The following is a 115,343-nucleotide window of genomic DNA, read 5'->3' as shown; positions in this document are numbered from 1 at the left end:
TAATTAAAGCCGAAATTCCAAAAGCTACTAATGAGGTGTGAATTATAATACCAGATACCAAGCCTGTACTTAGGAGTATTCCTTCTCTTTTGCCCTGACTTAAGCCGGTAACTAAAACATAAATAATATCAGGACCAGGTGATAAAGTCAATAAAATTGAAGCTGTTAAAAATTGAATTAGAATCTCAAGCATGATGATTCACATAGGCTTTTTTAATGTCTTTTACCAGCTTCGGACCTTCGTAAACAAAACCTGTGTAAAGCTGAACTAATGAAGCACCATTTTCAAACTTTTCAACGGCATCACTTGCAGAATGGATACCACCAACTCCAATGATAGGAAAATCGCTTTTTGCATTAGCCTTTAAAAACTGAATCACTTCTGTCGAACGTTGCTTTAAAGGTTGACCACTTAACCCGCCAATTTCACTTTGATGTTTAGATTTTAAATTATCCCTAGAAATCGTAGTATTGGTAGCAATGATGCCAGAAATTTGGCTTTCTTCTACAATGTCTAGTATATCAAAAAGTTGATTATCATTTAAGTCGGGTGCAATTTTAAGTAAAATAGGTTTGGGCTTAGCTTTGGATAAGTTGATTTTTTGAAGGCAATTTAAAATATTTAGTAGTGGCTTCTTGTCTTGTAATGCTCTCAAATCGGGCGTGTTTGGCGAACTCACATTCACTACAAAATAATCAACCACATCAAATAAGGCTTTAAAGCAAATCTTGTAATCTTCAACAGCTTTATTATTCGGCGTCATTTTGTTTTTTCCAATATTACCACCAATAATGATGTCACCTTTATGTTTTAAAGCTTCAACAGCAGCTTCAACACCGTTATTATTAAAACCCATTCTGTTGATAAGGGCTTTGTCTTTTTTAAGTCTGAATAAACGTTTTTTAGGATTACCGGGTTGTGGTTTTGGCGTTACAGTACCAATTTCTATAAACCCAAAGCCCAGAGCTGACATTTCTTGATAGAATTCTGCGTTTTTATCAAATCCCGCAGCGAGACCCACAGGATTTTTAAAAAGAATATCACACACTTTTACGTGAAGTTTTTTAGACTCGTATTGATAATGTTTTTTATAGAGTGTTGATAGTAAAGGTGTATTTAAAATCAACTTTAACAATCCGGTTGTAAAGTAATGGACTTTTTCCGGGTCAAAACTAAAAAGTAAAGGTCTGATAAACCATTTGTACATGAATCAAAATTTGCACAAAAATAGGGTTTAATAAATAAACTAAACAAAAAACCTTAAATTTGAAACACATATTATTAATTAATTATGATAGATAGAGATATACTCCTAAGCCGTTTTATAAAATATATCAAAATAGATTCTCAAAGCGATCCAAATAGTGAATCTACACCAAGTACAGAAAAGCAATGGGAAATAGCTAACCTTTTAAAAACTGAATTAGATGAAATCGGGCTAAAGGATGTCAGTATAGACATCAATGCTTATGTTATGGCAACATTACCATCTAATATAGAAGACAACCAAATTCCAACAATTGGATTTGTTTCTCATTTTGATACAACACCAGATTATTCCGGAAAAAATGTTAATCCACAAATTCATAAAAATTACGATGGAAAAGAAATAAAACTAGCTAAAGACAAAGTTTTGTCGCCAGATTATTTTGAAGATCTTAAGGCTTATAAAGGTCAAACTTTAATTACAACTGACGGTACAACGCTTCTCGGGGCAGATGATAAAGCAGGGATTACTGAAATTGTTTGTGCAATGGAATACCTTGTTAAGCATCCAGAAATTAAACACGGCAAAATAAGAATTTGCTTTACACCTGATGAAGAAATAGGTCGTGGAGCTCATCACTTTGATGTCAAAAAGTTTGGTGCGGAATGGGCTTATACCATGGATGGTAGCCAAATAGGCGAGCTAGAATATGAAAATTTTAATGCTGCAGAAGCAAAAATTAAAATAAAAGGGAAAAGTGTTCATCCCGGTTACGCCAAAAACAAAATGATTAATAGCAGTTTAATTGCTGCTCGATTAGTTAGTATTTTACCAGAGTCTGAAATACCAGCAAAAACTGAAGGTCGTGAAGGATTTTTTCACCTTACAAATATTCATGGAGACGTTACATCTACAGAACTCCAATTTATCATAAGAGATCATGATAAGGATATATTTGAGAGCCGAAAACAACTTCTCCTAGACATCGTTTCAGAATTAAATCAAGAATACGGTAGTGACACTGTTGATTTGGTGATTAAAGATCAGTATTATAATATGAAAGATAAGATAACACCTGTTATGTATAGTATAGATATAGCTAAAAAGGCTATGGAACAGTGTAATATTAAGCCCATTATTAAGCCTATAAGAGGTGGTACAGATGGTGCACAACTTAGTTACATGGGACTACCATGTCCCAATATATTTGCCGGTGGGCATAACTTTCACGGACCCTACGAATATATCCCATTAGAAAGTATGATTAAGGCTAGTGAAGTTATTATTAAAATTGCAGAAATAACACCGGAAATCTATTCTCAAAAAAACAATTAAAATTTGATCAATCGATTATTTAAAATATCTCTTTTAGCATTATGCTTTAGCTTTTATAACAATTATGCTCAAGATATTCCGCCAGTGGCGAAATATACACCAGATGTATACGCTGCTGATAATCAAAATTGGTCTGTTACACAAACTGAAGATAGAACCATGTTCTTTGCGAATAGTAAAGGACTCCTTAAATATGACAGTGAACGATGGGAATTGTTAGGCTCGCCAAACAATACCATTTTAAGATCTGTATATGCCATAGGAGACGATGTCTACAGCGGAGCCTATATGGAATTTGGTGTTTGGAGAAAAAACAATGATGGTTTGTATAAATACCATTCACTTTCAAAGAACCTTGAGCTCATAGAAGATGAACAATTTTGGAATATCACATCTTTTGATAATTATGTCATTTTTCAATCTTTAGATGCCATCTATATCTATAATTTAATTAAAAAATCTTTTGAAATCATTTCACCGAAAAATGAAATCACAAAGATGGTTGTCAAAGATGATGTTTTATACTATCACGTAAAAAATAACGGCTTATATAAACAAGTTAACGGAGAAAAGATAATTGTCAATACAACACCGTTTTTTGAAAATATTGTATTAATTGACCTGTACCAAATAAACAATCAGTTGTATGCTCAAACTCAGTACAATGGTATAGTAAGGCTTAGCGATAATGCTTTATATAAACTTGACGAAAATACTAATTCATTGCTATCTGAAATATCAGTTTATAGTAGTTTACAAAAAGACAATGGAGACATCTATTTAGGAACCATTTCACAAGGACTGATTAAATTGTCTCAAGACAAAGTTTCACTTTATTTAAATCAGGAAAACTCCTTAAGCAATAACACGGTACTTAGTTTATTTCAAGATAGAGATAAAAAACTTTGGCTTGGTCTTGACAATGGAATCAATTGTGTTAGTGTCGATTCAAGCATTTCAATATTCAATGATCAAAATGGTAAATTGGGGACAATATATGCCTCAATCAAATTTAATGGTACACTTTATTTGGGAACTAACCAAGGTTTGTTTTACTATGATAATAATAAGTACAAAATAATAAAAGGCACAAAAGGTCAGGTTTGGTCTTTATTTAAGTTTAATGACCATTTGTTTTGTGGTCATCACAACGGTACATTTAAGATTTCAAATACTAAAGCAAGCCTATTGACCGACTCACCTGGAACTTGGATGTTTAAGGCTGTGGATGACAAAACAATATTTACAGGGAATTACGAAGGACTTAATGTATTAAAATATCAAAATGATAAGTGGTATCACGACAGAAAAATTAAAGGGTTTGATATTTCTACAAAATATTTTGAATTTATTGATTCGACTAGTATTATCGTAAATCATGAGTATAAAGGGGTTTATAAACTCCAATTAAATGCTGCTCTTACTCAAGTTGCATCAATAGTAAAAGATAATTCTGTAGAAAAGGGGTTATTTTCTTCTATTATTAAAATGAAAAATAAAATTCTATATGCTTACAAAAAAGGCATTTTTTATTACGACAAGAAGTCTGCTTCATTTAAAAAGGATTCCATTTTGTCAAACCTTTATAGCCCTTCAAACTACAATTTCGGGAGACTCGTAAAAACTAGAGATAGTAAGGTTTGGTTATTTACTAAAACCGACATTAATCAAATCTCTATGAGCTCTGTAAAAGGAGAATACAACATTAAAAAAATACCTATTAACGTTGATGCAAGACAACAGATTTCGGGATATGAAAATGTAAGTCAAATAGATTCTGATACATACCTTATTGGTAAAAGTAATGGGTACTTAAAAATTAACACATCAAATATTTCAAATTTTGAAAGTGAAATATACTTAAAATCAGTGATGATAAATGATAAAAATGGAGAGAGTGTTTATAAACAGACCTCAAAAACAGAAGATAATGTCATTGAAAATAAACTTAATAATATTACATTCAAATATACTGCTCTTAATTATAATCCATTATTAAAAAGTGAATATCAATATAAACTTAAAGGTTACAATGACAATTGGAGTTCTTGGAAAACAACTGGCAAAGTAAATTTCAAAAATTTAACCTATGGAGACTATGTCTTTTTGATGCGAAGTAGAATAGGAAAAGAAAACTTAAGTCAAGTTTTGTCCTATTCTTTTTATATAGAAAGACCATTTTACTTGTCAAATCTTATGATTATCCTTTACATATTGTGTTTAGCACTAGTTTTATTCCTGGTACACAATTTTTATAAAAGAAACTACAAGAAAAAGAAAATTAAGTTGCAAAAGAAAGCTGAAAGGAAACTAGAACTCAAAGACCTAGAATCTCAGAAAGAAATTATGAAAATAAAAAATGATAAACTTCAACTTGATGTAGAAAATAAAAATAGAGAACTCGCGATAGCTACCATGAGTTTAGTAAAGAAAAATGAGTTTCTATCTCAAATAAAATCAGACTTAAAACCTATACAAAGCAAAAACAAAGTCATTAAAAAAGTCTTAAATACAATAAATAATAATTTAAATAACACAGACGATTGGAAATTTTTTGAAGAAGCTTTTAATAATGCGGATAAAGATTTCTTTAAAAAGCTTAAAGCTAGACATCCTAAACTGACCCCCAATGAGTTAAAACTTTGTGCTTATTTACGATTGAATCTAACATCTAAAGAAATAGCACCTCTGTTTAATATTTCTTCAAAAAGTGTTGAGATTAAACGATATCGATTGCGTAAAAAAATGAATTTAAGCAGAAATCAGAGTTTAACCACCTATATATTGAGCTTGTAGCAACTTTACGTATGTTAAAATATACACTACAATAGCTATACATAATGGCAGTAATAATTTTGTATATTTCATAAAACACATTAAACCAGTATTTTACAATTGATTGTATTTTAACTTCAATGTATATTTTTTGTAATTGTTTTTATTATTGAAATATTAACGAAAACGTTTAAGTTTGTTAATGAATCATTAATTTTACTCTCATGAAAAGCTATTATTACATACTTGCTTTCGTATTTGCAAGTGCTTTTGTTTATTCTCAAAATAATGTTAGAGTTGTCGATGGTCCAGATGGTCAAGTTTTACAAGTTGACGGTAAAGACTTTATGATAAACGGTATGAATTGGGATTATTTCCCTAGAGGCACTAATTTTAACTACAGTTTATGGAATCAACCTGACGATAAAATAAAAGCCGCTTTAGATTCCGAAATGGGTTTACTTAAAAATATGGGAGTAAACACTATAAGGCTTTACACTGGTATACAGCCAAAATGGATAGAGTACATTTACGAGAACTACGGTATTTACACCATGCTCAATCATTCTTTTGGGCGATATGGTCTCACTATTGATGGCGTTTGGACACCCGTAACCAAATACGATGATCCTGCTACACAAGACCTTCTAATCTCTGAAGTCACAAAATTGGCCAATGACTTCAAAGGGACAAAAGGTTTGCTTTTGTTCTTATTAGGAAATGAAAACAACTACGGTTTATTTTGGGCTGGAGCTGAAACTGAAGATTTTCCAGATGAAGAGGATCAAATTAATGCTGTAGGTGAAAATAGAGCAAGACCGATGTACAATTTAATGAATGAAGCAGCTCTCAAAATTAAATCGATTAACGATGATGTTCCTATCGCAATATGTAATGGTGATGTTTTATTTTTAGAAATAGTCGCTGAAGAATGTCCAGATGTCGATATTTACGGAACAAATATGTATCGTGGTGAATCGTTTGGTGATGCCTTCGAAAAAGTAAAACAAGTTTACGGAAAACCAATTATATTTACTGAATTTGGAGCAGATGCGTTCAATGCGTTAGAAAATCAAGAAGATCAAAAATCCCAAGCTTACTATATGGTCAATAATTGGAAAGATATTTACCAAAATGCTGCCGGTTTAGGAAAAGCAGAGAATTCAATTGGTGGCTTTACTTTTCAGTTTAGTGACGGTTGGTGGAAATTTGGTCAAACCAAAAATCTCGATGTCCATGATTCAAATGCCTCTTGGGAAAATGGTGGCTATAGTAGAGATCATAAACCAGGCAAAAACAACATGAATGAGGAATGGTTTGGGGTTTGCGCTAAAGGACCAACCAATACAAGAGGTTTGTATGATTTATATCCTAGAGCCGCCTATTATGCTTTGAAAGAAGCTCACAAATTAGATCCCTATGCAGAAGACGTTGATTTAGATTTTGTCAATAATTATTTTAACAATATTTCTTTAATGGATGCGGTGTTAAAAGCCAGAGGTGATAAAGCCGCTATGAGCGGTGGAGGCTCTCAAACATTGGGCATTACAAGATTGTCAGCGCATTTGTCTACATTTTATACTGGAGGTAGCCTTATCACAACACCCGACAACCCAAACCCTGAAGAAAATACATTTCCAAATCAATTAGGATTTGATCAAATGCAGTCCTATTTTATCGGTATAGGTGGAGAACCTGCACCTAGTGTGCGTTACGATGTGCAGTTCAACATAGTTGGTGATGTCGCACAAAATCCTATTAATGAAATTTTCTATGAAAATAGAAACCGTATCGTCACGTTACAAACCGATCAAGGAGAAGTCACTCTAGAAGATGTAAACAGACTCAATCTTTATCAAGCAGAATTTGAGTGGAAGAATGATATGTTTGACTTAAGAGGATTTTATCGTACGGGTCACTACCATTGGGGTTATGAAGGTGATTTCTTCGGATTATATCCTGAAGCCAATTACGGTCCTAACTTAGACATTTACGGCGGTATCATATCAGGTGTTGAAATTGATGCCAAAGGTGAGCTAGAAGGATTAAAAGCTGCGATAGGTCCACAATTATGGTGGGGTGCCAATCCAACGATGTTGTTTAAATATTCTAAAATGATTGGTAAATGGGGTGTCACGGGTATTTATCACAGAGACCTTGAAACCGATATTGAGTTTGATGAGAATGGTCGCCGTATTCTGGATCAAAACCAAGTTCGAAGTGGTGTAATTCCACCATGGCCTACAGAAAGAGCTACAATTGCCTTAGAAAGAGAGTTTGGTAATTTTGATCTCACCTTAGGTGGTATCTGGGGTGGTTCACCATTAAATGGCAGTACATACCAAGATATTGACGATAACGGCAATGTTGTAGTAGACAGAATTAACTCAGATGACAACTGGGGCGGTAAAGCAAAAATTACTTACGCTGCAGGAAAATTTAATTGGTACGCGCAAGGTGCAGTCCAAGGTTTAGTGGCCGGCGGTGGTGCCGATCAAACCATGACCTTTACGGGATGGAAGCTTAAAGATACAGGTAGTGGTAACCAACAAAACTTTTTAACTGGCTTTACTTACAATATAGGTAAATGGCAAATTGCGCCAAACTTTATGTGGCAAGAACCGCTCGTAGACCCCATGCCTAATAATGGTGATGCACCTGGACGTTTAAGAAACTTTATCGATGACCCTTTTGCTGTAAGAGCCAACAGAAAAACTACTGCAGGTGAAATCCTTTTCACCTACGATCCGACGCCCGGAACTTATATGTATGAATGGGATAACAACAAAGCTGAAGATGCTGAATTTGCAATGAGCGCTGGATTTGTGTATAGACACTTACCTACGACAATGGATGCTCATATTGGTTTTTTAGATACTCGTGAATTTTTTGCCTTTGCTACATCAGTTCCCGCTGAAGATCTCTGGGAAGCTCATGCTAGAGTAGTCTCTAAATTGAGTCCTGAACTAGGTATTGTAGGATCATTTTACTACGGTAATGGACAAGCACGAGGTGATTCTGAACGATTAGTTACTGATAGGTTTGGAGCCAATCTAGATGTTAGGTATAAGAACTATTGGATTAAAGGTGATATTAAAGTCAATGATTGGGGTCCATTTGATTACCACCAAGATTTTAACTTAACTTTTCCATTACAATTAATGCTTGATTTATCTACAACTTTAGGAAAACCAGAATGGTATGTCCTGCCAACTACACAAGTAGGTGTTAGAGGAATTTGGAGATCGCTCAATGAATTTTCTCCAAGATACGAACCAACCGCAGCACCTTTAGGAACGTTTAATCAAGATCCTCCTTTAAGTGCCGTTGGATTCCCCAATGGTTCTGAATGGGAAATTATGACATATATAAGATTTAACATAGGTAAACAATAATAACATGGTACACACAATTAAACATACTCAAATATTAGGGTTATTGTTATTAATTTTGATGACAGTAAGTTGTGAACGAGACATTTCAGAAGACGCTGTTCCAGCAACATTTCCAACAACTGCTGAGGTTTATACCGATAATCCAGTTGGCTTAACCGATGAGTTCTTTATATCATTCGATCCTGCTGGAGGTGCAAACCCTGAGGCTTTCGGTACTGATGATAATGAGGCTTATTTAGGGTCTTCATCAATTAGAATAGATGTACCGGCTCCTAATGACCCAAATGGTAACTTTGTTGGAGGAATTTTTAAAGATAGAGGCGATGGAAGAAATCTTACTGGTTATGACGCCCTTACGTTTTGGGTAAAAGGTAGTTTAACAGGATCATTAGAAGCTGGTTTCGGCACTGATTTTGAAATTGATGAATTTCCTGTAAGTGCTTTTATAGATTTAGCCACAGATTGGAGAAAAGTTATCATCCCAATTCCTGATCCTTCTAGGTTGGTTCAGGAGAAAGGCATGTTTCTTTTCGCAGCAGGTTCTTTCGATGTACTCGGTGATGATAACCCAGACGTGGCAACTTCCTTTGATGATAACGTCGGCTATACTATTTGGATAGATGAAATTAGATTTGAAAAGCTTGGTACTCTTGGTCAAGGACAGCCAAAAATATTTAATGGTGTAGATGAAACCTTAGAAACTTTTTCAGGTTCTACCATTCAAACCACAGGTATTTCTTATACAGCTAACCTCCCTTCAGGAATGAATCAATCTGTTCAGCTATCTACAAATTACTTTACATTTAGTTCTTCTAATCCTAATGTAGCCACAGTTACAGATACCGGAGAGATTACAGTCTTAACATCAGGTGAAGCAACCATAACTGCTACAGTAGGAAATTTAAGTGCAGATGGTTCACTTCAAATAACTACTACTGGAGATTTTGAAAATGCGCCAGACCCGACGTTACCAGAAAGTGATGTTTTATCCATTTATAGTGATTTCTATTCTGTAATTGATGGTTTAGATGTTGGCGCTTTCAATAATGATGGAATTAATATAGAAGCACAAACCTTTAACGGAAATGAATTAATAGAATATCAAAACCTTGGTTTTGTTGGAATAGGGTGGAATGATACTGTTGATGTCTCTGGTTTTACCCATATCCATTTAGATGTTCAAAGACTTACTTCTGGATCAAATTTTATTGTAGAATTGCTTGATTATGGACCTGATGGAATTGACAACGGATTTGGTGATGGATCAGCTGGAGGTTTTAATGCAACATCTCAAATGATAGATGAAGAATGGGTAGGTTTGGATATTCCTTTAAACAGTTTTACATTACCTACAGGAGCAGGAGGAGCTGGAAATCCTAATTTGAATAATATAGGAAACATCATTCTAGTTTCTAATTCAGGAGCCTTTTTAATTGATAATGTTTACTTCTATTAATAATTTAAATAAATGATAATGAAAAAGTTTTTAAAAAAATATATTACGGCTTTTATCATGGTCCCAATCTTTTTATTGCAAGCCTGTGACCTTGACGAAACCCAAGAAGTAGTAACTAAAAATAATCTCGTTTGGGCAGATGAATTTGATCAAGATGGTGCCCCAAATCCCCAAAATTGGAATTTTGAAATTGGCGATGGAACCGAACAAGGTATCCCGGGATGGGGAAATAATGAACTTCAATACTATACCGATCGACCCGAAAACGTCAAAGTTGAAAATGGCGTTTTAGTGATTACAGCCAGAGAAGAATCCTTTCAAGGCAGTAACTATACTTCGGCAAGGCTAGTTACTCGTGGGTTGTTTGAAAAACAATATGGTCGTTTTGAAGCCCGAATTAAAGTACCTTACGGCAAAGGTTACTGGCCGGCATTTTGGATGCTTGGTGTACCGGAAACCGCAGAAGAAGAATGGCCACAAATTGGTGAAATCGATATTATGGAAAATGTAGGTGATGAACCTACAATAGCATTTGGGAGCATGCATGGTCCAGGTTATAGTGGCGGCGAGTCCATTTCTAAAGAATTTGAATTGGATGGCGATAGATTTGATACAAGCTTTCATATTTTTGGTATAGAATGGTCACCAAACCGTATCAACTATTATATCGATGATAAATTGTACCAATCTTTAACCCCTGAAGATGTCGATGAGGAAACTGATGGAGAAGGGGTTTGGGTATTTAATGACCGACCATCCTACATTATCCTAAATGTAGCTGTTGGTGGAAATTTACCAGGAAACCCCAATGCAGAAACTATATTTCCACAAAGCATGGTTGTGGATTACGTTAGAGTTTACGAATAATAAAATTTAAAAAGATGAAAGTATTTAAAAGAAGCTTAGTTTTAGTGGCAATGATTGTTTTATCCACACTCCAATGGTCTTGTGAAGACAATGAAAGTGGAATTGACTTTGTTGGTTTTGAAGCTAGATTTGTCAGTGAAATCAACAACAGAACTGTGACTTTCAATAATTTATCAAGTGAAGCTACAAGTTATCTTTGGGATTTTGGAGATGGTACAACATCTACATTGGTTGACCCAGTAAAAACTTTTGAGAACGGAACATTTACTGTTGTTCTAACCGCTTTTAACGAAAATAATTCTAGCACTTTCGAAGATACTTTTGTGTTTGACGTTCCTATCTGTGTAGAGGAAACTCAGGAAAACACAGATCCGGCTAATGGTGATATCAATTGGACATTCCTATCAGAAGAAGATGTCATTTTTGATGCTTTTGGGAATACTTCAGGCGCTATAGTTGATAATCCTGTCGTTGATGAGGTAAATAATAGTTGTAAAGTTCAGCAGTTTGTAAAAGCCACTGGGTGTGAAACCTTTGCTGGTTTAGGTGCTGAATTAGATACTGCATTGAATTTTGCAGATCCTAATATTAATAAAATTTTTACGATTAAGGTTTTAGCGGAAAATCAAGTTACAGATGTTACATTAAGACTTGAAAAAAACCCGTTTCCTGATACAGAACCTTCCGAGGAAAGAGTTGCAAATATTACAAAAGTCGGTGAGTGGGAAGAGTTAACATTTGATTTTTCTGATGTAAATACTAATACTTTTAAAAGTGTAATCATTTATTTTGATCGAGATGCTTCTTGTGATGGAGATATATACTATTTCGACGACATAAGACAACAATAATACTGGCAGATTCAATATTTTAATTTATAGCAAAACAATAGCATATGACAAAATGCTCTGTTGATACAGATCAAAAGCAACTCAAAATTGTTGAAATCAATAAAGAGAAATATTTAAAAATTTCCGATAGCAGTAATTTACGTCCTTTCTTTATGAGTATTGTAAGCCCGTCCAATCACTGGATGTTTATGTCTAGTAATGGCGGTATAACTGCTGGCAGAAAAAATGCGTCTTACGCGTTATTTCCTTATTATACTGATGATAAAATCACTGAATTTGCAGATATTACCGGTAGTAAAACAATTTTAAAAGTCTCCAGAGATAATCAACCTCATTTTTGGGAACCTTTTTCTAAAAGATTTGTTGATGGTTACAATATTACAAGGAATTTATATAAAAATATTTATGGAAATAAAGTACTCTTTGAAGAAATAAACCATGATTTAGAGTGCAGCTTTTCTTACCAATGGTCTTGTGCTGATGATTTTGGATTTATAAAAAAGTCAAAACTCAAAAACCTCTCGACTAGTACCATTAAAATTGAATGTTTGGATGGCTTGCAAAACATATTACCAGCAAAAGTAGACCCGGATTTGCAAGTAGCCAGTAGCAATTTGGTTGATGCTTATAAGAGAAGCGAATTAGATGTAACTTCTGGAATAGGAATATTTGCATTGAGTGCTATTCCTGTTGATAAAGCAGAACCAAGTGAAGCTCTAAAGGCTAATGTCATTTGGAGTTTAGGCTTAAAAAATCCAATTTATTTATTATCCTCACTACAACTTGAAGATTTTAGACAAAATAATCCCATACAACAAGAAGTTGATATAAAAGCAGAAAGAGGTGCGTATTTCGCCCATCAAAACTTAAGTCTTTCTGCCAATTCCTCAGAAAATTGGTCAATTATAGCAGATGTAAACTACAATCACGCCCAGGTTATCAAATTGAGACAACAGATTTTAAATTCAAAAAATCTAATCTCAGAGGTAAATGAAAATATTAATCTGTGTACAGAAAATCTCATCAAATTGGCAGCTTCCGCAGATGGGCTCCAATATTCTAGCGACGAACTTCGTGATATTAGACATTACTCAAATACCATGTTTAATATCATGAGAGGTGGTATATTTGATAACAATTACCATATCAATTCTTCAGATTTTAAAGAATATATTAAAAATGCCAATAAAAAGGTTTACTCTAAGTTTTCTACCAAAATAGACAACTTAGGACAAAATTTTACACTTGACAACTTAAAATCCCTGATTAGAAATGAAACCGATCCGGATTTTACACGGTTAACCATTGAATATTTACCCTTAAAATTTAGCCGAAGACACGGTGATCCTAGCAGACCTTGGAACCAGTTCTCAATCAACCTTAAAGATGAAGACGGTTCTAAGGTTTTAGATTATGAAGGCAATTGGCGTGATATTTTCCAAAATTGGGAAAGTTTAGCGTATTCTTACCCGGCATTTATTGATGGTATGATTTTTAAATTTTTAAATGCTACTACTTTTGACGGTTACAACCCCTATCGATTGACCAAAGATGGTTTTGACTGGGAGGTGATCGAGCCAGACGATCCTTGGTCTTATATTGGATATTGGGGCGACCACCAAATTATATATTTACTCAAGTTTTTAGAGTTTTTAAATAATTATAACCCAGATAAGCTCATATATCTCTTTAGTAAAAATTATTTTGTTTATGCCAATGTTCCCTACAGGATAAAGGCTTACAAAGATATAGTCCAAGATCCAAAAGATACCATAGATTTCGACCTTGAAGAAGATCGAAAAATAAGAAATTTAAGAAAAGAAATAGGTGGTGATGGCGCCTTACTGAAAGACTCGTCAAACCAAATTATCCATGTCAATTTTATAGAAAAAATATTAGCTACCACACTTGCTAAACTTTCTAATTTTATTCCGGAAGCCGGGATTTGGATGAATACCCAAAGACCAGAGTGGAATGATGCCAATAATGCTTTGGTCGGCAATGGTGTTTCAATGGTAACGTTATATTATTTGAGGCGCTTTTTATCTTTTTTTCAAACACGCTTTAAGGATTTAGACGACGCTCAATCTTTTGAATTATCTGAAGAAGTGTGTCAAATGTTTAACCTAATAAATTCAGTTTTTGAATCGCATAAAGCATTACTAAATAAAAGTATCACAGATTCAGATAGAAAAGATATAGTCGATAAGCTAGGAAAGTCAGCTAGTGAATTCAGGATGAAAATATATAACAACAAATTTTCAGGTCACAAGCAATCACTCACAGCAAAAACTCTGAAAACTTTTGTAGATGATAGTTTGGAATACTTAGAACATTCTATTTCAAATAATAAAAGAAATGATAATCTCTATCATGCGTACAATCTTTTAACTATTGAAGATAATAGCTTCTCTATTTCCTATCTCGAAGAAATGCTAGAAGGCCAAGTGGCAGTATTAAGTTCAAAATATTTGACTTCAAAACAAGCTGTATCTGTTTTGGATGCTTTAAAACAAAGTGCCTTATTCAGGGAGGATCAGTACAGTTACTTGCTTTATCCTAATAAAGATCTTAAAGGTTTTTTAGATCGAAATCAAATTCCTGAAGCGTCTGTAAATTCTTCAGAATTGTTGCAAAAGTTGGTGAAAGATAAACACGTTGGTATTATTCAAAAAGATGTGTTAGGGAATTACCATTTTAATGGCAACTTTAATAATGTCAGTTTCTTAAAAACAGCTTTAAAAGAATTAGAAAATACGAAGTATGCTGCACTTGTATCTAAAGATTTCGAGCGGGTATGCCAAATATTTGAAGAAGTTTTTAACCATAAAGCATTCACAGGTCGCTCAGGGACATTTTATGGATATGAAGGGTTAGGGTCAATATATTGGCACATGGTATCAAAACTACAACTAGCTGTTTTAGAATGTTGTAATAAAGCCATTGCTGAAAAAGAACCAGCTGAGACCGTTGGACGTCTTCTAGAGCATTATTATGAAATTAATGAAGGAATAGGGGTTCATAAGTCACCAAAACTTTATGGCGCATTTCCAACCGATCCTTACTCTCATACACCTTATGGTAAAGGGGCACAACAGCCAGGAATGACTGGTCAAGTAAAAGAAGACATCATAAGTAGATTTGGGGAATTAGGAATATGTTTTGAAGAGGCCGAACTCAAATTCAAACCAGACCTTCTTCTAAAAGAACATTTTCTTACACAAGATAAAGAAATTAAATACATCACGGTAGACAGAGAAGTCAAGCCTTTGACTCTAAAGGCAAACCAGCTGTTTTTTACCATTTGCCAAGTCCCTGTAATTTACGAAAAGTCGAACAAAAATAAAACAATCATAGAATTTAATGATGGCTCAGAAAAGACTATTGAGACTTTGGAACTACCGAAAGACATCAGTAACGACATTTTTAAAAGAACAAATCAAGTCAAACTTATACAAGTTCAGATTGACAATTCTATATTAAAATAAAATTAAATCTCTACTTCAAATACCAATATTGATTTGCCTGATACTTCTCGTGTCTTGTAAAAATAAAAGTGAAGATCAAAAGCCTATGCAGAATCAAAAAAGTAAAGACCTAACCGCAAAAGCAATTTTAAGTAACCCTGACTATCTCGCTATTTCTTATGGTGGTTATCGCCAAAATACTAGAGATAAACAACCCACAATTGCACAATTAAAGCAAGACTTAAAAATACTTGACGCAATTGGTATCAAAATTTTAAGGACTTATAATGTACGCTTGCCACATGCCGCTAACGTTTTAAAAGCTATCAAAGAGCTCAAGTCCGAAAATCCAGAGTTTGAAATGTACGTAATGCTAGGTGCTTGGATAGATTGCAAAAACGCCTGGACAGATAAGCCTTTAAACCACAATGTTGGAAGTGTTAATAATAAAGAAGAAATTAATAGGGCTGTAGAACTTGCTAATATGTATCCAGATATTGTCAAAGTGATTGCGGTAGGAAATGAAGCCATGGTAAAATGGGCAGCGCTATACTATGTAGAGCCACATATTATCCTGAAATGGGTAAAATACTTACAAAACTTAAAAAAAGAAGGTCAACTGGATAAGAACTTATGGATAACGAGTTCAGACAATTTTGCCTCTTGGGGTGGAGGAAGTCCAGAATATCACACCCCAGAACTTAACGAGCTCTTAAGGGCTGTAGACTATTTATCTATACATACCTACCCGATGCACGATACCCATTACAATCCTACATTTTGGGGAGTTTTGCCAAAAGAAAAAAAACTAAAAAACTTAGAAATTCTTGACAAGGTGATGAATAGAGCCTTGAGTTACGCCGTTTCTCAATACGACAGTGTTGCTAATTATATGCAAAGCTTAGGGGTTAAAAAACCCATTCATATTGGGGAAACAGGTTGGGCAAGTTTGTCAAACCATCTTTACGGTGAAAAGGGCTCAAAAGCTACAGACGAATATAAGCAGGCCCTGTATTACAATAAAATTAGAGCATGGTCTAAAAAGAACAAGGTTGCATGTTTCTATTTTGAAGCTTTTGATGAACCGTGGAAAGCTGCTCATAATCCATTAGATTCAGAAAACCATTTTGGATTGTTTACCGTTGATGGAAAAGCCAAATACGTACTTTGGGATGAAGTTGACCAGGGATTGTTTAAGAACCTAAAACGTGGCAAAAATACCATTAAGAAAACTTACGGCGGTCAAAGAGAAGACCTTTTGCTTGATGTCAGTATGCCCGATGTGAAAAAAGAGATTACACCGAATCATTGAAACCATGAATTAAAAGACCGAGTCATGAAAAATTTAATTTTAATCCAATTATTAATTATCGCAATTGTAATGAATTCGTGTTCAAAAGAAGAAAAACAACTTTCGGCTCAAGTCATAGAAACTTCGAGAAGTGGAAATAAATTGACCGAAATTAAAGAATTTAAACAAGCCAATCCTACATCAAGTATTTCAATAGATACTAGTAAAACCTACCAAACATATACAGGATTTGGTGGCGCTTTTACAGAATCTTCAGCTTATCTACTCAATCGATTGAGTAAAGCAAATCGTGATAAAATTATTAATGCCTATTTTGGACCCGATGGGGCAAGATATTCTTTAACGAGAACGCATATGAATTCTTGCGATTTTTCATTAGACCAATACTCTTATGCACCTGTTAAAGATGATATGAGGCTAGAAAATTTTAGTGTAGCTGAAGATACTGCCGACTTAATACCTTTTATCAAAGATGCCATGAAAGCATCAAAAGATGGTTTCAAAATATTTGCTTCACCATGGACAGCTCCACCGTGGATGAAAACCAACGAGGATTGGGTTGGAGGAGAACTTGATCCAAAATATTATGAGACTTGGGCGCTATTCTTCTCAAAATATGTAGATGCTTACAAAGATAAAGGTATCGATATTTGGGGTTTCACCGTTGAAAATGAACCTTTAGGAAACGGAAATAACTGGGAAAGTATGCATTATACACCTAAACAAATGACAGATTTTGTTGTCAATCACTTAGGACCTCAACTTGAAAAAGATGGTAAAGGAGATTTAGTCATACTAGGTTATGATCAAAACAGATCACACTTAAAAGAATGGGTCGATGAAATGTATAGAGACGATATCTCTAAAAAGTATTTTGATGGCACGGCAGTGCATTGGTACGATAGTACTTTTAAAATTTATGAAGATGAGTTAGAATATGCTCATGATAAAGCTCCTGAGAAGTACCTCATAGAAACGGAAGGCTGTATAGATGCTCAAGTCCCAGTATGGAAAGATGATGATTGGTATTGGAGAAAAGAAGCTACAGATTGGGGGTATACTTGGGCCAAAGAAGAAAATAAGCATCTTCACCCAAAGTATAGTCCAGCTTACAGATATGCGAGAGACATCATCGGTACGATGAACAATTGGGTAGATGGATGGGTTGACTGGAATATGGTTTTAGACCGAAAAGGTGGGCCAAATTGGTTTGAAAACTGGTGTGTAGCACCAGTAATTGTAGACCCAGATCAAGATGAGGTATATTTCACTCCTTTGTATTATGTTATGGCACATTTTAGTAAATATGTTAGGCCTGATGCAAAACGCATACATCACCAATCTTCAGACAAAGATTTGCAAGTTACTGCAGCGCAAAACCCGGACGGTTCCATAGCGGTTATTGTTTTTAATCCAAATAAAGAGACTAAAGTTTTTGATCTAAAACATAACAATGTTTCTAAAACAATATCTATCAGTCCTCAAGCATTACAAACCATAATTCTATAAAGTTATGTCAAAAACACCATCTACACATAAAGTTCCCGTAGGACAAAAGGCAGCATTTGGTGCTGGACATTTTGTTCTCAATCTATTACCTGGAGTCTTAGGTGTCTATTTGCAAGTATTTATTTTAACTGCATTTGGAATGGATCCAGTATGGGCTGGGTTGCTAGGTGGTTTACCACGAATATTTGATGCCCTAACAGATCCTGTGATGGGCTTCATTTCTGATAATACCAAATCGAGATGGGGAAGACGAAGACCTTATATCTTCAGTGGTGCCGTCATCAGTGGAATTCTGTTTATTTTAATGTGGCAATTAGATGAAAATGCCTCTATGACATTTAACTTTTGGTATGTCATGATATTGCAAATTCTTTTTCTTGTTGGTAATACCATGTTTGCAACACCACTGGTAGGTTTGGGTTATGAAATGACACCAGATTACAACGAGAGAACTCGCTTGATGAGTTTAGCCAACTCCATGGGGCAAATTGCATGGATGATCGTACCGTGGTTATATGTCATTATTCCAGATCCTTATACTTTCGATAATCCCGCACAAGGGGTTAGAACAATGGCAATTATTGTCGGTGGAGTTTGCATTGGGTTTGGAATTCTTCCAGCATTATTTTGTAAAGGAATTGATGATTCTCATATGGAAAACAGAGAAGAAATCAATTTTAAAACTTTAGCTTCTAATCTCAAAAAACTCTTCAAAGGTATAGTTCAGGTTTCTAAAAATAAACCCTTCATGAAACTATGTGGAGCAACATTCCTAGTTTTCAATGGATTTCAATTGGTTGCAGCATTTTCAGTGTTTATTATTGTGTTTTATATTTACGAAGGTAGCTGGGCCCTGGCAGGAACTTGGCCAGCTTGGTTTAATACCTTAAATGCTGTAATTACTGCTTTTATCGTAATTCCTATCATTTCCAAAATGGCAACCAAAATAGGAAAACGCAATGCCTTTTTAGTCTCTACCTTTATTTCAATTGTTGGTTATATCCTTAAGTGGTGGGGTTTTGATGCTGAACTTAACGAACAATTCAATCAAACTGAATTAGGAATGAGTTTAACCAATGGTCTAGCGACAATTTTTGATGCTATAAATCCTTTTCTGGATAGTGTTGGGATGACCTGGTTTAGCATAGAAGTTGAAAATGGTGTCCCATGGCTAATGTTTATACCTATCCCATTGTTTGCTTTTGGGATGGGAGGCTTATTTACATTAATGATGAGTATGACGGCTGATGTATGTGACTTAGATGAGCTAGAAAACGGAATGCCCAGAAAAGAAGGAACTTTTGGTGCTATTTATTGGTGGATGGTCAAAGTAGGTCAGGCCTTAGCAATCATTCTGAGTGGTGTAATATTAAAGATAGTAGGTTTCGACCAAAACATTACAGACCAATCTATTGAAACTATGACTAATTTAAGGATAGCAGATATTGTTGTTCCTGCTTCTACCGCAGCCTTAGCCTTTATCGTGATGTGGAAATACAACCTCGACGAAAATCGAGTTAAGGGAATAGGTAAGGCCTTAAAGCTTAGGAAAGCTAAGCCCGGTAAACCAAATTCTTTTTATCAAACTAGAAAACTTCAGTCTTTATTATCTGATGATTTAAAATCTGATAATAAATATGATACCGATTTTTCCTCAAAAACAATAGATGAAGCTAGAAAAGAATTTTCTAAAACTTTAGATAAAGGCGTGCATGGCTTTTGTTTTAGTCCTTATGTCGATGGACAGGATGTCGATGATGAGCTTTCTGAACAACAGATTAAAAGACGCATCAAAGTTATTAAGCCCTACACAAAGTGGATAAGATCTTTCTCCTGCACAAATGGTAATGAACTCACTCCAAAAATAGCCAAACAAAACAACTTAAAAACAGCAGTGGGTGCTTGGATTAGTCAAGATACAGAACAAAATCAAAAAGAAATAGATGCCTTGATCAAACTTGGTAAAGCAGGTTTGGTAGATATTGCTGTTGTTGGTAATGAAGTTTTATTACGTAATGAGCTTACCGAAGCTGGCCTTTTAAGCTATATCAAGGAAGTAAAAAGCGCGTTGCCTGATATCCCTGTCGCTTGTGTTGAGGCATACTATATTTTTAATGAACATCCTAAATTAATAGAAACTTGTGATGTTATACTTATGAATTGTTATCCTTTTTGGGAAGGTGCTCACATTGATATTGCAACCTCCTATTTACGTCAAATGTATCATATAGTTAAAGAAAATGCACAAGGCAAACCCGTCATGATTGCAGAAACGGGCTGGCCTAATCTGGGCTCAAATACTGAAGAGGCTCAGCCTTCTTTACTAAATGCGATCAGATACTTTGTCAATGTCAATCAATGGGCAAAAGCTGAAGATATTGACCTATTTTACTTTTCATCTTTCGATGAGTCCTGGAAAGTTCACCATGAGGGTGACGTAGGAGATCGATGGGGAATATGGGATAAAAATGAAAATTTAAAATACAATTAAAATAAAATATGTCTTACAGAAAAGAACAACAACTCACAAAAGAGTATAAAAAATTTTTAGCCTCCTTAGATGAACATAATTACTCAAAAGGCTTAACTAAAAAAGAGCTTGTCGAGCTCTTTCATAAAATACTTAAAAATGGTATCCACGGACTCGGTTTCAGTATGTATGAAGATGGCCAAGAACCAGGAGATCATATCACTGAAGAACAGGTGATGCGCCGAATGAAAATTCTTAAGCCTCACATCAAATGGATAAGATCATTTTCCTGTATTGAAGGCAATGAGTTTGTTCCTAAGGCCGCCAAAGCATTGGGTATAAAAACCCTTGTTGGAGCATGGATTGGTGACGACAGAGAAAAAAACCGTCAGGAAATTGATGCGCTTATCGATATGGCCAATAAAGGTTTAGTCGATATCGCTGCAGTTGGTAATGAAGTCTTATATAGAAATGATATTCTTTTAGAAGAACTGAAAGAGCATATCAAAGAAGTTCGACAAGCTATTCCTAAAGATATTCCGGTAAGCTATGTTGATGCCTATTATGAGTTCAGCGTACATCCTGATTTAACAGAACTTTGCGATGTCATACTAACCAATTGTTACCCATTTTGGGAAAGCTGTCACATCGATTATTCTTTAGCTCACATGCAACAAATGTACGGTCAGACATTGTCTGCTGCACAAGGCAAAAAAGTCATTATTACCGAAACGGGTTGGCCAAGTCAAGGCGAAAGTCTTGGGGCAGCACAACCTTCAGATGAAAACTTTTTAAAATATTTTATTAATACACAGTTGTGGTGTGAAAAAGCTAATGTAGAGTGTTTCTATTTTTCATCCTTTGATGAGTCATGGAAGATTGGAGATGAAGGAGATGTCGGAGCTTATTGGGGTTTATGGGATAAGCATGAAAAGCTTAAATATTAACACTTAAACACTACATGTAAAGATAATGTATAGGTAATTTTAACACTACAACGTTTTAGTTTTGCTATATTTGTAACCAAATTAAATTTAAAATTTATTATATTATGAAAAAAATTACGCTATTAATTTTGTTTTTCGTGGCTAGCCTTATTGGCTATAGTCAAGAACTTGTAACAAATGGTGATTTTGAATCTGCAACAACAGGTGCTTGGTTTGGAAATGCTTTTAACATCGTAACACAAGGTTCAAATAACCTTAATCAGGCTAATGTAACATCAGCGGGTGCTCCATTTGATGTTAATCTAAGCCAAGTAATAGATTTGCAGGATGGCTTAACTTATGAATTAAATTTCGATGCTTTTACTGATACTAACACTGGAACTAGAACAATTATAGCTGGTTTAGGGCAAAATGGAGGGGATTTTACATCTCTTACCGAGCAACCTACTTTAACGTCAACACCTCAAACATTTACTTTTCAATTTACAGTAAATTATGGTGATAATGTAGATGATCGAGTGTTATTTGACATGGGAGCAGAAACAGGATTTGTTTTTATTGATGACGTATCAGTTATTGAAGTTACTACAACTTGTAACAATGGTGTTCAGGATGGAGATGAAACAGGTGTAGACTGTGGTGGTTCAATTTGTCCACCATGTGTTAATCCTCCATCGGGTCCTCCAACGACACCACCAGCTAGAGATCCATCTTCTGTATTATCAGTGTACAGTGATGCTTATACACAAGCACCAACTGATGGTTTTCAAACTTTTGGTGGGGCAGTAGTTACAGAAATTGATTTATCTGGTAACGGTATCCAACAAGTTACTACCCCAGTTACTGGTTCTGGTTTACAGTATCAATATTTTGGAGTAACACCACAATTCTTGGATCTATCAGCAATGACCAACATGCATATCGATTTCTATTTTGAAGGAAATCCGAGTGCTCCAGGAACAATTTTAATTGTTATTGCTCAATATTCAGACGGAACTAATATTCAGGAAAATTTTGATGTGACGGCATTAGCACCGAACACCTGGCATGAAAATGATATCCCATTTGCGGATTTCGATGCCAATTCAGGTAATCCAAGGGATGAAATACAACAAGTCATTGTTCAAGTTGCTGGGGCAGATGGTTCCATTACAGGTCCATTCTATATTGATAATTTATATTTCCACGACAACACAACTATAGGGACAGAAGATTTCACATCAAATAATTTTTCAACTTATCCAAACCCCACATCTGATAGTTGGACAATAACTTCACAGAATGAAAATATCAAAACTGTTGAAATTTTCAACACTCTGGGTCGTTTAGTCAAAAGTTTTGCTGTAAACGATCAATACACGCAAATCAATGCTTCTGACCTATCTAGTGGTATTTATTTTGCAAAGGTTTCTGGTGGTAATAACCAAGTCAAAACTTTGAAACTTATTAAAAAATAAATTTTAAGGGGTGTGTAAAGTATAAAGCTTGTATCAATTTTGGTACAAGCTTTTTTTTGTGCACTTAAAAACTAGACTATTTCTGATAGTTTTGTAATATATTTGGTATTTACACTTTTAACAAATCCATATCATGAAATACTTACCAATCACATTTATATTATCACTGTTTTTAACTCTATCCTGTACAAAATCGAAAGATACTGACAAGTCAACTGATAAAGGCCAAAGCTATCGACCTCAAGTAGATTCTTTATTGAGCTTGATGACCCTTGAAGAAAAAGTAGGGCAAATGGTACAATACAGTGGAGGATGGGACATAACCGGGCCCGAATCAGACAATAACAAACTCAAAAAACAACAAATTAAAAAAGGCTTAGTTGGCAGTATGCTCAACGTCACTTCAGTTGAGAAGGTTAGAGAAGCTCAAAAATTAGCCATAGAAAACTCAAGACTCAAAATTCCTATGATTTTTGGTTATGATGTAATACATGGTTATAAAACTATGTTTCCACTGCCACTAGCCGAAGCAGCAAGCTGGGATCTTGACCTCATGGAACGTACGGCACAAGTTTCTGCCAAAGAAGCGGCAGCTGCAGGAATTAATTGGACATTTGCTCCTATGGTTGATATCTCAAGAGACGCTAGATGGGGTCGAATCATGGAAAGTGCTGGTGAGGACACTTATCTTAACACTGTGGTCGGTCTAGCTAAAATGCGAGGTTACCAAGGTGAGAGTTTATCTGATGTTAATACAATAGCTGCTTGTGCCAAACATTTTGCGGGCTATGGCTATGTTAAAAGTGGTAAAGAGTATAATACTGTTAGCATTGGTGAACACGAATTACACAACGTGGTTTTGCCACCTTTTAAAGCTTTAGCCGATGCAGGTATTGCCTCATTTATGAACTCATTTAGTGATATGGATGGTATTCCAGCTACGGCGAGTTATAGATTACAAACTGAAGTATTAAAGGAAAAGTGGGACTATAACGGGATGATTGTTTCCGATTGGGGTTCAGTTGAAGAGTTAAGTATTCACGGTATCGCTAAAGATGATGCAGAGGCGGCCAAAATCGCGGCAAATGCTGGTAATGATATGGGTATGGAAAGTTCTGCCTATGCAAAACATTTGGTTCAACTCGTCAAAGATGGAGAAGTTGACGAAAGCCGCATTGATGACGCTGTAAGCCGTATCCTTACTTTAAAATACAAGCTTGGTCTGTTTGATAACCCTTATAAATACTGTAATGAAGAAAGAGAAAAAACCAGCATTTACACCAAAGCACATTTAGATTTAGCCTATGAAGCAGCTTTAAAATCTATAGTTTTGCTTAAAAATAAAGATAAAGTTCTACCAATTTCAAAAGATGTAAAGTCCATAGCTCTAATTGGCCCTTTAGCAGACGATAAAAATTCACCTTTAGGAAACTGGAGAGCAAGAGCAAAGGATAATTCTGCCATCTCATTGTATGAAGGTTTAAAGGAAAAATTACCTTCAACTATAGATTTAAAATACCATGAAGGGGTTGATTATGTCATTTCAGGAGAAAATTTTGCCACACCACTCAAAATTAACACCACAGATGATTCAAAAATCAAAAACGCAGTACAATTAGCCAAAAGTCAGGAGCTTGTTATTCTTGCTGTCGGTGAAAATGCATTCCAAAGTGGTGAAGGCAGAAGTAGAACGGATATCTCCTTTCCAGGACTTCAAGAGCAGCTTATAAAAGCGGTTTATGATGCCAACCCTAATACAATTATGGTGCTAATGAATGGTCGTCCTATGGACATCAGTTGGTCTGCCCAGAATATACCAGCTATTGTAGAAGCATGGCATCTCGGTTCTCAAGCAGGTTATGCCATAGCAGATGTACTACTCGGAAATTATAATCCTTCTGGAAAATTGCCCGTATCTTTTCCTCAAAGAACAGGACAAGAGCCTTTTTTTTATAGCCATAAAAATACAGGTCGTCCAGATGTCAATCCTTATGATATTATTCACAGCCAACATAATGACGTCCCAAATGACCCGGTATTCGCTTTCGGTCATGGCCTAAGCTACACAACCTTCGAATATGGGGATATTCAGTTGGATAAAGATAGCTTCAGCAAGGGAGAATTTATTAACGTCCAAATCGATGTTAAAAACACTGGTCAGAGGGTTGGTCATGAAATCGTTCAACTCTATATCAGAGATTTGGTGGGGAGTATTACAAGACCTGTCATAGAATTGAAAGACTTTAAAAAAATACACCTCAAACCCGGCGAAACCAAAACTGTTGAATTTGAAATAAGTGAAAGCACTATAGCTTTTTATACCATCAGTAAAAAATGGGAAGCTGAGCCAGGTGAGTTCAAGGTGTTTGTAGGGAGCAGTGCAATACAGAATACATCTAAGTCTTTTTATTTTAAGTGATTAAAGACATTTTTTAATTCCTTAAATTAATTTTGAAAAAATAAAAACTAAAATTTATAATTTAAAAAAAATATCTATAAATTTGTTAAAAATATTGTATTATGGAAAACTATTTAGATCAAATTATCGACTTATTAGTCGCTTATGCGCCAAAAGTTCTTGGTGCAATTGTAACCCTTATCGTAGGGCTCTGGCTTATTAAAATCATTGTAAAAGCTGTTAGAAAAAATATGGAAAAAAGAGGCGTTGACGCAAGTCTTGTACCTTTTTTATCTACCATTTTTGCAGTTGCACTTAAGATCCTGCTGTTTGTAAGCGTAATCGGGATGGTCGGGGTTGAAGCAACTTCGTTTGTAGCAATTCTTGGTGCAGCTGGTCTTGCAATTGGTCTCTCTTTACAAGGAACGCTGCAAAACTTTGCAGGAGGTGTTGTACTCCTATTACTCCGTCCCTTTAGAGTTGGAGATGTCATTGACGCAAAAGGCTACCTGGGAACGGTTCAGGAGATCCAAATATTTTACACCATTCTTCATACCTTCGACAAAAAAGTGGTTTATATTCCAAACGGTGCTTTAGCTAACTCAGACATGACCAATCTTTCTCAACAAGACGACAGAAGAAACCAATGGACTTTTGGTATTGGCTACGGCGATGATGTTGCAAAAGCTAAAGAAGTTATACAGAAACTTATTGACGCCGATGATAGAATACTCAAAGACCCTGAGCCATTCATCGCTGTACATTCATTAGGGGATAGCTCTGTAAATATTGTTGTAAGAACTTGGTCAAAAGCAGCCGATTTATGGCCTGTATATTTTGATATGAACGAGAATGTATATAACGAATTTGCGAAAGAAGGGCTAAATATTCCATTCCCTCAAATGGATGTCCACTTACACAAACAAAACAATTAGTTTTTATTTAGCATACATTAAAATACGGCTAAGATATTGTCTTAGCCGTATTTTTTTTATTTAATATAGAAACTAGAATATAAAATAAAATTATAAGAGGAACAGCAATAAATTGAAGCCATACAAGCATGACAGTAGAAACCACTAAGAATAAAAATACAACTTTATTTTCTTTATATATGAAGGACTTCAACTTCAATGAAAACAATTCAACTTTCATATTGAGCAAAACAACACTCATCAAACTTAGGCTAATGAGAAATATATCATTTAAAATCAACCGGTTTAGCCAATCAATATTTTCGTATTTTAAAATAAATGGTAAGCTCAAAATTAAAATAGCGTTTGCAGGTGTTGGCAAGCCTATAAACTTGTCTGTTTGATTTTCGTCTATATTAAATTTTGCTAATCTGTAAGCAGAACCTAGAGTAATAGCAAAAGCGATAAAAGCATACCAAAGGCTCTTACTTTCAATAGAAAATTGAAATGAACCCAATCCCACTAAATCTTTTGATAATAATTGAAAAATAACCAAAGCGGGAACAACACCACTTGTAACCAAATCAGCAAGGGAATCAAGCTGTTTACCGAGTTCACTACTTACCTTTAAAAGCCTTGCGGCTAATCCATCAAAAAAGTCTAAGAAAATGCCCAATCCAGAACAATAGGCAGCCAAAATTAACTCGCTTTCCATGGCAAAATAGATACCTATACAGCCCATTAGTAAATTGAGCAACGTTATGAGGTTTGGGATAAAAGCTTTCAAGGTTTTGATTTTGTTAATTTTAGCACATAATTTTCGACTCAATGCAATATGAATGACCAAAATAAGTTTTATATACCATATAATTAAAGATATTTGTCAAAAAATTGTATCACTTGAGAGGCGTAGTCGGTTTAATTTTATTAATGTCATTGGCACTTCAAAGTCAAACCCGTAAATATTCTAACGAATTTTTAAATATAGGTGTAGACGCTGCTGCCTTCGGAATGTCTAATGCTGTTACAGCAAGTTCAAAAGATGTCAATTCAGTATATTGGAATCCTGCCGGTTTGGTTCATCTTGACGACTGGCAGTTCTCTGCTATGCACGCTAGCTACTTTGCTAATATTGCCAACTACGACTATATCGCTGGAGCAAAACCTTTAGACCAGAAAAGCGCTATCGGTTTCAGCATTATACGTTTTGGTGTCGATGATATATTAAATACCACACAGCTAATTGACGAACAAGGTAATATCGATTTTGATCGTATCAGCCTATTTTCCACGGCAGATTACGCCTTTACAGTGTCTTATGCTAGAAACCTTCCTATTCAAGGTTTAAGCTATGGTGTTAATGCAAAAGTCATCAGACGAAATATTGGAGATTTTGCATCCGCATGGGGGTTTGGTTTTGATGTGGGTGTTCAATTTTCGTCAAAACAATGGGAATTTGGCTTTATGGCCAGAGATATTACCACAACGTACAACACCTGGACAATCGACGAAGAAATATTCGCCACCATTCAAAATGCCGTTGAAGGTCAAAATCAGGAGCTGCCGGAAGACACCGAAATTACACTCCCAAAATTACAGATGGGTATGGCTCGACAGTTTGAAATCAATAGAGATTTTGGACTCAAAGCTGCATTAAATATGGACTTAAGGTTTGCCCAAACCAATGATATTTTTTCTACCTCTAATGTCAGTGCAACTCCAGCATTTGGTTTTGAAGCAGATTATACTGATATGGTTTATCTTCGCGGTGGTGTAGGAAATTTTCAAAATGTCAGACAACTCGACGGCTCAGAAGATATCGGGTTTCAGCCTAATTTTGGGGTGGGATTTAAGTATAAAGGCATCCAAATTGACTACGCCTTTACCGATATCGGCGACCAAAGCGTCGGTCTCTATTCCAACGTGTTTTCTATCAAACTCGATTGGCAAATGTTTAGACCTTAAATCTCCTAATATTTTTTGGGGCTTTTAACGGGCTATCCGCTATATCTTTTCGCCTACAGTTAAGTATCACAAGCCCTGCCAGTGCTTTTCAAAAAGCATTGGCAGGGCTGTTCTACTAAAAACTTTAGTCAAAAAGGATGCCGCTTCTATCCCTAAGCCAACAAAACCCTCGTTATTATCCCAACTTCACTCAATAAAACATTAGTGCATTCGTAGCATTAAAAAAACCTTAATTCTCTTAACTTCTTAATGTTTACAAAAAACAACTAAACTTAAATAAGCATTAGTGCATTCGTAACATTCAAAACACAGGTTATTTAAAATCAAAATTAATACATTCGTTGCTTTAGAAAAACAATTCATCCAATTAAACCTTAGTGCATTCGTTGCGGTTCAGAATCTTAATAATAAATTCACAAATTTGTTATGCGTGCATAGTAAATTTTTATTACATTTGAACATACTTTTTTTACGATGAGAGATAAGACCATAGATTATGTATTGAGGGCTGCATGGATTGCAGTAGCAAAAATGTACAATGAAGAAGCAGGTAAAAAAGGCTCGACCATGGCGACTGGTTTTGTTTTGCTCAACATCGATCCGGAGCATGGAACACCATCAACTTCTCTCGGCCCAAAAATGGGTATGGAAGCAACCTCATTGTCAAGAACCCTTAAAACCATGGAAGAAAAGGACTTGATTGAAAGAAAACCAAACCCGGAAGACGGACGAAGTATTTTGATTTGTCTTACAGACTTTGGTGTTAAAATGCGTGAATATTCAAAGGAAGTGGTTTTAACTTTTGACCAAAAAGTAAGGGAAAACATAAGTGAAAATGACCTTAAAACTTTCATCGAAGTAGCCAATACGATTATTGACATGATATCAAATCGAAAAATTTTTAACCAAACTAAAACGATTTCGACATAAATTATAAACGATATGAAACGACGTATAAATAAAGTAGCTGTTGTAGGCTCAGGAATTATGGGAAGCGGGATTGCATGCCATTTTGCCAATATTGGCGTTGAGGTGCTTTTGCTTGACATTGTTCCTCGCGAGCTGAATGACAATGAGAAAAAACAAGATAAAAGCTTAGAAGACAAGTCGGTTAGAAACCGAATTGTCAACGATGCTCTGCAGAACTCCTTAAAATCAAACCCTTCTCCAATTTATCATCCAGATTTTGCTTCGCGAATAACCACTGGCAACCTTGAAGATGATATCGCCAAAGTCAAGGATGTGGATTGGATTATAGAAGTCGTGGTTGAACGTTTGGACATTAAGCAACAGGTTTTTGAAAATCTAGAGAAGCATCGAACACCTGGAACTATAATCTCATCAAATACATCAGGTATTCCAATCAAGTTTATGACCAAAGATAGGAGTGAGGATTTTAAGAAGCATTTTTGCGGGACGCACTTCTTTAACCCACCACGTTATCTAAAGCTTTTAGAAATCATACCTGGCCCGGACACTTCTGAAGAAGTTTTAGAGTTCTTGAACGATTACGGCGAAAAGTTTTTAGGCAAAACAACTGTTATAGCCAAAGACACACCTGCATTTATTGGTAATCGTGTTGGGATTTTTAGCATTATGAGTTTATTCCACATGGTCAAGGACATGGATATGACTATAGAAGAGGTCGATAAACTTACCGGTCCGGTCATTGGTCGACCAAAGTCTGCGACCTTTAGAACAGTTGATGTAGTTGGTTTAGATACACTGGTTCACGTAGCCAATGGCCTCTACGAAAATGTGCCCGATGATGAACGGCATGAATTGTTCAAACTCCCGAATTTTATCGAAACCATGATGGACAATAAATGGTACGGCAGTAAAACAGGACAAGGGTTTTATAAAAAGATCAAACATAAAGATGGTTCTAGTGAAATCAAATCTCTAGATTTAAATACACTAGAATATCGTGAAAAACAACGTGCAAAATTCTCAACTTTAGATAAAACAAAATCTATTGATGAGGTTGCAAAACGCTTTCCCGTGCTAGTTGATGGCGATGATAAAGCAGGAGAGTTTTACAGAAAAAACTTTGCTGCATTATTTGCTTACGTACAACATAGAATCCCAGAACTCACTGATTCCATTTACAAAATTGATGACGCCATGAAAGCTGGTTTTGGCTGGCAACACGGGCCTTTTGAAATATGGGATGCGATTGGGCTAGAAAAAGGTATAGAGCTCATGAAAGATGAAGGCTTTGAATTGTCCGACTGGATTTCAGAATTAGCCGATAGCCAAACTAAAAGTTTTTATTCCGTTAAAAATGGAGCAACCTATTTCTACGATATCGATCAAAATAAACACACCAAGATTCCTGGTCAAGATGCGTTTATCATTTTAGATAATATTCGTGAAAGTCAGGAAGTTTGGAGCAACAAAGATTTGGTCGCGACTGATCTTGGAGATGGAATTTTAAATATTGAATTTCGAAGTAAGATGAATTCCATCGGCGGAGATGTTCTCAACGGAATCAACACGGCTATGGATATTGCTGAAAAGGAATTTGATGGTGTCGTTGTTTCAAACACAGGCCAAAATTTTTCAGTAGGTGCAAACATCGGTATGATCTTTATGTTTGCAGTAGAACAGGAATATGAAGAGCTCAACGGTGCAATAAAATACTTTCAGGACACCATGATGAGAATGCGTTATTCCTCAATACCTACTGTAGCGGCACCACATCAAATGGCATTAGGTGGCGGCTGTGAATTATCAATGCACGCAGACAAGGTCGTTGCCCATGCAGAAACCTACATCGGTCTAGTTGAATTTGGAGTAGGTGTTATTCCTGGTGGTGGTGGATCTAAAGAAATGACACGTCGTGCTGCCATGACCTACCAAAAAGACGATGTCGAATTAAATCGCCTCCGGGAAAATTTCCTGACCATAGGCATGGCAAAGGTGGCAAAATCGGCGCATGAAGCTTATGATCTCAATATATTAGAACAAGGTAAAGACATTGTTGTGGTCAGTCGTGACAGACAACTTGCTGTTGCTAAACAGCACGCTAAATTAATGGCCGACAATGGGTATTCACAACCTGTAAAAACCAATGATATAAAGGTGTTGGGTCGTCAGGCCCTTGGTGCTTTCCTAGTTGGCACCGATCAAATGAAAGCCGGGCGATACATCAGCGAGCACGATCAAAAAATTGCCAATAAGCTCGCTTATGTGATGTCAGGAGGTGACCTTTCAGAAGCAAATTACGTTTCTGAACAGTACCTTTTAGATCTAGAGCGTGAAGCATTTCTATCGCTTTGTGGAGAACGCAAAACCTTAGAGCGCTTACAGCACATGATCAAAAATGGCAAACCACTAAGAAACTAAAACTTTTGAATGTAAAAACTTAAAATTATGAAAGAGGCATATATAGTAAAAGCATATAGAACCGCAGTTGGAAAGGCGCCTAGAGGTGTCTTTAGATTCAAACGCCCCGATGATCTTGCGGCTGAAACCATCAATTATATGATGAAACAATTACCAGAATTCGATAAGTCTCGAATAGATGATGTGATTGTAGGAAACGCCATGCCAGAAGCTGAGCAAGGTTTGAATATGGGACGTCTGGTTTCATTAATGGGATTGAATACTGAAGAGGTACCAGGTGTCACCGTAAACAGGTATTGTGCATCTGGACTTGAAACCATCGCAATCGCTTCTGCAAAGATTCAAGTTGGAATGGCCGATTGTATTATTGCAGGTGGCTCAGAAAGTATGAGTTACATTCCCATGGGCGGCTATAAACCAGTACCCAATTACAAAACTGCACATGAGGGTCACGAGAGTTACTATTGGGGCATGGGTTTGACAGCAGAGGCTGTGGCAGAGAAGTACAAGGTAAGCAAAGAAGATCAGAATGCATTCGCTTATCAATCTCATCAAAAAGCCATAAAAGCACAAAATGAAGGTCGCTTTAAGGACCAAATCGTGCCTATTGAAGTCGAAGAGATCTTTGTAGATCACTCCAATAAAAAACAAACAAAAACCTACACCGTAGACCAAGATCAAGGACCAAGAGCAGATACTTCTGAAGAGGTCTTGAATAAACTCCGACCGGTGTTTGCAGAAGGCGGAAGCGTCACGGCAGGAAATTCTTCACAAATGAGTGATGGTGCCGCGTTTGTAATGGTCATGAGTGAGGATATGGTCAAAGAACTCAACCTCGAACCTGTGGCTAAATTAGTAAGTTACGCTGCGGCAGGTGTTGAACCCCGTATTATGGGTATAGGTCCGATCAAAGCGATTCCAAAAGCATTAGATCAAGCTGGGCTGAAACTCACCGATATTGAACTCATTGAACTTAATGAAGCATTTGCTTCACAATCTCTGGCTGTAAGCCGGGAATTAGAAATTAATCCAGACATTTTAAATGTTAATGGAGGAGCCATTGCACTCGGACATCCTTTAGGCTGTACAGGTGCAAAACTTTCAGTGCAGGTTTTTGATGAAATGAAAAAGCGAAACCTCAAAAGTAAACATGCCATGGTAACGATGTGTGTTGGGACAGGACAAGGTGCAGCTGGTATTTATGAAGTGTTCTAGAGAAATTAGAAATAAGAATCAAGAGATAAGATAAAGATTTGAAGTATAATTATTAAGTTATGGTAAAACGAAAAAGGCATAATCATCGTAACTTGAAAATTTGGAAATTAGGAACAGAAATCATGAAAGATATTTATGATATCACTTCTAGTTTTCCTAAAAAGGAAGATTTCCGATTAACGTCACAACTAACAGGTTCAGCTGTTTCGATGCCATCAAATATTGCAGAGGGCTCTGCTAGAACTGATAAAGCATTTCTTAACTATTTGGATATATCCCTTGGTTCATCTTATGAGTTAGGAACTCAACTTATCGCAGCACACCATGCAAAATATATTTCTAACCAATTATATAAAGAATTACATGATAAAAACACAGAATTTCAAAGAATGATATTAGGTTTTATAGATGCTTTATAAGAGTCTAATCTCTTATTTCTAATGTCTTATATCTTTAAAAACAATTGATAATAACAATACAAAACACATAATATGGAAACAACAGAAAAACAACAAGATATGATCCGTGGCGGTCAATTTATCGTCAAGGAAACTAAGGCAGAAGAGATTTTTACCCCAGAAGATTTTACTGAAGAACAACAAATGATGCGAGATAGCGTCAAAGAATTTGTCGATCGAGAAATTTGGCCTAAAAAAGAAGAATTTGAGAAGAAAAATTATGATCTGACCGAAGAAATCATGCGAAAAGCCGGTGAGTTAGGATTTTTAGGCGTAGCCGTTCCTGAAGAATACGACGGACTTGGAATGGACTTTGTTTCGACCATGTTGGTTTGCGATTACATTTCCGGAGCTACAGGTTCTATTGCAACAGCTTTTGGTGCTCATACTGGTATTGGAACTTTACCGATATTACTTTACGGAACTGAAGATCAAAAAAAGAAGTATGTCCCTAAACTCGCTACCGGAGAATGGTTTGGAGCTTATTGTTTGACTGAGCCTGGCGCGGGCTCCGATGCCAATTCAGGTAAAACCAAGGCTGTACTTTCAGAGGATGGGAAACACTATAAGATTTCCGGACAAAAAATGTGGATTTCTAATGCCGGTTTTTGTGACCTATTTATCGTATTTGCGAGAATAGAAGATGATAAAAACATCACCGGATTTATTGTTGAAAAAGACCTGGAAAACGGAATATCTTTGGGCGATGAAGAGAAGAAACTTGGTATCCATTCATCTTCAACACGACAAGTCTTTTTTAACGAAACAAAAGTGCCGGTAGAAAACTTGCTGGGCGAGCGTAATGGTGGTTTTAAGATTGCCATGAATGCCCTCAACGTTGGAAGGATCAAGCTTGCTGCAGCTTGCTTGGATGCGCAACGACGAGTAATTGATTCTGCTGTTAAATACGCAAACGATCGTGTGCAGTTTAATACGCCGATTTCTCAGTTTGGTGCCATACAACAAAAAATTGCTGAAATGGCTACAGCAGCTTATGCTGGTGAAGCGGCGTCCTACCGAGCTGCAAAAAATATTGAAGATCGTATCAACATGAGAAAAGAAAGTGGAAATTCTCACCAAGAGGCAGAACTCAAAGGTGTTGAAGAATTTGCGATTGAATGCTCAATTTTAAAGGTTGCAGTTTCCGAAGACATTCAAAATTGCACTGATGAAGGTATCCAAATTTATGGTGGTATGGGCTTTTCAGCCGATACGCCTATGGAATCTGCCTGGAGAGATGCAAGAATCTCTAGAATTTATGAAGGAACCAATGAGATCAACCGTATGTTGTCCGTTGGAATGTTGGTTAAGAAAGCAATGAAAGGCCACGTAGATTTCATGGGACCTGCTCAAGCGGTTAAAGATGAATTGACTGGTATCCCATCATTTGATACGCCAGACTTTTCTGAGTTACTGTCAGAGGAATTAGACATGATTAAAAAATTGAAGAAAGTATTTTTAATGGTATCTGGAGCAGCAGCTCAGAAATATGGCACAGAACTAGAAGAACATCAGCAATTACTTTTAGCTTCCGCCGATATTTTAATTGAAGTCTACATGGCTGAATCTGCTATTTTGAGAGCTAAGAAAAATGCTAACCTGAAAGGCGAAGAGTCTCAAAAAGTTCAAATAGCGATGGCCAAACTTAAATTGTACCATGCTGTCGAAAAAGTAAATGAAAAAGCCAAAGAAGCTATCATCTCATTTGCCGAAGGTGACGAACAGAAAATGATGCTTATGGGCTTAAAACGTTTTACTAAATATTACAATTATCCAAATGTTTTACAAATACGTAAAACTATAGCCGAGCGAGTGATTCAAGATAATACTTATAAGCTTTAAGTATTAATCTTATAGCATATAAAACCTGTAACTGAGTTGTTACAGGTTTTTTTATGCTACAAAAGATTATAATCAATAGGTTTAATCACTTGAATTCCTGCGGTATTTCACATACTGGTATAGCTTTTATTTTATGCTGATTTCTTGAGTTATAATCCATAAAAATATCAAAAACCTCTTTTTCTCTGCCATCAAAATCTGATGGGGTCTTCCCGAGATCCTTCATATGCATCGCCCATTCTAATTCTGGATAGGAAGCCCCAATTTGATCTTCATCCGTCCGGCTGTCACCCCATAAGCCATCAGTTGGAGGAGCTTTTAAAATATCACTATTGACTCCAATAGTTTTGGCCAGTTCATAAACTTCAGTTTTTAACAAATCGGCGATAGGGCTGATGTCAACCCCACCGTCACCATATTTGGTATAAAAACCTACTCCAAAATCTTCAACTTTGTTTCCTGTTCCAGCGACCAAAAGGTTTTCTAGAGCAGCAAAGTAATACAAAGATGTCATACGTAATCTGGCTCTAGTATTGGCCAAAGACATGAGTCTGGATTCTTCGTCATCAACATTGGGTAATGCCTCCAACAAACTTTCAAAAACAGGCGTCAAATTAACTTGAGTCATTCTCACATTGGGATATTTACTTTTGAGCCATTCAATATGTTTTATTGCTCTAGATACCTGATTTTTAGATTGATGAATAGGCATTTCTAAACAAAGAACATCTAAACCAGTTTCTGCACAAAGTGTTGAGGTCAATGCAGAATCTATTCCACCGGAAACACCAACTACAAATCCGTTTTGTTTATTGTCTTTGGCATAATCTTTCAACCATTTTACAATATGATTAATAATAGCTTGAGTTTTCATGCGTTTGTATTTTGGTATATTTGTCAAATTATTTTAAAAATAAAGAAAACTAAGTTTTAGGCCTCAACCTTAAAAGTTTTTATGAAAAAAATATTAATTGTATTTATTGTCTTTAGTGTTGGTTTACTTTTTTCATGTCAAGAAGATAGGCAAATTAAGCCTGAAATCTCAAAAATGAAATTGGATATCAATATTATCCGTTTTGATAGTATTTTTGCGAGTGCTGGTCCTCAGGATTTAAAACGGTTAAAAACAGATTATCCTTTTATGTTTAAGAATTCGATTCCAGATAGTTTATGGCAAATAAAATTAAAAGACACATTACAAAATGAAATAGAACAAGAAGTTTTAACAGCTTTTCCCGATTTCTCTGATTATCAAAATGAAATTACTTTATTTTTTAAACATCTCAAATATTATTTCCCGAAGCAATCTATTCCCAAAGTTGTAACCTTAGCCGAATATGTAGATTATAAGTCTAAAGTGGTTTTGGGTGATGATATATTATATATTTCTTTAGATAACTATCTAGGTGAAGATCATAAGTTTTACAAGGGATTACAACAATATATATCTGCATTACAAAAACCATCCCAAATCTTACCCGACATCGCCCATCAATATGCTAATCGGATGATAGATTTTCCAAATTCCCGAACATTTTTAAGCCAAATGATTTTTGAGGGTAAAAAATTGTATTTTAAATCTCGAGTCTTACCCTGGATCGAGGATCATCGTTTAGTTGGATATTTAGCTAAAGATTTTCGTTGGGCTACTGAGCAGGAGTACATGGTCTGGCAATACTTTATAGAACGAGATATGCTGTATTCCAGTAAAACCGATTTAAATAGACGCTTTTTACAAGATGCACCGTTTAGTAAATTTTATCTGGAAATTGATAATGAAACGCCACCTCGATTAGGAGCCTACATAGGTTGGCAAATCGTAAAAGCCTATGCAGAAAAACATCCTAACAAAAGTCTTAAAGCTATTTTAGAATTACCAGAACAAGAACTTTTTAATCAATCGAAGTACAAACCTTAAATTATGAGTAAAAAAACATCAGATATTCTCTTGCGTGTTACGACAGATGAAAACAAAATTCCCGAAGACATTACCTGGTCAGCTGAGGATGGAGGTATAGATCATGCTGAAGCCAAGGCGGCTTTTCTGTCGATTTGGGACCATAAGGCCAAAGAGAGTCTGCGTATTGATTTGTGGACAAAAGATATGCCAGTAGATGAGATGAAACACTTTTTTCATCAAACCCTTGTTACTATGAGCGATACTTACTATCGTGCAACGCAAGATGAAAAAATGAGTAAAACCATGAAAGATTTTTGCGATTATTTCGCCGAAAAGTTAGAGTTAAAAGACCATGAGAAATAATAACAAACCCAAACTTATATTTGTTTATAATGCGGATTCTGGACTCAAAAATGCAGTCTTAGATTCAGCACATAAAATCTTCAGTCCAAAAACTTATCAATGTAAATTGTGTGAACTCACTTATGGGGCATTTAAAGAAAAAAAGGTTTGGAAAAAATTCAGACAAGAATCTGACGTTGAGATGAAGTTTTTGCACGCTGATGAGTTTAATAAACTCTACAAGTCTAAATTTAGACCAGCATTTGAGTTGCCGGTAGTTTTAGTCGAAGACCAATATGAGCTTGATTTGCTCATGAGTCATAACACTTTAGAGCAAATCAAAACTGTAAAAGAACTCATAGATAGAATAAATAGATATATTTATAAATCAATTGAATTACCTGAATAAATGGATATCTATCCTTGAATTAATCTTAAATTAAGTATTGCATAAGTTTGACTAAAATTAAAAAACCCCTAACAGTTTTTGTCAGGGGTTTAACTAAATTAAAATTAACTCAAACAAACTAAAAGTGGAATTTCTTATTGTGTTTTTCTTTTTTAACACCTTCAATTTCAGCTAGCCATTCTTCTGCTTCAACAACATCGCTGGCGTTATCTTCTGCTTCTAATGCTGCAGATTCAGCTTGCCAATAATCTGCTGTTTTGTTGAAGGTTTGGCTAAAGGCATTCCAATAAACCCATTCTTTAAGGTCTTTGGTTTCAGTATCATTGGTATTTGACAAAATTTCATTTTGACTCATCACACCTATTGCGAAAATTAATATGATATTATACATAATTTTTAGTTTTTAGTTGATTAAACATTTATTGTTCAATTGTTTATAAAATAAGTTTTAGATCATTTATTCAACACGTGTTATATATATAAGACGAGTCCATTTTAAATTTGTTACAGGATTTACATAAAATATTTTTTTGAAACTGATTGTTATAAAAAACGTCCGTTAAAGCGCAAGAGCCTTTACGGACGTTTTAATTTTCAAAAATATACTCTTAAAAAAGGACTAAGCTTTGTTTTGCTTTTTTATCATATTTAAAGCAGAACCTTCTCTCACCCAATTAATCTGAGCTTCATTATAGGTATGGTTTAGCTTGATAGTGTCTTTAGAACCGTCTGCATGAACAAGCTCTAATGTAAGTGGTTTATCTTCAGCAAAGTCTTTAAGATCGATAAAGTTGAACGTATCATCTTCTTGAATCAAGTCATAATCATTTTCATTATCAAAAGTTAAACCTAACATACCTTGCTTTTTCAAGTTAGTTTCATGGATTCTTGCAAAAGACTTTACAATTACAGCTCTAACACCGAGATGTCTAGGTTCCATAGCCGCATGTTCACGAGAAGAACCTTCGCCATAGTTATGGTCTCCCACGACGACTGTTGGTATACCTTCTGCTTTGTACTGGCGTTGTGTTTTAGGAACAGCATCGTATTTTCCAGTGATCTGGCTTTTAACAAAATTGGTTTTCATATTAAATGCATTCACAGCACCTATCAAACAATTATCAGAAATATTATCAAGGTGTCCTCGATATTTTAACCATGGACCAGCCATTGATATATGGTCTGTTGTGCACTTACCGTGTGCTTTGATTAATAATTTAGCACCCATGAGGTTTTCACCATCCCAAGGTTCAAAAGGGTCTAGAAGTTGTATGCGGTTAGAGTTTGGATCAACTTTTACTTCAACATTGCTGCCATCTTTTTTAGGCTCTACGTATCCATTATCTTCAACTTCAAATCCTTTCTCCGGAAGTTCTATTCCTTGAGGCATTTCAAGTTTAACTTCTTCACCATCTTCATTGATTAAGGTATCATTAATAGGATCAAAGTCTAACCGACCAGATAAAGCTATTGCAGCAACCATTTCTGGTGAGCCAACAAATGCGTGTGTGTTTGGATTGCCATCTGCACGTTTAGAGAAATTTCTATTGAAAGAGTGAACGATTGTATTTTTTTCACCTTCTTTTACATCGCTTCTGTCCCATTGACCGATACATGGGCCACAAGCATTTGTAAATATTGTTGCGCCAAGGTCTTCAAAGACTTTAAGGAGACCATCACGTTCTGCTGTGTATCGTATCTGTTCAGAACCGGGGTTAATGCCAAAGTCTGATTTTGGTTTTAATTTTTTCTTGACTGCTTGCTCAGCAATAGATGCTGCACGGGTTAAATCTTCGTAAGAAGAGTTGGTACATGATCCAATTAAGCCCCAATCTACTTTTATCGGCCAATCATTGTCTTTTGCTTTTTTACCAAGTTCTCCAACAGGTGTAGCCAGGTCTGGAGTAAATGGTCCATTTAAGTGTGGTCTAAGTGTATTTAAATCTATCTCAATGACTTGATCAAAATATTGTTCTGGATTTTCATATACTTCTGGATCTCCTGTAAGATGTTCTCTTATTTTGTTGGCTTCATCAGCAATTTCATTTCTATCGGTAGCTCTCAAAAAGCGCTCCATAGAATCGTCGTAACCAAATGTTGAAGTCGTTGCTCCAATTTCGGCTCCCATATTACAAATAGTACCTTTCCCAGTACATGATAAGTTATTTGCACCTTCTCCAAAATATTCTACGATGCAACCGGTACCACCTTTAACGGTTAAGATTTCTGCAACTTTTAAGATGACATCCTTTGCCGCTGTCCAGCCTTGTGGACTTCCTTTAAGTTTTACTCCAATGAGTTTAGGAAATTTTAATTCCCAAGGCATACCGGCCATAACATCTACAGCATCAGCTCCACCCACACCTATAGCTACCATTCCAAGTCCGCCAGCATTTACTGTATGTGAATCAGTTCCAATCATCATTCCTCCAGGAAAGGCATAATTTTCTAATACTACCTGGTGAATAATCCCAGCACCAGGTTTCCAAAATCCAATACCGTATTTGTTAGATACCGATTCTAAAAAGTCAAAAACTTCGTTACTAGTTTCGTTTGCTCGAGCCAAATCTTTAGCGGCACCTTGTTTAGCTTGTATAAGGTGGTCACAATGTACTGTAGTGGGCACAGCAACTTTGTCTTTACCTGCTTGCATAAATTGCAAAAGCGCCATTTGAGCTGTCGCATCTTGACAGGCAATCCTATCTGGATCAAACTCAACATAGTCTTTGCCTCTGGTGTATGCTTTTTTAGGTTCTCCTTCTGAAAGATGGGAATATAAAATCTTTTCAGATAATGTGAGTGGCTTTCCAACTACATTTTTTGCCTTTTCTACACGATTTGCCATTTGGCTATAAACAGCCTTTATCATATCAATATCAAATGCCATAATTTATAAATTGTTTAATGATTTTTAAGGAGTAACAAATATAATAAAATCTGAAGATATTTAAAATATATTGAATTTAAAGCCTTGTTAATTGAATATTATTTAATAATAAAGGTGATTGTAGGGATAAAATACATTATATTGATAATTTTAACCTAAAAAAATTATGAATGTGAAAAAAAATTCAACAAACATTTTTTAATTTAATATGATTCTAAATGTTGTCATCTTAGATTAAGTAAAATGATTGTGATTTTAGTTTGTTACATAAAGATTCAAACCACTTAAATACTAAGGTTCAATTTTTATGAAACAAAATCAAGGCTTTAAAAAGCTAGAGCAACTTTTCAATAATTTGTTCTATGCTATAACCTTCAGCTTCAGCTTTATAATTTTTAATCACTCTGTGTTTTAATACACTATAGGCTACTGCTTGGACGTCCTCAATATCTGGAGAAAACTTGCCTTGAGTTGCAGCATTGGTTTTGGCAGCAAGTATGAGGTTTTGTGAAGCTCTAGGTCCAGCTCCCCAATCTACAAATTCTTTTATAAAGTCATTACTTCTGCTGTTATCAGGTCTAGTTTTGGATACTAAATTTACGGCATATTCAATAACATTGTCAGCAACAGGCATCCGTCTTATGAGTTGTTGAATATCTATAATTTCCTGTGCTTCAAATAGAGCTTTTATATCACGAGATAGATTTTGTGTTGTGTTTTTAACAACTTCAACTTCTTCTTTAAAGCTTGGGTACTCGAGGTTTATAGCAAACATGAATCGGTCAAGCTGAGCTTCTGGTAAGGGGTAAGTACCTTCTTGTTCAATAGGGTTTTGAGTGGCTAAAACAAAATAAGGAGCTTTAAGTTTTCGGTGATGTCCAGAAATAGTGACTGCTTTCTCTTGCATGGCTTCGAGTAGTGCCGATTGTGTTTTTGGTGGCGTCCTGTTGATTTCATCTGCCAGTAAAATATTGGTAAATACAGGTCCTTTAATGAACTTAAAATTCTTTTGTGCATCGAGGATTTCAGAGCCTAGAATATCACTTGGCATTAAGTCTGGTGTAAACTGTACGCGTTTAAAAGTTAAACCTAGAGCTTGAGATATCGTATTAATCATAAGTGTTTTGGCTAGTCCTGGAACACCTATTAATAATGCATGACCTCCTGAAAATATGGCAATTAATATTTGGTTAACCACATTATCTTGTCCAACGATTACTTTTGAAACTTCTTGTTTTAATTGTTTATGTTTTTCAACAAATTGTTCTATTCCTTTAACGTCTGACATAATTTTTATTTTAACCAGTCTTTAGCAAAATCACAGGATTTGTAGTCTTTACTAATTTTGATGTAGGTATCTTTCATTTTGCTTTTTTGCCATTTTTGTATTTCTCTTACTTTTTTTTGCTTTAATGCTAAATCACTAATTCTTGCATAATCTTTATTGTAGTCTGCTTCGTGTTCTTTTATGCGTTTAGTGACCGTAAGAATCTTAAAGAATGGTTGTTGTCTCTTATTGCTTTCTGTGTATACTGGTGAAATTTTACCTTCTTTCAAATTAATAATTTTATTGTAGAGTTCGGGATCCATTTTACTCAGTTCAAATCGCTTGTCTAATGTAAGATCATTTATAAGTTGCCCACCACTTTCTGATGTCTCTGCTTCATCAGAAAATTCTTTTGCGGCTTCTTCAAAACTGATTTCACCATCTTCTATGCGTTGTTTTAACGTTTCAATTTTTTTGCGTGCCTTTTCAACAGCTTCATCTGTAATTTCAGGGAATTTGAGAATATGTCGTACATCGACAAACTGACCTCTGATTTTATCTACCGTCAGAATATGCCAACCAAATTCAGTTTTGAAGGGTTTACTCACTTCACCTTCTGCAAGACTAAAGGCTTTATCTTTAAACTCTTTAACTAAGGGTGAATCTCGACTGACATCAGGGATTTTTCCACCTTTGCTTCTCGTACCGCGATCATCTGAATACAAAACGGCTCTTGAAGAAAACCGGGCACCATCTTCTATGACGTCTTCTCGTATTTTATTGAGAAAATCTACGGTTTTTTGAGTTTGCTCTTCTGTAACTTCTGGTTTTATAACAATTTGGGAAACTTCAACTTGAGTCCCAAAAAATGGTTTTTCATCTTCTGGTATTTTGTCAAAAAATTGTCTAACCTCAGCAGGTGTAACCTCAATTTCTTCAACAACACTACCTTGCATTTCTTGAGCTAATACCGTTTCAAAGTTGATATCAAACAATTCTTTTTTCAATTCTTCCTCGGTGTCTTTGCCATAAAAGTCAAGTATTTTTTGAAGACTTCCTGCTTGATTAACCATATACTGAAGTTGTTGCTCAGTCCGGCTATTAACCATCTCTTCTTGGATTTCAATACTATCCTGAATTGCATGATGGGCAAATAACTTATTTTCCATAATTTGTTTTAAAATAAAGCATTTGCTGACTTCTTTACCTGACAATCCCTGTGCCTTTTGATCTTCTCTGGCTTTTAAAATATCGCTTTCAAGTATGAGATAATCTCCTACAACTGCTGCGATGCCATCTATCTTGACCCTTTGATTGTCTATATTGTCTACGAGCAGTTCACTTTTCTGCTTATCGTCTTTAATAAGGTTATCATCCTCATCAATCGTAATTTGAGACCAAGAGGTGGCAGTTAATATCAAAGTCAATATGATGATATAATTATTCAAATATTTCATATGTATTATTTTTTATCGCGTCTTGTAAAATTTGTTTTTCCAGGCTTTTCTTCAGACTTTGTTTTTTCTTACTGATTAAAATTTGCTCAATAGTAGGCTTAATATAGCTTTCTGGTGCCATAGAATTGGGTTTTAATACATCTTTAACATAGATAAAATAACTTCCGATGCTGTCTTTAAATTCAAGGTATCGATTCGGGCTTAAAATTTTCTGGTGTTGTTCAGAATCTAGGTTTGATAAATCTTTAAAAACATTCAAAGATTTTACCCAAACAGAATCATTGAGTTTTACTTTGTCAAATTTAAGCTGCTCTGAGATTAAAAAATCTTGATCGTTTAGATTAAAACGGTTAAAGCTCTCTTTTATTTTTGAGAAATTTTTTAAGTCGTTTTTTATATATAAATACCTAATCTTCAATAAGTATTCATTGATCTTAAACATGTCTTTGTTGGTTTCGTAATAATTTTTTATTGCCGTACTATCCACAAGACTGTCTATTTGTTTTTGGATCATTGCATCCATATAAGCCTTTTTAAAAAGTTCAGATTTGTATTTTTCTACCATATCTTGATAGCGCTCTTGTTTTTTGATAGGAAGGTTAAACTTTGCCTTATCTAATATAATTTTATCCATCGCCCACTCATTGATAAATGACCTGGTAAATATTAAACTATCTTCTTCTGATAGATTTTTAGGAATGACATTTGCGAGGTCTTTTTTGTATAGTATATGTGCATTGACTTTGGCTATGGCATCTTCAGGTTTTTGTTTTTGAAACAAATCACAACCTGGCAAAAAAACCAGACAGCATAATATGAAAATTAGTTTTGCTTTCAAATGTCTAGAGTTGTAGCGATTTTATTAATCTATGATTAACTTTAATATCGTATTTTTGTTTTAATTGAGCAATCCATTTCTTTTCTTTTTCTTTTTGAAGTTCACTTATTACTTTCCCTCTGACTTCATTAAATTGTAATACTCTTGAAGGAATAACTTCTTTTATATCCAAGCAAGTATACTGATTATTGTAGTGATATAGTTTTACTTTATTAGCTTTTAGTTTAAGATTTTCAGGAAGTATTGGGTCATTAATTGAAATGTTGTTTAAAGTTTTAAAAATACTATCAGGGAATTCTTTTCTCAACACATTGATTGGCTTATTCTGAATTGTTCTCTTAATTTTCTTTGCGTCTTTTTTTGAAGAGCTTGAAGCCATTAAAGCATTTATTTTTACATTACTTACAAAGTTACTTTGGTGGTTTTTGTAATACTCTTTTTGTCCTAAAGTGTCTTCCTTGACTGGGTTCCATATTTTTTGTTCCATCACCTCAAACAACAAAAGGCCTTCAAAATAAGTTTTTATTTCAGATGCAAACTCTGGGGAGACATTTTCTAAATTGCGGTTGTGAACTGCTATTAATTTAGCATAAGTAAATTTATCAATTGCCACGTTAATTTTTTCATTGATAGTTGATGACTTAAAGCTACGTTGTTGCTTTTCAATGTATTCTAAAAACGCTTTTAACGTATAACGGTTATTCTCAATTTTTAGAATCCACTGATTGTCATCCTCAATATCTTGATTGTAACGCCATTTATACTTTAAAATGCTATCATTTAACCTGTCTTCAAGAGTAGATAAAATTTCATAATTGGTTACGACTTCATACTGATTGGTCAATTCCTTTTTAATATTTTCTATTAATTTTTTGGAACGGTCTGAAGTTTTAATGTTCCTTATAATTTCAGATTTTATTTCATCTAAAGGTTTAACAGGTGTTTCATCTATATATTTTACAATATGCCAACCAAACTTGGTATTAAAGGGTTTAGATAAGGGATTATTTGTGTCTAAAGTGAAGGCGATATTTTCAAATTTTGATGAATTGAGTTGCCCTACACTAAATGGAGACAAAATACCACCTTTGGGAGCAGTTGGCTTATGATCGGAAAACTGTTTTGCCAAATCTTCAAATTTTTCACCGTTTTGAAGTTTTTGATACAGCTTTTGAATTTCAGACTCAGCATTGTATGTGCTATCCTTAGTCTTTAGATCTTTCATGATATGAGCAACTTCAAGTTTTCCTCTAGATGGACGCTGATCGTTTTTTTTGATAAGGTGATACCCAAATTGTGTTCTGACCGGATGAGAAACTTCATCTATTTCTAGATTGTACGCTGCAGATTCGAATGGGTAAACCATTTTGTAAGCTTTAAACCAGCCTAGATCACCTTGATTGATATTGGCAGACGGGTCATTAGAATAATTTACAGCTAAGTCTGCAAAAGATGCTCCATTTTCTATTTTTTTAAGGATATCAATTGCGGTGTTATAAACTTTTAATGTATCATCTGGTGTGGCATTAGGCTTTAAACTAATTAAAATATGGCTCGCATTAATTTCGTTGGTCATGCGATAATATGTCTCTTGAACTAATTGTTCGGTGACTTTTCCATTAGAAATATACTTGTCAGCTAGTTGTTTGCGATACCGCTCAAACTCCTTTAAAAATTCAGGTAAAGTATCAAGGCCTTCTTCTTTTGCTGCCGCAACTTTGAGCTTAAAATGTAAATACATTTCTGCATAGTCTTCGGGGCTTAAACTATCATCTTCAAAATTTGATTGAGAATTTTTTTTATACTGATTTATAAATTCAGATTGATAAACTTTGTTTTCATTGATACTAAAGACAAGACTATCACTTAAATTGTTTTGAGATATAGATTTTGTAAAACTTCCCAAAACCAAAAAGACAAATACATAAACACATCTATTATTGGTAGTCATTTTAAGTTTCATGGTTTGAAATTTTCAACCGACAAATTTAGTAAATTCAAATTTCTAAAAGCTTAAATTTTTCAAAACACTTAAATGACTTAAACGCTTAAAATTAAGAATCTTAGAATTATGCCAATTTTTGTATAAAAAACTAGTTTGAAAGGGTGGCATTGTATGGCATTAAATTAATTTGTATTATGACTTATTCTACTGACATTATTATAAATAAACCTATAGATGAAGTGATGGCATTGTTTAAAAACCCAGACAACCTGAAGTATTGGCAACGCGGTTTGAAATCGACTAAACTTCTCAAAGGTAAAAGCGGAGAAAAAGGTGCCAAGCGTAAACTTAGTATTAAGCTTGAGGGTCGAGATATCGAAATGATAGAAACCATTACCAAATGTGAACTACCACATCATTGGCATGCCCGATATACTTCAAAGGGTATGGTGAGTTATCAAGAAAATTATTTTGAAAGTTTAGACAACAACTCAACTTATTGGAAAACCAAAAGTATGTTTGAGTTTAACGGTTATATGAGAATTGTCGGAAGGCTACTCCCTGGTATTTTTAAAAATCGTTCCAAAACGGTAATGAAAGATTTTAAAACCTTTGCTGAACAAGGAATTTCAGTAAACACTTAATTATTACAAGCGCGCTCTTTTGCCGCTTTAATAAATGACACAAACAACGGATGCGGATTGGCAACTGTACTCTTGTACTCTGGGTGAAATTGAACACCTATAAACCATGGATGGTTGGGTAATTCCATAATTTCAACGAGATTAGTCTCGGGATTTTTGCCTGTGGCAACTAAACCATGATTTTCTAATTGTTCTAAATATTTATTATTAAGCTCATAGCGATGCCTGTGGCGTTCTGAAATCTGATGAGAACCATAAATTTTGTGACTTAAGCTATCGCGTTTCAATTCGCAATCCCAAGCACCGAGACGCATGGTTCCGCCTTTATTAATGACATCTACTTGGTCTTGCATCAAATCAATAACGGGATGTGGTGTATTGTCGTCCATCTCTGTCGAGTTGGCATCCTCTAGTTTTAAAATATGTCTAGCATATTCTATAACTGCCATTTGTAAACCAAGGCATATCCCAAAAAATGGAATATTGTTTTCGCGGGCATGTTTTACTGCGGCGATTTTTCCTTCAATACCACGTTCACCAAAGCCTGGCGCCACAAGAATTCCGTCAAGTGTTGTCCCTTTTGAATCTTCTTCAATAAACTCAGAATGGATATTAACCACATTGACAACCACATCATTTATGGCTCCGGCATGGATAAATGCCTCTAAGATAGATTTATAAGAATCTTGTAATTCAATATATTTACCTACTAGTCCAATATTGACTTCTTGTTCGGCATTTTTATACTTTCTTAAAAACTCTATCCATTGGTTTAAGTCTGGCTCGGTATCATTAGGGAGCTTCAGTTTTTCTAATGTAATAGTATCTAAACCTTGTTCTTGCATTAATAAAGGCACATCATAAATCGTATTGGCATCGATCGACTGTATGACTGCATTTTCCTTGACATTACAAAAAAGCGCCAGTTTTCTTTTGATGTCCTGCGTGATTTCGTGTTCTGTTCGACATACTAAAACATCAGCAGAAACACCGCTTTCCATCAAGGTTTTTACAGAATGTTGAGTAGGTTTAGTCTTAAGCTCTCCAGCAGCAGACAAATAGGGGATAAGTGTAAGATGAATGACGAGAGAATTATAATCGCCCAGTTCCCATTTGAGTTGTCTTACAGCTTCAATATAGGGTAAAGATTCAATATCACCTACTGTACCTCCAATTTCTGTAATCACAATGTCATACTCACCAGTATTCCCTAAAATTTGGATACGCTCTTTAATTTCGTTGGTAATATGAGGGACTACTTGAACTGTTTTACCGAGAAACTCACCACGTCTTTCTTTTTCGATCACACTTTGATAAATTCTACCTGTGGTAACATTGTTGGCTTGTGAAGTTTTAACGTTTAAAAACCGTTCATAATGACCTAAATCTAAATCGGTTTCTGCACCGTCATCGGTCACATAACACTCACCGTGCTCATAAGGATTTAGTGTGCCTGGATCCACATTGATGTATGGGTCAAGTTTTTGGATGGTCGTTCTAAAACCCCTTGCCTGAAGAAGTTTGGCAAGAGATGCTGCGATGATGCCCTTCCCGAGAGACGATGACACACCGCCTGTAACAAAAATATACTTTGTGTCAGCCATGATGATATCTTAATGATGTCTTTACGGGATGCAAAAATAGAGATTAATCTCAACATAACTGACTCGACACATGATATATTTTTAAGAGTTCTTTAATGGTCGTATTATATCTTCTAAACCATTGACTTTGAGTTCTAAAATCTCTTGCATCTGTAAGCCCAGTTTATTTTTTGGGAATCCTTTTTGCTTGTACCATAGCAAATAATATTCAGGAATATCAATTAAATAGTAACCTTTGTATTTTCCAAAAGGCATTTTGGTATTGGCGAGTGTTTTCAGATAAGCTTTAGAGTTCAATTCTTCTATAATTCAAGATTAATTAAGCCTTTAGGAATGTCATCAATAGTTCAAAACTTTAGTATTCAAAGATAGGCCAACTCAAGGGTTTTATAAAAAATTATTTGTGCCTTACCTTGACGAGTGCAGACTTTACAGCGTCGGGCTTTTCATTCCAAGACCTCGCTTTAGATGCTATCACATTGTGGCCTTTCTGCTGTCTTGTCGGGCTGAGGTCGAAATTCCTTACGCACACTCAATGAATTCATGAAATCAATTGTTTTATAGCCAAGAATTTTTGGATTCTAGTAAATCTATAAAAAACAATTTTGAATAAAACCTACTTTCCTTGATGTGTAAAATATTTAAGACCTCAAAATCATCAAAAATTTCAGCCATAGATGTTTTAAACTATATCGCCAATGCACAGTTTTTGATGAGCTTTTATTGTGCTTGTGATCAAATTCAGATAAAGCTAAGTTTAAATTACCTTGTGCCTTGATTGTTTTCCAAAAGCTTTCAAATTTAGGCTTAATATCCTCGAGATCGATCTCGATTTTATGAGGCTTGTCTTCAAGAAAGTATTTAATATTAGCATTGACCGTTTCAACGTAATCTAAGCAAACTTCATACCGCTCATTAGGATTTAAACTTTCAGGAGGTAGTTTTTTTATGCCATTGGCATAAGCATATATCATACTTTTAGGCAGTAAAAAACGTTTGGAGTAACTTTTAGCAACACTTTTAGAATTGCGTTTCAGATGGACATAAAAAGCGTTTTTACCAAATTTTTCATTCAATTGCCCCAATTGCCAACTCAATCGGTTGTCGGCTTCAATATGATTTTTGGGAAAATCAAATCTTTTGTCACCACAACTATTGCTCAAAGTTTCATGAGATGCTGAGTAATTTGAAATATGTTGGCAGGCTTTAATGAAGCTTGTAGAACCACTTCGGCCAGTACACAAGACAAATACATTCATGGGTTATGATTTAGTAGATAACTTACGCAGTTTTATAGCAGTTAAAACTTTTTTGGTGTATAATGGAAAATCTGCATTCTGAATCCAATTGTAATAACCAGGTTCACGTTCTAATACCTCTTCAACTTTCTTGCCTTTGTGTTTGCCAAAGCCAAAAATTTCTTCACCATTTTTGTTGTATTGTACCATTCCGGCAAAGTCAGCAAATTTTTTATGTGCGCTAAATTCTGCCAACCATTTGGTGTTGTTCTCCAAATCTTCGTATCGATCCAATTGAGATTTTAACACTTCATAAGTTGCATTGGTGTCGGCTTCAGCACTGTGTGCATCAGTCAAATTTTTATCACAATAAAATTTATAAGCCGCTTCTAAAGTCCGTTTTTCTTTTTTATGAAATATGGTCTGTACGTCTATTTTAACTGCATTTTTCATGTCAAAATCTACCTCAGCTCTCAACATTTCTTCGGCCAATAATGGAATATCAAAACGGTTTGAGTTGTAACCCGCCAAATCAGCATCTTTTATGAAGTTGTATATTTTTGGAGCTAAGGTTTTAAATGTAGGTTCGTTTTCAACATCTTTATCATAAATACCGTGCACTTCACTAGATTCTTTTGGGATCGGCATTTCTGGATTGACTCTTAATGTCATACTTTCTTTGTTATGATTAGGAAAAACTTTCAGGATGGCAATTTCTACAATACGATCTTTGGCAATATTGGTTCCTGTTGTTTCTAAATCGAAAAAACATAAAGGTTTAGATAGGTTTAAATCCATGATAAATTTTTAAACAAAGTTAAACTTTTAGTGAGATTTTAATAGGATATACAAAGTTTCTTTGTTTTTTAAAAATATTGGAAAGTATTACTCAATCATCAAAAATTATCCCTTATATTTTTGTGGTAAATACACTATTTTTTTTGTTTCAAAAAAATCGTCTTCAAAATACTTTGAAATGGGAATGACTTCAACCTTTGTATAAGGTTTCAACTCTTTAGATAAATCGCCACCTTTTAAATAAATAATGCCATTTTTAATATCATGTTGAGATTGTTTAGCGATTTTACCTTTTGTCCATTTCACAAATGTTGGCATAGCAGCAACAGCACGACTAATGATAAAGTCGTAATGCCCTTTTGTGTTTTCGACTCTACCGTTAATGGTTTTTACATTTTGAAGACCTAAGTTTTCAACGACCTCATTCACAACTTTAATTTTTTTTGCAATACTATCAACCAAGGTAAAACGTGTTTCAGGAAACAAGATGGCTAATGGTATACCGGGAAAACCTCCACCTGTACCGACATCAATGACTTTTGAACCAGGTTTAAATTGTATAAATTTTGCAATAGCCAAACTGTGTAAAACATGACGAAGGTATATTTCATCAATATCTTTACGAGAAACTACATTTATCTTTTGATTCCAGTTTTTATACAACTCACTTATAGCCTTAAATTGACTTTCCTGTTTTTGTTCTAGACCGGGAAAATATGATGTAATGTATTTCATAGCTATTGCGAAATTAACATATTAAATAGGATTTATCTAATGCAAAGCTTCTTTTAAGTTAATAAGCTATGTGTAGCCAAGATATTTTTTCATGTTAAAAGGGTGTACCGATAGTTTTCTATGGTTTGTTAATAAAATGGTGATATTTTTTGAATATCTACCCCTATTTTTTTAAGGGTAAGTTTAAAAAAAGTCTATTTTTGTGCTCAATAACTAAAAATAAAAATAATGGCAACTTTAAGGTTTAATGCATTAAAAGAATCTTTACAACGATCAAAAGTTCATGTTGAAGAATCTAAAAGACGTTCAGAACTATTCGGACAAAATGTTTTTAATCGTCAAGCGATGCGTCAACATTTGACAAAAAGCTCTTATGAAAGTGTAGTAGACGCTATTGAAAATGGCAGCAAAATAGATCGAAATTTAGCGGACCATATTTCAACCGGAATGAAAGAATGGGCAATTTCTAAAGGGGCAACCCATTATACTCACTGGTTTCAACCGCTTACAGGTTTTACTGCAGAAAAGCACGATGCGTTTTTTGAAACCTTAGGTGATGATGGAACCTCAATCGAAAAATTTACCGGCGGGCAACTCGTACAACAAGAACCAGACGCCTCTAGTTTGCCAAGTGGTGGGATTAGAAATACTTTTGAAGCTCGTGGATATACTGCTTGGGACCCAACATCTCCAGCATTTGTTTGGGGAACAACGCTTTGTATACCTACAATATTTGTGTCTTACACCGGTGAGGCTTTAGATTATAAAACACCACTTTTACGCTCATTACAGTCGCTTGATAAAGCGGCGACAGATGTGTGTAAATATTTTGATAGAAAGGTGACTAAAGTCAATGCGACTTTAGGCTGGGAGCAAGAATATTTTTTAGTAGATAAAGCTTTAGCCGAATCCCGACCTGATTTAATTTTATCTGGTAGAACTTTATTAGGTCATGCACCTGCTAAAGGGCAGCAAATGGATGACCATTATTTTGGGTCAATTCCTACACGTGCACTTGACTTTATGAGAGACTTGGAAACGGAGTGTATGAAATTAGGTATTCCAGTCAAAACTCGTCATAATGAAGTGGCTCCAAACCAATTTGAACTGGCACCAATATTTGAAGAAGCCAACCTGGCGGTTGACCACAATTCACTTATTATGGATATTATGGATAAAGTGGGAGAACGTCATAACTTTAAAGTACTTTTCCACGAAAAACCTTTTAAAGATGTCAATGGTAGTGGTAAGCATAACAACTGGTCAATGAGCACCAATACAGGGGTTAATTTATTGAGCCCAAGTAAAAAACCAATGAAGAATTTACAGTTTTTAACGTTCTTCGTCAATACAATTAAGGCTGTTTATGAGTACGAAGAACTTATACGTGCTACTATTGCTTCGGCTTCAAACGACCATAGACTTGGGGCAAATGAAGCTCCGCCGGCAATTATGTCTGTATTTATCGGGTCTCAATTAACAAAAGTCCTTAATGAACTTGAAAAAGTTACTGATGGTAAATTATCACCAGACGAAAAAACCGATTTAAAGCTAAATGTTGTTGGTAAAATCCCTGAAATTTTACTGGATAACACAGACAGAAACCGAACTTCACCATTTGCTTTTACAGGAAATAAATTTGAATTACGTGCTGTTGGATCTACAGCTAATTGTGCTGAACCTATGACGATGTTGAATGCCATAGTGGCCAAACAATTAAAAGAATTTAAAGTTGAGGTCGATAAGCTTGTCAAAAACAAGAAAATGAAAAAGGATGATGCGATTTTCAATGTTTTAAGAGAATACATCAAAAAATCTAAAAAGATTAGATTTGAAGGAGATGGTTATGGTGAAGCATGGGAAAAAGAAGGTGCTAAGCGCGGCTTAAGTAATAATAAAACTACACCTGAAGCGCTTAAAGCAAAAATTTCTAAAAAGGCAAAAGCTCTTTATAAAGAGTTGAAAATCATGAATGAAGTGGAGGTCGAGGCGAGGTATGATATTCAGATTGAAGACTATTCTAAACATATTCAAATCGAAGCAAGGTTGCTCGGAGATATTGCTAGAAATCACGTCATCCCCACTGCAATTTCTTATCAAAATATATTGATAGATAATGTAAAAGGTCTTAAGGATATTTACGGCAATTCTTTTAAAGATAAGGCCAAAGAACAAATGAATATCATTGAGGCGATTTCTAATCATATTGAGCATATTAACAAAGGTGTAGATGAAATGATAGAAACCCGTAAAAAAGCTAATGCCTTTGAAGATGAGGTCAAAAAAGCTTTTGCTTATTGTAATGAAGTAAAGCCTTACTTTGATACAATTCGATACCATTGTGACAAATTAGAGCTCTTAGTTGATGACGAAATGTGGCCATTAACCAAGTATAGAGAGATGCTTTTTACAAAGTAATCTTTTTAAAAATTCTAGAAAAAGGTCTCTTTTGGAGGCCTTTTTTTATGGATAAGCCAATCAATGTAGTGTATTCCTTGTAATATTCAGCCTAATGTTGTAAAATTACGGGTTAAAAAATATTCATGCCAGAATTTAAACCTAAAGACCAAACTAATAATATATCGAATTTAAATATTTGGCAAGCGCTTATCCCTATTGTGGTATTGGTTGTTTTACTGGCGTTTAATGTTTTAGAGATTTACCAGGACGATGCTTTGGGTGGCTCAAATCAATTTATACTTTTAATATCAGCTGCAGTAGCAATTATCTTAGGAACGTTTAAAGGCGTTTCTTACAAAAAGATGATGGATGATGTGGCTAAAAATATCAAATCCACAGCCGGCGCTATTTTGATACTCTTAATGGTTGGAGCTCTAGCCGGCACCTGGTTACTTAGTGGTGTTATTCCGGTTATGGTATATTACGGCTTACAACTTTTACATCCTTCGATATTTTTAGCCGCTTGTGTGATAATTTGTTCTTTAATTTCTATTTCTACAGGAAGTAGTTGGACAACCTCTGCAACTGTCGGTATTGCCTTAATTGGTATAGCTCAAGTCCTTGGTATTTCGGTAGGGATGACAGCCGGTGCTATTCTTTCAGGTGCTTATTTTGGAGATAAACTCTCACCGATGAGCGACACCACAAATTTGGCACCAGCTATGGCGGGTACAGACCTATTTACACATATACGATACATGACGCTAACTACGGTACCCTCAATTTCAGTTACTTTAATCGTGTTTTTAATTATTGGTTTTAATCTAGAGACTGCTTCAATTTCAGAAAACCCAAGTATTTTAAAAGACTTAAAAGCTTCTTTTTTTATTACACCTTGGCTATTTATTGTGCCTATTTTGGTCATTGTGATGATAGTCAAAAAAACACCGCCTTTGGTGGCTTTGTTTGCTGGAACCTTATTGGGAGCCATAGCAGCATTAATTTTTCAACCTGATTTAGTCTTGTTAGTGGCCGATAGCGCTGGTGATACTTTCAATTCGTTTTATAAAGGTTTAGTAAATACCATAACCGGTGATATCAAAATACCAACAGACAATGAATTACTGACTGATCTGTTTCAAAGTTCAGGAATGAAAGGCATGCTTAATACCATTTGGCTTATTATTTGTGCTATGGTTTTTGGAGGTGTGATGGAAGCCATAGGGGCTTTACAAACTTTAAGTAAAGGATTATTAAACTTATTTCATACCACTTTTGGATTGTTTGCGTCAACAGTAGCAAGTTGCTTAGCCCTAAATGCCACGGCATCCGATCAGTATCTCGCCATAGTGATTCCTGGTAAAATGTTTTCTAAGGCTTACAAAGATAAAGGTCTTGCACCAGAAAACTTAAGCCGTGCTTTAGAAGATTCTGGTACCGTCACATCAGTTTTAATTCCTTACAATACCTGTGGTGCATACCACAGTAATGTGCTAGGGGTTCCAGTGGCAGACTATTTTGTTTATGCTATATTTAATTATATCAGTCCATTTATGACACTTATTTTTGCAGCATTTAATATAAAAATCAGACAACTTAAAAACACTTTATAATGAAGCTTGATATTTTAGCCTTTGGTGCTCATCCCGATGATGTAGAACTCAGTTGTGCAGGCACACTTGCAGTTGAAATACAAAACGGCAAAAGCGTTGGGATTATTGACTTGACAAGAGGAGAAATGGGAACTCGAGGTAATGCAGAAACACGAGCTCAGGAAGCAAAAGATGCTGCTGAAATATTAGGGGTAAGTATGCGAGATAATTTAGGTTTTAAAGATGCTTTATTCGTAAATAACGAAGCGCATAAACACGAAGTGGTAAGAGTGTTGAGGCAATACCAACCAAAAGTTGTATTTTGTAATGCAATACAAGATAGACATATAGACCACGGAAGAGCTAGCCAATTAGTTAGTCAAGCTTGTTTTTTGAGCGGTCTAAAAAAATATGAAACGACGTTAAACGGCGAAGTTCAAGACCAATGGCGACCAAGTAAAGTTTACCACTATATACAATGGCATGATATTGAGCCAGACTTTGTCGTCGATATTTCAAATACAATAGACAAGAAAATTGCATCTGTTAAAGCTTACAAAACACAATTTCATAACCCAAATAGCAATGAACCAGAAACGCCAATTTCAAGTTCTAACTTTATGGAAAGTATAAGCTACAGAGCGAGAAATTTTGGTCGCATCATAGGTGTCGATTATGCTGAAGGTTTTACTGTTGAACGTTACATTGGAGTAAAGTCGGTATTTGATTTAATATAATTTGATATTTAAATTAATGAAGTTCACAAAGAGCAAATGCAGGTTTATATTTATTCTAAAAAGTTTTGCTGAACGCTAAAATTGCGTAAATTTGCACTCGCATTTTGTAAATGCATATACCATATTAATGGTGGCTGTAGCTCAGTTGGTTAGAGTATCGGTTTGTGGATCCGAGGGTCGTGGGTTCGAATCCCATCAGCCACCCAAATTGCCTTCAGGTTTTAATCTGAAGGTTTTTTATTTCTAAAGTTTCCAGCACATAAATTAATATACCATCTACTGATATAATAAAAAAAGCCCTTTTCATCGGAAAAGGGCTTTTAAGCGATAATAGGATTGATGTTTATTTGACTTTATCGACTACAGCTTTAAAAGCTTCAGGGTTGTGAACAGCAAGATCGGCTAAGACTTTGCGGTTGAGTTCGATATTACTTTTCTTCAGTCTCCCCATAAACTGAGAATAAGACATCCCGTGTTGTCTTGCAGCTGCATTAATTCTTACAATCCATAGTTTTCTAAAGTTTCTTTTCTTTGCTCTTCTATCTCTGTAGGCATAGACTAGACCTTTTTCTACAGCATTTTTAGCAATTGTCCAAACGTTTTTACGTCTACCGTAATAGCCTTTGGCTTGCTTCATTATTTTTTTTCGTCTCGCTCTTGAAGCGACTGAATTTGTTGATCTTGGCATAATTTATTGTTTTTTTGTAGTAGGCAGTTTAAGTTTTAAACATTTTACGAGCCATACTCCAGGGTTAATATTTGTTTAACCGAGAAAGCTTACTTTAAACCGAGTTGTTGTTTAATGTTTCTTTCGTCTGATTTATCTACGATTGCATCGTGCGTTAATCTAAGTTTTCTTTTCTTAGATTTTTTAGTCAAAATGTGCCGCTTAAAAGCGTGTTTGCGCTTTAACTTTCCGCTTCCGGTAACTTTAAAACGCTTTTTTGCACTTGATTTGGTTTTAAACTTCGTTTTTTTAGACATGTTTATATTTTAATTTATTATCGCTTTATTTCTTTTGTGAAGTAGGCGAGACCATCATAATCATTCGCTTTCCTTCCAGTTTTGGTAATTGTTCAACTTTACCGTATTCTTCTAAATCTTGAGCGAGTCTTAACAACAAGATTTCGCCTTTTTCTTTAAAAACAATTGATCGACCTTTAAAGAATACAAAAGCCTTTAACTTGGCGCCGTCCTTTAAAAACTTAATGGCGTTGTTCTTTTTAAATTCGTAATCATGATCATCAGTATTTGGGCCAAAACGAATTTCTTTAACCACCACTTTTGAGGCCTTTGCTTTTAATTTTTTTTCTCTTTTCTTTTGTTCGTAGAGAAACTTTTTATAATCCATGACTTTAGTTACGGGCGGATCTGCTTTTGGAGAAATCTCCACTAAATCTAAACCTTGTTCATCTGCCATAGATAAAGCCTCCTTAATGGGATAAATTCCCATTTTGACATTGTCACCAACAACTCGAACTTCTTTGGCTCTTATCTTGTCGTTAATGCGATGTTTGTCTTCTCGTTTTTCTCTTCGACGGTAATTTGATTTTCTTCTTCTAATTGTTTTATATGATTTTAATTAAACTTTATTCTTCAAAATAACGCTTTTGAGCGTTAATTTCATTAGTTATCAGTGCTGAAAATTCTTCAATAAGCATTTCGCCTAAATCTTCACCACCGTGTTTTCTAATCGAAACAGTCACATTTTCAGCTTCATTTTCGCCCACAATAATCATAAAAGGAATTTTTTGGGTTTCCGCATCACGTATTTTTTTACCCATAGTTTCACTTCGATGATCTGTGCGGGCGCGAATTTCGTGTTTTTTAAGCAAATTTAAAACTTTTTTAGAATAATTTTCATATTTCTCACTGATTGATAATATGATAGCTTGTTCATTGGTTAACCAGAGCGGAAAATTGCCAGCCGTATGTTCTAATAAAATAGCGATAAAGCGTTCCATACTGCCAAATGGAGCTCGGTGAATCATCACAGGTCTGTGCATTTCATTATCTGCACCTTTGTAAGTCAAATCAAAACGCTCAGGCAAGTTGTAATCGACTTGTATGGTGCCCAATTGCCATTCGCGCTGTAAAGCATCTTTGACCATAAAGTCGAGTTTTGGCCCATAAAAGGCGGCTTCTCCGGTTTCTACATGATAGTTGAGTCCTTTTTCTTCTGCCGCTTTGATGATGGCCTGTTCAGCTTTTTGCCAATTTTTATCAGAACCTATATATTTTTCTTTGTTTTCTGGATCCCTTAAAGAGACTTGAGCTGTAAAGTTTTCAAATCCTAATGATCCAAATACATAAAGCACAAGATCGATGACTTTTTTAAACTCTTCATCCAATTGATCGGGCGTGCAAAAAATATGGGCATCGTCTTGTGTAAAGCCTCTAACACGGGTTAAACCGTGAAGTTCTCCACTTTGTTCATAGCGGTATACGGTGCCAAATTCGGCATAGCGTTTAGGCAAATCTTTATAACTCCAAGCCGCTGAATTGTAGATTTCGCAATGATGCGGACAATTCATGGGTTTGAGCAAAAACTCTTCGTTATCTTTTGGTGTGCTAATAGGTTGAAAGCTGTCTTCACCATACTTTTCGTAATGTCCTGAAGTGACATATAAATCTTTATGGCCAATATGAGGAGAAACCACTTGTTCATAGCCGGCATTTTGTTGGGCATCTTTAAGAAAATTTTCAAGGCGTTCACGAAGCGCAGCACCTTTAGGCAACCAAAGTGGTAAACCTTGCCCAACTTTTTGAGAAAAGGTAAAGAGTTCTAGTTCTCTGCCAAGTTTTCTATGGTCTCTTTTTTTGGCTTCTTCCAGTAATTCTAAGTATTCTTTTAGCATCTTTTGTTTCGGGAAAGCAATGCCGTAAACCCGAGTAAGTTGTGGATTGGTTTCATCGCCACGCCAATAGGCACCTGCGGCGCTCAGTAATTTAACGGCTTTGATAAATCCCGTATGTGGGATGTGACCACCACGACATAAATCTGTAAAATCATCGTGATCGCAAAAGGTGATTTCACCATCTTCAAGATTTTCAATTAATTCAGTTTTAAACGGATTGGATTTATAATACTCTAAAGCTTCTTGTTTTGAAACTGCTCTGAGTTGAAATTCATGTTTTTGGCGAGCGATTTCCAACATGGTTTTTTCAATTTTTGGAAAATCTTTTTCAGAAATACTCTCATCTCCAAAATCGATGTCATAATAAAAGCCTTGATCAATAGGTGGGCCAATGGTAAGTTTAGCTTTGGGGTAAAATTTTAATATCGCTTGGGCCATCAGGTGTGCTGCAGAGTGCCAAAGGGCTTTTTTGCCGTCTTTATCATTAAATGTGTAAAGCACCAATTTTCCATCTTCATTTAAAGGGGTTGAGGTTTCAACCGTATTGCCATTATACGAGGCTGAAATGACATTTCGTGCCAGACCGTGACTTATACTTTGCGCGACGTCAAAGGGTGTTGAACCGCTTTTTACTTGTTTTACACTCCCATCCGGTAAAGTTATATTGATCATGAATCCAAAAATTTTTGGCAAAGATAAACAAGTGATGAGTATTGGTTGGGTTTGGGGTTGGAAATTTTGAACGAAATTTGTAACTAGGGGTGCAATTACTCTTGTTCAAACCATCCCGAATACGTCACATAATTCTCAGCAATTCTGTCAATTTCGCCTTGGGTTAATTCAGGGCTGATGTCTTTAATCTTTTTTGCAGGAACACCTGCGTAAATACTGTCTGACTCTACAATGGTGTTTTGTGTAACCACGGCACCAGCAGCTATGATACTGTTTGAGTGAATAACACAATTGTCCATTACAATACTGCCCATGCCGATTAACACGTTATCGTGAATCTTGCAGCCATGAACAATGGCGTTATGACCAATCGATACATTATTGCCAATATTTGTAGGGTGCTTTTGATAAGTGCAGTGAATAACCGCACCGTCTTGAACATTAACTTTATCGCCCATTTTAATATAATGCACATCACCACGTATCACAGCATTAAACCACACACTGCATTGTTGTCCCATAGTGACTTCGCCAACTATTGTAGCGTTTTCAGCAATAAAACAATCTGATGGGATTTGTGGGGACTTGTTGTTTACGCTTAGTATTGTGGGCATGTTTTGATTTTTAACAAAGATAATGCTAAGAAATTTGTTACTCAACATATAGATAAAAAAAACACCGATTGACGATTATCGAGTTTATCGAAATGCTCAGTGTATCAAGCTCCTTGGGTATGACAAATCGGGTGTGATTAGCAGGACGTGAATATAAGATTTATTATTTACAGCTCTGCGAAGTTTGCAACTTCGTGGCTACAAATCAACTAAAAGCTACCAAATACTCTCTACCCTCTATTGACTAAAGACCAAAAGCTTAAGACTAGAACCTATTCGTATCGATGTATTTTTGCACCAATGGCTTGTAGTCTTTCGTCAATATTTTCATATCCACGATCTATTTGTTCTATGTTGTGAATGGTTGAAGTGCCTTTGGCAGATAAAGCTGCAATCAGCAATGAAATTCCGGCGCGAATATCAGGGCTCGTCATGGTTGTGGCTTTAAGCTGCGATTTAAAGTCGTGACCAATTACCGTAGCTCTGTGAGGGTCACATAAAATAATTTTAGCACCCATGTCAATCAGTTTATCGACAAAAAATAAACGGCTTTCAAACATTTTTTGGTGAATTAAAACACTTCCGCGAGCCTGCGTAGCAACAACCAACATTACACTGAGTAAGTCTGGTGTAAAACCTGGCCACGGCGCATCAGAAATGTTCATGATTGATCCATCGATAAAGCTGGCCACTTCATAGCCATTGTCGTGTTTAGGAATTAAAATGTCATCTCCTTTTTTCTGTATATCGATACCTAATTTTTTAAAAGTGGCAGGAATGATGCCTAAATTTTCCCAGCTTACATCTTTGATGGTGATTTCGCTTTGGGTCATGGCGGCAAGTCCTATCCAAGATCCAATTTCCACCATATCCGGTAAGACTTTATGTGTACAACCTTTTAAATTTTCAACACCTGTGATGTGAAGTAAATTTGAACCAATCCCAGAAATTTTCGCCCCCATTTTATTCAGCATTTTACAGAGTTGCTGAATGTAAGGTTCACAGGCGGCATTGTAAATTTGCGTTTTGCCTTTGGCAAATACTGCAGCCATGATAATGTTGGCTGTACCAGTCACAGAAGCTTCTTCAAGCAGCATATCGGTTCCTGTTAGGCCTTTTTCAGTTTCAACGCCATAAAAACGTTCTTCTCGATTGTATCTAAATTCAGCACCCAACTTTATAAATCCGGAAAAGTGAGTGTCTAGTCTTCTTCTTCCTATTTTATCACCGCCAGGTCTTGGGATATACCCTTTGCCAAAACGACCGAGAAGTGGGCCAACTATCATTATTGAACCTCTTAGACCACTGCCTTCTTTTTTAAATTGTTCACTTTGGAGGTAGCCTAAATTAAGTTCATCACTTTTAAAACTAAAATGACCTTTGCCAAGTTTTTGAATTTTGACGCCAAGATTTTCTAAAATGTCTATCAATTTATTGACATCTCGAATATCTGGGATATTTTTAATTTCCACTTTTTCTGGTGTCATTAAAACTGCACAGAGTATTTGAAGGGCTTCGTTTTTGGCACCTTGCGGGGTTATATGTCCTTTGAGTTGATGACCACCTTCTATAACAAATGAGCTCATTTTTTGTAGCGTTTACGACCTTTGTTTTTATATTTTTTCTTGTGCTTTCGCTTCGTATGGTTCTTAACTAGGTCTGAAGCCTCACTCAAAGTTTCATCATCTGATTTTAAAGTAAGTTTACCATCACTTAATTCTTCTAAATGTTTAAAAATTACACTGTCTTTTACTGAATCTCTATTCCAGTTTAAAAAGCACTTTTTCATGTGATTAGCAATGGTATAAACTAAAGCTTCTTTTAATTTGCCATCTTCAACTTTTATAGCTTCATCAATCATTCTGCTGATATTGTTGCCATAAAAACGGTACTTAGGATGATTTTGAGGATAGGGCAGTGGCTCTGGCTTTCTAAATAATTCTTCTTTATCGGGAATATCATATGGTGCATCAACATCAAGTTTGAAATCACTTATAATAAAGAGTTGATCCCATAGTTTTTGTTGAAAATCGTTGGCGTCTCTATGATTAGGGTTAATGTTAGCCATGACTTCTACTGTAGCATAAGCCATTTTTGTGCGTTTAGATTTGTCTTGTTCTTCAAGGCAACGCTCTACCATTTTTTGAACATGTCTACCGTATTCCGGAATTACTAAATGGTTGCGTTCTGAGTTGTATTCTAAATGATCTGTCAAAATGAAATATTTATGATTGCAATGTATAAAATAATGTCATGATTAAAGTGAAATTACACCTTCGATTTGGTGTCCGACAATTTTGTATTTTTCGATAACTGTTTCCGGTGATTTCATTTTTAGGCGAATGGATACACTTGTGTAATTTCCTTTAGACGATGTTTTTGTTTTGATGACGGCGCCAGTATGATTAAAAATATCTGAAATTTTATCAATTTTGGTCTTGTCTGTTGGCAAGATAAATTTGAAAATATATTCACTTGGCCAGTTTGAAGTTTCTTGTAAGCGTTGCTCTAGTTTATTGTAAAACTGTTCAGTTTCAGAATTCAAATCTTACTTTTTTACAAATATAAACTTATCTTTTAATTTAATAATGAGCAGAGTTCATAAATATATTTATTTTGCATATTTAATGATTTTAATCTATGGATTTTAATGTATCAAAGATACTTTTTATGGGTGCACCTTCTACAGGTAAAACATCGCTTATCAATGCGCTCAAAGGTAAAGGTTTTGTTTGCTACGAAGAAATTTCACGTCAAGTCACTCAAGAGGCAAGAGACGAAGGGATTGAACATTTGTTTCTAGAACAACCTTTGCTGTTCAGCGAAAAACTTTTGGAAGGCAGAATAAGACAATTTTTAAGTGCAAATTCAGTCGAACAGTCACCTGTATTTATAGATCGAGGTTTGCCGGATATTACAGCCTACTTAGATATGATAAAAAAACCATATCCGGAACGATTCAATAATGCAAATCAAGAGTATAGATACGATATAGTATTTTGGTTTCCTTTCTGGGAAGATATCTATACCGCTGATGAAGAACGCTATGAAAATCTAAACTTAGCCAAAACCATAGAAAAATACCTCTTGAAGAGCTATAAGATGTACAATTATGATTTGATTGAAATGCCCAAATCTTCATTAGAGGAGCGGTTAAATTTTTTATTATCTTATCTAAATCTCACATGACAGACCCAAAAGATATATTATTCCAATATTGGAAATTTAGCAATTTTAGAGGACTTCAAAAAGAAGTTATTGAGGCCTGCTTAGACGGTCACGACTGTTGCGTGTTTTTTCCTACAGGTGGAGGAAAATCCTTATGTTTTCAAGTTCCTGCTTTGGCTAGAGAAGGCATTTGTATTGTTATATCACCCTTAATTAGCTTAATGCAAGATCAGGTTCAAAACCTTAAGCTCAAAGGAATTAAAGCAATACATCTCAAAGGTGGATTGTCCTACAAGGAGACCGATAGGATTTTTGACAATATTGCAAATGCCAATTATAAGTTTCTTTACCTATCTCCAGAAAAACTTCAAAGCCAAGTGCTGCTGGAGCGATTAAAATATCTAAATATCAGTTTAATTGCCATAGACGAAGCCCACTGTATTTCCCATTGGGGGCATGATTTTAGACCTGCATTTTTAGATATTTTTAAATTACGTGATCTTCACCCTGAAGTTCCCATAATGGCCTTAACAGCAACAGCAACACATAGAGTAAGGGAAGATATTCAAAACCAATTGCAATTAAAAAACCCTAAAGTTTTTAAAAGTAGTTTTAAAAGGCCCAATATTGCTATTAAGATATTACAAACTGACAATAAGTGGAGAGAATTAATTCATCAGGTTAATAAGGCTAAAGCTTCTGTCATTGTTTATGTGAGAAGTAGAAAAGCCACATTAGAATTGACTAAACTCTTACACCAAAATCAAATCACAGCTAATGCATTTCACGGCGGATTGTCTAATCTTGATAGGCAATTGATTTTAGAACAGTGGCTGGGTAATAAAGTAAAAGTTGTCGTGGCCACAAGTGCATTTGGGATGGGTATAGATAAGCCTGATGTCGATCTAGTGTTTCATATGCACCTACCGGAGAGTCTTGAAAGTTATTATCAGGAAATAGGCAGAGCTGGGCGAGATGGTAACCCAGCTAAAGCAGTTTTAGTTTATAACAGTACAGACACCCAAAGGTTAAGTCATCAGTTTTTGAAAGTTATACCTACGGTAAAAGATGTAAAAAAAGTCTATAAACATCTGATGAGCTATCTTCAAATTGCCTATGGTGAAGGTGATAGTGAAGAATTTGGGATTGATCTGAACACGTTTTGCAGTAGATACAATTTGCCTCTTAGAAAAAGTTTTGAAGTCTTAAAGTTGCTTGATAAGCTCAGCATATTAAGTTTTAATCAGCAGTACCAGATTAATGCGAGAATTCAAGTTGTAGTATCTCATAAAGTTTTGCTTAATTACTTGAGACAGAACCAATCATTCAAAGACTTGATGACTTTAATTTTAAGGACTTACGGCGGTATATTTGATTTGTTTACCTCTATCAATTTGAATTTTATATCAAATAAAACAGGTTTTTCTCAAAAAAAAATTAAGAATGATTTGATGGCCTTAGAAAGTCAGGGTATAATTTCCCTAAAATTAACCCAACAGGATTTAATATTACGGTTTTTAATGCCGAGAGAAGACGATAAAACCATCAATTCTCAAAAAAAATTTATAAACTCATACCGTGATCAAAAAGTAAAACAAATAGATGCTGTTTGCGATTTTGTTCAAAATAAAAATCAATGCTTTCAAATGCAATTGCTTGAATATTTTGGTGATGAAGAAAATAAAATGGAATGTGGCATATGTTCTGTTTGTGATGCTCAAAATATTCAATTGACAACAAAGGCTAATCGAAAAGACTTAACCATTTTAATTTTAAACGAGTTGAAGAAAGGTCCAAAAACACCTGATGATTTAATCAAAGCTATTAATGCTGAGAAGACACAAGTCATTTTAGTCTTGAAACATTTACTTGAGACTAATAAGATTGAAATACAACCTAATAACTTTTATAAACTTTTAAAATGAAAGAATTGAGAATATTATTTATGGGCACACCAGAATTTTCTGTCCCCATGTTAGAGGCTATCCATAATAGTCAACATAAATTAGTAGGTGTTGTCACGGCTCTAGATAAACCGGCGGGGCGTGGTAGAAAGCTCAAAAAGTCTGCTGTCAAAACCTTTGCAGAAAGTAAAGGTTTGACTATTCTGCAACCAAAAAATTTAAAATCAGATGAATTCTATACTCAAATCAAAACCCTAAATCCGAATATCATTTTTGTGGTTGCATTTAGAATGTTACCAAAGCAGGTTTGGAATTTTCCCAAATACGGCACGATTAATTTGCACGCCTCTCTTCTACCAGATTACAGAGGAGCAGCTCCTATTAACTGGGCCATTATTAATGGTGAAAAGCAAACGGGACTAACGACGTTTTTTATAGATGATAAAATCGATACCGGACATATCATAGATAATACTGCATTTGAAATTTCTGAAACTGATAATGTTAAAGATGTTTATGAAAAGATGATACCTCGAGGTGTTAAAATAAGCTTATCAACTTTAAATAGAATTGCTCAAGAGGACATCAAACCAACTCCTCAAAAAAATGCTGAAACTTCTAAAAAGGCCCCCAAATTAAATAAAGACAATACTAGAATAGATTGGAATCAAACCGGGCAAAGCATATACAACTTTATACGTGGGCTATCTCCTAATCCAGCAGCATGGACTATTTTAGTAAATTATGATGAAGAGATTTATTGTAAAGTATTAAAAGCTAACTTTAACCGCCAAACTCCCAATATTGATAATGGTAAAATCATAATCGACAATAAAACAATGTTGGTTGGTGTCAAAGATGGTCTTATAGAAATTGAAGAGATTAAATTATCAGGAAAACGTTTAATGAAAGCATTAGATTTATTAAACGGTTTTGACTTAGATAAAGATGCGAAAATGCTCTAAGCTCCTAAATTTGAATTTTTTATGTTAATATAATGTTAAATTTATTAACAATTAATTATATTTGTTGGCGAAAGGCTTGCATAGGTTGATATTCCGTATAAATTTGCAGGGTATTAATTGTATAATTAAATCTTAAAACTATTATTATGAACAAAACAAACTTAATCGACGCGATGGCAGAAGATGCTGGAATTTCAAAAGCAGCAGCAAAAAAAGCATTAGAATCTTTCTTAGATCACGTAGAAGGTGCTTTAAAGAAAGGAGACAGAGTATCTTTAGTAGGTTTCGGATCTTGGTCAGTATCTAGAAGAGCTGCTCGTGAAGGTAGAAACCCTCAAACAGGTAAAACGATTAAAATTGCTGCTAAAAATGTAGTTAAGTTTAAAGCAGGTTCTGATTTGCAGAAAGCTGTAAACTAAGTTTTATCCCCAAAACATTCTAAGGCCTTATTTTAATAATAAGGTCTTTTTTTTTTATAAAAATCTATAACTTGCAATCATGATTTCAAACACAAAAATACAAAAGGGTGATATTTTAATCGGCAAGCCAAGTATATTGGGTGATATCACTTTTAATAAAGCAGTCATACTTATAGCCGATTTTAATGATGAAGGTGTTGTTGGTTTTATGATCAATAAACCCATAAATGAAGATCTACAAAATTTAATCCCTGAAGTAAAAAAAGACTTTAAAGTGTTTGATGGTGGACCAGTTGAAAGGGATAAGTTATTTTTCATTCATACCGTACCAGAACTTATTTCAGGCGGGATTAAAATCACCGAACAAATCTATTGGGGTGGTGAACATCGAGAAGTCATTCACCTTATAAATCAAAATATCATAAATGAAGCACAGGTTAAATTTTTTCTTGGCTATTCTGGATGGTCATCCAACCAACTGCAAGATGAAATCAAAGATCAGGTTTGGATATTAAAAGACGACATTAGTCATGACGAAGTCGTGAAATGCAAAGATTCCAGTTTTTGGAATAAAACTATTAAATCGCTAGGAGGTGATTACTTAATTTGGGCTAACGCACCAGATAATCCTAATTATAATTAAGCCAATCGTGCTTGGGCATTCAGTTTACCCAGCAATTCTTTTGCAACTGTATTTTCGTACTCTTTTTTGCGATATTTGCTTACAGGCTTAATTCCAATTACAGCATTAGTTAAAAACATTTCATCAGCTTTTTGTAATTCAAATGGCGAGATATTTTCTTCTTTAAAATTAAACTTATCGGTTTTTTCAATAATGCCAATCAGTTTTTCACGAATAACGCCCTTAAGACAACCGTCAGAGGTTGGAGATGTTTTTATGGTTGTGCCATTTACTAAAAAAACATTAGCATTGGTAAATTCAACAATTGATTTTTTTTCATTGAGTAATAAGCAATTGTTGTATCCATTTTCTTTAGCATAAATACTCCCTAAAATATTAACTAATTTATTATTGGTTTTTAGGGTTGATAACAAGCCAGAATTGATAAAATGGTCTTTAAAGAGTTCTATTTCGTAAAAGTCTTCTTCTATTGTAAAAAATGGATTATCAAGAGGTTGACAAGATATGAAATAGTCAATATTTCTATTTTCAGGATAATAAAGTCCACCGGCTTTTCTGCTAATATTGATTTTAATTTTGGCTGGTTGCTTTTCTAAATTATTTGTTTTGATGAGGTCAATAATTTCACCTTCTAAAAATTCAGGTGAAAAATGCATAGGTATTTGCATTCTCAACAAACGCATTGAAGACATGAGTCTGAAATAATGAGACTCCCAAAAAATAATTTTTGAATTGATAACACGAATAGTTTCAAATAATGCATCACCGTATTGAAACCCTCTATTATGAAAAGATATCTGAGCTTTTTCTGAATTAAAAAGCTCACCATTGATGTTAATCATATAATTTCCTGATTATTTTGATCCCAATATTTGTTTTAAATCGGCAATCATATTTTCCCAAAGCATTTTACTTTCTTCAACTTCATCTTCTTGTGCGAAGTCTGTAATCATGAGTGACACATCTTTAGTGATTTCGTCAACCTGAATACGCATTTCAAAAAAATACGAAGTGTCATCATCTGCAAGCCAGCGTAATTTAATCCGTTCGCCACTTTTTTTGGTCAATAATTTTGCTTGCTCTTCGCTTTCACCCCAAATAAAAGTAAAAACCTCGCCACGGGAATTAATATTATCAGCAAACCACTCACTGAGTCCTGAGGGTGTAGATATATATTGGTATAGTAAGCTTGGTGAAGCTTGAATAGGAAATTCTAATTCAATTTTTACTTTATCATCCATCTTAGTTAGCTTTTTTAAGAAAAGCAATATATGGATTTATTTCTTAGGTGGAAAGTAAATGTTTAAAAATCGGTATCGAGATTTTGTGTGAATTTTTTCTGTCTTATTTAAATATTATCATTCAAAAGTTTAAATATGAGGCTTATAAAAAAATAATAATTTTATATTTGCAAATTCAATTTAGCGAGGTAGTTTCCCGATCCCGAAGTTTCGGGACGGAACAGGCAACTTCGCTAACCTCTGGCGAGGTAGCTCAGTTGGTTAGAGCGTCGGATTCATAACCCGGAGGTCGGCAGTTCGATTCTGCTCCTCGCTACTCAGCAAAAGCCCTGTATTTACAGGGCTTTTTTGATTTAAAAGTTAGTGAAAACCCAGTCGCTACGGGGCAAACTTTAAAAACCAAGTATTTGCTGAGTGTTTATAATATTTTACAATAAAAAGTTTACCGCTTAACTCTGATCTTAAAAGCATTTTAATATTTAAATTTTACGAAGTATTTATTTATTTTTATAAAAAATATATTTTATGAAATTCCTGATTAAGCTTTTTATATTGTTCCTCATTGTAAGTTGCAAATCTGACCCAAAAGATGATAAAGCAGCTTCAGAAACTCAATCAAAAAATAAAATAAAATCAGAATGCCCAGTAGAGATTACCCCTATAGCGCACGCAACTTTTGTAATGAAATGGTCTGATGAGGTTATCTATGTAGATCCAACCGGAGGCGCTAAAGCATTTAATGGAATGCCTGAACCAGATTTAGTGTTTATTACAGATATACATGGTGACCATTTAAATGTTGAGACCTTACAAGCTTTACCCCAACCTTATGATGTTGTAGCACCAAAGGCCGTCTACGACAAATTACCAAAATCAATTCAAAATAGAACTAAAATTTTATCTAATGGGGATGAATTTACTTTTCACAGCTTTAACATTAGAGGTATCCCAATGTATAACATTACTAAAGAGCGACTAAAATATCACGAAAAGGGTAGAGGTAACGGTTATGTCATCGCAAAAGAAGGTTTTAAACTCTACATCAGTGGTGATACAGAAGCTATTCCAGAAATGAAAAAATTAGAAAATATAGATTTGGCATTCATTTGTATGAATCTTCCTTATACCATGTCACCTGAGATGGCTGCTGAAGCTGTACTTTCCTTTAAACCTAAAAAACTGTTGCCGTATCATTACAGAGGATTGAAAGATGACAAGCCTCATTTTTATGATATAGAAAAGTTTAAAGATTTGGTTATGTCTCAGAATGATGCTATTAATGTTAATTTATTAGATTGGTATCCAAACCAATCTATTTAAAAAACTTGCTTTATAACTTTAAGAGATTTTGGGGGCTTAAAATTTTCGATATGCAATTCATAATAGCGCATTATTAAGTTTAAGATTTCAATGCGTTGATTTTTGGTGAGTTTGATCTGTTGATGGTCTTTAAAACCATTTTTTAAAAGAATCGAAAACCAATTTGATTGCTCTTTATTTAAAGTATAAGGCGTTTCAAAGCTTTGAAACAAGCCTTCACTTAGATTAAAATAGATTTCTTTTTCATCATTAGATATTCGGGGATAAAACCCTAAAAAAGAAGACAAATCTAAAATAAAACCAATGTGAAAATTTGCGTATTTACTGGAATGTTCTAAATATAGAATACTTGTTTTTATAAAATCAAAAAGCTTTTCATTTTGTTCTTCTTCAATAATAACCGACTTTAAAATTTCAGCTAAGAACATAACCAAAGCAGATTTATAGACATTACTTTGTAAATCGTTGAGGTGATTTGAGAGTTGTACTTCTTTAAAATATTCTAATTGTCCTTTGTTGCGATGCTGCATTTCAACATCGATTATGCTTAAAGCTTGAAACATTGAAGCCCTAAATTTGCCTTTTCGCGATTTTAAAACCCCCTTTACCATATAACTCACACTTCCCAAAGCTTTAGTGTAGCATTTGACAATCAAGTCAGTGTCGTTATATTTTATGCTTGATAATACAATGGCCTGTGTCTTAATAAACATTATCTAATAATCATGATTTTACTCACTTTGGTTTCAACTTGGTCTTCACCCGTGATGATAACCATATAAACACCTGAAGCGACTTTATGTTTACCAAATGCGCGAGTGTCCCATTGTAGGCTTCCACCAGAGGCAAATTCTTCATACACCAAATTACCGGTGACGTCTGTAATTTTAACATTAGCATTATCAGTTAAGCCATCGATAGTAACCAAACCATTAAAATCTGGTTTTACCGGATTAGGAAACACCCTGACATTTTCTAAATTATCTACACCATCTGTAATACGACTTTGAAAAGAAACTAAGCCTCTACTTGTGCCAAAAAAAACTTCTCCAGTATCACCGTTTATTTCGATGCTGATGACACTATTGGAAGGTAATGGAGAATTGTCTTGGTTGAATTGATTTAAAGTTTCTTGCCCAGTTGAGTTGACTTGAAAAACACCTGAATCAACAGTTCCAATCCATACATTGCCAGCACCATCAGCTTTTATGTCAGTTATAAATTGTTGGAAGAGTAATTCCTGGGCCACGCCATTTTCTAAGAAGATAATTGGAGACACACTGAGTTGTGCTTCTTCATCAAACATGGCTTGTGGATTAAACGAGACACGAACACCTTCTGCAGTTCCAATCCACATACGGTTATTGGGATCAAATTCCATAGCGGTTATCGCTGGATTGGGGTTAAATACTTCTGGTAAATCTACACCTTCTACATCTCTTGCAATTTTACCACTATTTCCTGTTGATGGCTGATATCCGAACAAACCAGATCTAAAGGTTGCCATATAAACATTGCCTTGACTATCAGTTGCAATCTTTCCGGAGCTTGTTCCTAGAGGCTCAACAAAAGTTTCTGAAATATCAGCAATACTAATTTGATTTTCACCGGTCAATCTTTTTAAGGGATTTTCAGTAATAGAATTTGTCATGTACAAATCACCTTGTGTATTAAAAACAGAGGCTCCAATTCTCGTGTTCCCAATAATTGGATCACCTGAAGGCCCAACGGTATTGTCCAAATTTGAATTTGTAGGGTCCAATCTTGTTACAACTTCTTCATTTTCTAAAATTAATAATCCATCTCGATAGCTCGATAAATATACGCGGTTGGGGTTGTTAACATCAACAGTCGCATCTGTTATTAATGCAGTATTATCTAAATCTTCATTAGTTAAATTTGACCAGCCTTCTTCCCTAAAATGACTTACCCCACGATTTTCTACCCTAAATGGTACAAAGAACTGGTTGTAACCACCATAAACCACCCAAAGTTCATCTTGAAAACTGGTTAAACTAAATACAGCATTTAAAATAGGACCGTCGGGACTTACTCGTTGAAAGGTTGTTGAATTGATGTTATTCATTTGTAATAAACCCAATTTAGCATCGCCAATAAATAGGTTGTCATTTAAAATTCTAGCGGTATTGAAATTCGTTTCTAATTCAATTTCTTCAAATAAAGCATTCACTAGACCAATTTCATTGAGTTGCGTGTTTAATGTATGAACTGTATTGGGTGTCACTACAATTAACTTTTCTTCATCCTGGTTGAGTTGCTCAACTTGACCTGGAAACTGTCTTATGAAGTTTAAATTATTATTATTTATTTCAAATAAACTGTTGTCAAGCCTCATACTGAGGAGTCGGTCATTAAAATTAATTATACCACGCCAATTGGATGAACCAATAGTTTGCCAAACATCAAAATCAACTAAATTCGGATCGTTTACATTAGCATACCGAATAGAGCCACCAAAAGTTGAAGCGTAAAGTATTGAATTAAAAACTGCCGTTTGAGTGACATTAAGTTGCTCACCATTTTGACCTATAAAAAACGAATCACCAAATTCTAAGTTGGCCAGATTATATTCTGCAACACCAAATTCAGTTGAAATAAATACTTTGTCTTGATATTCTAAAAAATGATTAATCCGTTTGTCATCCGGTGCGATAGTTTGTTTATTTAAAATATCAACAACAGTAAACACTTGGCCATTGTTGTCCATTACCACTTGAAGTAGTCCATTTTCATAACCTATGATACTTAAGCCAAAAGCTTCTGAATAATGAATCGCACTGATTTCGCTACCTTCAAGACCATTAACTGCATCTGTCTTAAGCTTTGCTTGTGATAACGGGTTGTATTCAAAAATTGCATTTTGAGCAGCAGCGATGACTCTTCCTTGACCAATTGAGATATCCCTGACATCTAGATAAGAAAAGTAACCTGTCCATTGGTCTGAAAAATCTTGTGTAAAACCAATTTCAAAAATCAAAAGACAAATTGTAAATTTTAAAATTTTCATATGAATATAACTAGGAATCTATCAATTTTATTGTCATTATAAGCGCGTAAATGTAAATATAAATTATTCAATTTCTTAAAGAAATCTATACCTGCAAGATATTTGTTTGTTTTATCAATATTTTAATTTGAAACCTTAAAATAATTTTATATTTGTAGATTATTAAAATAAGTCTAATATTTTACCATTTCTACAATTATGAAATCAAAAATTCAAGAATTTATAAATACAGTAGAGCAAAAAAATCACGGTGAAACTGAATTTTTGCAAGCTGTCAAAGAGGTCGCCGAAACAGTAATTCCGTTTATCGAAGATAATCCGCACTATCAAAACCAAATGCTTCTAGAACGAATGGTTGAACCCGAGCGGATTATTACCTTTAGGGTGACTTGGTTGGATGATGAAGGTAAAACTCAGGTCAACCGTGGGTATCGCGTTCAGTTTAACTCTGCTATTGGACCATACAAAGGCGGATTAAGATTTCACCCAACGGTTAATTTAAGTATTCTTAAATTTTTAGGATTTGAACAGGTTTTTAAAAATAGTTTAACCACTTTACCACTTGGTGGAGGAAAAGGTGGTGCTGATTTTGACCCAAAAGGTAAATCTGATAATGAAGTCATGCGGTTTTGTCAAAGTTTTATGACCGAATTGCAACGCCATATTGGTAAAGACACTGATGTGCCAGCAGGCGATATTGGCGTTGGTGCGCGTGAAGTTGGGTTTTTGTTTGGTCAATACAAACGATTAGAAAATCAGTTTAATGGCATTTTAACCGGAAAAGGTATGTCTTACGGTGGTTCTTTGATTCGTCCAGAAGCTACGGGTTATGGTAATATTTATTTTGCTCAAAATATGTTGAAAACCAAAAGTGAGACTTTAGAAGGTAAAACAGCCTTGATTTCTGGCTCTGGAAACGTCGCTCAATATGCAGCTGAAAAAGCGATAGAATTAGGGGTCAAAGTTTTAACGATGTCTGACTCTCAAGGATATATGATAGATCGTGAGGGCATAGATAAAGAAAAACTAGAATTTATAAAAGATCTTAAAAATAATAAACGCGGAAGGATAAAAGAATATACCGAGAAATATACCCATGCTGAGTTTCACGAAGGTATAGTTCCTTGGATGGAAAAGGCAGATTTAGCGTTTCCATGTGCAACTCAAAATGAATTGACTGAAGAACATGCTAATACTTTAGTGAAAAACAACATCATGCTCGTTGGCGAAGGAGCAAATATGCCTTGTACTGCAGAAGCAATCGAAGTATTTAAAAAAGCCAAAGTCTTATTTTCACCGGGTAAAGCTTCAAATGCTGGAGGTGTAGCGACCTCAGGTCTTGAAATGACCCAAAATGCTATGCGTTATGGCTGGACTTCTGAAGAGGTAGATAAAAAGTTAAAGGATATCATGAAAGATATTCACGAAGCTTGCGTAAAATACGGTAAAACTGAAGATGGCTATGTAGACTACGTCAAAGGTGCAAATATTGCTGGTTTCGTTAAAGTTGCTGATGCTATGCTTGCTCAAGGAGCAGTTTAAAATTATTTACGATTAAATCTAAAAAAAAAGCTCGGTTTTTCACCGAGCTTTTTTAATCATAATATGTTTAAAATTTTAGCCTTCGCCTAAAATCTCATCCACTTTTTGCCTAAGGGCGTTGCCTCTTAAATTTTTGGCCACGATAACGCCGTTTTCATCAATTAAAAATGTCGCAGGGATTGAACGCACACCCCATTCTTTGGCAATAGGCTCATTCCAATATTTAAGATTAGAGATGTGGTGCCAGTCCATGTTGTCATCTTCTATGGCTTTTACCCAACTGCTTTTCTTTTTGTCTAAAGACACACTGATGATTGAAAAGCCTTTGTCTTTGTAATCATTGTAAACACTTACCACATTAGGATTTTCTATACGGCAGGGTTTACACCAGGACGCCCAAAAGTCTATTAAAGTGAGTTCACCCATAGCATCTTTTAATGATAAAACATCACCTTCAGGTGTTGGTGCTTCAAACATTTCAACTTTTGCACCAATATCAGTTTTAGACATTTTAGCGATGTTTTCAGCCAGAAGTTTTCCTAAAGTATGATCTTTCACTTCATCATCAAAGCTATTATAAATGGACTTGATTTCGTCATTAGATAATTTTTTACTTGACATCAAGTCAGATAAAGCAAGTGCTGATATGACCGAATTTGGATTTGATTCTGCAATTTCCTTTCTAAAAGCTATATTTTCTTCTTGAATACGTTTTTGCTCTTCTCTCAAACCCATGTATGCCTCACGGTCTTGATTCATCATAGCTTTTCGCATATCTTGTCCTAGCTTGTTCATGACTTTAGCATTAACCTTTAAAGTATCCATGTAAGTCATGAGTAACTTATTATGCTGCCCACCAACAATTGTTGAACTTCTCAGACTATCTTTGTAAAGATTTACCTCTAAAGGCTCATTTTCATTGACAAAAAATAAATTACTTCTTACACCTTCTACTCTCAACATATTAAGTTGCTGTGGTTCACCTTTTGCCAAATCTAAAGTAAATTGACCGTTTATAACTTCTACAGTATCAATTGGAACGGGCTGATTGTTTTTACCTAATTTTGATAAATAGACTTTAGTGCTGTCTTCAACACCTTTTATTTTTGCGCTAAAATCTGCCTGATCACTTTGGCAAGCTATGAAAATAAATACTGAAAATACACTTAAAACTATTCCTTTCATATTCTGTTATTTTAGTGCAAAAATAAATAATGACAAATACAAAACCGACTTAATCTTATAATATATTGTTAATTTGTAATTTAGACTTTAATTTTTAAACTAACTAAACAATGATTAAGGATAAAAATTTAATGATGGACTACAATTACCCATTTAAGGTAAGAATTAATTTTAAGAGCATTTTCGAGCATTTTGAAAATCGCTTAAAAAAGGAAGACAATCCATTAGCTAAAAAATACATTGAACAATTTTTAGAGTATTTTGAACAATATCCTGTTTTAAAAGAAAGTATTGACGATTTTAATATTATTAAAAAATATGAAACTCAAATCAGCTATTTGTTTGATGACCTGTTTCCTAACATGTTATCAGAAAATGAAATCAAAGCGGCTTCAATTCCATATAGACATTTTGTATTTAATAAATCTAAACGCTTACAAAAAATTTTAGATAATGCAGGCTCAGATTTCGAGCTCAAAATAAGAAACTTTGATTTTAAACAAAATTACATTCATGCTTGTGTATTGATTTTAAACCACTACTACGGTTACGATATTGATTTTTTTAGACCCATTTATTACGATATTCCTGATAAAAATGGTAACATCAGACACTATAGACTGTTTATAAATGCAGATTTTGTTGAGCTCTCAAAAACTAAATCTGCACCCGAAATCAATGACGATATTGTGAGTGAATTGCTTAATAATGCAGATAACTTAGCATTATGGCAAAAGAAGTTTCCGCCCAACTCTTACAACTTTGACGGTTTTACCATTTTAAATATTACAGACGTAACTATAGATGAAGAGATTTCTAAATTTAAATCTATTTTATTGCAAGGCGCAATAGACCATCCTGAATTTACTTCAAAGTTAAGACGCATTTTTAGAAATATTTTCCAATTGGAGGATTTAGACTTTGGGTTTTCAATTTACGATGAAGAATCAAAAAACTTTTATCGGGTAAGTCAAAGCATCAATAGCTTTATTTTGGATAGTGATTTGTCTAGAAATTGCAATTCGGCGATGTGTAGCAATACTTTGCATCAACTCGTCGAAAATCAAAAACATTTTAGTATTCCTGACTTAGAGATTTACGCTGAAAACACCAACAACGACAAGCTCTCTCAAACCTTGTTAAGTAAAGGGTTTAAATCGTGTTTATTAACACCAATTACTAAAAATAAAAAGTTACTCGGTGTTTTAGGTTTAGTGTCTAAAAAGAAAAATGCCCTTAACATCATTAATGCTGAAAAACTTGAAGATTTTATCCCTAATTTACTTCTCGCCATAGAGCGTGGTATTGAGCACAAAGAAAATTTGATTAAAGCGATCATTCAGCAAGAATGCACTTCAATACACGAAAGCGTAGAGTGGAAGTTTGAAGAAGAAGCTCAAAAACTTCTTGAAGCCCGACAACAAAAACAGAATGCCACATTTAGCGATATAAAATTTGACAATGTTTATCCGCTTTTTGGACAAATTGATATCGTTAAATCTTCAAATACACGAAATGCAGCCATACAAAGAGACTTAAGTATTCAGCTTAATAAACTTTTAGATATTTTAAATTATGCCTTCGAGCATTCACCTATCATGGTGTATGAGCAGTTAAAATTTAGAATTGAAGAACTCTTAGAAGATGTCAATAAAAATTTTAATACTTCTACTGAACAAAAAATTACGGCATTTATATTTAACGATATACATCCCGTTTTAGAACAAATAAAACACGATTTACCTAATAGCCGTGAAGTAATTTCTAAATATAAAACCATGCAAGATGATAGCTCAGGCTTGGTTTATCAAGAACGTAAAGTTTATGATGATACTGTCAATTACATCAATAAAGAGTTGGCTTGTATGATAGATCATAAACAGCAACACGCACAGGAGATATTTCCGCATTATTTTGAACGTTTTAAAACTGATGGCATTGAGCATAATATGTATATCGGCAAATCCATTAGTCAAAATAAAAATTTCTCAAAAGTCATGCTCCAAAACTTAAGGTTGTGGCAAATGCAAACCATGTGTGAGATGGAAAATTTGTTTTACAATGTGCAAAAAGACAACGACTTTCAACTTGAAGCGGCTTCTTTAATTTTGGTTTACAACTCTACCTTAAGCATCCGTTACCGTGTTGATGAGAAGAAATTTGACATTGATGGCGCTTACAATGCGAGATATGAAATTGCTAAAAAACGCATCGATAAAGCCTTTATTAAAAACACGGAAGAGCGCATAACCCAAAAAGGAAAATTAGTGATTATATATAGCCAGAAAGAAGATGCCATTGAATATCAACAATACATCAAATATCTTCAAAACAAGCAATTTCTAGGTCAGGAAGTTGAGCAATTAGAATTAGAAGATTTGCAAGGCATAAGCGGTTTAAAAGCATTAAGAGTCAATATTTTGTATAATGTTTCAAAAAATGATAAGCCAATGACCTACGAAGATATATCAAAGGTGATTACATCATCCAAAAGGCCACAACAAAACTAATGACTGACAATACAATACCTATAGAAAAAGTCGTGTAAGTTAACCTGAGCAGTTTATATTTTCTTGCCAAAACAACCCCAAGTAAATAAAGGTCTTTGGTAAGGGCTTCGTATACGTAATCTTTGTCTTCTAAAATTTCATTAATCCCCCATAAATAATTATCAAAGTCCATTTTATGAAAATTGCCAAAAAACAAAATATTGACTGCACGGTTTTTGACCTGTTCTTTGGTAAATTGACCTGAAGTGACGTTAGGTCTTGTGGCTAAAATTGACAATAATATTGATGCCACGCTAAAGGCAACCAAAACTAAAGTAGGCAACATCAAATGTTGGTTTTCTGGATTATCCAGTTTAGGAATAATATTAGATAATGCTAATGAAATAATAATGGCATTAACCGATAACAATATATTGGCTTTGGTATCAGCAATATCACTCAGTTTAATATGATTACGTAAAGCCACTCTAAAGAGCGTTTGGATACTGCGTTCAGGATTATCATTCTTATACCTGGCTTTAAATTTAGCTTTTTGCTTTTCTTTTTCGAGTTTTTTCTGACGTTTATTCTTTTTATTGATGAGGTTAAGAATGTTTTCTTGTTTTTTTTCAGCCCAATTCTTTCGCGTATAATCAGTATAAAACTGATGCTTTTCAGTTAAAACTTTGAGATTTTCATCAATCCATTCGTTGACGTTAAATTTTTGTTTTTTGACTAACTTTAACTCTTGTCGGAGCAATTCTGAAACTTCCTCAAAATCTTCTGTAGCAAAATGACCACAATCAGCGTCTTTGATAATTTTTTCAGGCAAGGTTTCAGGGCTTACGCCAACTTTGGTGGCTTCAATAACATTTAAAACCTGTTTGATTTTATCATCATCATAGCCTTCATTTTTTAAAAACTCTTTAGCAATCTTTTGGCTTTCAGTCTCGTGATTATTGACATCTATACAATAACCGGTGTCGTGAAACCAAGCTGCTAATTGCAATGCTTCTTTTTCATCTTTTGTTAATTCTTCGTAACTGTTTGATATTTCCACAACACGGTTGACTACATTTTCTGTATGTTTGAGATTGTGATAAAGAAACTTACTCGGTAAATTATTATTGAAGTATTTTTTTACAAACTCCTGTGAGGTCTTGATAATATCCATGTAAATATTTTAAGTGTCGTAAGTTTTAATAATTTTAAAGACTAAATTAACCAAATTATACAATTTATGAATTTAAAATTTCTATTGTTTTCTGCTTTCATTTTTGTCTTGTCTATACATTTGTCGGCTCAAAATAATAAACTTACGACAGATGATATTGATAAAACCATTTATTTGATAGGTGATACGGGTGAAATGCAAAATGGTTTATCTGACGGCATGCAAGCTTTAAACAACTATTTCCAACAACACAAAACAGATAATGCCACGCTTGTTTTTCTTGGCGATAACATTTATCCCGATGGGTTTCCTAGCGAAAAAGGCAAATCACAGGATGTGGCTAAAAGCATTTTAGATCATCATATAGAAGTTATCAAGAGTTTTGATGGACAAACATTTTTTCTTCCCGGTAATCACGACTGGCGTAAAGAAAATATCAAACGTATTGACAATCAAAAAGATTATATAGAAGATAATTCTGATGCTGAATGGATACCTAAAGTCAGTTGTGGTATAGAGGGAGAAGACTTAACAGAAGATGTCTATCTCTTAACAGTCGATACGCAATGGTTTTTGTCTGATTGGGACAAAACCCCAAAAGTCAATAAAAAATGTGATCAGATAAAAACGAGGAAGCAATTTTTTACAGAGTTTGAAACCGAACTCAAAAAAAATCAAAACAAAACGGTTATTGTTGCTATGCATCATCCTTTACTGACTCATGGAGTTCACGGCGGTGTAATTCCTCCCAAAAAACATTTATTTCCGCTTAAAAACCCGATTCCTTTACCTGGTTTAGCTAGTGTTTTAGCCTTTGCTCGCTCTTCTGGTGTTTCTGCACAAGATGTCAATAATGCCGCTTATCAAGACATGAAAGACCGATTAGAGACAATAACTAAAAGATGGAATAAAGTGATTTTTGCTTCTGGTCATGAGCACAGCTTACAATTGATTGAAGAAGAAAGTATTCGTCAAATTGTATCTGGTTCCGGCTCTAAAACTTCCTTTGTAAAAGCCAAAACCGGAACGCAATTTAAAGCCTCTAGTCAAGGTTTTGCAAAACTAGACATTTATAAAAACGGCAAATGTGTGGTTGAATTTTATACGGCTAAAAATGGGCAACCTCAATTGGCTTACGCGCAAGAAATATTCCCGAAAAATAAAACTTTTGATAAAACACAACTAAAAAATCAATTTCCACAATTTGTAGAAACCTCTATTTATGACGTAGCAGAATTTCCCGATACCGATAAAAATAAATTTATAAGCGATACTTACAGACCTTTATACACCAAAACAATAAAGGCTAAAGTTGCATTACTAGACACACTTTATGGTGGATTAACGCCAATTCGCAAAGGCGGCGGCGTGCAAACCAAATCCCTAAGACTTAAAGATAGTCAAGGGCGTGAATACAATATCAGGGCCATCAAAAAAAATGCCTCTCAAATTTTACAATCTACTATTTTTCAAGATCAATTTATAGGCGACTTGTATGACAATACAGCGGTTGAAGATTTACTCAAAGAAATTTTAACGGGTTCACATCCTTATGGTTTTTTGGCTGTGCCAAAATTAGCAGAAGCTGCGGGAGTTTACCACACCAATCCAGAGTTGTTTTATGTCCCAAAACAAGATTGTTTGGGCGATTACAATGCTGAATATGGTAATGAAATTTATATGATTGAAGAGCGCCCGGAAGAACATTGGTTAGGTGCTGAATTCTTTGGTTCACCTAACCACGATATTGGTAGCACAGACGATCTTTATGAGAGATTGGCAAGAGACGAAAAATACAGTGTAGATGAAACACAGTATATCAAAACTCGGGTATTTGATATGTTGATAGGTGATTTTGACCGTCACCATGACCAATGGCGCTGGGCTGAAGATGAACTTGAAACTGGTCAGCACATATTTAAAGCCATTCCAAGAGATCGCGATCAAGCTTTTGCCGATTTTGATAGTAATCTATTTAATACGCTCAAATTTTTAAGCGGTTTCCCAAAACGCTATGTCAACTTTGAATCGGATATAAAACACCCTGAAGAATTTCATTTTAACGCTTTACCTCTCGACCGAACTTTATTGAGAAATTCATCTCGAGAAGATTGGTTAAAACAAGCCGAAACAATTCAAAACACAATTACACCCGAGGTCGTCGACCAAGCCTTTAATCGCTTACCAGAAGAATTGCAAGATGAAAAAACTGAAGCATTAAAAACCATGTTGCTCAAAAGAAAGGCTAACTTAAAAACGATTGTCAACAAATTTTACGATAATTTAACTAAATACACTCTACTTACGGCAACAGATAAAGATGATTACATTGATATTGAAAGTGATGACAATCAAGTTAAAGTTACAATGTATAGAAATAAGGGCGGAGATAGAGAAGATAAGTATTCTGAACGCACCTTTAAAGTTGATAAGACCAAAGAAATTTGGATTTATGCTTTACAAGATGACGATATTTTTACGTATTCAGGGATCTCTAACAAAATAAAAATCAGACTTATAGGTGGTCATGGCGATGATGAGTATAAGGTTTTAGAAAACGGAAACCACCTGAGAATATACGACCACAAATCTTTAAAAAATACCGTTACAAAAAAATCAAAAGCCAAAGTCAAATGGGATGATGATTATGTGCAAAACAATTTTGATAAAAACCGAAACATCTCTGGTATCAATAATTTTATTCCAAAAATTGGTTTTAACCCAGATGATGGCTTTTTAATCGGTGCGACAAACTCATACACTTACAAGGGGTTCTCCTTAAATCCATTTACTTATAGACACACCTTAAGTGCTGGATTTTATTTTGAGACTGAAGGCGTTGATTTAGATTATGAAGGCGAGTTTGCAAAGGTTATAGGTGATTATAATTTAGTAGTAGGTGGAAGATTTACCAGTCCAAATTTTGCAGTAAATTTCTTTGGTTTTGGCAATGATAGCCAAAACCCAGAAGATGAAATTGACAGAGATTTTAACCGTGTCCGGTATGAAAGTGTAATGGGTAAAGTAGGCTTTAGAAAAACTACCAAATACGGTTCATCTTTTACGCATTTAATCACTTTAGAAAGCATTGAAGTAGAACGCACTAATGGAAGATTTTTAGATCTTATTGGAGATGATTTACTGGCCGACGACCCTGAGTTTTTTGATAGGAAAACCTTTCTTGGCGCACAAACTGAATTCAATTTCTCAAGTCTAAATGATGCGCTTAACCCATCTAAAGGTATGAATTTTGACCTTGAAGTCGGTGCAAAGCTCAACTTAGATGATACTGATAGAGCATACGCTTTTGTCAATCCTAATTTAGAGTTTTACAATCCACTAACGCCAGATGAGCGATTAGTTTTAAGAACACAAGCTCTCTCTGAAATTAATTTTGGCAATCAATTTGAGTTTTACCAAGCGGCAAGCGCAGGAAGTCATAATGCGCTTAGGGGTTATCGTAGAAACCGATTTCTGGGTCAGCAATCCTTAATAGGTAGCGGTGATTTACGCTACAGTTTTAACCAATTTAAAACTGGTGTTGTGCCGCTTCAATTTGGGGTATTTGGCGGATATGATATTGGTCGGGTATGGTCTGATGTCAATCCAAGCGACCGTTGGAATGATAATTATGGCGGAGGCGTTTGGTTTACCGCTGCAGACTTACTCCAAGGCACATTGAACTTGTTTTACGGTGATGACGATTTGTTTTTTTCTTTTCAAGTAAATGTAAGTTTATAAAGTCCTTAAAGACTTAGCAAAAGCTAAAAACGTATGTTTGTCATGCGGTTTTATTTTTAAACTTAATTCAAAATCTCTTGCAGGATAAACCCATTATTAACGTTATCATTCCGGCACATGATGAAGCCCAATCTATTCCTAAAGTCATAGCTGATTTGCCAGATGTGGTAGATGAGGTGATTGTATGTGATAATAACTCTACCGATGATACCGCACAAATGGCCAAAGATGCCGGGGCAACAGTTTGCTTTGAATCTCAAATGGGTTATGGTCATGCGTGTTTAAAAGCCATGGCATACATCGAGTCGAAGTTTAAAAAACCGGATATTATCGTTTTTATAGATGGTGATTACAGCGATTATCCTGAGCAACTTACTGAATTAGTCCATCCAATTATTGAAAATAATTACGATTTTATAATTGGTGCTCGGGTAAAATCCTTGAGAGAAAAAGGAGCAATGACTTTGCCTCAAATATTTGGGAATTGGTTAGCTACATCTTTAATGTCCCTCATTTACAATGCTAGATTTACAGATTTAGGCCCATTTAGAGCTATTAAATACAAGCAACTTTTAGCACTTAATATGCAAGATAAAACCTATGGATGGACAGTAGAAATGCAACTTAAAGCCTTAAACCAAAAACTAAAATATAAGGAAGTACCGGTAAAATATCGCAACAGAATTGGACAGTCTAAAGTATCCGGAACACTTCAAGGTGCTGTTATGGCAGGCGTGAAAATATTGACTTGGGTGTTTAAATATGCGTTTGTAAAATAGTCAAAAAGTTCAAAAGTTTGAAGTTCGAAAGTTTGAAGTTTATCCATTCACTATTTATAAATAAGGCTCATACTTATTTTTAAATATCCAACTTGCAACATGCTGTTTTCCAACTTTTCAAGCTGTTACTTCCAACTTGCTAACTTGCCACTTACAACTTTCAAACTATCAAACAATTCCCATTTTTTTCAGCAAGAAGGATGCATTCATATTTTGACAAACGCCTTTTTTGAATTTATAGTCAAAATGTAATTCTTCATTGATGATTTCAGCGTCAAAATAAAAATTGTGCACTTGTTTTAATTGTTCTGACAATTCGCATAGACTTAAATCATGGGTGGCAATGATACCAGAACTTTTGGTTTTGACGAGTTTTTCGATAAACTGTTTTGAACCTTTGGCCTTGTCATGAGAATTGGTGCCTTTCAATATTTCGTCTAAAACGATAAAATACGTCTCCGTTTTTATATGTTCAATGATAGTTTTTAATCTTGAAAGCTCAGAAAAAAAGTAAGAGGATTCATCGCTTAAAGAATCAGATGTGCGCATGCTTGTAATTAGCTTTATGGGCTTATAAATACAATGTGATGCGCAAACGGGTAAACCGAGATTAGCCATGACAATCATCAGCGACACTGTTCTTAAAAACGTGCTTTTACCAGCCATATTAGCGCCGGTAATGATCAGGAAATCTTCATTTTGAATTTTAAAATCATTGACTACTGCTTGGTCTTTTGGTATTAAGGGATGTGTAGCTGATTGGCACTCTAAGATATGAGAGTTTTTAAGTTTGATTTCAGGAAAGCAAAAATGCGTTTGATTATAAGCCATATTGGCTAAGCTGTTTTGTGCATCAAAAAAGGCCATGACCTGAAACCATTGTTTTAATTTCTGTTTATGCAAAGACAGCCATTTTTCTATTTTGTAGCCCTGTTGCAAATCCCATAAAAACAACGCATTAAAGACAAAGCCAACCATTAAATTCTGTCTTTGTTCAAGTGCATCGATATGTCTGGTAAAACGCTTGATGGCAACAGATGCTTCTTGATTTTTAGATTTTAAGAGGGATTGTTTTTGTTTTAAGATTTCAGAATTGAAATTTTGATTTTCTACGGCGTCGATGAGTTTTTGGTATTGCCTGAATAATTCCTGAGATTTAGACGTAATTAAAGATAGTGCGTTGATTTTTTTTACATAAAATCCGGTGATGCCCAAGCCGATAAAAATCCAAAGCAAAAGTTGATAGGTGCTTATGATTTCAAACCCGTAAAGCCCGAGAACACCAAATGATAAAAGACTAAAAATGAGTCCTAGGTATTGAAAAGCTTTGGGTACAAAGTTTTTATGCTTGCTCAACGCATGAAGTATGTCATCCAATTGGTTTTGGTCTTCGAGCATTTGGGCTTCAGCAGTAAAATTTTGTCTAAATTTTACATTCTCCGAAAGTTCTTGTATTGCCTGTTGTTTTTGGTTGATATTTTGAATTTCGTTGCTTTTAAGCCAACTTGCCAATTTGGCTTCACCATGAATTAATCCGGTTCTGTTGATGAATTGAAAAAAAGAAGATTCCCCAAACAAATCGATATCTTCAGCATAGGCGTGTTCAGTGTTTTTGTAGGCTTGACCTGATTTGAAATGGCTGTAATCACCACACAAAGCTTGAATTTCGTCTTCATTGATGTCTATGATCAATTTGGTTTTTTGAAGTTTCCTTTTGAGTCTTAGGTGGTTTTTTACAAAAAACACAAAAGTTATAATAAATACCACCACAATAGCTATAACCCAAAAGGTAGAAGACCACAAAAGATATACACCTGCACAAGCCAGAAAAAATACAAAGAGTCTCAGCAGGCTGAGTTGAATAATTTTTGATTTTACAGCTTTAGCCTGTTTTTTATAGGCTTGGATTTGTGATTTATAAAATTCTATTCTTTCCATAGACTTGCAAAAGTATTATAAAATTTGAGCTTAAAACACCAAGATGGTTTCTAAAATCACAAAACTTCCTCACCCGAAACGTTTCAAAATGCCTTTTGGGTCTTTAATCCTCTTAAGTTAAATAATTCAGAGATTAAATTTATATATAACTATAAATATAGTTGTATAACTAAAAAAATAGTTATATATTTGTTTCATCAAACACAATAGGCATGGATGCATTAGAAAAATTAACCCAAAAGGAAGAAGAAGTGATGCGAGTGTTATGGGATTTAGGTAAAGCCTTTGTCAAAGACATCAAGGCTAAGCTCGAGAAAGATTATCATTACAATACCGTTTCTACCCAGATAAGGCATTTAGAAGAAAAAAACTATGTTGGCCATGAATCTTTTGGTAATACCTATAGATATTTTCCTATGGTGAAACAAGAAGATTATCAACGTGAGATGCTCAACCAAACCACTCAAAAGTTTTTTAAAGGTTCTTATAAAAATTTGGTTTCATTTTTTGCCAAAGATGAAAAAATCAGCCAAAAAGACTTAGAAGACATCTTAAAAATCATCAAAAACCAATAGTTATGGACACTTTGATCTATTTGCTGAAGGCTTCTGCCGTATTATGCTTGTTTTTTAGCATATATCATGTGTTTCTAAAGCGGGATACTTTTCATCTTTTCAAAAGATTTTACCTCATTGTTGGTTTATTCATTTCAGCAATTTTACCTGGTTTACATTATACCAAAATTGTGGTGCGAGAGCCTGCATCAAACGTATTAAACAATACGCTGGTCAATACCCAAATTACATCGGCTGAACATTCAAATCTTGCTTCATCCATCAAAGATATTTTAACTTTTTCATGGGATGAGGCGATTTTGAAGTTTTATTTTTTGGTAAGCTTAATTTTGTTGGCACGTTTAATTTTTAAATACACAAAGTTTTTATTTCAAATCTATAAAACACCTTACAAAAAGATTGATCAGCATAAAGTTCACATCGTTGAAGCAACAATCAATCCATTTTCCTTTTTCAATCATATCGTTATGGGTCAAAAGGACTATGCATCAGAAAAATTTGACATGATATTTACGCATGAAAAAGTCCATATCATCCAGTGGCATTCCATAGATATTCTTTTATCAAACCTGTTTTGCGTGCTGTTTTGGTACAATCCCTTCATGTGGTTTTATAAACAATCAATTGTGCAAAATCTCGAATATATTGCTGATAAACAATCTATTGAAACTCTAAAAGATAAACTCAAATACCAATATGTATTGCTGAGTAATAGTTTTTCAGCATCAGACCTACAAACCATAAAAACCACTTTTTTTCAATCTTCTATAAAACAACGTATCATGATGTTAAACAAATCCAACACCTCAAAAATTTATGCTCTAAAAAGCATTATTGTGCTTCCGATTTTAGTTGCATTTTTTATGAGTTTTCAGGCCAAAGTTGTCGCCCAGGAAAAGCATAAGTCTAAAACAAACACGAGAGTGGCTAATGTTAAATATTCTGATGACACCAAAACCATCACGACAGACAATAATGACAATGTAACTGATTCTTCATACAAAAGTGAAAGGATAGCTGTTAAGATTACCAAATATGCTGACCGTGAATTTTTGGACTGGACAAAGCGCTATCTTAAAAACAAATATGATATCGATGTAAACTATTCTAAAATCAAGTTCAATAAAGATAAAAAACTGACTTCCATTAAAGTGGATGTAGATTGTAATGATGGCTTCAAGGGTAGTTCAAGCCAAAAAGGATCACAACCTATATATGATTTTTATTTTTACAGGGATTATTCTGAAAATGCTAAATCTGCTTTTGGATTAAACGATGAGTTGCCATTTAGCTCAAGTGAAAAAAACGATGATTCTGTAAAGTATTCAATATCCGTTGTTTTATCGCCTGGTGATCCTTATAAAACGGAAATGAAATCTGATGTTGAAGCCGAATTAAAATCTGATTTAGAAAAATTTAAAGACATTGAAAAATTTAGAATCAATGGCGAAAATTTTGATATAAAAAATATGGTTTCAAAAGCTATCATAATGAAATCCTATCGCTTTATAGACGATAAAGCCCTTGAGATTGACGGTCAAATTATTGACCATAAAGATTACGAAAGCTATTTAAAATCAAAATTGAAAAGCTCAGGGAGCAATACCCTTAAAAACATACAGGTTTTGATGATAACAAAAAAAGCTAAACCTGTATTTTTAGATATCGAAAAATTAAGTATTGAAGAGGAATAATAATACCCTTGGTATTTCAGAATGGATTTAAATTCTCCAACCCTAAAATTACAACTCCCAAAGCCTGCAAACAGCGACTGAAAACTGTAAACGCGACTGCAAATGCGACTGTCAACTGAAAACTGTCAACTGAGAACTGTCAACTGAGAACTGTCAACTGAAAACTGTCAACTGAAAACTGTCAACTGAGAACTGTCAACTGAGAACTGTCAACTGAGAACTGTCAACTGAAAACTGTCAACTGAAAACTGTCAACTGAGAACTGTCAACTGAGAACTGTCAACTGAGAACTGTCAACTGAAAACTGTCAACTGAGAACTGTCAACTGAGAACTGCAAACTACTTAATACTCAATACCTAATACTAAATTCTCAATACTAATTCCCCTACAACACTTTTTCAAAGTTCATCACAGTTTCAATTAAAGCTAGATGAGAATAGGCTTGAGGAAAATTGCCCAGAAGTCGCTTGGTTTTGAAGTCGATATCTTCACTAAACAAACCGAGGTGATTGGAATAGCTGAGCAAAGTTTTAAACTGAGCTAAGGCTTCTTTGGTTTTACCAATTTTATTAAGGCTGTTGATATACCAAAAAGTACAAATCGTAAAAGAAGATTTAGGCAAACCAAAATCGTCCTTGTTTTTATAGCGATACAGTAGACCGTCATAGGTTAAATCTCTACCAATGGCTTCAACAGTTTTGATAAATTTGGGATGCTTTGCCTCTATAAAACCATAAGTTTCCATAAGTAAAACCGATGCATCTAGGTCTTCAGAATCATAAGATTGGGTAAAGGCTTGAACTTTGCTATTCCATGATTTTTTAAGAATATCAGATTTTATGTCTTGTTCCAATTTTTCCCAGCGGTACAATTTTGAGCTTTTCCCCAGCATTTTAGAAACTTTTATAGCCCTATCAATGGCGACCCAACATAAGACTTTTGAAAATGTGAAATGCCTATCGCCTTGTCTAAATTCCCAAATCCCTTTATCAGGCTCTTTCCAGTGATGTTTTACAACCCAAGCGATGCCCTTTGTAATGGTCCATAATTCTTCTTTGTTTTCGACATCGCATTTGTATTTCAAAAGTTCTTGGTAAATCACATCCATCAAAATGCCATAAATGTCATTTTGTTTTTGTTGATAAGCGGCGTTTCCTGTCCTGACGGGTTTAGAGTCTTCATAACCGGATAAGTGGTCTAAAACATGTTCGGTCAACTTTTTTTCCTTGTTAATGCCATACATGATTTGAAGCTTTTCATTTTTATCCGGAATCAAATCAATGATAAATTGTAAGTAGCGTTTGGCCATCCGATGGTGTCCCATTTGAGAAATAACTTTAACCACCATGGAAGCATCTCTTATCCAACAAAATCTGTAATCCCAGTTTCTAACTTCGCCAATAGTTTCTGGAAGTGAAGTGGTAGCGGCTGCTAATATGGCACCACTTTTATCGTAACTCAATAATTTTAAGGTTAAAGCACTTCTTAAAACTTCATCTTTAAAATGATTAAAATGTGGGGTTTTGTGACACCAGTCAAGCCAGTAAACTTTTGTTCTCTCATACTCCAAAGCGATACCGTTGAGGTTTGGTAAATCAATTTTTTCATTATAGCTCAATAAGAAAAATGCATTTTCTGTCAGGGTGATAGACTCAGAATGGATGATTTTGTTGTGATCTAAATTGGAATACAGAAATAAAGAATCAAAGTGCTCTTCATCTTCAATAAGCCCTACTACAAATTCTTTTTTGTCAAAAATATCTGTTTTGCCCTTGGCATATTCTAGTCGCGGTTGATAATCTACTTTTATCTTAGGTTGACCGTATAAAATCCTAATGTACCTTATAAATTCTGGTGGGGCGTGATATTCTCGATTAGGTTTTTGATATCTCGGTAAAAAATCTAAGACTTCAAACCCAGCATCCTCATTTTTAAACTGGGTTTTCAATACACAAGTATTTTTGATATAAAATTGATTTATCTCATAATCATCAGTATTTAAAAACCCAAAATGCCCGCCTTTTTCATGGTCGAGAATCTTAGCAAAAACTGAAGCAGAATCAAATTCTGGTAAACAACACCAATCTATAGAAGCTGTTTTAGAAACCAGAGCAGCTGATCGACAATTACCTATAATACCATAATCAAGATTGTTCATAAAAATAAATTGGAATTTGTGATGTAAATAAAAATCTTTCGCTAAATTAAGAGAAAAATTTTCGATAAAACAAAGTATTGCAATGAATAAAACAATAATTGTTTCAAACCGCTTACCGCTTCAAGTCAAACGTTCTGATAATGGAATAGATGTCACCCCAAGTGTTGGTGGTTTAGCTACCGGAATGAAATCGGTTCATAAAGACAGTAATGGGGTTTGGGTAGGATGGACAGGTTTGACTGATGATGAAATAGATGAAGATTTAAGGTCAAAAGTTGATATTGCAGTAAAAAAAGAGCAATGTGTAGGGGTCAATCTCACCAAAGATGACATTCAAAATTATTACTACGGCTTTAGTAATCGTACGCTGTGGCCGCTTTTTCACTATTTTCTGGAATACACAGAATTTGAAAAAGAAGCTTGGGAAAGCTACAAGCGAGTCAATGAAAAATTTGCAAAAGTTGTGATAGATCAAATTGAAGATGGCGATAAAGTTTGGGTTCACGATTACCAACTCTTATTGCTACCACAAATGATCAAAGCAGCCAAACCTGAAGTTCCCATAGGTTTCTTTCTTCACATACCATTTCCATCTTATGAAATATTCAGAACATTTCCGAAAAGAAAAGAAATTTTAGAAGGTATGCTGGGTTCTGATTTGTTAGGGTTTCATACCTACGATTACGAGCGGCATTTTTTAAGTTCGGTTAAAAGAATAGCAAACAAAGAAGTCAAGTTTAATAAAATCACGCATGATAATCGCGTCATTAAAGTAGACTCTTTTCCCATGGGAATCGACTATAAAAAATTTGAAAATGCGGCAAAAGATAATCTAAAACAAAGCAACCGACAAAAAAGCGAAGTACAGCGTAGACTAGATGAACATCTTAATGAAAGCAAATCGGCTAAAATGGTTTTATCTATAGATCGTTTGGACTACACAAAAGGAATACCCAATAGAATTCGCGCTTTTGAATATTTTTTAAATAAATACCCGGAATACAAAGAAAAAATTCGTTTAATCATGCTGGCTGTGCCTTCACGCTCCCAGGTACCACAATATCAAAAGTTAAAACGTGAAACAGACGAGTTGGTTGGTCGCATCAATGGACAATTTTCAACCGTAAGCTGGACACCGATTTGGTATTTTTTTAGGACTATGCCATTTGAAAATCTTATTGATTTGTATACCTCATCAGACGTAGCTTTGATTACTCCGGTAAGAGACGGTATGAATCTGGTCGCCAAAGAATACGTGGCTACAAGAACACAACAAGACGGAGTACTAGTACTGAGTGAGATGACTGGTGCATCTAAAGAACTTGGGGAAGCATTACAAATTAACCCCTTCAATTTTGAGGAAATAGCAGATACCTTAAAGCGCGCTTTGGAAATGCCTTTGGCAGAACAAAAAAGTAGAATGGTAAGTCTGCAAAAAAGAGTGTCAAGATACAGCGTAGAACGATGGGCAGAAGAATTTATGACAGCTTTAGATTCTTCTCAAAATGTAAGTCAGTATGTTGAAGCAGAACGCTTGAATGAAAACCATCAGGATAACATTTTAAGGTCTGTTGAAGATTCAAAATCTACGATTATATTTTTAGGATATAACGGTACTTTGGTAGATTATAAGGACAATGTTGAAGACAAAAAGCCAGATGAGGCGCTTTATGAAATTTTATCAAATGTTTCTCAAAACCCTAAACTAGAAATATGTATTACGAGTTGTAGTAAAAATGAAGATTTTCAAAAATGGTTTGCTGATACCGATTATAGACTGATATCAGACCACGGGGCATTTTATCGAAAACACAACATTTGGACAGAGCTTGAAGCTCTAAAAACAGATTGGATGGAAGATGTTATACCGGTATTGGAAACTTTTGTGGACAGAACACCGGGATCGTATTTAGATGTGAACCGATTTTCGCTAGCATGGCATTATGGTGCTGCAGATATAGAAATGGGCGAAAAACGGGTAACTGAAATCAATACCGTTTTAACAAGTTTAACCTCAAATACAGATTTATCTGTCTTTCATGGAAAGGAAGTAGTCGAAGTTAAGAGTACAAAAGTTAGTAAAGGTTACGCAGCTTTGCAGGTGCTTAAGGAAAAAACCTTTGATAACATCATAGCTATTGGCGACGACTGGACCGATGAATATATGTTTGAAGATTTGCCTGACGAGGCGCATACGATTAAAGTTGGAATTAGAAAAACCAACGCCAAATATTATGTAAAACACGTAGAGGAAGTCAGATCATTTTTAAAGGCTTTAGCAAAGCAATAAATGAGATTAAATCATTAAATAAAAAACAGTTTTTTCCATTTTAATTAAAAATATAATAAATAATATAGAAAGAATATACTTTCAATTGTAGAATATCTAATTTTGAAGTCATTTCACAACATAACAAATTGATTGAAAAATAGTATATTTGTAACCTAAAGAAACATAGAATGTCGCAAGTAAAAGTACAAGATAAAGAACTGTCATTTGAAGAATTTCAAAAACAAGTTGTAGAAGATTACAAAATAGCAGTAACGAGTAGAGAGTGCAGTCTACTGGGCCGAAGAGAGGTTTTAACAGGTAAAGCCAAATTCGGAATATTTGGAGATGGAAAGGAAGTACCACAGATTGCTTGGGCCAAAGCCTTCAAAAATGGAGATTGGCGATCAGGTTATTATCGTGACCAAACCTTTATGATGGCTATTGGACATTTGACTATCGAACAATTTTTTGCCGGATTGTACGCCAATACTGATATTGAACAAGAGCCTATGTCTGCCGGGCGTCAAATGGGTGGGCATTTTATGACCCACAGTTTAGATGAAAAAGGTCAATGGAAAAACTTGAACGAACAAAAAAATTCTAGCCCGGATATCTCACCAACCGCAGGTCAGATGCCAAGATTATTGGGTCTGGCTCAAGCGTCAAAAGTGTATCGAGAAGAAAAAAATATTGATGCCCAAAAATTTTCTCGAGACGGTAACGAAATAGCTTGGGGAACCATAGGAAATGCAAGTACAAGTGAAGGTTTGTTTTGGGAGACCTTCAATGCTGCCGGTGTTTTGCAAGTGCCTATGGTGATAAGCGTTTGGGATGATGATTATGGTATATCAGTACCTGCCAAATATCAAACAACTAAAGAAAATATCTCTGAAATACTCCAAGGTTTTCAAAAAGAAGAAGGAACAAACGGCTATGAAATCTTAGTGGTTAAAGGTTGGGATTATGTAAATTTGATTGAAACTTACCAAAAAGCAGAAACCATTGCTAGAGAGCAACATGTCCCTGTTTTAATTCACGTTATTGAGGTGACCCAACCTCAAGGACATTCTACGTCGGGTTCTCATGAACGTTATAAATCTAAAGAGCGACTCAATTGGGAGCGCGAACACGATTGTAATCTTCAAATGAGACAATGGATGATTTCAAATGGAATTGCAACTGAAGAAGATTTAGATCAGTTAGAAAAAGAAATTAAGAGTAAAGTCAGAAAAGGAAAACAAGCCGCATGGAAGGCTTTTGGAAAGAGGGCAAAAACAGCAAGTCAAGAATTGATTTCTGTTTTAGAACGCCTTGTAAAAACATCTGAAAACGGGTCGTTTGTCAAACCTGTTATAGCAGAATTAAAATCTAATGACGAGCCTTTAAAATCAATTATTATTGCTTCTGCACGAAAAGTTTTACGCTATCTCCGACACGAAAAGCATGAAGTAAAAGCAGAACTTGTGCAATGGATCAATGGCTTTTCAAATGAAGTTAAACCTGATTACAGTAGCCATCTATACAGCCATTCTGAATGGAAAGCAACAAATATTGATGCAGTAGCACCTGCTTATGATGACAACACTAAAGAGGTTGACGGTAGGGTTGTATTACGAGATAACTTTGATAAAATATTAGAAACTCGACCGGAAACCCTAGTTTTTGGAGAAGATTCAGGTGAAATTGGCGATGTCAATCAAGGGTTGGAAGGCCTTCAAAAAAAATATGGTAAAATAAGAGTTTCTGACACCGGTATTCGAGAAGCAACAATTATTGGTCAAGGTATTGGTATGGCCTTAAGAGGTCTTAGGCCTATTGCTGAAATACAATATTTAGATTATTTACTTTACGGCTTACAAACGATGAGTGATGATTTAGCTACGATTCATTATCGCTCAAAAGGTAAACAAAAAGCACCTCTTATTGTCCGAACTCGTGGTCATCGTCTTGAGGGCATTTGGCATAGCGGTTCACCAATGGGTGGAGTCATGAATCTTATAAGAGGTATGAATGTTCTCGTACCTCGTAATATGACCCAAGCTGCAGGATTTTACAATACAGTTTTAGAAAGTGATGAACCCGCTCTCATTGTAGAATGTCTAAACGGCTATCGACTCAAAGAAAAAATGCCAAACAATCTCGGTGAGTTTAAAACCCCAGTCGGAGTTGTAGAAACCATAAAGGAAGGCAAAGATATTACGTTGGTGTCTTATGGATCAACACTGAGACTAGTTGAACAAACCGCAAAAGAGTTACAGGAAGTAGATATTGATGCAGAAGTTATCGATATTCAGTCATTAGTACCATTTGATCTGAATCACGATATTGTAAAAAGTGTTCAAAAAACTAATCGGTTATTGGTTATTGATGAAGATGTTCCCGGTGGGGCTTCGTCTTACATTTTACAAAATATTATCGACAAACAAAACGCCTATCGCTATTTGGACAGCCAACCCCAAACTTTAACAGCCAATGCACATCGACCAGCATACGGGACAGACGGCGATTATTTTTCAAAACCTTCAACTGAAGATATTTTTGAAAAAGTTTACGCTATAATGCATGAATTTAAACCAGCTAAGTATCCTAAACTCTATTAATTGCCTTAAACATTGAGCGGAGTCGAAGAATTTTTTGAACATTGAGCGGAGTCGAAATGTAGATGGTATATATTTTTTAACCATAACTATATTTAAAAAATTTGGTACATGAGATTAAATAGTGGCTTCAATTTATACAGTGACTTTTTTAAATACTAACTTTTAAACTAATCAATCCAGACATGCCTAATTATTTTTCATCAGATTTTAAACTTGGTATCCTTGGCGGCGGCCAACTTGGCAAAATGCTATTATACGAAACGCGCAAGTTTGATATCCAAACCAAAGTTCTTGACCCAAATCCGGAAGCCCCATGTAAAATAGCGTGTAATGAGTTTGTACGAGGTGATTTGATGAATTATGATACCGTCATCAATTTTGCTGAAGACGTTGATGTGCTGACTATTGAAATCGAAAACGTCAATGTAGATGCTCTTGAAACGCTTGAAAATCTTGGAAAAAAAGTATTTCCTTCAGCCAAAACACTTAAACGTATACGCGATAAAGGTATTCAAAAGCAATTTTACAAAGATAGTGGAATACCTACTTCACCTTTTAAACTATACGACAACAAATCAGAACTTTTAAAAGATTTTACACAAGGGGAAATACAACTTCCTATCGTCTGGAAAAGCCGAACCGGTGGCTATGATGGTCGTGGAGTGAGCATCTTAAAAACCGAAGCAGATATAGATAGCTTGCCGGATACACCTTGTCTGTTGGAACAAAAAATTAATTTTAAAAATGAATTAGCTGTGATAGTAGCCCGTTCAGTCAGTGGTGAAACCAAAACTTATCCTGTGGTTGAAATGGAATTCCACCCAACAGCCAATCAAGTAGAGTATGTCATTTGCCCTGCAAGAATTGATGATCATGTTTCAAAACAAGCTCAAGAGGTGGCAAGAAAAGTTTCTAACGCTTTTGAACAAGTTGGTTTGTTAGCAGTTGAATTGTTTCAAACACAAGATGATGAAATATTAGTCAATGAAGTTGCGCCAAGACCACACAATTCCGGGCATTACAGCATAGAAGGTGCTTTTACCAATCAGTTTGAACAGCATCTTAGAGCTGTATTAGATTTACCCTTAGGCTCTACAGAATCCAAAGTAGGCGCAGTCATGGTCAATTTGGTTGGTGATGAAAATCATGAAGGCAATGTCTATTATGAAAACATTGAAAAAATTCTCGAACTTAAAGGAGTCATTCCACATATCTACGGTAAAGCACAAACGCGTCCGTTTAGAAAGATGGGGCACGTCACCATTGTCGACAAAAATCTAAATACTGCCAGACAAACCGCAGAAGAAGTAAAGGGCTTGATTAAGGTAATTTCTAAATAGGGTTAAAAAGTTTAAAGTTTAAAATTTTGGCCTTTTTAAAATATCGGTTTTCGATTCACAATATTAGTACTTAATGATAGTCTTAATTGGCTTAACTTCTTAATGTTTAGATGTCTTCTTTAATATCCTGTAAACTCCAAAAGATGCCAAAAATCCGCCAAAAAGTGAAATCAACCAATAACTGCTATTAAACTGCAAATTATCAAGGTAGAAGTCAAGTGGAAAATCAGAGATGTATAAAAGCTGTATGATTTAAATTGAATAAAAAATGCATCAAAATTGAATAAACTATTCGTTGGGTTTTTATAAAGATTAAACCACTAATTATACCGAATAAAAGAGTAGGTATTAAATTATTTAGCTTTTCCCAATGTATTAGTGAAAACAATAGACTCGAAAGAACTATACTAATATTCAAACTGTATTTTTCGAATAGTTTCTTGAGAAAAATTTTCTAAAAAATAATTCTTCAAAAATTGGAGAAATAATTAGAATGGGAACTAATCTTATTGAATGATAAACGCTGAAACCATCATAATTTTTAGCAGAAAGTTTTATTTCACTGTAAATGAAATAGTCGTAAATATTATTTATATCCCAAAACGGTTTATCGAATAGATTTAATCCAAAAATAATAAGAACTATATATAAAAGTGTATCATGTTCTATATGACAGAAATTTAACGTCTCCTTTAATTTTAGTTTTTCTTTCCAGAAAAATTTAAAAATCAATAAATAAGCGGTTAAGTAAGATATAATTGAAACTATGGCATTGTGGATAGAACTAAATTCATAGTAATTATCGAAAAGAATTAACGTATATGTTAATCCAATTTGCAAGAAACCGGTTATTAGGAATAGCAACAAAGTCAATAAAAACCCTTTCAGAATTGTCATTTGTTGATTATTTCAATAAAATTATTACTTTTTCACCCATTCCTTAAAAACTTTTTCCAGCTCATAGGCTTGTGATAAGCCGCGTTTTCTATTATACCGAGCAAAAACATAAAGACCTAGCCAAGCTAAAACGACAAAACCCATTAAATACACATAAAGTGCATAGTTTTCATCTAAAACAGATTTCGTATACACCATTATCGCAAATACTATAAACAAACCTGCCAAAATAAAATGTAAAAACATAAACATCGTCCAATATGACGAGTTCGGGCTATAAAGTCCTTTAACCAAGAGTTTGTTAGGTAGTTCATAGTCACCTTCAACCAATTCTAAGTGTAAGTGAGGTGTAAATATTTTTTCTCGAGATCTAGCATGATGAATCCAAATATGATTACCAGATAATTTGACTCTAAACTTTGAGCTGTATTCTGTCTTTAATTTTTTAATACGCTCAAGTAGGACAGTTTTCTTTTTATCTGTGTAATATCTAAATCTCGGTCTGAGTTTAACGGTTTTATCGATATCCATAGAAAAACAATGGTTGGTTGTATTATTTAAAAATACAAAATTTTAGGCATTAATACCGCATTCGTAAAATTCAGTAAATCAGCAAATAGCAATTTAAATATAGGTATGGCATCGTTATTGTTAAATAATTACTAAAGCTATCCGGATGGCTTGTTGAATGTAAACAGTGCTCACGCACTGAGATACAATATTGTCTAATTTTAAAAATTACATATTATGCAAGTCAAAAAGAATCCTAATAAGAATTTAAACAAAAACCGAATCCTATATTTCCAAATCGGATTGAGTATCGTTTTAGTCTTATTACTCATTTCTGTAGAATGGAAATCTTATACCAAACCGATAAAGGATGAAAAAGTAAAAACTGAAGTCATGTTTTTTGAAGAAATGCCTGTGGTTAAGTTACCCAAAAAGGAACTTGAACCGGTATCTCAGACAAAACAAAGAAAGCCAATATATCAATTTAAACAAGTTGATGACAACACAGAGACCCCAGACAAACCTTTATTTGAAGAGCCAAAAACGGATTTTGACCCGGATACAGTTTTAAAAGAATTAGATACTATCATAAACGAAGACCCCAAAGAACTTCCATTTGATATTGTCCAGGACGTACCCATATTTCCCGGTTGCGAAAAATACAAAGACAACGACAACAGAAAAGCCTGTATGAGTCGAAAGTTATTTAAATTTATAGGCAAACATTTTGATACTCAACTCGCATCAGAATTAGGCTTGGAAGGGCAACACAAAATATTTACTCAGTTTAAGGTTTCACGTACAGGTGAAGTTATTTTTATGGGCGCTCGAACATCACACCCCAAACTTAAAGCTGAGGCGCAACGGGTAATAGAAAAACTTCCTAAAATGATTCCCGGTAAGCAACGCTTACAACCCGTCGATGTGATTTTTGGCTTGCCGATTAATTTTAAGATTAATGATTAAACAATTCATATTTAACATTGGTTTGTAACTTGAGTTGCATTGTCTCTTTACTACATCTATTAACTTTGTAAAAAAAAGCTTATGGATGTAGAAATTCTCTCCCGTATCCAGTTTGCTTTCACAGTTGCTTTTCATTACATCTATCCACCATTAAGCATAGGTATTGGATTGATTATGGTAGTTTTTGAAAGTATGTATCTGCGCTCAAAAAAGAAAAAATATGAAGTTTTAGCAAAATTCTGGACTAAAATTTTTGCAATTACTTTCGGGGTTGGTGTGGTCACTGGAATCGTCATGGAATTTGAATTCGGCACCAATTGGGCGACGTATTCCAGGTATGTCGGTGATATTTTTGGTAGCGCCTTAGCCGCTGAAGGTATTTTTGCATTTGCTTTAGAGAGCAGTGCCTTGGGGGTTTTGTTGTTTGGATGGAACCGTGTCAAACCTTGGGTGCATTTAGTTGCTACATGGGCGGTTTTTTTAGGATCGATGTTTTCTGTGGTTTGGATTGTCGTGGCCAATTCCTGGCAACAAACGCCCGCTGGTTATCATATTGTTGGCGAAGGTATGCAAGCCAGAGCTGAGATTGTTGATTTTTGGGCAATGGTATTTAATCCTTCTTCTGTTGACCGGTTAACACATGTTTGGCTCGGTGCTTTTCTGGCCGGAACCTTTTTAATTTTAAGTGTTCACGCCTATTATATTTTAAAAGGTCGCTATGTGGTCTTGTCTAAAAAAGCCTTTAAAATTACATTAGTTGTTGCGGCTATTTGTTCTCTAGCTCAATTATTTACTGGTCATCAATCTGCTGAAGGCGTTTCAGAAAATCAACCAGCGAAGCTAGCTGCTATGGAAGGACATTTTGAAGCATCAGCACCAGCTGATCTTTATCTGTTTGGTTGGGTTGACAAGGAAAATCAAAAAGTAACTGGTTTAAAATTAACTGGTGGATTGTCTTTTATGTTGTATCAGGATTTAGATGAAGAAGTTACGGGTTTAAATACCTTTCCAGAAGAAGACCGGCCATCTCAAATCAATGCTATTTTTCAGTTTTACCACATCATGGTCGCTATCGGTATGTTTTTAATCGCTCTGAGTTTATTTGCCTTATGGCAATGGAAGCGTGGCAAATTATTTGAGAAAAAATGGTTGTTGTGGACTTTTGTATTCACAGCCTTACTTCCACAAATAGCAAATCAATTTGGATGGTTTACCGCAGAAATGGGACGCCAACCTTGGGTAGTATATGGATTGCTTAGGACTTCAGATGCCCTATCAAAAAGCGTTCAAGCCAATCAAGTCTTGTTTTCTTTGATTTTGTTTTTTATCGTTTACTTAGTGCTATTTCTTCTTTTTGTGTATTTGATGAATAAAAAGATACAAAATGGTCCAAATTCAGACATAGATTTCGATGATGGAAGTTTAAATAAGCAAATAGCTAAAGTTGTTTCAAAATAAAAATATTTATGGATACATTATTAGGTATAGATTATCCAACTTGGTGGTTTTTAATAGTTGGTGGTCTTTTTTCAGGTTACGCAATTTTAGATGGTTTTGATTTTGGCGCTGGTGCCTGGCACATGTTTTTTAGGAAAAATACCAGTCGAGAGACCGCTTTAAAAGCCATAGACCCAACATGGCATTGTAACGAAGTGTGGTTAGTCATTGGTGGAGGCACTTTGTTTGCTGGTTTCCCCGTGTTTTATGGTACACTATTTTCTGCCATGTACACACCGTTCATTTTATTTTTACTATTCATCATCTTCAGAGGAATTTCCATCAAATTCAGAAATATGGAAGACATGCTGTGGTGGAGAAGAATGTGGGACTGGAGTTATTCTATTTCAAGTATTATGCTTGCCTTTTTATTGGGAGTGGTTTTGGGCAACATTTTAAATGGCATGCCTTTGGACAACAATTACGAATATGTGGGGCGTGGTTTTTTTGATTTTTTAAACCCCTTTTCAATATTAGTTGGAGTGACTAGTCTCGCATTATTTATGATGCATGGTGCCATTTACTTACTTTTAAAGACTGAAGGAAAACTCTACGATAGAATTCAAGGATTTTTAAGAAAAGGAATGGCCTTTTTTATTATTTCTTATATCGTCACAACGGCTTACGGTTTGATTTACCTAGATCATTTACTGGTAGTTTTTGAAGAGAATAAAGTTTTATTTATCGTGGCACTATTAGTTTTTCTCAGTATTGCCAATGTCCCAAGATTAGCCAGCAAAAAGCAGTATGGATGGGCTTTTATTTTTACGAGTATTACAATTGCGCTTTTACTTGTAGTTGTAGCTTTTGAATTATATCCACGTTTACTCTTATCCAATCCAGAAATACAAAATAGCATAACCATTTACAATGCAGCCGCGTCCATTAAGACCTTGAAAATCATGATGGGTTTTGTCGCTGTTGGTGGCCCATTAGTTCTGCTTTACAGCTATTTTGTCTACAGGACATTTTGGGGTAAAGTCAAATTAGATCAACAAGGTTATTAATTTATGAGGCTTCCACTGACAACGCTGTGCGTTTGTCAGTGTCGGGCTATCCACTATACATTTTGGTGCTGTAGCAAGTCTCAGTAAGTCATACCGGTGTGCCTAATAGGCGGCACACCAGTATGACAACTTCGCTAAGCTACATCACCAAAAGGGTGCCGCTCCTATCCCTAAGCCGGGATTAATTTGAAATCTAATTCCAAAGCTATGTAACTTGAGTTACTTATAATTTTTATGTGAAGTTCTACATTTGGTAAAATTATGTTATCATGTCAAAGATTGTAGTTCTCGGTGCTGGCATTTCTGGCCATGTTGCTGCTTCACATTTAAGAAGAAAATTAGGTAAACCGCATCAGGTTGTCGTTGTTTCTCCCAATTCAATTTATCAATGGATTCCTTCAAATATATGGGTTGGTATAGGAAGAATGCCTTCTAAAAAAATCCTATTTCCTTTAAAACCACTTTACAAAAAGAAAAAAATTGATTTCATTCAAGCTAAAGCGAAAAGTTTTTTCCCGAAGGTGATGCAGAAGTAGACCAGTCTTTTGTTGAAGTGGAATATGTGAGTAATGATGATAAAAATAAAACTTCAAAAATCACTTATGATTATTTGATCAATGCCACAGGACCAAAACTCAATTTTGAAGCTACACCAGGCTTAATTCCAGGTCAAAATAAATGTAATTCTGTTTGCACTTATACCCATGCAGAACACGCTTGGCAAAATTTAGAAAAGCTCATTCAAAAAATGAAAAAGGGCTTCAAGACCAAAATTTTGATTGGCACAGGTCATGCTAAATCTACTTGTCAAGGCGCAGCATTTGAATATATACTCAATGTAGAAAAGGAATTAAGGCGGCATAAAGTGAGAGATATGGCTGAAATCAAATGGATTTCTAATGAAAATGAACTCGGAGATTTTGGTATGGATGGGATGTTGTTGAGCTATGGAAGTCACATCATGAAATCAAAAGACATGATAGAAATGGTGTTTGAAGATCGCGGTATAGAATGGATATTAAAAGCCGGTGTCAATAAAATTGAAGACGGTGTTGCTCACTACGAAACCCTTGATGGTGAATATCACAAAGAAGAATTTGATTTTTCAATGTTAATTCCGTCTTTCTCAGGTCACGGATTCAAAGCTTATGACAAAAACAATAAAGATATCACAGACAAGCTTTTTAGAGGCTTTATGCTTGTAGATGCAGATTACACCTCAAAACCCTATGAAGAATGGACAGTTCAGGACTGGCCAGAAACCTATCAAAACCCGAGCTATTCCAATATTTTTGCTCCAGGTATCGCTTTTGCACCTCCGCATTCAATATCCAGACCTAGAAATAGTAAAAACGGCAACCCTATATTTCCTTCGCCACCTAGAATAGGAATGCCATCAGGAATTACTGCAAAATTGGTCGCCGATAATATAATTGATCAAATCAAAACCAAATCTAAAACCTTACATCATAAAGGATCACTGTGCAACATGGGTGCGGCTTGTATTACTTCTGCAGGATATGGTTTGACGTCGGGAAGTGGAATTTCAATTACTACATTTCCAATTGTGCCTGACAATAAAAAATATGCGAAAACTCAAGGTAGAAAACTAGGAAAGACTTTTGGGACCATTGGTTTAGCGGGGCATTGGTTGAAGTTGTTGCTGCATCACGCCTTTATTTATAAAGCAAAAATGAAACCCTTTTTGTGGCTTATACCAGAATAAAATTCTTAATCATGAAAACAACACGAATATCAAATTGGCAGAAATTTGTCATGCGTAATCCAATTATTCAGTTTGTAAAATTTGTCTATATCAGCTTGAAAGTTATGATTATTGTCGCTGGTGGTCATGATGGCACGAGAACATCTTAAAGACTTTATTCTATATATTAGGCCAATTTGTTAAAGATGTTTATTAAATTGCATAATCTTTTTAACACAAAAATTATGGCTGTAAAAATTACTGGAGTAGGTTGCTATATTCCCGAAATAGTAAGGAAAAATGAAGATTTTTTAAATCACAAATTTTATACAGAAACAGGCGAAGGTTACGATGACCACCCCGAGGTGATCATCAAAAAATTTCAACATATCACAGGTATTAAAGAAAGAAGATATGTGAGCGAAGAACTCAATGTATCAGACATTGCCACCATCGCCGCTCAAAGTGCTATTAAAGACGCTGAAATTGATCCGGAAACACTCGATTATATCATCGTTGCGCATAATTTCGGTGACGTCAAACACGGCACAACGCAAACTGATATTTTGCCAAGTATAGGTTCTCGTGTAAAGCATTTTTTGAAAATTAAAAATCCTAAAACAGTAGCTTACGACATCATATTTGGTTGTCCAGGGTGGTTAGAAGGCAGTATTCAAGCTAAAGCTTTTATAGAAAGTGGTATAGCTAAAAGATGTCTCGTTATTGGTGCAGAAACTCTATCTAGAGTAGTTGATGCTCACGACAGAGACAGCATGATATATTCCGATGGGGCAGGAGCAACCATTTTTGAAAAATCTGATGACGAAAACACAGGAGTGCTTTCACACGAGTCAGCAACATTCACAGAAAACGAGTCTCACTTTATTTTCTTTGGGGAAACGAATAAAGCCAATGTCAGCGACACAACCGGTTACATTAAGATGTACGGGCGTAAGATTTACAACTTTGCGTTATCCAACGTGCCAAAGGCGATGAAATCTTGTTTTGACCAGTCAGGAAAAGATATTAGACAATTGAAAAAAATATTCATTCATCAAGCCAATGAAAAAATGGACGAAGCCATTGTTCAACGGTTTTATAAACTTTATGAGATGGAAATGCCCGAGCAGGTTATGCCAATGAGTATCGATAAACTTGGTAACAGTAGTGTGGCTACCATTCCGACTTTATATGATTTATTCCTCAAAGGACATTTTGAAGACCAAACCCTTGATAAAGGTGATGTCATTATGTTTGCCAGCGTTGGTGCCGGTATGAATATTAATGCCATGACTTACCAAATCTAAACTATATTTTAAAATTCAACATTTTATGTACACTATTTATATTTAGTGTTTAGTTTTAAAACTATTTGATTTTTAATTATATACGGATAAATCAAGTCTTATTATGCCTGATTTTTTGAATCAATTGAAATTCGGCATCATTATACCTGCTTATAATGAAGAAAAGAATATTTCCCAATGCTTAGATTCACTAGTTAAACAAAATTTGAAACCCCAAAAAATCATCGTTGTTGACGACTCTTCTATTGATGATACAGCAAAGTTGATAAAAGGGTTTGAACGTAAACATCCGTCTATAACTTATGTCCGGAACTTTTCAGATCAAAAACATTTACCCGGTCAAAAAGTGATTAGTGCCTTTAATAAAGGATTACAGAGTATCGATCTCCATTATTTTGACATCATTTGTAAATTTGACGCTGATCTAATCTTTCCTCCAAATTATTTAAGTGGCATTAATCAGGCTTTTTTAAAAGATGCAACGCTTGGACTCTGTGGAGGTGTTTGTACTATTAATAAACATGGCAATTGGATTGAAGAGAAACTCACAAACGCCGATCATGTTCGAGGGGCATTAAAAGCCTATCGGGTAAGAGCTTTTAGGGATATCGATAGTCTACAATCTCAGATGGGTTGGGATACAGCTGACGAGTTTAAATTAAGGTTTAAAAATTGGAAGGTAAAAGTGATTACAAAATTAAATGTTAAACATTTAAAGCCCACAGCTGAAGCCTATCAAGATGCCTATTTTGAAAAACAAGGTCACGTATTTTATGCCTTGCGTTATGATTATTTACTCACCGCCATAGCTGCTTTAAAAATTTCAAAACAAAGAAATCAGTTATTAAAATTTAAGATTGTTTTAAAATCATATCGACAATCTAAAAAACAACAGATCAATTATTTATTAACTGAAGAAGAAGGACAATTTTTAAGACGATACCGCTGGAGACAAATTTGGCGTAAAGTATTGCTTTAATTAAAAAGCTACATTTTCTAATAATGTCTTTCTTTTGACTTAAAAAAATCATCTAGGACTATACGAGACGTTGAAACGATTTCAACGTAACATTTATAATAATCCTAGATGATTTAATTCTATTTTGTAAAAGCTTAGATTAAAGTCAATTAACCTAAAGCCACACGCTTAAAGCCAACAACTTCAACGTCACCAAAAGACTTAGCATATTGAGCAACAGAAGTTTTATTGTCTTTAATAAACATTTGGTTTACTAAAGTGTTGTCTTTAAAGAAACGTTTTAATTTACCTTGAGCAATTTTGTCAAGCATCTCTTCAGGCTTACCTTCTTGTCTTAGGTTATCTTTAGCTATTTCAATTTCTTTGTCTATTGTAGCTTGATCGACGCCATCTTCATTTAAAGCTACGGGATTCATAGCAGCAGCTTGCATAGCAACATCCTTAGCTAACTCATCAGCTTTATCAACAGCATTTGACAAACCACTTAAGACAGCAATTTTGTTACCTGCGTGAATGTAAGAGCCTACAAACGGTGCTTCTAAAGTTTCAAACGCACCGAGTTCGATCTTTTCACCAATAACGCCGGTTTGCTCTATCAACTTTTCCTCAACTGTTATGTTTTCAAAATCTTGTTTTAAAAGTTCATCTTTTGAGGAAACATGAAGCGCTTTTTGAGCAAAACTCTGTGCTAATTTGATAAAATCTTCATTTTTAGCCACAAAATCAGTTTCACAGTTGAGTGAAATGATAACACCTTTTGAACTGTCATCATTAACAAGAGCTATGGCAACACCTTCAGAGGATTCGCGATCAGCTCTCTTGGCAGCAACTTTTTGACCTTTTTTTCTCAGTGCTTCAATGGCTTTGTCAAAATCGCCATCGGTTTCAACCAAGGCTTTTTTACAATCCATCATACCAGCACCAGTTTGCTCTCTAAGTTTTTTAACGTCTGCAGCAGTTATTTTTGTCATGATTATTTAAAAATTGATCGTTGGGTAAAATTATGATTTAGATTCTTTCGTAGTTGATTTCTTTTTAGCTTTAGCAGAGGTGTCTTTTTTAACCTCATCTTTATCTTTTGTATCTGTAGATTTTTTTTCAGCTGTTTTTTTTGGTTCCGATTTTGTTTCTTTTTTCTTGTCCTCAGCTGCTTTTTTGTCCTCTGAATCTTTTTTGTCTTCAGCTTTTTTCTCTTCTGAAGCTTTTTTGTCTTTTTTTGCTGCAGAAGCTTTTTTGTCTTTTTTTGCTGCAGAAGCTTTTTTGTCTTTTTTTGCTGCAGAAGCTTTCTTTTCTTCAGCCTTTTTAGATTCTTCAGCCTTATTCTCTTCTTCAGCTTTTTTAGCTTTTTCTAATTTGGCTTCTTCTTTAGCTTTCTTCTCAGCTTCTTTTTTAGCAGCGTCTTCTTTTTTCTGAGTTTCTCTTTTCTCAAGTCCTCCAACAATACTGTCGGCTACGTGGCTAACGACTTTGTTAATTGACTTAGACGCATCGTCGTTTGCTGGAATGACATAATCGACTTCACGAGGATCAGAATTTGTGTCAACCATGGCAAAAACTGGAATATTAAGTTTTTGAGCTTCTTTTACTGCGATGTTCTCTTTGATGATATCCACCACAAACAATGCTCCCGGAAGTCTGGTCATATCAGAAATCGAGCCTAAGTTTTTTTCAAGCTTTGCACGCATACGGTTGATTTGCAATTTTTCTTTTTTAGAAAGGGTATCAAAACTACCGTCTTTTTTCATGCGATCTACAGCAGCCATCTTTTTGACCGATTTTCTGATGGTCACAAAATTTGTGAGCATCCCACCAGGCCAGCGTTCTGTAATGTATGGCTGTTGAGCTTTAGTGGCTTGTTCAGCGACAATTTCTTTAGCTTGTTTTTTGGTCGCAACAAATAAGATTTTTCTTCCACTTGCAGCAATTTTGGTCAAAGCTTGTGTGGCTTCATCTAATTTTGCTGCGGTTTTGTAAAGGTTGATGATGTGAATGCCATTACGCTCCATATAAATGTAGGGCGCCATGTTGGGATTCCATCGTCTGGTGAGGTGACCAAAATGTACACCTGCGTCAAGTAATTCTTTAACTTTTGTTTGTTTTGCCATTTTTTTAGTAGTTTACGTTCTGTTGGTATAGCAACAATCAAGTGGTTTTTAAGCCTTGGTTGTTTAGATGCTAAACTAATTCACGCGGTTAAGCGCTTAACAACAAAAATGTGATTGATATAAAATTTGATTAACGTTTTGAGAATTGGAATTTCTTTCTCGCTTTTTTCTGTCCGAATTTCTTACGCTCAACCATTCTTGGGTCTCTTGTAAGCAATCCTTCTGGTTTTAGCGTAGTACGGTGTTCTGCATCAACTTCGCAAAGCGCTCTTGCGATAGCCATTCGGATGGCTTCTGCTTGACCAGTGATGCCTCCACCTAAAACATTGACCTTGAGGTCATATTGTTTTTCAGTTTCGGTGAGTTCAAAAGCTTGATTGATTTTGTATAATAGAGGTCCAGTGGTAAAGTATTCATTTACTTTTTTTCCATTAACCATAACATCACCTTTACCTTTTGACATGTAAATACGGGCAACTGATGTTTTTCTACGACCTATTTTATGAATTGTGTCCATGGATTACAATAATTCGTTTAAGTTAATTTTTTTGGGTTTTTGAGCTTCTAGGTTGTGTTCTTCACCTGTAAATACACGTAAGTTTGTAAATAAATCAGCGCCTAGTTTATTTTTTGGCAACATACCTTTAATTGCTTTTTCGATTAAGCGTTCAGGATGTTTTTCAAAAATTTGAGTAGCCGTTTTAGTGCGTTGACCACCAGGATAACCAGTGTGACTGATGTAGACTTTATCGTCCCATTTTTTACCTTTCAATTCAATTTTATCGGCATTAATGATTGCGACATTGTCACCACAGTCAACGTGAGGTGTATAATTAGGTTTATTTTTACCTCTTAAAATTTTGGCAACTGCAGATGATAATCTTCCTAAGGTTTGACCTTCGGCATCGACTAAAACCCACTGTTTATCAACAGTTTGTGTATTTGCCGAAACGGTTTTGTAACTCAATGTATCCACTTCAATGTATTTAAAATTAAAACTAGTTCTTTTAAAATGGGTGCAAATTTACAATTATAAATTTATATTTCAAGTTTTTAGGTTAAAATATTTTGCAAATCTAATAATTTCTATCACGCTAGATTCATCGTCACATTAGCTTTAAGTAATATGCATTAACTTTTGATCTGAATAAGGCTTTAAGATGAATCCTTTTCGTGTGATCTTAAAGAATGATACGATTAAATTTCGACTAGATATTATTCAAATGACTTATTTGAACAATGAATTGAGTATAGTCTCTTAACGTAAAGTCGGTTTTATTTTTGAATGGCTAATACAGAAACTTATCAAAATTATATTTACTTTTATAAAAACTTTATTTATGAAAATTCACATTATCAACGGGCCTAACCTAAATTTGCTCGGCAAACGTGAGCCGGAAATTTATGGGAAAACCAGTTTTCAGGATTATTTTTCAGAAATGCAAATGCAATTTAAAAGTGTTGAACTTTCCTATTTTCACTCAAATATTGAAGGAGAAATTATATCAGAACTCCACGAGGCTGATGATAATGTTGATGGCATCCTGCTCAACGCTGCTGCTTATACGCATACGTCAATTGCTATTGCCGATGCGATTAAAGCTTTAGAAACGCCAGTTGTAGAAGTGCATATCTCCAATGTTTTTGCTCGTGAAGATTTTAGGAAACATTCTTACATCAGCCCTGTAGTTTTTGGAAGCATTAGTGGTTTTGGGTTGAGAAGTTACAACTTAGCTATCCAGAGTTTTTTAGACTGATTGGTTTAGAATGCGTTTGCCTAGGTGACATTTTAAGCAGTAATTTTTATCGCAATATTCAGTTTTAAGTTGGAGCAAAGCTTGTGAATACATGGCATTTTGATTGGTATTTGGACGTAAGTTTTCAAATACCTCAACTTTGCTGTTGTGTTCGGATTTTAAATCACTAATCAAATTAAAGAGATTATCATAATTCAATTGATTTTTAGTTTGTTTTTGATAACAAAACTTTAATGGAACTATTGTATTGATTATTAATAGATTGATGAAGTTTTGGCTCAATCGTTTCGGCTTAGGTTTACTTTTTTTGGTAAGGCTATAATGTGTTTTCCAAAACTCTGGTAATTCTATATCAAATAATTTATAAATTTCATTTTTATCTTGTGTGGCTATCAGGTTTTGAAATAATTGTGGCTGTCGATGATATACAGCTGCCAATTCTGCTAATCTTAAACTCGGGAAATTGTCCGGTCTCAACCTAAAAAACTGTGGCTTTTCTTTTGCAGGCCGGAGTTGATATTTGTGTTTTAAATATTGATACCGCTGCTGCAAAGTTTTTATATATTGGGTTTCAGTTTCTATGGATAACAGCGAACTTTGCCCTAAAAGTAAAGCTTCTAAATCTTCAATTTTTTGATAGTGTTTAGCAATAACAATATAAGGTATAGTTTTAGATAGTTCTAAAAATGCTGAGCCATTGACATTTAACCCAAAATTCTTGCATAAGAGTTGAAACAAAACAGCTTCCCAATTATTTTGATTTTGATGGAGTAGCTTTAAAATTAATTCTGATTTTCGTTCTAATCGTTCAACATAAACCCTTTCAAGCCAGTTTTGTAAAATAAAATCATCAAAATTGGCGAAATTTTTTTCACAATTTATTTGCTGTGGTTTGATTTTCAAAAGCTGTTCGTAGCGGTCAAAAACATCAGAATTGACAATATCTTTTAAAGACAAACTTGGAATTATTGAATTATCCTTACGGTATATTTCGATGTCGTCATCCCAAATCACATGCAAAATGACATTGTCGTAAGCGGGATCATTCTCATGTTGATGGGCATACCAATCTGAGGATTTAAGATGAATTTCTACATTACCTGCCCAAGTTTGCGTGCCAATTTTAATTTTAGCATTAAAAAAATCAGGTCCGGATTGGTTTTGGTTATGTTGACCAACAGAAAGGATTTGAAGATTTTCACCTTGATTGGTTTTGAGTTCATGAGAAGACTTGAACTTTTGATATTGCCATACATGATGTAAAAAATCTTCTTGCATGATCCTACTTATCCTTTTTATTACTTAAGTTTTTAGTTTTTAAAAAATTTAATGGGGTCATAACAGCAATAGATGAATTTCTATAATCGTTTATGTTTCTTGTAATTATAGCATCTAAATCTCTGATATTTAGTGCTGTAGAATATTGAATAGAGTCTTCAAAATCAGAGAAGTTGTTTTTTAATGCTTGTAATATTTCTTTTTTGGTTGTTCCGACAATTTCTGTCATTTCTGTCAATAACTCAACAACTTCAATAGTCTTTTTATGTCCCAAAAATCGTTTTACGATGTAATAAATATTATTAATGCTGACTGCTGAAATATATAGCTTAATATGTCCTTGTTCATTAAGTTCAAAAAGTTCACTAGCTGGATTAGCATGGGGCGCCCTGTCTGTAAAATAGTCAATCACAACATCTGAATCAACAAACAATTTATAATCCATATTTCTTTGAAAGTTCTTCGGTTAAAATTTCCTTATAATCTAAATTTTGATTAGTTTTTATAATTCCTCTTAGCTTCTTAACTTTTGGTGAAAGTTGTTTTTCACTTTTTGCTACTTTATCTTCAACAATAAACTTAAAATAATTTTCGACTATTTCAGATAAGCTTTGGCCTTTTTCTTTGGCATAAGCCTTGGCGATTTTAATAACTTTTTTTTCTAGAGTTAAAGTTAATTTAGTATTCATTTATGTATCTTTTTACAACAAATATACGTGTTAAAAATCTAATATAAAATACGTATTGCATCAAATGTAAAAGAAAAATTATCTTACTCATTATTCATTTGCTCTAAAACATTACCCAAAAAAGAATCCACCCAAGCGCCGTATTGCTTAGCATTGGGATGTAAGCGGTCTTCGATAAGCATATCATCATTTTGACTCAATTCAGCTGACAACTCCGTGATATCATAAAAAGCCACACCATATTTTTGACATTGTTTTTGAGCAAATTTGTTATAGCGTTTTAAATCTTCAATGGCATTGGTTTTTTCTTTTTCTTTGGCAAACGGCGTAACTCCATAATCGGGAATACTGACGACGAAAACGCCTTTTTTTTTATGCTTAGATTTTAAAATTGCGGTTTCTAAAAGCTCTTTAAATTCTCTTTTATATTGACCCAATGATTTTTCTTGGTATTGATTATTGACTCCTATCAATAAAGACACCAAGTCAAATTGTTTTTCATCATCAAGTTTTTCATCAATAGCCTGAATAAGTTCGTCGGTGCGCCAACCGGTTTTGGCTATAATGTTTGGAGAGTCAAAATTAAATCCTTTTGAGTTTAGACTCTTAACCAATTGAAAAGGCCAAGATTTTTCAATTTTAAGACCTTCACCAATAGAGTAAGAGTCACCAAGAGCGAGGTAGGTTTGTTGTGCCATAAGTTGTAAGTTCAAATTGAGTAAAATAAATAAAGTTTTATATTTCAGCATATTAGGCTAAGTTTTACCTATTATTAAATTAAATTGATAAACAAAATCTGTCAATTCAAGTGATTTTTTGATGCTAAAGCGAAAAAAATTGCATTGCACTGAGAATAACCAAAGTGAATCGAGAATAAGATTTCGTTTAACAAAAATAATGCTCTCAATATAAATTTCTTATAGAAATTCACTCGATGGGACCTATGTTTTTTGATATTACACTATGGTTTAAGTTTTTTTAAAAACGCAATACTTTCTTCAACTGCTGCTTTTAATTCTTTAGAAAGCTCAGCCTTATCCCAAGGCTGCTTGGTGTTATAAGTATGCGTGGCATTGGAAATAATTTTTAATTCGGCGTGTTCACACCAATTCTTAAGTTTTTTAGCTTCTTCAAGTTTTACCGTTTCATCATCTTCACCATGAATGATCAAAAAAGGTTGTTTCAGATGTTCTGCAGCATATTGAATATCAAATCGGTCTTGGTTTTTTAAGAAATCTTCGTAAAACTGGTAATAATGTGGCATATCTTGTTTTGTGCGTCCATTTTTGACATAATAAACGCCTTTGTTTTGCCATGCTTCTAAATCTTTACCTTTTGGAAATCGGTTTTTATAATTTGAAACAGACGACCATGTCACGAGTTTATCAATATCTTGATTCTCATAAGTCATCAAACAGGCTATACCGCCACCACGACTGTGTCCGAGTACGGAGATTTTAGAGATGTTGACTTGAGGTAAAGGGGCTTTTTGGCTTTTTACAAAGTTGATGACCTGCTTCAAATCCTGCATCTGTTTGCTGAAATTATCTTGCCCAAAAGCATCTAAATCGGGAAAATCAATAGGATTTTCAAATGTGCCACCGTTATGAGAAAAGTTGAATTTGAGAAAAATGAATCCCGATTCTGCAAAAGCTTTAGCCACTAAATGCCAGGCTCCCCAGTCTTTATAACCTTTATAGCCATGGCAGAATATTATAAGAGGTTGTGCATAATCGGTTTCTTTGTAGGTAAGATCACCAATAATGGCTTTTTTGTGATTATAGCCTAAAATGAAATTATCGGTCTGGATAATGTGTTGTTCCATAAAATTACGTAATGCGATTGTTTGAAATCAATATTACAGAGATCAATCTTATTCAAATATAAAAGTATAACATTTTAGGCGATTTCAAAACTACAAGAGATTTTCAGATTTGATTTGTTTGAAATCACTTTGATACAGTGTCATTGAATTCATTAATTACCAAACTCAGGCAACACTATAAAAACCTCATTGAGTTGAATTTTTAAGTTATTAAATTCAAAAGGATATTCTTCAGCCATTTTTTTAATATCTCGAAGCTTGGGTCGTTGCTTTTCGCTTAAAAGCATGAGGTGTTTAGCTTTAGTATTCAATACATTTACTCGTGATATTACAGGAAAAGTATCAACAGCTTTTGGGATAGTTTCTTGTAAAGAATCTACAACACTATGAAGTGTAGATATATTAGATAAGACATCTTGAAGAGTGTAATTTTCCAATCGATTAACTTCAATTTCTAATTCTTCATATATCGGCCAAGATTTGACTACAGAATCTGCTCGCGGAATGAGTTTTGTAGCTTGGTAAGGTTTGAGGTTTAAGGCTATCTTTAAGCTGTCTTCTCGTGCTTTTTCTGCTTGACTAAGTGTTTTACGGTCTGTTTGATTATGGCAAGCCAATACGCAACAGCTAAAAAATAAGACAAAAAATAGTTTTAAAATTGTGTTCATCAGCAAGTTAAAAAATATAATAATAAAATATTGACAAAAAACAGCCAAAATTTATTTACATAGTTATAAATATTTTACTTTTAAGGTCGATAATTGTCAAATATGTAATTTTAAATTTTTACCATCAATATGAGTCCAAAGATATTAATTATTGGAGCTTGCGGACAAATCGGAAGCGAATTAACATTAAAATTAAGAGAAAAATATGGTCGCTCACAAGTCATCGCGAGTGATATAAGAGAAGGCGAAGGTGAATTAATGTCTTCCGGGCCGTTTGAAATTTTAGACGCTACAAATTCTTCAGAGCTTGAAGATGTGATTTTACATTACGATATCAACCAAGTTTATCTCATGGCGGCTATGTTAAGTGCTACTGCAGAAAAATTTCCCATGAAAGGCTGGCAAATCAATATGGATACTTTATTTAATGTTTTAAATTTAGCTAAAGACCAAAAAATCCAAAAAATATTTTGGCCATCAAGTATAGCAGTTTTTGGCTTATCTACACCAAAGCATCAAACACCGCAACAAACCATTATGGAACCCACTACGGTTTATGGTATCAGTAAACAAACTGGTGAACGTTGGTGCGCCTATTATCATAATCGATACGGCGTCGATGTAAGAAGTTTGCGTTATCCAGGACTTATAAGTCATAAAACGCAGCCCGGTGGTGGCACTACAGATTACGCCATTGAAATTTTTAGAGATGCTCTCAAACACAAAAAATACACCTGTTTTTTAAAAGCTGATACAGCATTACCTATGATGTATATGGACGATGCTATTGAGGCCACTATACAGATTATGTCAGCACCCGAGAAAAACATCAAGTTAAGGTCATCCTACAACCTTTCGGCTTTAAGTGTAACTCCAAAAAAAATTGCAGAATTGATTAAGGCTTATATTCCGGAATTTGAGATCAAATATCAACCAGACTTTAGGCAATCCATTGCAGAGTCCTGGCCAACGAGTATTGATGATTCTTCATCCAGAAAGGATTGGGGTTGGCAACACCAATACAATTTGGAACAAATTGCTGAAGAGATGATAGAAGGCCTGAAACCTAAAGTGAGTATTAAGTTTGACGGATAATGAAATTTTAGATAATATTGGATTTACTTTTTTGCTTTCATTATCTTTACCCGAAGTTAATGTTTGTATATGAATGAAAATTTAGACCCAACAGGAGATTCTTTTTCATCGGAAGAAAAAGATATTGAACGCGCATTAAGACCGCTGAGTTTTGATGATTTTGCTGGTCAAGACAAAATTTTAGAAAATCTTGATGTTTTTGTTAAGGCAGCAAATCAACGTGGCGAAGCCTTAGACCACACCTTGTTACACGGACCACCAGGGTTGGGTAAAACAACTTTAGCGCATATATTATCCAATGAGCTAAACTCAAACATCAAAGTCACTTCAGGGCCAGTCATTGATAAACCCGGTGATTTAGCAGGTTTATTAACCAATCTAGAACCTAGAGATGTGTTGTTTATCGATGAAATTCACCGGTTGAGTTCTGTGATTGAAGAGTATTTATACTCTGCAATGGAAGACTACAAGATTGATATCATGATTGAAAGTGGTCCCAACGCGCGAAGTGTTCAAATCGAACTTAATCCTTTTACCTTAATTGGTGCGACAACACGTTCTGGACTATTGACTTCGCCAATGCGTGCTAGATTTGGAATTTCAAATAGATTAGAATATTATTCAACTGAATTATTATCAGACATCATTCAACGCAGTGCTGCTATTCTCAATGTGCCAATTTCGCTCGAAGCAGCTATAGAAATTGCCGGTAGGAGCAGAGGGACACCAAGAATAGCCAATGCCTTATTGAGACGA

General features: G+C 34.8%; 96 protein-coding genes and 2 tRNA genes (2 of these 98 cut by a window edge). 55 read left to right on the top strand and 43 right to left on the bottom strand.

All coding sequences use genetic code 11. The features are described 5' to 3' along the window. Together FCN74_RS08940 and FCN74_RS08935 are read right to left on the bottom strand one after the other, a co-directional pair. Positions 1-193 carry the 5' portion of a LysE family translocator gene (locus tag FCN74_RS08940; RefSeq protein WP_138932248.1) on the bottom strand. It extends 431 nt beyond the left edge of the window, so only the first 193 of its 624 coding nucleotides appear in the window; the start codon lies at positions 191-193; its stop codon lies beyond the left edge, outside the window. Then, positions 186-1,208: a quinone-dependent dihydroorotate dehydrogenase gene (locus tag FCN74_RS08935; protein ID WP_138932247.1), complete on the bottom strand. Its 1,023-nt coding sequence runs from the start codon at positions 1,206-1,208 to the stop codon at positions 186-188. The genes FCN74_RS08940 and FCN74_RS08935 overlap by 8 nt, the downstream gene beginning before the upstream one ends. Before the next feature lie 84 nt (positions 1,209-1,292). Between FCN74_RS08935 and pepT the strand changes: the two genes are divergently transcribed. The 14 genes from pepT to FCN74_RS08865 all read left to right on the top strand — a co-directional run bounded on the left by pepT (position 1,293) and on the right by FCN74_RS08865 (position 26,382). Then, complete coding sequence (gene pepT, locus FCN74_RS08930; protein WP_138932246.1) at positions 1,293-2,543, top strand: peptidase T; 1,251 nt, start codon at positions 1,293-1,295, stop codon at positions 2,541-2,543. 3 nt (positions 2,544-2,546) lie between these two features. Next, on the top strand, positions 2,547-5,339 hold the full coding sequence (locus FCN74_RS08925) for a helix-turn-helix and ligand-binding sensor domain-containing protein (protein WP_138932245.1): 2,793 nt from the start codon (positions 2,547-2,549) through the stop codon (positions 5,337-5,339). Positions 5,340-5,542: 203 nt separating this feature from the next. Beyond that, positions 5,543-8,713 (top strand): glycoside hydrolase 5 family protein, encoded by a 3,171-nt coding sequence (locus FCN74_RS08920; protein WP_138932244.1) that lies wholly within the window; start codon positions 5,543-5,545, stop codon positions 8,711-8,713. Positions 8,714-8,717: 4 nt separating this feature from the next. Further along, positions 8,718-10,169: an Ig-like domain-containing protein gene (locus FCN74_RS08915; protein WP_138932243.1), complete on the top strand. Its 1,452-nt coding sequence runs from the start codon at positions 8,718-8,720 to the stop codon at positions 10,167-10,169. Positions 10,170-10,187: 18 nt separating this feature from the next. Then, positions 10,188-11,036: a glycoside hydrolase family 16 protein gene (locus tag FCN74_RS08910; RefSeq protein WP_138932242.1), complete on the top strand. Its 849-nt coding sequence runs from the start codon at positions 10,188-10,190 to the stop codon at positions 11,034-11,036. A 14-nt stretch (positions 11,037-11,050) separates the two neighbouring features. Next, positions 11,051-11,887, top strand: coding sequence for a PKD domain-containing protein (locus FCN74_RS08905; protein ID WP_246062596.1), 837 nt, complete (start codon positions 11,051-11,053; stop codon positions 11,885-11,887). 44 nt (positions 11,888-11,931) lie between these two features. Further along, the gene (locus tag FCN74_RS08900; protein WP_138932241.1) at positions 11,932-15,375 is read left to right on the top strand and encodes a hypothetical protein; all 3,444 of its coding nucleotides are present in this window, start codon (positions 11,932-11,934) and stop codon (positions 15,373-15,375) included. A 1-nt stretch (position 15,376) separates the two neighbouring features. After that, positions 15,377-16,666 carry a glycosyl hydrolase family 17 protein gene (locus FCN74_RS08895; RefSeq protein ID WP_138932240.1) on the top strand — a complete coding sequence of 430 codons (1,290 nt, stop codon included), beginning with the start codon at positions 15,377-15,379 and terminating at the stop codon, positions 16,664-16,666. Positions 16,667-16,690: 24 nt separating this feature from the next. Continuing rightward, on the top strand, positions 16,691-18,175 hold the full coding sequence (locus FCN74_RS08890; RefSeq protein ID WP_138932239.1) for a glycoside hydrolase family 30 protein: 1,485 nt from the start codon (positions 16,691-16,693) through the stop codon (positions 18,173-18,175). A 4-nt stretch (positions 18,176-18,179) separates the two neighbouring features. Then, a complete protein-coding gene (locus FCN74_RS08885) occupies positions 18,180-20,666 on the top strand; it encodes an MFS transporter (RefSeq protein WP_138932238.1) in 2,487 nt (828 codons plus the stop codon). Between the two features lie 8 nt (positions 20,667-20,674). After that, complete coding sequence (locus FCN74_RS08880) at positions 20,675-21,592, top strand: glycoside hydrolase family 17 protein (protein WP_138932237.1); 918 nt, start codon at positions 20,675-20,677, stop codon at positions 21,590-21,592. Between the two features lie 137 nt (positions 21,593-21,729). After that, positions 21,730-23,049 (top strand): T9SS type A sorting domain-containing protein, encoded by a 1,320-nt coding sequence (locus tag FCN74_RS08875; RefSeq protein WP_171047149.1) that lies wholly within the window; start codon positions 21,730-21,732, stop codon positions 23,047-23,049. A 133-nt stretch (positions 23,050-23,182) separates the two neighbouring features. Next, positions 23,183-25,468 carry a beta-glucosidase BglX gene (bglX, locus tag FCN74_RS08870; RefSeq protein ID WP_138932235.1) on the top strand — a complete coding sequence of 762 codons (2,286 nt, stop codon included), beginning with the start codon at positions 23,183-23,185 and terminating at the stop codon, positions 25,466-25,468. A gap of 101 nt (positions 25,469-25,569) precedes the next feature. Further along, the gene (locus tag FCN74_RS08865) at positions 25,570-26,382 is read left to right on the top strand and encodes a mechanosensitive ion channel family protein (protein ID WP_138932234.1); all 813 of its coding nucleotides are present in this window, start codon (positions 25,570-25,572) and stop codon (positions 26,380-26,382) included. Positions 26,383-26,410: 28 nt separating this feature from the next. Here the strand turns inward: FCN74_RS08865 and FCN74_RS08860 are convergent, their stop codons facing one another. Beyond that, a complete protein-coding gene (locus FCN74_RS08860) occupies positions 26,411-27,148 on the bottom strand; it encodes a CDP-alcohol phosphatidyltransferase family protein (RefSeq protein ID WP_138932233.1) in 738 nt (245 codons plus the stop codon). Between the two features lie 143 nt (positions 27,149-27,291). Here FCN74_RS08860 and FCN74_RS08855 point away from each other — a divergent pair, with 143 nt between their 5' ends. The 6 genes from FCN74_RS08855 to FCN74_RS08830 all read left to right on the top strand — a co-directional run bounded on the left by FCN74_RS08855 (position 27,292) and on the right by FCN74_RS08830 (position 35,189). Then, positions 27,292-28,326, top strand: coding sequence for a putative type IX sorting system protein PorV2 (locus FCN74_RS08855; protein WP_138932412.1), 1,035 nt, complete (start codon positions 27,292-27,294; stop codon positions 28,324-28,326). Positions 28,327-28,800: 474 nt separating this feature from the next. Beyond that, a complete protein-coding gene (locus tag FCN74_RS08850; protein ID WP_138932232.1) occupies positions 28,801-29,256 on the top strand; it encodes a MarR family winged helix-turn-helix transcriptional regulator in 456 nt (151 codons plus the stop codon). A 12-nt stretch (positions 29,257-29,268) separates the two neighbouring features. Beyond that, positions 29,269-31,674 (top strand): 3-hydroxyacyl-CoA dehydrogenase/enoyl-CoA hydratase family protein, encoded by a 2,406-nt coding sequence (locus tag FCN74_RS08845; RefSeq protein WP_138932231.1) that lies wholly within the window; start codon positions 29,269-29,271, stop codon positions 31,672-31,674. A gap of 27 nt (positions 31,675-31,701) precedes the next feature. Then, positions 31,702-32,889, top strand: coding sequence for an acetyl-CoA C-acyltransferase (locus FCN74_RS08840; RefSeq protein ID WP_138932230.1), 1,188 nt, complete (start codon positions 31,702-31,704; stop codon positions 32,887-32,889). A gap of 59 nt (positions 32,890-32,948) precedes the next feature. Beyond that, the gene (locus FCN74_RS08835; protein WP_138932229.1) at positions 32,949-33,308 is read left to right on the top strand and encodes a four helix bundle protein; all 360 of its coding nucleotides are present in this window, start codon (positions 32,949-32,951) and stop codon (positions 33,306-33,308) included. Between the two features lie 72 nt (positions 33,309-33,380). Next, entirely contained in the window at positions 33,381-35,189 is a 1,809-nt protein-coding gene (locus FCN74_RS08830) for an acyl-CoA dehydrogenase family protein (RefSeq protein WP_138932228.1), read from the top strand. 85 nt (positions 35,190-35,274) lie between these two features. Here FCN74_RS08830 and nadE read toward each other — a convergent pair whose 3' ends face one another. After that, entirely contained in the window at positions 35,275-36,063 is a 789-nt protein-coding gene (nadE, locus tag FCN74_RS08825; protein WP_138932227.1) for an NAD(+) synthase, read from the bottom strand. Between the two features lie 81 nt (positions 36,064-36,144). On the opposite strand from nadE, the gene gldB reads away from it, so the two are divergent. Genes gldB through FCN74_RS08810 form a run of 3 tightly spaced genes read left to right on the top strand, consistent with a single transcriptional unit; the run spans position 36,145 to position 37,840 of the window. Continuing rightward, on the top strand, positions 36,145-37,107 hold the full coding sequence (gldB, locus tag FCN74_RS08820) for a gliding motility lipoprotein GldB (RefSeq protein ID WP_138932226.1): 963 nt from the start codon (positions 36,145-36,147) through the stop codon (positions 37,105-37,107). Between the two features lie 3 nt (positions 37,108-37,110). After that, positions 37,111-37,452 carry a gliding motility protein GldC gene (gene gldC, locus FCN74_RS08815; RefSeq protein WP_138932225.1) on the top strand — a complete coding sequence of 114 codons (342 nt, stop codon included), beginning with the start codon at positions 37,111-37,113 and terminating at the stop codon, positions 37,450-37,452. Beyond that, positions 37,442-37,840 (top strand): GTPase, encoded by a 399-nt coding sequence (locus FCN74_RS08810; protein WP_138932224.1) that lies wholly within the window; start codon positions 37,442-37,444, stop codon positions 37,838-37,840. Before gldC ends, FCN74_RS08810 begins: the two co-directional genes overlap by 11 nt. Positions 37,841-37,958: 118 nt before the next feature. Here the strand turns inward: FCN74_RS08810 and FCN74_RS08805 are convergent, their stop codons facing one another. The 6 genes from FCN74_RS08805 to FCN74_RS08780 all read right to left on the bottom strand — a co-directional run bounded on the left by FCN74_RS08805 (position 37,959) and on the right by FCN74_RS08780 (position 46,252). Further along, positions 37,959-38,231 (bottom strand): hypothetical protein, encoded by a 273-nt coding sequence (locus FCN74_RS08805; RefSeq protein WP_138932223.1) that lies wholly within the window; start codon positions 38,229-38,231, stop codon positions 37,959-37,961. Between the two features lie 228 nt (positions 38,232-38,459). Continuing rightward, on the bottom strand, positions 38,460-40,727 hold the full coding sequence (locus FCN74_RS08800) for an aconitate hydratase (protein ID WP_138932222.1): 2,268 nt from the start codon (positions 40,725-40,727) through the stop codon (positions 38,460-38,462). Between the two features lie 334 nt (positions 40,728-41,061). Beyond that, complete coding sequence (locus FCN74_RS08795) at positions 41,062-42,015, bottom strand: AAA family ATPase (protein WP_138932221.1); 954 nt, start codon at positions 42,013-42,015, stop codon at positions 41,062-41,064. Positions 42,016-42,020: 5 nt separating this feature from the next. Then, positions 42,021-43,451, bottom strand: coding sequence for a peptidylprolyl isomerase (locus FCN74_RS08790; RefSeq protein WP_246062595.1), 1,431 nt, complete (start codon positions 43,449-43,451; stop codon positions 42,021-42,023). Further along, a complete protein-coding gene (locus tag FCN74_RS08785; protein WP_138932220.1) occupies positions 43,435-44,289 on the bottom strand; it encodes a peptidyl-prolyl cis-trans isomerase in 855 nt (284 codons plus the stop codon). Before FCN74_RS08785 ends, FCN74_RS08790 begins: the two co-directional genes overlap by 17 nt. Before the next feature lie 4 nt (positions 44,290-44,293). Then, positions 44,294-46,252 carry a peptidylprolyl isomerase gene (locus FCN74_RS08780; protein ID WP_138932219.1) on the bottom strand — a complete coding sequence of 653 codons (1,959 nt, stop codon included), beginning with the start codon at positions 46,250-46,252 and terminating at the stop codon, positions 44,294-44,296. A 176-nt stretch (positions 46,253-46,428) separates the two neighbouring features. Between FCN74_RS08780 and FCN74_RS08775 the strand changes: the two genes are divergently transcribed. Next, positions 46,429-46,878, top strand: coding sequence for an SRPBCC family protein (locus FCN74_RS08775; protein WP_138932218.1), 450 nt, complete (start codon positions 46,429-46,431; stop codon positions 46,876-46,878). On the opposite strand, the gene FCN74_RS08770 is transcribed toward FCN74_RS08775, so the two are convergent. The 5 genes from FCN74_RS08770 to rsmG form a co-directional block, all read right to left on the bottom strand. Then, positions 46,875-48,482 (bottom strand): CTP synthase, encoded by a 1,608-nt coding sequence (locus FCN74_RS08770; protein ID WP_138932217.1) that lies wholly within the window; start codon positions 48,480-48,482, stop codon positions 46,875-46,877. The genes FCN74_RS08775 and FCN74_RS08770 overlap by 4 nt on opposite strands. Positions 48,483-48,563: 81 nt before the next feature. Next, the gene (locus FCN74_RS08765; RefSeq protein ID WP_138932216.1) at positions 48,564-48,788 is read right to left on the bottom strand and encodes a DUF3820 family protein; all 225 of its coding nucleotides are present in this window, start codon (positions 48,786-48,788) and stop codon (positions 48,564-48,566) included. A gap of 335 nt (positions 48,789-49,123) precedes the next feature. Beyond that, positions 49,124-49,741 (bottom strand): hypothetical protein, encoded by a 618-nt coding sequence (locus FCN74_RS08760; RefSeq protein ID WP_212751768.1) that lies wholly within the window; start codon positions 49,739-49,741, stop codon positions 49,124-49,126. A 3-nt stretch (positions 49,742-49,744) separates the two neighbouring features. Next, entirely contained in the window at positions 49,745-50,518 is a 774-nt protein-coding gene (locus tag FCN74_RS08755) for a 3'-5' exonuclease (protein WP_138932215.1), read from the bottom strand. Positions 50,519-50,623: 105 nt separating this feature from the next. Then, entirely contained in the window at positions 50,624-51,253 is a 630-nt protein-coding gene (gene rsmG, locus FCN74_RS08750) for a 16S rRNA (guanine(527)-N(7))-methyltransferase RsmG (protein WP_138932214.1), read from the bottom strand. A 228-nt stretch (positions 51,254-51,481) separates the two neighbouring features. Between rsmG and FCN74_RS08745 the strand changes: the two genes are divergently transcribed. The 4 genes from FCN74_RS08745 to FCN74_RS08730 all read left to right on the top strand — a co-directional run bounded on the left by FCN74_RS08745 (position 51,482) and on the right by FCN74_RS08730 (position 56,186). Beyond that, entirely contained in the window at positions 51,482-53,671 is a 2,190-nt protein-coding gene (locus tag FCN74_RS08745) for a glutamine synthetase III family protein (protein WP_138932213.1), read from the top strand. Between the two features lie 125 nt (positions 53,672-53,796). Further along, the gene (nhaC, locus tag FCN74_RS08740; RefSeq protein ID WP_138932212.1) at positions 53,797-55,266 is read left to right on the top strand and encodes a Na+/H+ antiporter NhaC; all 1,470 of its coding nucleotides are present in this window, start codon (positions 53,797-53,799) and stop codon (positions 55,264-55,266) included. Next, positions 55,266-55,982 carry a bacillithiol biosynthesis deacetylase BshB1 gene (gene bshB1, locus FCN74_RS08735; RefSeq protein WP_138932211.1) on the top strand — a complete coding sequence of 239 codons (717 nt, stop codon included), beginning with the start codon at positions 55,266-55,268 and terminating at the stop codon, positions 55,980-55,982. Before nhaC ends, bshB1 begins: the two co-directional genes overlap by 1 nt. Positions 55,983-56,112: 130 nt before the next feature. Beyond that, positions 56,113-56,186, top strand: a tRNA-His gene (locus tag FCN74_RS08730). 139 nt (positions 56,187-56,325) lie between these two features. Here FCN74_RS08730 and rplT read toward each other — a convergent pair. From rplT to FCN74_RS08690, 8 genes are all read right to left on the bottom strand, one after another. After that, entirely contained in the window at positions 56,326-56,670 is a 345-nt protein-coding gene (rplT, locus tag FCN74_RS08725) for a 50S ribosomal protein L20 (RefSeq protein ID WP_138932210.1), read from the bottom strand. 89 nt (positions 56,671-56,759) lie between these two features. After that, positions 56,760-56,966 (bottom strand): 50S ribosomal protein L35, encoded by a 207-nt coding sequence (gene rpmI / locus FCN74_RS08720; protein WP_138932209.1) that lies wholly within the window; start codon positions 56,964-56,966, stop codon positions 56,760-56,762. A 25-nt stretch (positions 56,967-56,991) separates the two neighbouring features. Continuing rightward, positions 56,992-57,546: a translation initiation factor IF-3 gene (gene infC / locus FCN74_RS08715; protein WP_262710031.1), complete on the bottom strand. Its 555-nt coding sequence runs from the start codon at positions 57,544-57,546 to the stop codon at positions 56,992-56,994. 25 nt (positions 57,547-57,571) lie between these two features. Then, complete coding sequence (gene thrS / locus FCN74_RS08710) at positions 57,572-59,512, bottom strand: threonine--tRNA ligase (RefSeq protein WP_138932207.1); 1,941 nt, start codon at positions 59,510-59,512, stop codon at positions 57,572-57,574. 95 nt (positions 59,513-59,607) lie between these two features. Continuing rightward, complete coding sequence (locus tag FCN74_RS08705) at positions 59,608-60,126, bottom strand: gamma carbonic anhydrase family protein (protein ID WP_138932206.1); 519 nt, start codon at positions 60,124-60,126, stop codon at positions 59,608-59,610. 272 nt (positions 60,127-60,398) lie between these two features. Next, a complete protein-coding gene (gene murA / locus FCN74_RS08700) occupies positions 60,399-61,712 on the bottom strand; it encodes a UDP-N-acetylglucosamine 1-carboxyvinyltransferase (RefSeq protein WP_138932205.1) in 1,314 nt (437 codons plus the stop codon). Beyond that, the gene (locus FCN74_RS08695) at positions 61,709-62,341 is read right to left on the bottom strand and encodes a DUF4290 domain-containing protein (protein ID WP_138932204.1); all 633 of its coding nucleotides are present in this window, start codon (positions 62,339-62,341) and stop codon (positions 61,709-61,711) included. The genes murA and FCN74_RS08695 overlap by 4 nt, the downstream gene beginning before the upstream one ends. Positions 62,342-62,383: 42 nt before the next feature. After that, positions 62,384-62,671, bottom strand: a complete 288-nt coding sequence (locus FCN74_RS08690) for a DUF493 family protein (RefSeq protein ID WP_138932203.1) — start codon at positions 62,669-62,671, stop codon at positions 62,384-62,386. Positions 62,672-62,766: 95 nt separating this feature from the next. Here FCN74_RS08690 and FCN74_RS08685 point away from each other — a divergent pair, with 95 nt between their 5' ends. The 5 genes from FCN74_RS08685 to FCN74_RS08665 all read left to right on the top strand — a co-directional run bounded on the left by FCN74_RS08685 (position 62,767) and on the right by FCN74_RS08665 (position 67,225). After that, positions 62,767-63,315 (top strand): AAA family ATPase, encoded by a 549-nt coding sequence (locus FCN74_RS08685; RefSeq protein WP_138932202.1) that lies wholly within the window; start codon positions 62,767-62,769, stop codon positions 63,313-63,315. Beyond that, positions 63,312-65,219, top strand: coding sequence for a RecQ family ATP-dependent DNA helicase (locus FCN74_RS08680; RefSeq protein ID WP_138932201.1), 1,908 nt, complete (start codon positions 63,312-63,314; stop codon positions 65,217-65,219). Before FCN74_RS08685 ends, FCN74_RS08680 begins: the two co-directional genes overlap by 4 nt. Continuing rightward, a complete protein-coding gene (gene fmt / locus FCN74_RS08675; protein WP_171047148.1) occupies positions 65,216-66,163 on the top strand; it encodes a methionyl-tRNA formyltransferase in 948 nt (315 codons plus the stop codon). Before FCN74_RS08680 ends, fmt begins: the two co-directional genes overlap by 4 nt. Positions 66,164-66,309: 146 nt before the next feature. Then, on the top strand, positions 66,310-66,582 hold the full coding sequence (locus tag FCN74_RS08670; RefSeq protein WP_138932200.1) for an HU family DNA-binding protein: 273 nt from the start codon (positions 66,310-66,312) through the stop codon (positions 66,580-66,582). A gap of 79 nt (positions 66,583-66,661) precedes the next feature. Beyond that, positions 66,662-67,225 carry a YqgE/AlgH family protein gene (locus tag FCN74_RS08665; protein WP_138932199.1) on the top strand — a complete coding sequence of 188 codons (564 nt, stop codon included), beginning with the start codon at positions 66,662-66,664 and terminating at the stop codon, positions 67,223-67,225. Here the strand turns inward: FCN74_RS08665 and FCN74_RS08660 are convergent. Continuing rightward, the gene (locus tag FCN74_RS08660; RefSeq protein ID WP_138932198.1) at positions 67,222-68,067 is read right to left on the bottom strand and encodes an aminotransferase class IV; all 846 of its coding nucleotides are present in this window, start codon (positions 68,065-68,067) and stop codon (positions 67,222-67,224) included. The genes FCN74_RS08665 and FCN74_RS08660 overlap by 4 nt on opposite strands. Before the next feature lie 12 nt (positions 68,068-68,079). Continuing rightward, positions 68,080-68,466: an START-like domain-containing protein gene (locus FCN74_RS08655; protein WP_138932197.1), complete on the bottom strand. Its 387-nt coding sequence runs from the start codon at positions 68,464-68,466 to the stop codon at positions 68,080-68,082. Positions 68,467-68,708: 242 nt separating this feature from the next. Between FCN74_RS08655 and FCN74_RS08650 the strand changes: the two genes are divergently transcribed. Both FCN74_RS08650 and FCN74_RS08645 read left to right on the top strand, forming a co-directional pair. Beyond that, positions 68,709-68,782, top strand: a tRNA-Met gene (locus FCN74_RS08650). Positions 68,783-68,991: 209 nt separating this feature from the next. Beyond that, complete coding sequence (locus FCN74_RS08645) at positions 68,992-69,786, top strand: MBL fold metallo-hydrolase (protein ID WP_138932196.1); 795 nt, start codon at positions 68,992-68,994, stop codon at positions 69,784-69,786. On the opposite strand, the gene recO is transcribed toward FCN74_RS08645, so the two are convergent. After that, the gene (gene recO, locus FCN74_RS08640) at positions 69,783-70,499 is read right to left on the bottom strand and encodes a DNA repair protein RecO (protein WP_138932195.1); all 717 of its coding nucleotides are present in this window, start codon (positions 70,497-70,499) and stop codon (positions 69,783-69,785) included. The genes FCN74_RS08645 and recO overlap by 4 nt on opposite strands. Further along, complete coding sequence (gene porZ / locus FCN74_RS08635) at positions 70,499-72,814, bottom strand: type IX secretion system anionic LPS delivery protein PorZ (protein WP_138932194.1); 2,316 nt, start codon at positions 72,812-72,814, stop codon at positions 70,499-70,501. Before porZ ends, recO begins: the two co-directional genes overlap by 1 nt. A 198-nt stretch (positions 72,815-73,012) precedes the next feature. Between porZ and gdhA the strand changes: the two genes are divergently transcribed. Next, positions 73,013-74,356: an NADP-specific glutamate dehydrogenase gene (gene gdhA, locus FCN74_RS08630; RefSeq protein WP_138932193.1), complete on the top strand. Its 1,344-nt coding sequence runs from the start codon at positions 73,013-73,015 to the stop codon at positions 74,354-74,356. 75 nt (positions 74,357-74,431) lie between these two features. Here gdhA and FCN74_RS08625 read toward each other — a convergent pair whose 3' ends face one another. Beyond that, a complete protein-coding gene (locus tag FCN74_RS08625; protein WP_138932192.1) occupies positions 74,432-75,541 on the bottom strand; it encodes a TlpA disulfide reductase family protein in 1,110 nt (369 codons plus the stop codon). Between the two features lie 110 nt (positions 75,542-75,651). Between FCN74_RS08625 and FCN74_RS08620 the strand changes: the two genes are divergently transcribed. Next, a complete protein-coding gene (locus FCN74_RS08620; RefSeq protein WP_246062594.1) occupies positions 75,652-78,051 on the top strand; it encodes a GAF domain-containing protein in 2,400 nt (799 codons plus the stop codon). Here the strand turns inward: FCN74_RS08620 and FCN74_RS08615 are convergent. Further along, positions 78,020-79,204 (bottom strand): Pycsar system effector family protein, encoded by a 1,185-nt coding sequence (locus FCN74_RS08615; protein WP_138932191.1) that lies wholly within the window; start codon positions 79,202-79,204, stop codon positions 78,020-78,022. The two genes, FCN74_RS08620 and FCN74_RS08615, sit on opposite strands and share 32 nt — an antisense overlap. Positions 79,205-79,270: 66 nt before the next feature. Between FCN74_RS08615 and FCN74_RS08610 the strand changes: the two genes are divergently transcribed. Further along, positions 79,271-82,945, top strand: a complete 3,675-nt coding sequence (locus tag FCN74_RS08610; RefSeq protein WP_138932190.1) for a metallophosphoesterase — start codon at positions 79,271-79,273, stop codon at positions 82,943-82,945. A 77-nt stretch (positions 82,946-83,022) separates the two neighbouring features. After that, positions 83,023-83,724 (top strand): glycosyltransferase family 2 protein, encoded by a 702-nt coding sequence (locus tag FCN74_RS08605; protein ID WP_138932189.1) that lies wholly within the window; start codon positions 83,023-83,025, stop codon positions 83,722-83,724. 168 nt (positions 83,725-83,892) lie between these two features. Here the strand turns inward: FCN74_RS08605 and FCN74_RS08600 are convergent, their stop codons facing one another. Beyond that, entirely contained in the window at positions 83,893-85,662 is a 1,770-nt protein-coding gene (locus FCN74_RS08600; RefSeq protein ID WP_138932188.1) for a MutS-related protein, read from the bottom strand. 212 nt (positions 85,663-85,874) lie between these two features. Between FCN74_RS08600 and FCN74_RS08595 the strand changes: the two genes are divergently transcribed. Then, on the top strand, positions 85,875-86,237 hold the full coding sequence (locus tag FCN74_RS08595; RefSeq protein ID WP_138932187.1) for a BlaI/MecI/CopY family transcriptional regulator: 363 nt from the start codon (positions 85,875-85,877) through the stop codon (positions 86,235-86,237). Positions 86,238-86,239: 2 nt separating this feature from the next. Next, positions 86,240-87,931 carry a M56 family metallopeptidase gene (locus FCN74_RS08590; protein ID WP_138932186.1) on the top strand — a complete coding sequence of 564 codons (1,692 nt, stop codon included), beginning with the start codon at positions 86,240-86,242 and terminating at the stop codon, positions 87,929-87,931. Positions 87,932-88,317: 386 nt separating this feature from the next. On the opposite strand, the gene FCN74_RS08585 is transcribed toward FCN74_RS08590, so the two are convergent. Then, on the bottom strand, positions 88,318-90,090 hold the full coding sequence (locus FCN74_RS08585) for a glycoside hydrolase family 15 protein (RefSeq protein WP_138932185.1): 1,773 nt from the start codon (positions 90,088-90,090) through the stop codon (positions 88,318-88,320). Between the two features lie 82 nt (positions 90,091-90,172). Here FCN74_RS08585 and FCN74_RS08580 point away from each other — a divergent pair, with 82 nt between their 5' ends. From FCN74_RS08580 to FCN74_RS08570, 3 genes are all read left to right on the top strand, one after another. Then, positions 90,173-92,380, top strand: coding sequence for a bifunctional alpha,alpha-trehalose-phosphate synthase (UDP-forming)/trehalose-phosphatase (locus tag FCN74_RS08580; RefSeq protein ID WP_138932184.1), 2,208 nt, complete (start codon positions 90,173-90,175; stop codon positions 92,378-92,380). A 170-nt stretch (positions 92,381-92,550) separates the two neighbouring features. Then, positions 92,551-94,962 carry an alpha-ketoacid dehydrogenase subunit alpha/beta gene (locus FCN74_RS08575; protein WP_138932183.1) on the top strand — a complete coding sequence of 804 codons (2,412 nt, stop codon included), beginning with the start codon at positions 92,551-92,553 and terminating at the stop codon, positions 94,960-94,962. Positions 94,963-95,144: 182 nt separating this feature from the next. After that, positions 95,145-96,302, top strand: a complete 1,158-nt coding sequence (locus FCN74_RS08570; protein ID WP_138932182.1) for a 5-(carboxyamino)imidazole ribonucleotide synthase — start codon at positions 95,145-95,147, stop codon at positions 96,300-96,302. 226 nt (positions 96,303-96,528) lie between these two features. Here FCN74_RS08570 and FCN74_RS12425 read toward each other — a convergent pair whose 3' ends face one another. Both FCN74_RS12425 and FCN74_RS08560 read right to left on the bottom strand, forming a co-directional pair. Further along, positions 96,529-96,753 (bottom strand): CPBP family intramembrane glutamic endopeptidase, encoded by a 225-nt coding sequence (locus FCN74_RS12425; RefSeq protein ID WP_138932408.1) that lies wholly within the window; start codon positions 96,751-96,753, stop codon positions 96,529-96,531. A 470-nt stretch (positions 96,754-97,223) separates the two neighbouring features. Continuing rightward, a complete protein-coding gene (locus FCN74_RS08560) occupies positions 97,224-97,730 on the bottom strand; it encodes a hypothetical protein (RefSeq protein ID WP_138932181.1) in 507 nt (168 codons plus the stop codon). 216 nt (positions 97,731-97,946) lie between these two features. On the opposite strand from FCN74_RS08560, the gene FCN74_RS08555 reads away from it, so the two are divergent. The 8 genes from FCN74_RS08555 (at position 97,947) to FCN74_RS08530 (ending at position 105,170) form a co-directional block, all read left to right on the top strand. Beyond that, positions 97,947-98,675 carry an energy transducer TonB gene (locus tag FCN74_RS08555; protein ID WP_138932180.1) on the top strand — a complete coding sequence of 243 codons (729 nt, stop codon included), beginning with the start codon at positions 97,947-97,949 and terminating at the stop codon, positions 98,673-98,675. Positions 98,676-98,756: 81 nt separating this feature from the next. Next, the gene (locus FCN74_RS08550; protein ID WP_138932179.1) at positions 98,757-100,133 is read left to right on the top strand and encodes a cytochrome ubiquinol oxidase subunit I; all 1,377 of its coding nucleotides are present in this window, start codon (positions 98,757-98,759) and stop codon (positions 100,131-100,133) included. An 8-nt stretch (positions 100,134-100,141) separates the two neighbouring features. Next, the gene (cydB, locus tag FCN74_RS08545) at positions 100,142-101,179 is read left to right on the top strand and encodes a cytochrome d ubiquinol oxidase subunit II (RefSeq protein ID WP_138932178.1); all 1,038 of its coding nucleotides are present in this window, start codon (positions 100,142-100,144) and stop codon (positions 101,177-101,179) included. A gap of 269 nt (positions 101,180-101,448) precedes the next feature. Continuing rightward, entirely contained in the window at positions 101,449-101,715 is a 267-nt protein-coding gene (locus FCN74_RS12375; RefSeq protein ID WP_317128788.1) for a tryptophan 7-halogenase, read from the top strand. A 26-nt stretch (positions 101,716-101,741) separates the two neighbouring features. Beyond that, a complete protein-coding gene (locus FCN74_RS08540) occupies positions 101,742-102,905 on the top strand; it encodes an NAD(P)/FAD-dependent oxidoreductase (protein ID WP_317128787.1) in 1,164 nt (387 codons plus the stop codon). An 11-nt stretch (positions 102,906-102,916) separates the two neighbouring features. Next, complete coding sequence (locus FCN74_RS12085; protein WP_171047136.1) at positions 102,917-103,054, top strand: hypothetical protein; 138 nt, start codon at positions 102,917-102,919, stop codon at positions 103,052-103,054. Between the two features lie 75 nt (positions 103,055-103,129). Continuing rightward, entirely contained in the window at positions 103,130-104,191 is a 1,062-nt protein-coding gene (locus tag FCN74_RS08535) for a 3-oxoacyl-ACP synthase III family protein (RefSeq protein ID WP_171047146.1), read from the top strand. Between the two features lie 103 nt (positions 104,192-104,294). Then, positions 104,295-105,170: a glycosyltransferase family 2 protein gene (locus tag FCN74_RS08530; RefSeq protein ID WP_138932177.1), complete on the top strand. Its 876-nt coding sequence runs from the start codon at positions 104,295-104,297 to the stop codon at positions 105,168-105,170. A gap of 149 nt (positions 105,171-105,319) precedes the next feature. Here the strand turns inward: FCN74_RS08530 and tsf are convergent, their stop codons facing one another. From tsf to rplM, 4 genes are all read right to left on the bottom strand, one after another. Further along, a complete protein-coding gene (tsf, locus tag FCN74_RS08525) occupies positions 105,320-106,141 on the bottom strand; it encodes a translation elongation factor Ts (protein ID WP_138932176.1) in 822 nt (273 codons plus the stop codon). A 30-nt stretch (positions 106,142-106,171) separates the two neighbouring features. Continuing rightward, positions 106,172-107,275: a 30S ribosomal protein S2 gene (gene rpsB, locus FCN74_RS08520; RefSeq protein ID WP_138932175.1), complete on the bottom strand. Its 1,104-nt coding sequence runs from the start codon at positions 107,273-107,275 to the stop codon at positions 106,172-106,174. 130 nt (positions 107,276-107,405) lie between these two features. Further along, positions 107,406-107,792 carry a 30S ribosomal protein S9 gene (gene rpsI / locus FCN74_RS08515; protein ID WP_138932174.1) on the bottom strand — a complete coding sequence of 129 codons (387 nt, stop codon included), beginning with the start codon at positions 107,790-107,792 and terminating at the stop codon, positions 107,406-107,408. Between the two features lie 3 nt (positions 107,793-107,795). After that, on the bottom strand, positions 107,796-108,251 hold the full coding sequence (gene rplM, locus FCN74_RS08510; protein WP_138932173.1) for a 50S ribosomal protein L13: 456 nt from the start codon (positions 108,249-108,251) through the stop codon (positions 107,796-107,798). Positions 108,252-108,615: 364 nt separating this feature from the next. On the opposite strand from rplM, the gene aroQ reads away from it, so the two are divergent. Then, positions 108,616-109,032, top strand: coding sequence for a type II 3-dehydroquinate dehydratase (gene aroQ, locus FCN74_RS08505; RefSeq protein ID WP_138932172.1), 417 nt, complete (start codon positions 108,616-108,618; stop codon positions 109,030-109,032). Here the strand turns inward: aroQ and FCN74_RS08500 are convergent. From FCN74_RS08500 to FCN74_RS08475, 6 genes are all read right to left on the bottom strand, one after another. Beyond that, positions 109,024-110,310 (bottom strand): DUF2851 family protein, encoded by a 1,287-nt coding sequence (locus FCN74_RS08500; protein ID WP_138932171.1) that lies wholly within the window; start codon positions 110,308-110,310, stop codon positions 109,024-109,026. The two genes, aroQ and FCN74_RS08500, sit on opposite strands and share 9 nt — an antisense overlap. 4 nt (positions 110,311-110,314) lie before the next feature. Next, a complete protein-coding gene (locus FCN74_RS08495) occupies positions 110,315-110,755 on the bottom strand; it encodes a type II toxin-antitoxin system VapC family toxin (protein ID WP_138932170.1) in 441 nt (146 codons plus the stop codon). Continuing rightward, complete coding sequence (locus tag FCN74_RS08490; protein WP_138932169.1) at positions 110,745-110,999, bottom strand: DUF6364 family protein; 255 nt, start codon at positions 110,997-110,999, stop codon at positions 110,745-110,747. Before FCN74_RS08490 ends, FCN74_RS08495 begins: the two co-directional genes overlap by 11 nt. A gap of 83 nt (positions 111,000-111,082) precedes the next feature. Then, on the bottom strand, positions 111,083-111,748 hold the full coding sequence (locus FCN74_RS08485; protein WP_246062593.1) for an SGNH/GDSL hydrolase family protein: 666 nt from the start codon (positions 111,746-111,748) through the stop codon (positions 111,083-111,085). A gap of 212 nt (positions 111,749-111,960) precedes the next feature. Then, positions 111,961-112,824, bottom strand: coding sequence for an alpha/beta hydrolase family protein (locus FCN74_RS08480; protein WP_138932168.1), 864 nt, complete (start codon positions 112,822-112,824; stop codon positions 111,961-111,963). A gap of 152 nt (positions 112,825-112,976) precedes the next feature. Next, positions 112,977-113,492: a hypothetical protein gene (locus tag FCN74_RS08475; protein ID WP_138932167.1), complete on the bottom strand. Its 516-nt coding sequence runs from the start codon at positions 113,490-113,492 to the stop codon at positions 112,977-112,979. 129 nt (positions 113,493-113,621) lie between these two features. Here FCN74_RS08475 and FCN74_RS08470 point away from each other — a divergent pair, with 129 nt between their 5' ends. Further along, entirely contained in the window at positions 113,622-114,587 is a 966-nt protein-coding gene (locus tag FCN74_RS08470) for an NAD-dependent epimerase/dehydratase family protein (RefSeq protein WP_138932166.1), read from the top strand. Between the two features lie 69 nt (positions 114,588-114,656). Beyond that, positions 114,657-115,343, top strand: partial view of a Holliday junction branch migration DNA helicase RuvB gene (gene ruvB / locus FCN74_RS08465; RefSeq protein ID WP_138932165.1) — the 5' portion only. The gene runs 333 nt beyond the window's last position; the window shows 687 of its 1,020 coding nt (coding positions 1-687); the start codon lies at positions 114,657-114,659; its stop codon lies beyond the right edge, outside the window.

This window comes from Mesohalobacter halotolerans, from assembly GCF_006120725.1.
Classification (GTDB): Bacteria; Bacteroidota; Bacteroidia; order Flavobacteriales; family Flavobacteriaceae; genus Psychroflexus; species Psychroflexus halotolerans.
The sequence above is the reverse complement of the archived record's forward strand: the minus strand, read 5'-3'. Positions and strand labels throughout refer to the sequence as shown.

Bases quoted from the DNA above. Each gene is read 5' to 3' on its own strand.
- FCN74_RS08770 (WP_138932217.1), bottom strand. From the start codon at position 48,482: ATGGCTGACACAAAGTATATTTTTGTTACAGGCGGTGTGTCATCGTCT.
- bshB1 (WP_138932211.1), top strand. From the start codon at position 55,266: ATGAAGCTTGATATTTTAGCCTTTGGTGCTCATCCCGATGATGTAGAA.
- FCN74_RS08805 (WP_138932223.1), bottom strand. From the start codon at position 38,231: ATGTATAATATCATATTAATTTTCGCAATAGGTGTGATGAGTCAAAAT.
- FCN74_RS08530 (WP_138932177.1), top strand. From the start codon at position 104,295: ATGCCTGATTTTTTGAATCAATTGAAATTCGGCATCATTATACCTGCT.
- FCN74_RS08840 (WP_138932230.1), top strand. From the start codon at position 31,702: ATGAAAGAGGCATATATAGTAAAAGCATATAGAACCGCAGTTGGAAAG.
- FCN74_RS08655 (WP_138932197.1), bottom strand. From the start codon at position 68,466: ATGGATGATAAAGTAAAAATTGAATTAGAATTTCCTATTCAAGCTTCA.
- FCN74_RS08755 (WP_138932215.1), bottom strand. From the start codon at position 50,518: ATGGATTTAAACCTATCTAAACCTTTATGTTTTTTCGATTTAGAAACA.
- FCN74_RS12085 (WP_171047136.1), top strand. From the start codon at position 102,917: ATGAAAACAACACGAATATCAAATTGGCAGAAATTTGTCATGCGTAAT.
- FCN74_RS08865 (WP_138932234.1), top strand. From the start codon at position 25,570: ATGGAAAACTATTTAGATCAAATTATCGACTTATTAGTCGCTTATGCG.
- rpsB (WP_138932175.1), bottom strand. From the start codon at position 107,275: ATGGCAAAACAAACAAAAGTTAAAGAATTACTTGACGCAGGTGTACAT.
- FCN74_RS08590 (WP_138932186.1), top strand. From the start codon at position 86,240: ATGGACACTTTGATCTATTTGCTGAAGGCTTCTGCCGTATTATGCTTG.
- FCN74_RS08625 (WP_138932192.1), bottom strand. From the start codon at position 75,541: ATGAAAGGAATAGTTTTAAGTGTATTTTCAGTATTTATTTTCATAGCT.
- FCN74_RS12375 (WP_317128788.1), top strand. From the start codon at position 101,449: ATGTCAAAGATTGTAGTTCTCGGTGCTGGCATTTCTGGCCATGTTGCT.
- FCN74_RS08680 (WP_138932201.1), top strand. From the start codon at position 63,312: ATGACAGACCCAAAAGATATATTATTCCAATATTGGAAATTTAGCAAT.
- porZ (WP_138932194.1), bottom strand. From the start codon at position 72,814: ATGAAAATTTTAAAATTTACAATTTGTCTTTTGATTTTTGAAATTGGT.
- murA (WP_138932205.1), bottom strand. From the start codon at position 61,712: ATGAGCTCATTTGTTATAGAAGGTGGTCATCAACTCAAAGGACATATA.
- FCN74_RS08780 (WP_138932219.1), bottom strand. From the start codon at position 46,252: ATGAAACTTAAAATGACTACCAATAATAGATGTGTTTATGTATTTGTC.
- FCN74_RS08775 (WP_138932218.1), top strand. From the start codon at position 46,429: ATGACTTATTCTACTGACATTATTATAAATAAACCTATAGATGAAGTG.
- FCN74_RS08560 (WP_138932181.1), bottom strand. From the start codon at position 97,730: ATGGATATCGATAAAACCGTTAAACTCAGACCGAGATTTAGATATTAC.
- FCN74_RS08620 (WP_246062594.1), top strand. From the start codon at position 75,652: ATGATTAAGGATAAAAATTTAATGATGGACTACAATTACCCATTTAAG.
- gldC (WP_138932225.1), top strand. From the start codon at position 37,111: ATGAGTAAAAAAACATCAGATATTCTCTTGCGTGTTACGACAGATGAA.
- FCN74_RS08670 (WP_138932200.1), top strand. From the start codon at position 66,310: ATGAACAAAACAAACTTAATCGACGCGATGGCAGAAGATGCTGGAATT.
- FCN74_RS08570 (WP_138932182.1), top strand. From the start codon at position 95,145: ATGCCTAATTATTTTTCATCAGATTTTAAACTTGGTATCCTTGGCGGC.
- FCN74_RS08890 (WP_138932239.1), top strand. From the start codon at position 16,691: ATGAAAAATTTAATTTTAATCCAATTATTAATTATCGCAATTGTAATG.
- FCN74_RS08685 (WP_138932202.1), top strand. From the start codon at position 62,767: ATGGATTTTAATGTATCAAAGATACTTTTTATGGGTGCACCTTCTACA.
- FCN74_RS08480 (WP_138932168.1), bottom strand. From the start codon at position 112,824: ATGGAACAACACATTATCCAGACCGATAATTTCATTTTAGGCTATAAT.
- cydB (WP_138932178.1), top strand. From the start codon at position 100,142: ATGGATACATTATTAGGTATAGATTATCCAACTTGGTGGTTTTTAATA.
- FCN74_RS08880 (WP_138932237.1), top strand. From the start codon at position 20,675: ATGTCTTACAGAAAAGAACAACAACTCACAAAAGAGTATAAAAAATTT.
- rpmI (WP_138932209.1), bottom strand. From the start codon at position 56,966: ATGTCTAAAAAAACGAAGTTTAAAACCAAATCAAGTGCAAAAAAGCGT.
- fmt (WP_171047148.1), top strand. From the start codon at position 65,216: ATGAAAGAATTGAGAATATTATTTATGGGCACACCAGAATTTTCTGTC.
- FCN74_RS08920 (WP_138932244.1), top strand. From the start codon at position 5,543: ATGAAAAGCTATTATTACATACTTGCTTTCGTATTTGCAAGTGCTTTT.
- FCN74_RS08490 (WP_138932169.1), bottom strand. From the start codon at position 110,999: ATGAATACTAAATTAACTTTAACTCTAGAAAAAAAAGTTATTAAAATC.
- FCN74_RS08760 (WP_212751768.1), bottom strand. From the start codon at position 49,741: ATGAATGTATTTGTCTTGTGTACTGGCCGAAGTGGTTCTACAAGCTTC.
- FCN74_RS08795 (WP_138932221.1), bottom strand. From the start codon at position 42,015: ATGTCAGACGTTAAAGGAATAGAACAATTTGTTGAAAAACATAAACAA.
- FCN74_RS08855 (WP_138932412.1), top strand. From the start codon at position 27,292: ATGTCATTGGCACTTCAAAGTCAAACCCGTAAATATTCTAACGAATTT.
- thrS (WP_138932207.1), bottom strand. From the start codon at position 59,512: ATGATCAATATAACTTTACCGGATGGGAGTGTAAAACAAGTAAAAAGC.
- FCN74_RS08645 (WP_138932196.1), top strand. From the start codon at position 68,992: ATGAAATTCCTGATTAAGCTTTTTATATTGTTCCTCATTGTAAGTTGC.
- FCN74_RS08495 (WP_138932170.1), bottom strand. From the start codon at position 110,755: ATGGATTATAAATTGTTTGTTGATTCAGATGTTGTGATTGACTATTTT.
- FCN74_RS08745 (WP_138932213.1), top strand. From the start codon at position 51,482: ATGGCAACTTTAAGGTTTAATGCATTAAAAGAATCTTTACAACGATCA.
- bglX (WP_138932235.1), top strand. From the start codon at position 23,183: ATGAAATACTTACCAATCACATTTATATTATCACTGTTTTTAACTCTA.
- FCN74_RS08600 (WP_138932188.1), bottom strand. From the start codon at position 85,662: ATGGAAAGAATAGAATTTTATAAATCACAAATCCAAGCCTATAAAAAA.
- FCN74_RS08475 (WP_138932167.1), bottom strand. From the start codon at position 113,492: ATGAACACAATTTTAAAACTATTTTTTGTCTTATTTTTTAGCTGTTGC.
- FCN74_RS08845 (WP_138932231.1), top strand. From the start codon at position 29,269: ATGAAACGACGTATAAATAAAGTAGCTGTTGTAGGCTCAGGAATTATG.
- FCN74_RS08535 (WP_171047146.1), top strand. From the start codon at position 103,130: ATGGCTGTAAAAATTACTGGAGTAGGTTGCTATATTCCCGAAATAGTA.
- FCN74_RS08550 (WP_138932179.1), top strand. From the start codon at position 98,757: ATGGATGTAGAAATTCTCTCCCGTATCCAGTTTGCTTTCACAGTTGCT.
- gldB (WP_138932226.1), top strand. From the start codon at position 36,145: ATGAAAAAAATATTAATTGTATTTATTGTCTTTAGTGTTGGTTTACTT.
- tsf (WP_138932176.1), bottom strand. From the start codon at position 106,141: ATGACAAAAATAACTGCTGCAGACGTTAAAAAACTTAGAGAGCAAACT.
- rplT (WP_138932210.1), bottom strand. From the start codon at position 56,670: ATGCCAAGATCAACAAATTCAGTCGCTTCAAGAGCGAGACGAAAAAAA.
- FCN74_RS08500 (WP_138932171.1), bottom strand. From the start codon at position 110,310: ATGCAAGAAGATTTTTTACATCATGTATGGCAATATCAAAAGTTCAAG.
- FCN74_RS08800 (WP_138932222.1), bottom strand. From the start codon at position 40,727: ATGGCATTTGATATTGATATGATAAAGGCTGTTTATAGCCAAATGGCA.
- FCN74_RS08830 (WP_138932228.1), top strand. From the start codon at position 33,381: ATGGAAACAACAGAAAAACAACAAGATATGATCCGTGGCGGTCAATTT.
- nhaC (WP_138932212.1), top strand. From the start codon at position 53,797: ATGCCAGAATTTAAACCTAAAGACCAAACTAATAATATATCGAATTTA.
- FCN74_RS08810 (WP_138932224.1), top strand. From the start codon at position 37,442: ATGAGAAATAATAACAAACCCAAACTTATATTTGTTTATAATGCGGAT.
- gdhA (WP_138932193.1), top strand. From the start codon at position 73,013: ATGAAATCAAAAATTCAAGAATTTATAAATACAGTAGAGCAAAAAAAT.
- rsmG (WP_138932214.1), bottom strand. From the start codon at position 51,253: ATGAAATACATTACATCATATTTTCCCGGTCTAGAACAAAAACAGGAA.
- FCN74_RS08910 (WP_138932242.1), top strand. From the start codon at position 10,188: ATGAAAAAGTTTTTAAAAAAATATATTACGGCTTTTATCATGGTCCCA.
- FCN74_RS08575 (WP_138932183.1), top strand. From the start codon at position 92,551: ATGTCGCAAGTAAAAGTACAAGATAAAGAACTGTCATTTGAAGAATTT.
- FCN74_RS08915 (WP_138932243.1), top strand. From the start codon at position 8,718: ATGGTACACACAATTAAACATACTCAAATATTAGGGTTATTGTTATTA.
- FCN74_RS08835 (WP_138932229.1), top strand. From the start codon at position 32,949: ATGGTAAAACGAAAAAGGCATAATCATCGTAACTTGAAAATTTGGAAA.
- FCN74_RS08905 (WP_246062596.1), top strand. From the start codon at position 11,051: ATGAAAGTATTTAAAAGAAGCTTAGTTTTAGTGGCAATGATTGTTTTA.
- FCN74_RS08705 (WP_138932206.1), bottom strand. From the start codon at position 60,126: ATGCCCACAATACTAAGCGTAAACAACAAGTCCCCACAAATCCCATCA.
- FCN74_RS08665 (WP_138932199.1), top strand. From the start codon at position 66,662: ATGATTTCAAACACAAAAATACAAAAGGGTGATATTTTAATCGGCAAG.
- FCN74_RS08585 (WP_138932185.1), bottom strand. From the start codon at position 90,090: ATGAACAATCTTGATTATGGTATTATAGGTAATTGTCGATCAGCTGCT.
- nadE (WP_138932227.1), bottom strand. From the start codon at position 36,063: ATGAAAACTCAAGCTATTATTAATCATATTGTAAAATGGTTGAAAGAT.
- FCN74_RS08470 (WP_138932166.1), top strand. From the start codon at position 113,622: ATGAGTCCAAAGATATTAATTATTGGAGCTTGCGGACAAATCGGAAGC.
- pepT (WP_138932246.1), top strand. From the start codon at position 1,293: ATGATAGATAGAGATATACTCCTAAGCCGTTTTATAAAATATATCAAA.
- recO (WP_138932195.1), bottom strand. From the start codon at position 70,499: ATGTTTATTAAGACACAGGCCATTGTATTATCAAGCATAAAATATAAC.
- FCN74_RS08660 (WP_138932198.1), bottom strand. From the start codon at position 68,067: ATGATTAACATCAATGGTGAGCTTTTTAATTCAGAAAAAGCTCAGATA.
- FCN74_RS08885 (WP_138932238.1), top strand. From the start codon at position 18,180: ATGTCAAAAACACCATCTACACATAAAGTTCCCGTAGGACAAAAGGCA.
- FCN74_RS08615 (WP_138932191.1), bottom strand. From the start codon at position 79,204: ATGGATATTATCAAGACCTCACAGGAGTTTGTAAAAAAATACTTCAAT.
- FCN74_RS08610 (WP_138932190.1), top strand. From the start codon at position 79,271: ATGAATTTAAAATTTCTATTGTTTTCTGCTTTCATTTTTGTCTTGTCT.
- FCN74_RS08935 (WP_138932247.1), bottom strand. From the start codon at position 1,208: ATGTACAAATGGTTTATCAGACCTTTACTTTTTAGTTTTGACCCGGAA.
- FCN74_RS08580 (WP_138932184.1), top strand. From the start codon at position 90,173: ATGAATAAAACAATAATTGTTTCAAACCGCTTACCGCTTCAAGTCAAA.
- aroQ (WP_138932172.1), top strand. From the start codon at position 108,616: ATGAAAATTCACATTATCAACGGGCCTAACCTAAATTTGCTCGGCAAA.
- FCN74_RS08485 (WP_246062593.1), bottom strand. From the start codon at position 111,748: ATGCTGAAATATAAAACTTTATTTATTTTACTCAATTTGAACTTACAA.
- FCN74_RS08900 (WP_138932241.1), top strand. From the start codon at position 11,932: ATGACAAAATGCTCTGTTGATACAGATCAAAAGCAACTCAAAATTGTT.
- FCN74_RS08595 (WP_138932187.1), top strand. From the start codon at position 85,875: ATGGATGCATTAGAAAAATTAACCCAAAAGGAAGAAGAAGTGATGCGA.
- FCN74_RS08850 (WP_138932232.1), top strand. From the start codon at position 28,801: ATGAGAGATAAGACCATAGATTATGTATTGAGGGCTGCATGGATTGCA.
- FCN74_RS08555 (WP_138932180.1), top strand. From the start codon at position 97,947: ATGCAAGTCAAAAAGAATCCTAATAAGAATTTAAACAAAAACCGAATC.
- rpsI (WP_138932174.1), bottom strand. From the start codon at position 107,792: ATGGACACAATTCATAAAATAGGTCGTAGAAAAACATCAGTTGCCCGT.
- FCN74_RS08790 (WP_246062595.1), bottom strand. From the start codon at position 43,451: ATGAAATATTTGAATAATTATATCATCATATTGACTTTGATATTAACT.